A 115343-nucleotide genomic window follows, 5' to 3' on the forward strand; every position below is an offset into this window, starting at 1 on the left:
CAGACAGACGCCGTACGTCTTGTTCTCGATGCGCTGCAGGGCCTCGTCGATCTCGCGGATGAGCTTGCGGTCGCTCTCGGCGAGGGAGAGCATGAAGTCCTGGTCGTAGGCGTCGCTGCCCACGTCCGCCATGTGGATGGGCATGTGCGAGAGATTGCCGCCTTCGGAGCGGAGCGCCTGGTCCTCCTTGGCGCTCAGGTCACCCATCTTCTGGGCACGCAGCGTCAGCAGCATCTGTCGATAATGCTCCAGCTCCTGCTTGTTCAGGTGCGTGCGAATGGGCTTGGCGTCCTCGATCTCCTTCTCGGCGGCGGCCTGCGCCGCGGCGGCGGCCTCCTCCTTCGATGGCTTCTTCTTCTCGCCCGGCTTGGGCACGATCACGCGCACCCGGCGCCCGTTGAGCATCACGTACCCGTCCTTGTCCGGGGCCCCCGCAGCAGCCAGCGACGGCGCCACGCCCGAGGCCACCGCCTCGGCCACCGCGGCGGCGGCCTTGGCCTTCTCGGCCCTGGTCATTCGGACCTTGGACGGCTTGCCCGTCGCCATTTCCCTGGCGGGCGCCTTGGCGCTGGCTTGCGGCGTCGGTTTCGATCGCTCCTTGGTCGGCGCCGGAGGAGCCGCCTTGCCAGGCGCCGCCTTCTTGCCGACAGTTTTCGGCGGCTTGGTTGCGGCGACGGGCTTGGCGGGTTTCTTCTTTGACCCACCACCGGCCTGTTTCGCCTTGGCGGAGGCCGCCTTGCCCTTCCTGGGCGACTTGGTCGGGGCGGATCGCTTCACGCTCGATTTGGACTTCGAGGTCGAGGAGCGGGCGGATTTCGATCGGGATTGCTTCTTTGCCACGGGTTCGGCTCCCGGAAATCGAATGGAAGTGCTTGCCAGATAAGCACTTGCGCAATAACAGCGCTCCGCGCCGGACGCCAATCGTAGGGTGTGGAGCACCGTTCGTCAACGTCCGCACCCCCGCGAGTCGATCGGTGATGTGATCATCCCCTGCTCGCGCCCTGGTCGGGACATGCCCGTCCTCGGACACCTACCCTCTCTCGCATGACGGCCATCACCCTGCAGGGACTGCGAAAACACTACGGTTCCGCCGTCGCGGTGGAGGATGTCGATCTGCTGATCCGGTCGCGCGAGTTGTTCTTTCTGCTCGGGCCGTCGGGGTGCGGCAAGACCACGCTGCTGCGCCTCATCGCCGGGTTCATCGAGCCGACCGCGGGAAGCATCCGCTTCGGCGAACGCGACGTCACCCGTCTGCCCCCCAACCGACGGAATGCGGGCATGGTGTTTCAGAACTACGCCCTCTGGCCGCACATGACCGTGGCGGAAAACGTGGCGTACGGGCTGAACGTTCGTCGCGTACCCGCCAGCGAGCGTGAGCAGCGCGTGCAGGAAGCCCTGCGCCTGGTGCAGATGCAGGACTACGCCCGCCGCAGACCCGGCCAGCTCTCCGGCGGGCAGCAGCAGCGGATCGCGCTGGCCCGGGCGCTGGTCATCCGCCCGGATGTGCTGCTGCTGGATGAGCCGCTCTCCAACCTCGACGCCAAGCTGCGGCTGGAGATGCGCGAACAGATCCGGCGCCTGGTGGATGAGACGGGGATCACCACCATCTATGTGACGCACGACCAGAAGGAAGCCCTGTCGATGGCCGACACCGTGGCCGTGATGCGCGCCGGGCGCGTGGTGCAGGTGGGTCCGCCGCGATCACTGTACGCGCGGCCTCGGTCGCGATTCGTGGCGGACTTCCTGGGCGAGACGAACTTCCTGCACGCGGTGGTCGCGGGCACGGATGGCGGGCGGCTGCTGCTCGACACGCCCGCCGGGCGTCTGGTCTCCACCGCGTTCGATGAGTCCACCCCACGAGGCGGGAACGTGACGCTGTCGATCCGTCCGGAGGCGCTGCGGTTGCTGGGGGGCGGGGAGCCGTCAGCCGTCAGCCGTCAGCAATCAGTCGCCAGCATTGGCTCGAAGGTTGGCTCGATTGTTCAGAAGCCCGTGTCGGACGCCGACACGCAGCCCACCACGACTCAGATGGGCTCAGTCGCTCGTCCCCAGTCCGCAGTCCAAGATCCGCTCAACGCCCTGCCCGTCACTCGTCGCCGGACGGTCTTCCTTGGCGAAACGGCTCAGCACACGGTGGAACTGGCGGACGGCACGCCGCTGCGCGTGCTTGAACTGAACCCCGCTGAAGCGCCGGCCCCATCCGACTGGTCGGTCGCCCCGCCCTCACAGTGGGTGTGGGTTGATCCGCGCGACGTGGTGATTCTGCCCGATTGAAGCCCTGGGGCGGCCGGGATGAATCCGACGAGGCGTTACCCGATCTTGACATCCCCCCGCGCGGGCCTATTGTTCGCGGTGCGCCCCTGCGGGGGTGTGGGACGTGTTTTTCATCGCAGTTTCCCGAATCCACCGAGGTGGAGCAATGCCTCGTCAGACTACGTTGGCCAAGCCCGGAGACGTCACGCCCCAGTGGCGGCATTTCGATGCCGATGGGCAGGTGCTGGGCCGGCTCGCCACCCGTATCGCCACCGTGCTCATGGGCAAGCACCGTCCGGAGTACACGCCCCACGTTCTCACGGGCGACATGGTGGTCGTCACCAACGCCGAGAAGGTCGTGATGACGGGCAAGAAGCTCGATCAGCGCGTCAAGACGCGATACAGCAACTACCCCGGCGGCCTGAAGGTGGAGACGTTCCGTCAGGTGCAGGCCAAGCACCCCCAGCGCCTCATCGAGGACGCCGTGCGCCGCATGGTGCCCAAGGGGCGGCTGGGCAAGAAGATCATGGGTCGGCTGAAGGTCTACGCCGGTCCGCAGCACCCCCATCAGCCGCAGCAGTTGATCGCCTCGAACTGACCGCCCGCGTGTGAAGCACCGTCATGAGTGACTCGACCGCCACCGTCGCCGCCCTCGCGCCTCGTATCAAGTCCGGCCCGGATCGTCAGGGCTGGTTCCGCGGCACCGGACGCCGCAAGACCGCCGTCGCCCGCGTGCGCATCAAGCCCGGGGCGGGCGCGATCCAGATCAACGAACGCGAACTCGACAAGTTCTTCACCGAGGATCGTGATCGCAAGAACATCCTCGCGGTGCTGGAGAAGACCGGCACGCACGGCAAGGTGGACGTGCAGGCCCAGGTGCATGGCGGCGGATTCACCGGACAGGCCGGCGCCATCGTGCTGGGGCTGGGCCGGGCGCTGAAGCGATACGACCAGTCGCTGGAGTCGATCCTCCGCGACAACGGCTTCCTGACCCGCGACTCGCGCGAGGTTGAGCGCAAGAAGGCCGGCCAGAAGGGCGCCCGCGGCCGCTTCCAGTTCTCCAAACGCTGAACCGCCAGCGACAACGACACGGCTCGTTCCGCCGCCGCCCAATCGGGCGGCGGTTTGCTGTGTGAACCGCGTTCATGGACGCGCCACCTCCACTCGTCTCCCGCGGCGACCACTACAATCCCGCCATGCTCCCCTGGTTCATCGCGGCGGCGGCGTATGTCGTGGGCTCCATCCCCTTCGGCTACCTGATCGGCCGGATGAAGGGCATCGACATCCGCCAGCATGGCTCGAAGAACGTCGGGGCCACCAACGTCACGCGCGTGCTCGGACGTCCGCTGGGGCTGACGTGCTTCGCACTTGACGTGGTCAAGGGGGCGGCGCCGGTTGCGATCGCGGGTGCCATGCTGGGCATGCTGGGGCGGCCGCTGGTGACGATGACTGGCGACGGCGCGCTCGTGGGAGAGTCAGCCATCACCGCAGGCGAAATGGGACTGTGGCTCCTGGTCGCGGCGGCCGCCATCGCGGGACACATGTACTCGGTCTTCCTCGGCTTCAAGGGCGGAAAGGGCGTGGCCACCGGCTTCGGGGCCATGCTGGGCATGTGGCCCCTGCTCACCTACCCCGCGCTGGGCGCGCTGGCGGTCTGGGTGGCGACGGTGATGGCGAGCCGTTATGTCAGTCTCGCCAGCATGACCGCCGCCTGCCTGCTGCCGCTCCTGACGGCGTTGTCGGCGTGGCTGATGTCGGGGAGAAGCGAGGGAATCACTCGGGCGTGGCCGTTGATCCTGGTGACGATTCTGCTCGCCGTACTGGTGGTGTGGAAACACCGGGGGAACATCGAGCGCCTGCGCGATGGGACGGAGCCGAAGATCGGGAGGCGGCTCGCCCAGGCCGGTGGAAGCGCCGGGAATCGCGGGTAAAATCGCCTTCGACCAGCACCTTGGGGATTGGTGTAACGGTAGCACGACTGGCTCTGAACCAGTTAGTCAAGGTTCGAATCCTTGATCCCCAGTTTCGCCGCCTCTCGGGCGGCGTTTTCGTATCGGTGGGCTGTCGCCCTCGGCTGTTGGCTCCTGGTTCCCGGCTGTCAGCCCCACTTCCCGACCCGCCTCCACCCGCCCTTCATCGAGCTCCATCATGCCCACCCAGACCGGCCGCCGCGTCTTTCGTGACCTGCCCTTCATGGGCGTCATCCGCGTGAACAACGAGGCCATGAAGGCCGGCTGGCGCATGGGCGACCCCAACTGGTCGAACCTGGGCCAGGGTCAGCCAGAGGTTGGTGTGATGGCCGGCGCTCCGCCGCGATTCGACACGCTGAAGATCGAACTGGGCGACCACGCCTACGGCCCGGTGGAAGGCGTGCCCGAACTGCGCGAGGCGGTCGCCGCCCACTACAACCGGCTGTATCGCAAGGGCATGAAGTCGCAGTACACGGCGGAGAACGTGGCCATCGCCTCGGGCGGTCGGCTGGCGCTCTCCCGCATCGGGGCCACACTGGACAACAACCGGCTGGGCTACTTCACGCCCGACTACACGGCCTACGAAGACCTGATGACCACCTTCACGCGGATCGACCCCTTCCGCATCGAGCTCAAGCCGGAGGACGGCTTCCGCATCGCGCCGCCGGACCTGGAGCGCCTCGTCGTCGACCATGACCTTGGCGCGCTCCTCATCAGCAACCCCTGCAACCCCACCGGTGTGGCGATCCACGGCGAGGAGTTGAACGCCTGGGTCGATCTGGCGCGGCGCAACGACATCGCCCTGCTCATGGACGAGTTCTACTCGCACTTCATCTTCAAGGACGGCGTCCCGGGAAGCGGTCCCGTCAGCACCGCGGCCTTCGTGGAGGACGTGAACGAAGACCCCGTCATCATCGTGGACGGACTGACCAAATGCTACCGCTACCCCGGCTGGCGCGTGGGCTGGGTGGTGGCGCCGAAGAACGTGATCCACAACCTGACGGCGGCGGGCAGCTTCCTCGATGGCGGGCCGTCGCGCCCCATCCAGCGGGCCGCCATCGCCGTGCTCGAGCCGTCACGGGCGGATCAGGAGACGAACGCACTGCGCACGGTGTTCGCCGAGAAGCAGCGGATCACCGTCGATCGCCTCACGGCGATGGGCGTGACCTTCCCGGCGAAGCCCGAGAGTACGTTCTATGTCTGGGGCGACGTGAGCGGCCTGCCCAAGCCGATCAGCACGGGCGAGGGCTTCATGCGGCACGGCATCCGCCACCGGGTGATGAGCGTGCCGGGCGACTACTTCGATGTGAACCCGCATCGGGCCCGCGAGGGCGAGTCGCCGCTCAAGTCGTTCGTGCGTTACTCGTTCGGCCCGCCGAAGGACAACCTGGTCGCGGGGCTGGACCGGCTGGCGGAAATGGTGAAGTCGTTCCGCTGAGATCGAGCCGATCGCGGCGCGATTGCTCAGCGAGCCGCGACCGTGAGGAAGCGGGTTCATCCAGGCCCGTGCCCCGAGGGCATGACACGCGCGGAATCTCGAACGAATCACTTTCTTGCGGCATCAATGTTCATTCGCCTCCGGCTCGCCCGGCCGGGGCGTGTGCATCGCGTCGTCCCCCGGCCTGATGACCTTGACCACCGGGGGTTCGCCCGGCTGGGGCAGCTGGATCGTGATCGCGTTCGGATCAGGTCTCCACTTCGGATCCCATGGTCGTGGAGGCGGCTGGGCGACGAAGTCCCACCCCGGCAACTGCTTCACCTGCTCCGGCGTCAGCAGCACCCGGAGCAGGGCCAGTTGATCCTGGTTCATCCGCTCGCGCTGCCTGCCGATCTCGAGCAGTTCATCCCACAATGAGATGATCGGCTCGTTCTTGAGCGAGGCGCGGCGGCGCTTGAAGATTGACTCGCACATCCGACGGCTGAGCCGGTCGTGGTCGAACCGGAAACTGTCGCGCAGGCCCTTGATGGCCGCCCTGGTGTTGTCATCCACGTCATCCAGTTTCAGGGCCGCGGCGTAGAGCGCCTCGGCGGTTCCGGGGTCGGGATACACCTCGGGGTAGGCCTCCCGCAGATACTTCGTCTCGATCGCCGCGTACTCCCTGGGAGCGAGCAGTTCCTTGAGTTCGGCGAGGAAGGTACGGTTGAAGTGGACGAGGTTGTCGGAGGGTGGGATGCTGAATCGACCAGACCGCTCTTCGATGCGACGCAGTCGCATCGCAATCTCGTTCCACTCCGGGGTTTGCGGCTTGTGCTGCTTCTGGAGCGCGAGAAGATTCAGACGCTCAGCCGTGTCGCCTTCCGCCAGCGATCTTGCTTCGTACGATGCGCGAATCAGACGCACAAACTCCGATTCATACAGGGCACTGACGTCCGCTCGAACCGCATCCGAGAGATTCGCGTCGTCGAGGAAAGCGAAGAGGTCCACATTGGCTTCCGGCAACACGCTGCGAGACCGCCGAAAGAGTTGACGATGACGCGCATGGTAAACACGGGCGAATCGATCAAACTGGTCAGGCGCCAGAATTGATTGAAGATCCCTGAAGAACCCGGCATCAAGCATGTCAAGATCTGCAAACACCTTGTCATGGAGCGCGGCAGATGCTTTGTAAAGCTCGACCGTTCGGAACTCGTGCTCTTCGGGTCGCCCGGCGGCGCGCATGTAGTCACTCTGTGCCGCCAGCCACATCCTGTACTGTGGGCGATAGTCGGTTTCGACGCGTGCCTGATAGTCATCAAGAAACGCCTTGGCAAGAGTCCTTTGATCCTCCGACAGTCGGACAATCTCGGCATAATACCACAGATCAGTTTCCTGTATCGGCCGCAACGCCTGCGCGCCCGTAACGGGCGCGCAGGCGTAGGATGCGAAAGCAATCATCGGTACCAGCGTACTCAGGCGCATGCCATCACCTCGCACTCGTGTTCGGAGCGGAAGTAGAGCCGATAGATCGGGCTGAAGCGGGCATCGACGCCGCCGCCGGTGCCGGGCGACGAGCCGCTGTTGCCGTTCTGGCCCGCATTGCCGTTGGAGCCCCCGCCCTGACATACCGCAGCCCCCGCCTGGCCACCCGCGCCGCCAGCTCCGGGCGTGCCCGTCCCGCGTGAGTCACCGCCCCTCCCGCCGTTCCCGCCGTCGCCGCCGTTCTTGCCGTCGCCACCTTTGCCGCCATTGCCGCCGTTCCCACCGTTGCCGTTGGTCGCCCAGACAGGCGTCCCACCATTGCCTCCCCGGCCGCCGCTGCCGCCGACGCCGTCCGGGCAGCAGCCGGTCCCACCGTCACCACCGCGCCCACCGTTACCGCCGTGACCAACCGTCACCGAAGCGGTGATGCCGCCGTGCCCCCCGCGACCCCCGTCACCGGCCTGATATCGACCGTCACCTCCGCGGCCTCCGTCGCCGCCATTCCCGCCAGCGGTTCCGCCCCAGTTGCCGAACCCGGAACCACCATCTCCTCCATCACCGCCGGTGCCGCCCGTGAATGGGTAGTTCTCAGAGCAGTCTCCCCAGCCATCGCCGCCTTGACCCCCCTTCCCTCCCGCCAGCCATCCGGGTCCCCCGTCCCCACCATCGCCTGCATCGTTGTCCAGGGACGTGCCGTTTCCGCCATTTCCGCCCGCCCCACCCGTTCCACCAGATGAACCACTCACACCGCCATCGCCTCCATTGCCGACACCGATGGTCGTGTCGCTCGCGCCGTCCCCACCCTTGCCGCCATTGCCCGTGATGTACCCCCCGCCGCCGGGTCCGCCATGCGGCCTGTTGGGGTTGAGCTCGTGATCTCCAGGGAAGCCATCGTAACCATCAGGATGATCTTCGTTTCCGTACTCACCATACGGATAAGGATCATCCGCAAAAACCGCGATCGTCGCCGGTGCGGACATCATCAGAGAGAGAGAGAGAGAGAGAGAAGCCAGTTCGTCCTGTCATGTCGAATACCCCTGTTGGTGTGGGAGCGCCCCATCCGCTCCAATGCCAGTACTTACCAGACACAAGGCGATGAATCAAGAAAGAATCCGACAATTTTATTTCGGATTGTTTCATGGATGGCTCCATCCTGCGGCGGCACATCGCTCAACGCCTCATCCTTTGGCCTTGGGCCGGTCCCACGAACAGACGACCCGCGCGGTTGCCCGTGTGGATCGCCTGACGGGTGAGGAGGCCTGCGATCCTTCGTCTCACACGGTATCCCTCATCGGCGCCGCACCAATCCCGGTACACTCTGGCATGACTACTCCGCGCACGATCGTCGGTCTGTCCGCCGCGCTCCTTCTGGCTCTGCTGGCGGCCATGGCGCCCGCTCCCGCTGCGCCGCGTTCCCACGCCGTCGCGGCCGATCTGCCCGCGAGCGTCGAGGCGATCTCGCCGAACTCGCTGCGGGGACATCTGTCTTTCATCGCCTCGGACCTGCTGGAGGGGCGCGACACGCCTTCTCGCGGGCTGGACATTGCGGCGGAGTACATCGCCGCCCAGTTCCGCCGGGCGGGGCTGGAGCCGCTGGTCGCGGGCGACGGCGGCGCCACCGCGTCGTACTTTCAGGAGACGACGATCAACGCCCCCATGCGCTCGCCCGACGACTTCTGGGCCCGGGTGCGCGTGGCGGACGGCGAGTGGGTGCTGCCCGGCGCGGCGGCATCAGTGCTTTCCGGGCCGATGGCGCTCAACGTGCGCGATGTGCCGACGATTCATGCGCCGTTCGATGCCGACCCCGCCACGACGTTCGCGGAGAAGAACAGCCCACTGGTCGTGCTGACGAACATTCCCGACCCGACGACGATCCCCGCGGATGAGGCCGGAGCGTTCCGTGAGCGATACCAGCAGTTCACCACCGCCGCCAAAGAAGCGGGAGCAGTGGCGATTCTGGCCTTCGACACCCAACCCGACAGCCGCGAACCGGCCCGGCGTTCGGGGCTGACGAGCCAGGTTCCCGTGTTCCGCATCGCCGGGCAGCGGTACATGAACATCCCCGCCGGCATGGCGGCCCGCAACGAGCCGATGCTGACCGACCTGCGCTACGACATTCCCCAGCCGCGCCCCGCGGGCGTGCGCAACGTGGCGGCGATTCTGCGCGGCGGCGACCCGGCGCTCGCGGATTCATACATCATCGTCAGCGCTCACTATGACCACATCGGGCGCGGACGCGCCGTGGAAGGCGACGACATCTATAACGGCGCCAACGATGACGGAAGCGGAACGGTGGCGCTGATCGAGATCGCCCACGCGCTGGCGACGTTGCCGGACGAGCGGAGGCCGGGTCGATCCATCATCTTCCTCGCGCTCTTCGGCGAGGAGAAGGGCATGCTCGGCTCGCGCTTCTACGTGCAGAACCCGCTCGTGCCGCTGGAGAAGACCGTCGCCAACATCAATCTGGAGCACCTCGGTCGCACGGACGACTCCGAAGGCGAGAGCGTCCGGCGGCTGGTGCCGACGGGCTATGACTTCTCGACGGCGATCGAGCCGTTCATCCGCGCCGGTGAGCGCACGGGCGTGACGATCTTCCACCACCCGCGCAACAGCGCGAGTTTCTTCGGGCGCAGCGACAACATCGCCTTTGCGAGCGCGGGCGTTCCCGCTCACACGTTCTGCACGGCGTTCATCTTTCCGGATTATCACGGCGCGGGCGACCACTGGGACAAGGTGGACTACGACAACCTGGCGGCGGTGTGCAGAACCCTCGCCGTGGGGTTAGTTGAACTGGCCAACGCGTCGGAGCCGCCCCGCTGGAACGAGGCGCACCGGGCCACGGGGCGGTACGTGCAGGCGTGGAAGAAACTGCACGGCGTCGAGTAAGCGAGTCGGGAGTTTCCTGACGATTGCCGTGCGACCGTGCGTGACGCGGTAGGTTCCCGCCATGCTCATCTACGCGGGCATTGATGAGGCGGGCTACGGACCGATGCTGGGTCCGCTGTGCGTGGCGTGCAGCGCGTTCGTGCTGCGCGATCATGATCCCGCCGCGGGCGCGCCCGATGTGTGGGGCATGGTCGGCTCCACGGTGTGCCGCGCGGGCGAAGATCGCAGCGGGCGCGTCGCCATCGACGATTCCAAGAAGCTCAAGGGCGCCAATGGCGGCGCTGTGCATCCGCTCAAGCGGCTGGAGCGAGGCGTGCTGGCCACCATGGCGGCGGCAGCGAACGGCGCGCTGTTGGAAAGCGACGAACGGCTTCTGCACGCCCTGGGCGCCGTGGCGCCGAGCCGCCCGTGGTACGAGGGCGTCACTCCGCTTCCCGCGGCGAACGACGCCGACATGCTCCGCATCGACGCGGCACGGCTGAACCGGGCGCTGGCCGGCGCGGCGGTCGAGCCGGCGCTCTTTGCCGCCGAGATCATCGACGCCGGCGAGTTCAACGAACAGCTGGGTCGCTTCCGCAACAAGGCCACGATCAACTTCGCCGCCGCCATGCGGCTGGTGGACCGCGTGTGGCGACGGTGGCCGGGCGGGCACCCGCGGATCATCATCGACCGGCATGGCGGACGCACGCACTACCGCGAGCCATTGCAGGACACGTTCCCCGGCGCTCACATTGCGATCGTGGCCGAAGAGGACGCCTTCAGCCGCTACCGGCTGGAACGGGACGGGTCGATGCTGACCATCACCTTCACCGCCGAGGGGGAGTCCAAGCACCTGCCGGTGGCGCTGGCGTCGATGATCGCCAAGTACACACGTGAACTGCTCATGGCCCGGCTCAACCGGTTCTTCCGGAGCCGGGTTCCCGAACTCAAACCCACCGCGGGATACGTGCAGGACGGCCGTCGTTTCGTACGGGAGATCGGCCCCGTCGTTCGTTCCCTGCGCATCGACACGAACGACCTGGTGCGTCAGGCGTGAGGTTCCCGGAACCGGATGTCGGCGACGACGCGTCGCTGCGGCGTCCGGAAGGCGTTGACTTGAAAGTCGTCCCGCCTACAGTTGGCGTCGCCGAACAGCCGCCAATCGCGGTTCGGCGGCGTCCCGACGTTCTCGAACCAGCGGGCATCCGCGCCCCCCACCGGAAGGAGCGTACCTTGGTGGAAGTAAGCGAGAGCGCCGGCCTGCTCACCTGAATCCCTCCCGCCCTGACGCGGGAGCGCCGGTTCGGAGGCAGGTCGGCTTCCGAATCGGCCGGGCGACGCCCCCGTGATCCTTGAGATCCGGGCGGCTCCTGCCGATAACAACGCGATGCGACCCGACGATCGGTGGCCCCCGACCGTCAAGGGTTGATGTGTACCCCGGCGGTCGTGGCCGCCAACCTTTCGGGCCGGTCAGCCGCGGCCCAGCGCGGCGAAGGATTCCGCCATGGCGACTGATCTCACCCGCGTCCGCAACATCGGCGTCTGTGCGCACATCGACGCCGGCAAGACCACCGTCACCGAGCGCATCCTCTACTACACCGGCAAGAACTACAAGATGGGCGAGGTGCACGAAGGCACCGCGACCATGGACTTCCTGCAGGAGGAGCAGGAGCGCGGCATCACCATCCAGTCCGCCGCCACCACCTGCCCCTGGACGCACAAGGGCGTCGACTACCAGATCAACCTGATCGACACGCCCGGCCACGTGGACTTCACCATCGAAGTGGAGCGTTCGCTGCGCGTGCTCGACGGCGCCATCGCGGTCTTCGACGGCAAGGAAGGCGTGGAGGCCCAGAGCGAGACGGTGTGGCGTCAGGCCAACCGCTACAACGTGCCCCGCATCTGCTTCATCAACAAGATGGACAAGCTGGGCGCCGACTTCGAGTTCTCCTTCAACTCCATCCGCGAGCGACTCGGCGCCAACGCCATCGCCGTGCAGATTCCCATCGGCTCGGGCGACTCGTTCGAGGGGCTGATCGACCTGTGCCTGATGAAGGCGTACTACTTCGACGCCAACGAGCTGGGCGCGGTGGTGCATGAGCGCGACATTCCCGCCGACATGAAGGACATGGCGGAACTGTGGCGCCACGAGCTCGTTGAAAAGGCCTCGGAGGTCGACGACGACCTGCTGGCCCAGTACCTGGAGGACGAGCACGCCGTCACGTCGGACCAGATCAAGGCCGCCCTGCGCAAGGGCACGATCGCCCTCAAGTGCAATCCGGTCTTCTGCGGCGCCGCGCTCAAGTACATCGGCATTCAGCGGCTGCTCAACGGCGTGGTCGAGTACCTGCCCAACCCCACCGAAGTTCCCGCCATTGAAGGCACCGATCCCCGCGACAAGGAGAAGAAGCTCACTCGGCGCGTCAGCGTGGATGAGCCATTCTGCGGGCTGGTCTTCAAGGTCGTGTCCGACAGCCACGGCGACCTGACGTACATCCGCGTGTACTCGGGCACGCTCAAGCGCGGCAGCCGCGTCCTCAACGCCGGTAACGAGAAGAAGGAGAACATCTCCCGGCTCTTCGAGATGCACGCCAAGGACCGCATTCCGCTGGAGGAAGCCCCCGCGGGCATGATCGTCGCCGCCATCGGCGTCAAGAATTCCTACACCGGCGACACCCTGTGCGACCCGGATCACCCGATCCTGCTGGAGCGCATGGACTTCCCCGAGCCGGTCATCTCCATGTCCATCGAGCCCAACACCGCCGAGGACAAGCGCAAGCTGGGCGAAGCCCTCTCCACCATCCACCGCGAGGACCCCTCGTTCCGCTCGTACTACAACGACGAAACGGGTGAGACCGTCATCGCCGGCATGGGCGAACTGCACCTGGAGATCATCAAGAACAAGCTCACGCGCGACATGAAGATCGGCGTGAAGGTCGGCAAGCCCCGCGTCTCCTACCGCGAAACCATCACCGGAACCGCCGAGTACGTGCGCGGCAAGTTCGTCAAGCAGACGGGTGGACGCGGACAGTACGGCGACGCGGTGGTCAACGTCAGCCCCATCACCAAGGAGCAGGCGGAGGCCGACGAGCTGGAAATGATCAACGGCGTGGTGTTCGTCGACAAGATCGTCGGCGGCGCCATCCCGCGAGAGTTCATCCCCTCGGTGGAGCACGGCATCCGTCAGGCGGCGGCCACCGGCGTGCTGGGCGGGTATCCGCTCATCAACGTCAAGGTGGAGCTGGTCGACGGCTCGTACCACGACGTGGACTCGAGCCAGGTGGCCTTCGAACAGGCCGGGGCGCTGGCCTTCCGCGAGGCCTGCACCAAGGCGCGTCTGGCCCTGCTTGAACCCATCATGAAGGTCACCGTCATCACCCCGGACGAGTTCTTCGGCCCGGTGTCGGGCGACCTGGCCTCGCGGCGAGGCAACATCGTGGACTCCGAACTGCGCGGCAACACCCGCATCATCATGGCCGAGGTGCCCCTCTCCGAGATGTTCGGGTACACCACGGTGCTGCGATCGATGACCCAGGGTCGCGCCACCAGCACGATGGAGCCGGCGGAGTACCGCCAGATGCCGGACAACCTGACCAAGGAAGTGCTGGCCGAAGTCTGATCGACCGCGTCCCGTCCTCTTCAGGTGACCGCGTCATCCGATCGCCGCAGCATCGAGGCCGCCTCGCGCAGCAGGCGGTCGATGCGCCGGTGGCTCATACCGAATCGCTCCATCACCTCCTCCACCGTCATGGGCGCTTCGCCGGCAAGCCCGTGCCGCGCCGCGAACACGTCGCGACGCGCCCCCGACAGCCGGGCGGATCGACGCAGCAACCGAAGGGGGCACTCGATCTCCGCCTGCCAAGACAGGAGGCGATGGAAGGGGTCGGCCAGCGGAACGGACCCCGGCGCGTGCCGCGCCCCGGCTCGCCCGACGGGCTCCACGCCGCCCTGGCGGGCCAGCGCCCGCTCCGCGGCGTACGCCGCCACGCGCTCGATGCGATGGCGTCCGCCCGGATCGAATGACTCCACCGCCTCGCTGATCGCCTCGATGAGCAGTGAGAGCATGGCGCGGATCATCTCCGCGCTCTGCTGAATCAGCGGCCTGGCGATCGTCGCGTTCACACGCGCCACGCCGATCGGAAGGAGATCGCGCACGATGGTTCGCTTGAGCATGGCGGACCATCGCAGGTCGGTCTCGGCCCGGTCGAGCCGCTCATCGGTCGGCTCGCCGGAGAACCCGCTGGTCAAGCCCACGGCCCGGTGCTTGAGAAAGTTGTACCCCGCCAGCCGCGCTTCCAGCGACGCGGGGTCGGGGCCGGGAGTTGACGGAAACGACTGAAGCATCGCAATGGCGTCCTCCGTTGCCGGCGGCGCCAGGCCGAATCGAACCCAGGCCGGTGCGAGAATCACCTCGGCGGCCCCTTCGAGGTCGAACGTCGCCAGCTTCACGCACGTCACCGACAGTCCGCGCAGTCGCTCCAGCCGCTCGCGGTTGACGACGCGTCGGATCGTGATCGGGCTGCGCCCCAGCCGTCGGGCGATCTCGGCGACCAGCAAACCCCGTGATGCGGCCCGCACGATCAGCCGCCGCTCCTGGGCGTCGGTTCGCTCGATTCCCGGAAACACACGGCGACCAACACGCTCCTCATGTCGGGCCAGAATACTTCGGATCGTCTCGACCGCCCGATCATGCCGCGGCGCCAGCCGCCGCGCGATGGCCTGGCGAGATAGTCGCTCCTTTTGCGCCAGCTCGATCGCCTCGGCGATGATCGCGTGCTCGGCTTCAGACTCGACGCGGGAGAACGACGCGGCCCGCTCCAGTTCCTCATCGCCCACGCGACGACGAAAGGCCTCCAGGGACGCGGCATAGCACGCGATGCGACGCTCGCCGCGCCCGTCGATGACTGAGTGCAGGAGCAACCCTCGCTGATGCCAGCGCCGCACCGTGCGATCCGTCACGCCCAGACGCTCCGCCAGGCGTTCGATCGTCTCGCTCTCACCCCGCGACTCAGACCGGGATGGCAGCGGCAACGTCTCGCTCAATCGGCGGATGAACACGGCCAGGTCGGCCAGCAGGGCGTCGCCGACCAGCATCACGCCCGGCTCCAGCGAACGGGGCCGGTAGCCGGTGACACGGAATACCACGAATTCCTCCGGATAGGCGCGACCGGGCTGCACTTCTACCGCCAAGCGCTCGGCCTGCTCCAGCAGGCGCTCCCGCGTCTCGGTCGGGGCGTAGCGCAACTGCCGGAACAGATCCTCGATGGCGCCGGTCTTGAATCGCGGGGCGCGGGGCATGGCGAATCAATCAACCCCGGCGCGCCGCGCGGCGATGACCGACGGACGGACCTGCTGACGGGTGACCGCCACCAGATCATCCTGGTCCGGCAGGTGGGGCAGTCCATGCACCTCGACGGGGTCGTTGAAGTACCGCAGAATCCAGTCCAGCCGCCCCGACTCGAAGAGACGCGTGAACGCCTGCACGGCGTGATCGCAGTACCAGACGCCCGCCAGTTCCTGAATTTCGCCCAGGGCGCGCCGGGCCGACTCGGCATCCACGCGCGGTCGGTAGGGTCGGAATGACGTCATCGCGTCGAATGAGTCGATCACCGCGAAGGCGCGGGCCGGCTCGGGTACGGCGCGACCGATCAGCCCGTCCGGGTACCCGGAACCATCCACCCGCTCGTGATGCGATCGAACAATCTGCAGCACCACCGGCTCCACCTCGCCCATGCGGAGCAGCCGCTCGTGCCCGAGCACCGTGTGACGACGGATCACGGCCTGCTCGTCCTCGGTCAGGCGGCCGGGCTTCGACAGGATGGCCTGCGGAATGTCGATCTTGCCCACGTCATGCAGCACCGCCCCGAGCATGAGCTGCTCGACCCGGTCGCGCGGCACGTCCAGCGCTTCGGCCAGCGCCATCGTGTACAGCGCCACGCGCCAGGTGTGCGCGGCAGTGGACTGATCCTTCAGTTCGACCGCCTTCACAAGGGCTTGGATGATGTCTCGATCCACGGCGTCTCCGCGCGGCTTACTCGGGGCGGGAGAGGATCGCATCCCGGATCGGCTGCAGCACTCGCGGGATCAGGCGATCGGTCACCAGTTCGGCCCCGCGCCGAACCAGTCGCTCAAAATGCCGGGGCAGGTCGTCCACGGCGTCGATCGACCCGCGCCGACGGACAGCGCAGGTCACGGTGATCGGCGCCATCTCGAACTCGCCCGATTTCGCTTCACCGGGCTTGACGCGGGTCTGCACGCGGATGATCGCCTGAAGGTCGCCCTTGCCGCCCAGCGTCAACACCAGGGCCGGTTGACAGGCCCCCAGACGGTCCCGCTCCCGATCAATGATCCCCGCCAGGGAACTCTCACCCAGCAGCGCGTCAAACACCACCTCGTTGCGGTCCCGGTCGGTCTCGATGTCGAAGCCGAACACCACCTCCATCATCGCCACGTCAAGCGGGCTGATGGTCAGGTAGTAGGGCGCGACCTTCAGCAGTGAGGCGTGGAACGCCATCGCCGCCTGGGGGGACTCCGGATTCACGATCCCGCTGCGAATCGATGTGCGCCGCAGCGCGAACCAGATGTAGGGGTCCACTTCTTCATCCGATTCGAGCGCCACCTCGCCGCGGAACCGTCGCAGCGACGCCATGGCGGGCCATTCCTTCTTGACCCGATCGAACAATCCCAGCAGCGTCCCCCGATCGCCAGGAAGGTCCATCCGCAGGACCACCCGCTGGTTCACGTAGTAATCCGAACACAAGGCGCCATAGTCCAGGGACATGACGAACTCCTTCCCCTTTGACTAGTTTAGCGCGCCGAAGACGGGTTGCCGTTGCGAAACCCCTGAAAGCCGGGGTTTCGCGGTCTGAAAGAAGGGATTGGCCGGAATATCGGGCCATCTCGCCGCTCAGGTCGCCCATGCGGCGCGAACCTCCGACGGACGCCCCCGTCAGACCGTCGCTCGCGCGTACGTCACCGCCCGCCACAGCCGCTCGAACGGTCCGTAGCGGAAGCACGCCATCCACGCGGTGCAGAACACCACCAGCCCGGCGTAGACGACCACGGCGATCATCAATTGATCAAACCGTCCCACCGAGCCGAACCAGCCAAGACCCCAGTGGTACATGAGAAACGTCACGATCACGGTCGTGAGCAGGTACGCGGAGAGGGCCATGCGACCCACCGCGCGCAGCGGCGCCAGCAGAACGCGCCCGGCCCCGGAACCGGCGACCCACGCCAGGGCGCCGACATATCCCAGGCACAGCAGCGGGGCGCCCAGCGCCTGCAGCGGAGCGGCGGCGATGTCGGGCCAGTCGATGACGCCGGGCGTGATGGACATCAGCGCGCCGTAGGCGATCTCCAGCACGCCGCCCAGAATCAGGCCGATCATCGCCGCCCGTTTCTGCATGGCGCCTTGCGAGGATGAGAAGAAATCCAGTTTCATCAGCGCGCCGCCGATCAGGAACATCGCCAGGATGTGCCAGCCGAAGCCGAACACCGTGAACAGCAGGGCGAAGGCGAAACTCACGCCGCGGAAGAGCATGGCGTCAGCCCAGGGACCATCCCGATACGCCAGCTCCTCCCCCCGAACCCATGAATCGTTGAAGAAATCAAACTGGGCCTTCATCATGGCGTCGAAGCCGCGCGGAACATCAGCCGCGTCCGCGCCCGAGGCCGCGTCAGCCCCCGCGCTCGATCCTTCTTCGATGATCTCCGCCGTGGCGCCGTCATCCGTCATCGAGGCCGCCTCGCGCGCTTCCCGCTTGGCGGACTCGGTCAGGACGTTGAGCGCCGTGAAGCCGGTGGTGAAAACCATCGATATCGCCAGCAGCGCCGCGGCGATGACGAACATCGTGCGCGGCTTCAGCGTTCGAAAGAAGAAGAACACCGATCCGACGCAGGCGTAGATGAACAGGATGTCGCCGTACCAGAGCAGGAAGCCGTGCATCAGCCCGAACAGGGCCAGCAGCGCCATGCGACGATAATGCAGCGGCGCGAAGGAAGCGCCGCGCGATGAGGCCCGAAGCCACTGCATGATCAGCCCCGCCCCGAACAGCACCGAGAACGTCGAGATGAACTTGTACTCAAACAGAACCTTGACGATCAGGTGCGACCATCGGTCCGCAGCGGGCCACGCGTCGTACGCCGCCGGGTAGATCGCGTGGGCGAAGGGCATGGCGAAGAACGCCATGTTGACCACGAGGATGCCGAAGATGGCGACGCCGCGGATCAGGTCCATCGAGTCCAGCCGCTCGCGCGGCGTGATCGGCGCAGGCGCTGACGCCCCGACCGACGGCTCACTTCCGCTGTCATGATCGCCGCCCGCCTCGAGTGCGTCCCGCATGTCGTCTCCTCTGGCAGCCGTGAACTCACCCCGACCCGTCGCGCAGCCACGTCAGAATGTCATCCACCTCGGCGAGCGACGCGACCGCGCGATCCGCCCCGCTTCGCCGCAGGTCATCGACGCTGAACACGCCCGTCGCCACGCCCAGAGATCGACAGCCATGATGCCGGGCGCAATCAACGTCGTGCGGCGTGTCGCCGATGATCACCACCTGATTGGGATCAATCGTTGCGGCATTTCGCGCCGCGTAGCGGTTCATGGCCACTGGGGGCAGGTCGCGCCGCGTGGCTCCCTCGTCACCCCACGCCTCGATCACGAAGACGTCGGGGTCAAGCCCCGCCCGGTCGATCTTCATCCGCCCCGTCTCGCGGTAGTTGCCCGTGAGCACCCCCGCGGTCAGATCGGGCGCCTCGGCCACCGCTCGCACCAGTTCCATCACGCCCGGCAGGGCCCGAGCGACCGCGCCGTCATCAAACGCCTGCTCCAGCATCCGCCTGTAGGTGGAACGGAACCGGGCGTGATTCTCCGCTCCGGGGTCGATGCCATGGCGCGTCGCCAGATCGCGCCAGATCAGCACATCCAGCCGCCCCGCGACCTCGATGCCTTCGATCGACAGGTGATCGCCGAAGAGCAAGCGGGCCGCGCGCTCCATGGAGCGCACGCCCACGCCCTGCGACCGGAGCAGCGTGCCGTCGATATCAAAGAGGATGAGCATGGGCAGGATGGTACGCGGCGCCGCATCGATTCACTGCACAGCGCCGTTCACCCCACCGCCGCGCACACCTTGCGGGCCGCGTCGGTCAGGTCGGTGGCCGACTGCATGGTGGGGATCTCCGATCGCGCCTCGGTGAGAATCCGACGCGCCGCCTCGACGTTGGTGCCCTCCAGCCGCACCACGAGCGGCACCTGGAAGCCGACCTCCTTGGCGGCGTTGACGATGGCTCGCGCGATGCGGTCGCACTGCATGATGCCGCCGAAGATGTTGACCAGCACACCCCGGACGCGTGCGTCGGACAGGATGATGCGGAAGGCCTCGGTCACCGCCTCTTCGGTGGCGCCGCCGCCCACGTCCAGGAAGTTGGCCGGCTCCCCCCCGTGCAGCTTGATGATGTCCATCGTGCTCATCGCCAGCCCGGCCCCGTTGACGAGGCAGCCGATGTTGCCATCCAGCGCCACGTACGACAGGTCGAACTTCTTGGCCCGCATTTCCGAGGGATTCTCCTCGGTGGGGTCGAACATCGCGGCGATCTTTTTCTGCCGGAACAGGGCCGAGTCGTCAAAGTTGAACTTGGCGTCGATGGCCAGCACCTGCCCGTCCGGGTGATCCGCACCGGGCGGCGTCACCACCAGCGGGTTGATCTCCGCCAGCGAGGCGTCGGTGTCCAGAAACAGCTTCGACAGCCGCAGCATCACGTTGACGGCCTGGTTCACCTGCCTGCCCCGGAAACCGAGACGGAAGGCGACTTCCCGCGCCTGGAACGGCTGAAGTCCCAGCAGCGGATGGAGCGGCGTCTTGATGATCGCCTGGGGGTTGCGGGCCGCCACGGCCTCGATCTCCACGCCGCCCTCCGCCGAGGCGATGAGCGTGCTGGTGTTCCGCGCCCGATCGACCGTGATGGCCAGGTAGTACTCCTTCTGAATGTCCACCGCGCTGGCGACGAGAAGGCGCTTGACCTCCAGCCCTTCCGGCCCGGTCTGCACCGAGACCATGCGGTTGGAGAGCATGAACTTGGCGGCCTCACGGGCCTCCGCCGCGCTGGTCACGAGTTTCACGAAGCCCGCCTTGCCGCGACCGCCCGCATGGACCTGGGCCTTGATGACGACCTGCTTCGCCCCGCCGTCGAAGAGCGACTTGGCGGTGGCCTCGGCGTCGTCGACGGTCTGCACCATCGTGCCGCGGGGAACGGGAATGCCAGCCTCGGCGAGCAGGTCGCGGCCCTGGTACTCGTGGATCTTCATGGGGCGAAAGTGTACGCCCCCAGCCGCGGCAACGTCCTTCGCCTCTACTCAGGAATCCGATGGATGACGTTCCCGTCCTCGTCGAGAAATTCGAGGCGCGGCGTGTCCTGGGGGTCCACGGAGAGACGGATGCGGTCGCGTCCGCGGGTGTCCTTCAGCCGCACCATCGCCGTGCGATCCTGCGACCCGACGAACACGCGTGTCGCCCCGTAGTCGCCGCGCGCCTGGGCCTCGCGCATCTCACGCTGCATGCGGGCGCGATCCTCCGGGCCGGCTTCCGAAAGGCGGCGTCGAAGATCCAGCACATCAAGGATGTCCGGCTTGACGGGACGATCCACCACGTACAGCCCGCTGCTTCGATTCGTTCCGTTGTCCGCGTAGGACAGGAACACCACCTGGTCGTTCTGATACTGATCGAAGGAGAACCCGGCGCTGGCGCTGTATCCGCCCTGCTCGCCGGAGCGCGTCGAGTAGGTCAGCCCGCCGCACTCATCGCCGTTGTGATTGAAGAACAGCATGCCCGGCCCGCGCGTGCCCGTGCGGCCCGTGTCGTGCTCCTTCCCCCCCATGATCACGTCCGGCAGTCGCGGCCTGTTGGCAAGAACCAGCGCCAGCCGTCCATCGGGCTCGACGATGTTCAATCGCTCCACGTCGATCTCGGTGAAGCGCGGCCGGGCTTCCTGGGGCGGGTTCTGCAGCGCGGTGAGGCATGCCACGCCGCCGGTCAGCAACGCCAGCATGGTGAGCCGTCGCGATCGCGCGGCACGGCGCTCCAGTTCTCGAATGCGGGATTCGAGCTGAGAAACATGATCCTGCATGGCTGGCTCCTTCCTCGATTCCAGGACGGACACGGGAATCACATCTTCCGATACCGATCGATCACTTCCTTCACCCGGTGCGGCGCGGGGATGTCCTGAATCTGGATTTCAATGCCGTCCTGACCCGCGCTGTCGATGCCAATGTAGCCCACGTTGAAGACGCGCTGCAGCACGTTCTGACGGATGTCCACGCTGCGCACGTGGTCGTGCAGCACTTCCGTGGTGTGGCGACGGATGATGCCCTCGTGCCGGATGGTGCGCTTGTTGGTGATGCGCACCTTCATCCACATGGTCGTCGCCAGCCACCAGTAACCCCACCACAGCACGCCGCCGACCAGCGCCGCCAGACCCAGATAGAACAGGAACGCTCCCTTGTCCCACCCCTTGGCCCAGATCGCGGCCGCCAGTCCGCCCAGCGCCAGCAGAATGATGAGCGAGTAGCGCAGCGGATGCGCCCGGAACATGGCGGGGCGGATGATGCAGATCTCCTGCTCGCCCGCGGCCGCGGAACCAGCCGCCGCGCTCTTGCCCGGCGTGGAGGAGGTCGGCGCCGCACCCGCGGGCATCGACGCCTGAGGCACGCGGTTCACGTCGCCGCAGTGGGGACAGGACACCTTTCCGCCCGCCTCGGCGTCGGATACTTCAAAGGTCTTCTCGCAGTTGTCGCACTGGATGGTGATCATCATCGGCTCCTGTCGAGAGGCAGGGTACTCTACTCGCCAGCCGCGTTGTACGGGAATCATCCGCCGGCTTCCACCCGGCGTTCATCGCAGGCGTCGGACGATCTCCATCACCTGCCCCGCATACCCCCGCCCGAACAGGTTGAGGTGATTGAGCAGGTGGTACAACTGGTAGACCGCGATCCGCGTGTCAACGTCTTCATGGTCATCCACGCATTGCGCGTAGGCGTCAAGGCACGCAGGGGGAAACCCGCCGAACAGCCGCATCATGGCGATGTCGGCCCATCCATCGCCGACCGATGGGGCGGGATCAATCACCGCCACGCGCTCGTCGAGCGTCGGCAGCGCGTTGCCGGACCACAGATCCCCGTGCAGCAGGGCGGGGCATGGACGGCGCGGCAGCAGGTGGTCCAGTCGATCCAGAAGGTGACGCAGTTCGACGACTTCATTCGCAAGCAGCAGCCCCGCCGCGTCAGCCCGCTCAATCTGAAACCCCAGGCGATGCCGGCGATTGAACTCCACCCAGTCGTCGCACCAGGCGTTGGGTTGCGGCGTCAGACCCAGGTGATTGTCGATGTGGAACCCATAACGCTCGCCTGCCGGAGACTGATGCAGGGCGGCCAGTTCCTCGCCGAGCCGTCGCCACGACCGTTCGGTCGCCGGTGCGGGTGGCACATACGTCATCAGCAGCGCCGCGGCGTCGCCATCTTCCCACACGCCCAGGGACTGGGGAACCGGAATCGTCCTCGTCGCCGCCAGGGCGTTCAAGCCCAGTGCTTCCTCGTGGAAGAGCGGCGCCGCCTCGCGGCCGCACTTCACCACCAGCGTGTCGCCTCCTCGCAACGTCACGAGAGTCGCCTGATGAATGCATCCCCCCGACAGCGGCCTGAGCGACTCGATCGGCTCGGAGCGCCCGATCGACCGCAGCGCCGGTGCGATGACCTGGCGGCCCGCCACCTACGTCTGCTCCGATCGCAGCAGGCGCTCCAGCAACGCCTCGCAGCCGGAATCAATGAGCTGAAAGACCGTCTCAAATCCCTCCGGCCCGCCGTAATAGGGGTCCGGCACCTCGATCAGGCGGGTGGAGTCGTCATCCTCCAGCAGCAGGCGCACACGTTCCGGGGGGCATCCGCGCTCGATCAGCGTTTCGCGGTTGGATTCATCCATGGCGACGAGGTGATGAAACCGCTGGAAGTCGTCGCGCGTCACCTGCCTGGCGCGGCTGGGCAGCACGATGCCCCGCTTCTTCGCCACGGCGATGGCCCGCGGGTCGGGCGTCTCCCCCGCGTGCCACCCGCCCGTTCCCGCCGAATCGACGCGGAATCGAGACGCCACGCCGCGTGCGTTGATCTTGTGCAGGAAGACCCCCTCCGCCAGCGGACTGCGGCAGATGTTGCCCAGGCACACGAACAGCACGCCGATTCGGTCGGTGGGATGCATCGCGACGATTGTTGACGGGCGCCGGGGTTCGGGCGAGCGACAATCACGGCGCGGCGGACTTGGAGGCGGGAGTCACGGGCTGCATGGGCGTCTCGGGCGCTCGAGGCCTCGCCGCGTCGCCGTTCGCCTGGCCGAGGCGGGCGGCCCGCTGCCTGAGCCGTTCGGTCTCCGCCTGGAACTCCGCTCGACGCGCCGCCTTGAACGCGAACACGCCGATCGAGCCGAAGAGCACGATGGCGATGGCGTAGATGACCCGCACGCGCAGCTCGGTGTGGATGATCAGGTACGCCAGCGTGACGCCCACCACGGCGAACAGCACGCCGATGGCGTACAGGGCGAACACGGCCTTCTTGACGCTGCCCAGCCCCCGGCGCAGCTGGTGGTGAATGTGCTGGTCGTCCGCGCTGGACATGGGTCGGCCGCTGAGCTTGCGCCGCACGATCGCCAGCACCGTGTCCATGATGGGAATGGCGAAGACGATCAACCCGGCGAAGACCAGCGGCGTCTGGCCCGTGTGCCCCAGCATCAGGATGATGACCACGCTCACGTAACCCAGCAGCAGCGACCCGCAGTCGCCCAGGAAGATGGTGGCCGGATTGAAGTTGTGGGGCAGGAAGCCCAGCACCGCGCCCAGCAGCGCGAAGCACAGCGCCACCCGCGCCCCGGCCAGCGTCGGCTCACTGCCGGTGGGGGCCTCCTTCACCGCCATCAGAATGCTGACGGCCAGCAGACCGATCGCCACGATGGCGATCAACCCCGAAAGCAGCCCGTCCAGGCCGTCCACCAGATTGGCGGCGTTGCACCCGCCCAGCACGAAGATGGCGATGATCGCCGTGCCGACCCAGTAGTAGAGGTCGCCGTTGGTGATGGGCATCCACTCGATGGCGAACAGCGCCGCCTCGGGGGCGTTGTTTCCGCCGATGGAGGCCACGATCGGCTTGAGAGCGCCCTCGGCCACGCGCACGCCCACATCCTCGATGGCCAGGGCCGCCGCCGCCACGAGCTGCCCGGCGATCTTCAGCCGCGGATCCCACTTCCAGATGTCATCCGCCAGCCCGGTGACCGTGATGGCGACGATGCCGATCAGAATCGAGAGGGGAATGGGCTGATACTGGGGCTGAGCGCCCCCGATGGGCAGGTAACTGAACGCCACGGCGATCAGCAGCCCCAGAAACACCGCGATGCCGCCGAGGTACGCCACGGGATACGGATGCTGCTTTCGACCCGCGTCGGGATGATCCACGATGTCCGCCGAAATGGCCGCGCGACGCACCAGCGGCGTCACCAGCAACGTCACCACGAATGCGACGATGAAGAGCAGCGAGTAACTGTTGAGAAAGCCCATGACCGACGCGACGAACGGCGACTCGGCCGCCTCGCTCCCCGACAGGTCGGGCTCGCGCAGCACCTCCGGACCGGCCTGGGCCAGCAGCGCGATCATGGCGTCACCGCCTCCCGCGCACGATCGACCGGCCCCGTCATCTCGCGGGCCAGGTCGCGGATCGTCTGCTCGAGCGGAATCGCCGGGCGGAAGCCGGTGGCCTGACGCAGCCGGGTCAGGTCCGGGCGACGATGACGCAGGTCATCGAATCCCTCGCCCAGGGCTTCGGCGTAAGGCACCAGTCGAATCTCCGAACTGCTCCCCAGCGTCGATCGGACCAGGTGAGCCAGCCCGATGATCTCGATCGGCTCATCATGCCCCACGTTGAAGACTCGCCCGCGGCAGGACGGGTTGTCCAGCAGCATCGGCAGCACCTGCACCACGTCGCGCACATCGCAGAAGCAGCGCGACTGGCGACCGTCGCCATGCACCTCGATGGTCCGCCCGGCCAAAGCCGCCTCGACGAAGCGCGGTATCACCATGCCGTAGCGGCCCACCTGGCGCGGCCCGACGGTGTTGAAGAACCGCGCGATGACCACCGGAAGCCCCCGCTGCCGGGCGTACGCCAGGCCGAGGTACTCGTCGATGGCCTTCGAGCATGCATAGGACCACCGGCTGTAGGTGGTCGGACCGTAGACGACATCGTCCTCCTCGGAGAAGACGGTCTTGGGCGACTTGCCGTACACCTCGCTGGTGGAAGCCAGCAGGATGGGGGTGGACGCCTCGGCGGCGAAGTCCAGCACGCGCAGTGCGTCGATCACGTTGGTGCGAATGGTGTGAACCGGCTGCTCGATGACCAGCCGCACTCCCACCGCCGCGGCCAGGTGGTAGATCTCGTCGAACGCCGTGGGGTCGAGGTCGTCCATGACCTGGGCCACGTCCGCCTCGATGAACCGCACCCGATCAGGGTCACTCCGGAGCAGCGGTTCAATATTCCGGCGCCGCCCCGTCGAGAGGTTGTCGATGATGGTCACGTCCCGCCCGAGCGACAGCAGCCGCTCGGTGAGATGCGAGCCGATGAACCCCGCGCCCCCGGTCACAAGGGCCTGGCGATGTCGGCTCGATCGACCCACTCGGTCTCCTTCCCTCCCGATGCGGCTGCTGACGAATCCGGACGTTCCGGTCAGGAGCCGGCCTTGGAGGAATACGAGGCGATGGCGGCGTAGTTCCGCTTGAAGTAGCCGCCGGCGGTGAAACGAGGCCGGTTCAGCACCACGCCCAGCAGTTCGCTGGAGGCGCCGTTGAACTGGCTGACGAGTCGGGCCACCAGCCCGCGCTGCTCCTGGTTGGCGCGCACCACGAGCACCGAGGCGTCGGTCTTGCCGGCCAGCACCAGGGCCTCACCCGCCACCACGGCCGGGGGCGCGTCGATGACGATGAAGTCGTACCGGGTGCGCAGCTCCGCCAGCAGCGACTCGAATCGCCCGTCCACCAGTCGCTCGAAGATGCGGCTGCCGGGCGTGCCGGGGCCCATCACGTCGATTCCGCCGCCGATCGACTGGATGACCGAGGCGGGCTGCTGCGAGCCGTTGAGCACGTCGCCCAGCCCCGCCTGATCGGCGGCCGAGCCGCCCAGCGCCTTGATCAGGCCCGGACGGCGGAAGTTGGCGTCGATCGCCAGCACGCGCCGACCGCCCGCGCTGATGAACGCGGCCAGGTTGGTGACCACCGTGGTGGTGCCGGCGCCGGGCAGCCCGCCAGCCACCACCAGCGTCTGGTGGCCGTTGCGGTCCATCGCCCGCATGATGGGCGTGCAGGTCTGCCGGTACGACTCCGCGATGACGCTGCGCGGCTGGTCGCGCAGGGCCAGCTCCGCCTTGTCGATGCGGGTGGGGTCATCCTGCAGGTCGGGCACCACGCCCAGCACGCGCACGCCCGGCACGATGGCCAGGTCGCTGGCGCTCTTGACGCGCTTGTCCGTCAGTTCGCGCAGGAACAGCAGGCCCGTCACCAGCCCCACGCTCAGCAGCGTACACAGCGGGATGAGAATGATCGGCTCGGGCGGGAACGACTTCTCGCGCGGCTCCTGCGCCTGGGTGAGCACCCGGACGCGCTCCGCCGCCGCCCGCTGACGCAGGCGGTTGATGTCGGCGATGGCCACCAGCGTGCGCTCCAGTTCCGCCTGCACCTGGTTGCGGCGCTGCTCGAGCGCCTGGTACTCCGCCACCTTGCCGGCCAGTTCCTTCAGCGCGGCGTCCTTGTCCGCCTGACGCTTGAGCAGTTCATCCAGCAGCTGCTGGGTGGACTCGATCTGGTTGGCCAGCTGCTTGATCTGGGCGTTGAGGTTCCGCTGGATGACCTCGTTGATGCGTCGGTCGCGCTCCTCCTCGGCCACCCGCAGACGCACTTCCATCTCACGCAGGTTGCGATGCTCCGGGCCGTACAGCGCCAGCGTCAGTCCCTGCTCGATGCGCATGTCGGTCACGCGCTGAATGAGCAGCTGCACCGAGCGGTCGTTCTCCGCCAGGGCGCGATCCTCCGCGGAAGGGTCCAGCGTGCCCTGCAGTTTCAGGGACGTCTGCTGGTACAGCGAACCCAGCTGGGTCAGGTTCGAGCGGGTCTGCGCCACCTGCGTGTTCAGACCGTTCACCTCCAGCTGCAGCGGGTGGCTGCGCAGATCCGCCAGCGTGAAGATGTTGTGCTCGCTGACGAAGCGGTTGATGTCCGCCGCCAGCGACGCCTGCTGCCGCAGGTACTCCGACTCCTGGTTCTTGAACGTGCGCAGGTCGTTGTTGAACTCCTGATCGCGCATCTGGTCGCGCAGGGTCTTGTACGTGCGATGAATGCGGTTGAGCACGACGGGCACGTCGCGACGGTCGCGCGTGGACCACTTCACCTCGAACAGGTTGGTGTCGGTGATGTACGTCGCCGTGACGCTCTCGATCAGGTCGTCCACCGCCTCGGGAACCAGGAAGGCGCCGTTGGCGTCGCGGAACTTCCGCGCCCACGTGGTGTTCTGCACGTCGGGGTCGTTGACCGCGTCGGTGAGCACCTGGCGGCTGAGAATGAAGGCGATCTCGGTGCGCGCCAGGCGGATGACCACGTCATCGCGGTCCAGGTCGCTCGGCGTGGCCTGGTTGGCGTCCTTCAGGTTGCCCACCACCTCGAAGCGGACGATGCCGGTGTACGCCGGGAAGAACGCGCCCAGCCCGACGTACAGCCCCACGCCCAGCAGAATGCCGAACACGCCCGAGGCCACGATCGCCGTCACGTGCTTGCGCAGCACGCGGAACGGGTCCACCGGCGGGGCGGCCAGCGGCGACGCCGCGACGGAAGCGGACGAGGGCGCCCCGGCGGGGCGCTGAAAGACCTGGCGGGCGGGATTCACGGTGCTCATGGATGATTCCTCTCGTTCCGGTCTCGCCGACGGGCGGCCTCAGGGCGTGCGCCCCATCTCCTTCAGGATTCGTTCGATCTCCGCGACGGACTTGGGGTCGTTCCCCAGGTCGCGCCCGCGGACCAGGTACTGCTCCGCTTCGCTCCGGCGCCCGCGGGCCAGCAGCAACTGGCCCATGTGCAGGTGGTTGCTGGCGCTCTCGCGCAACTCGATGCTGCGCCGCAGCTGCGCCTCGGCCTGATCCAGCATCCGCAGCCCGAGGTACACCGTGCCCAGCGTGTCCACGATGCTCGCGTCATCGGGCATCAGCGAGACGGCCTCCTCAGCCAGCGGACGCGCCTTCTCATGCTCGCCCAGGTGCTGGCTGTAGACGTACGCCAGGTCGTTGAGCACCTTCACCCGGAAGGGATGATCCTTGGGCGCCAGTCGCAACGCTTCAATGTAATGGTCCCTCGATTCGGCGTAGTTGCCCTTGAGATACCGCACCAGTCCGAGATTGATCGCCACCAGGAAGCGGAGTTCCGACTGCGAGGAGTCCACCCGCTCGGCGGCGCGGCGGATCGCGTCCGCGGCGGCATCGATCTGATTCGGGATCCGCAGCAGCACTTCGGACAGCAGGTACAGCTCGCCGGCGGACACCGCCTCGCCGGACACCGAGGAGACGATTTCCCCGATCTTGCCGGGATTCGATCCGTAGATGGCCCGCGCCGCGTCGAACCAGCTGGTCAGGATGCGATGATCCCCTCCGGCCCGGTACGTCGCCAGGTACTGCTCGTATGCCGTGCGCATGTGGCGCTCCGCTCCGGGCAGATCGCCCAGCGCGGTCGCCGCCCTGGCGAGGACGGTGTGAAGCGGGGGATAGGAGCGCAGCGCCTCGGGCTCCGCGCCGATGATGCGCAGCACCTCGCGCGCCGCTTCGGCGGTGTTGAGCCGGAGCATCGCCAGGCAGGCGGACTCCAGCAGCGCCGGCGCCTTCGACACCCGGTAGCCGGAGGCGTACCACGAGGCGGCCTCGGCGTGCTTCTGCTGACGCGAGGCGAGATCAGCCAGGGCCAGGTGCCACTCCACCCGGTCCGGCTCCAGTCGATTGCCTTCCTGGGCGAACTCGACGGCCTTCGGCTCATTGCCCGCGGCGATGGCAATCTGAATCGCCCGCTGACGGATCGCGGGGTCGCGGGGGGTCAAGCGCAGCAGACCGGTCAGTTCCTGGATCGCCCCGGCCATGTCGGGAGGATCGCGCATCAGCAGCGCATCCACGCGCAGCTGCAGGGCCGGCAGGAAACCGGCCTGCTTCTCCGACGCCGCGGACAGCTCGCGCAGCGCGTCATCCACCAGTCCCTGGCGCGTGCGCCCGGTCTGATGGAACTCCTGCAGAATGGCCTCGGCCCGCAGCACGAGCGGCCAGGGATCGCCCGGCGCCATGGCGGCGGCGCGATCAATCGCCCGGCGCTGCTCCCGGCGGAGGCGCTCCGCGTCCTGGGCCTTGCCCTCGGACGCCGCGATGGCCGCCTGGTTGCCATTGAGCCGGGCTCGAAGCATCTCGAGTCGAGTTGACTCTCCGTACGTCCGCGCCACCGTGGCGATTCTCGCCTCCGCGTCCGCGAAGCGGCGCAGCTGGATCAGGCACTCGACGACGCTCAGCTCGATCTGTCGCGACGGGCGGTTCGCCAGAACCTTCTCGAAGTATTCGATCGCGGTGTCCCACTGCTGCGCGCTGGTGAAGACGCCGGCCATGGCCTCGTCAATCAGCCCGGTGTCGCCCTGATACTTCTCTCCGCGCTGCAGCCACGCCATCGCTTCCATGCGGTCGCCCAGAGAGAGGAACATCTCGGCGGCCTGCACGTAGGACAGGGGCGTGACGTCCTCCTTGCCGCGCTCCGCGAGGTGACGCGCCATGCGGGCCCGCGCCTGATCGGCGCGTCCGGTATCGCGGAAGTACGCCGCGTGGGCGGCGGCGATCGAGAGCGAGTCCGGGTTCTTCGCGGACACTTCCTCCATGAGGCGATCGGCCTCGGTACGGCGCTGGGCGCGGAGCGCCGCCAGCGCCGCCTCGCGCGCCGCCGGAGCCATCGCCGACCACTCGCGCTCCGAGTAGCGCGGCCTTCCGTCCGGCAGCAGAATCGCGGCACGATCCGGCGTGCTCAGACCCAGCAGCGACGCCAGGCGCAGCACGTTGGTCACGTCGTCCGGGTTGGACTCGTATCGCCTGCGGCGCTGGTCGATGGCGTACTCGCGGTCGCCGACCTCGCCTTCCAGATTGAGGCGCACCTCGGCGATCTCCGCGTCCGCCACGCGCAGGTCGGCGGCGCGGCGCAGCAGCTGCAGCGCGGCCGGCTGCTGCCCGGTTTCGAGCAGGAGCTGGGCGTAGAAGCGGATGGTCGTCGCGTCGCCGGGCTGGATGTCCATGGCGCGCTGATAGGCGGTGCGGGCGTCGGCCACGTTGCCCAGGCGCTGATATGTCATGCCCAGCAGTCGCCACGCCGGCGCCGCGTAGGGCTTGACCTGCGTGGCGTCGATCAGCGAGCGGGCGGCGGCGGCGTAGTCGCCACGCTCGAAGTCGAGCTGCGCCTGGAAGAGGTGGCCTCGCGCCTGATCCGCGTTCGTTTCGCGGGCGGTTCGCACCAGGGCTTCCGCCGCCGACCAGTCCCGGGCGATCAGCGCGTCCCGGAACCGCGCCTCGATGTATTCCGCCGACTTGACGCCCCTGGACTGCGCCACCTCGCCGGCCCGGTCACCCTCGGCCTTCATGCGGTCGGCCAGGGCGGTCGCGGCGGCGGCGCCCGCGGTATCGCCCGCCGCGGTCCGCTGACGGGCGATGGTCCGCTGCTGCTGCTCCGCCCGCCGCATGGCGACAAACATGGCGCCGTGAAGTTCATCTTCTCCACTGATACGCTGCGCGAGCAGGATGCGCGTGCGCTCGATGGGGTCATCGGCCTGCAGCACGGCCAGCATGGTGCGCAGGCCCTCGTTCTCGGGGTGACGATCGACGGCGGCGCGCACCCGCTGCCGGGCCTCGTCGATCAGGCCCATCTCCACTTCGACATTGACGAGGTACTCCAGCACGCCCCAGTGATCCGGATGCGCCTCGGACAGCTCAACCAGAATGCTCCGCGCCGCATCCGACCGGCCTTCACGAAGCGCCTCCGAGGCCCGTTCGAGCGCGGCCAGCAGAGGATCCTGAGGCGCCATCGGCTGTCCCAGCCCGCGCTGGGCCTCGGCCAGCAACGCGGCGGCCTGGGTGTTGGATGAGTCGATCTGCAGCGCCGCGGCGGCGTTGTCGGCGGCGGCGCGGAAGTCGCCCAGCATCAGGTCCAGCGAGGCCAGGTCGACCAGAATGGCGGCGGATCGCGGCGCCATCTCCCTGGCCCGCGCCATGAGCGAGCGGGCCTCGCCCGGCGCATTCTGGGCGCGAAGCGCGCTGGCGGCGGCCAGCAGCGTCCGGACATCCGGGCTGGGGTTGAGCTTCAGCGCTTCGGTGAACTTCGCCGCCGCCACCGCCGTGTCGTTGCGCAGCAGCGCCAGCCAGGCGTCGCACTCGGTCACCAGCGGGTTCTGCTCGCCTCCGGGCGCCAACGAAGCCAGTCGCTGACGCACCTGCTCGGCCTTGGCCAGTTGCGCGGCGCGCTCGTCGCCCGTGAGCGACGCGGCGCGATCCGCCTCGACCTGGAAGAGCAGGCGCGCCACGCGGAATCGCAGCTCGAACCGATAGGTCGCCATGAAGCTGACCGGCATCGGCTCGGACTCCATCAGCGCCTGGGCCTGCCGGCTCATCCGCTCCTGGTCGCCGCTGTCGTAGAGATTCCACACCAGCATCCACTGCAGGAGGGGTGAATCACGATGCGCCTGGGTGGCTTCCGTCAGAACCTCGAGGGCGGCCTGCAGGGACTGCGGGGTGCCAAGCTCGCGCATCACCACCACGCCGTCGTACACGTCGATCGGATTCGTGGCGCCGGCCAGCGACGCGCGCAGATCTCCCAGCAGGGCCTCTGATTCACCCGGTTGAAGGGGTCTGGCGCCCTGCCGCGCCAGTGACAGCAGGGCGTCGGTCCGGCGGATCCGCACCGGGAGCGACTCGCCGGCCGCCTGCATGGCCTGGTCAATGGTGCGGAGGAGAATGGCCTGTCGCTCTGTCGCCGCCGTCACGTTGCGGGACAATGCCTCGCGCTGCCAGAGATCCCGGTGCAGGGCGATGAGAGCCGCCCATCCCTCGCCGTACCGCGGGTGCTTCTCCAGAAAACTGGCGAAGTCGTCCTCCAGCTGATCGATCTGTCCGGCGTTCAGCGTGTCAAGCCGATTGGCGTCGGCATAGAGGCGGAAGAAGGTGAGCCGCTCGTACCCCGGCGAGTTGGTGGGCACGCGACCGAGCGCGGCGGACGCGCCGGTGGACAGCTGCGTGTTCCAGGAGGGCAGCAGGCGGGAGTTGGAGTAGACCTCCTCCAGAAACGCGAGGTGGTGCGTGACATCGTGCGCCGCGGCCTCCACCCGGAGCCGCATGACGCTCAGCCACTCGCCGTACAGACTGTTGGCGTTGTCCATGGTCGCGGGACGCACCCGCTCGAGGGCGTCCTGGAGCTTGCGCATGAACTCCAGGTTGCTGCGGTCCTTGTTGATGGCCCGCCAGTATTCCTGCTTGGCCTGTTCATACTCACCGGCGGCGTAGAGCTCGTCTCCCCGGCGGATATTGCGCGTGGGATCACTCTTGAGGGCCAGGAAGGCGATTCCGCCCACCGCCACCACCACCACGCCCGTGATGGTGAGCAGAAGGAACAGGAACCTCGTGTTGATCCGGGAGGCCATGGTCAAAGTTCTCCAAACGTCGGAAGCGGCGGAATCGCCCTCTCTTTCTCGGCCGGATAGAGCCCTCGCTCCACCTCCGACCAGTCAGGAAGGCAACGCATGATCTCCGGCAGGAGCGGCTGGAGGATGTCATTCACCCGCCGCATGAACTCATCCACCCCGCCCTCCCCCTGCCACGCCATGGAAAACTCCACCTTGGCGTAGTAGGCGTACTCATCGGTCCGGTCGAAGGCCAGGGCCCGCACCCGCTCCGCCTGGGGCGTCACCGCCCCGTTGGCGATGAAGAAGTACCCGGCGATCACCCGGCTCCGGGCATCCGCCCCTTCCTGGAACTCCAGCACCCGGATCGCCAGCGGCTCCGGCTCGATGGGCATGCGCACCTCGAACGGGCGGGCGGTGATGCGGTCCACCGCCGTCGCCAGACGGTAGGGAACCTCGTGGCGGCGGTTGGGCGGGCCGTCGTCCGTCACCCACCCGCTTCGGTCAATCTCCACCGGCAGGTGCCTGGGGCGATCAATCTGGTTCCGGCCCGACGCCAGAAAGCAGCGATCCGGCACGTGCGGAATGGCGTCGATCTGATCCGTGTAATAGGTCATGTGAACGTACAGGGCGGCGGTCTTGTCGTCGGTCCGCGCGTAGACCCGCGACAGGTACTCGCTGGTGCCCAGCGTCTGGATGACCGCCTGATCGAGAAGCCGGTCCTCGCCGACCTTCTCCCACCTGCCGAGCGAGCGCGACGGAATCGTCGCCAGCTTGTGACGAAGCGGCACCGGCTTCTTGAGCAGGTACACCTTCAGCCCGGACACGATCCCACGGAAGCCCAGCCCGGAGACGACCAGCGCCCCGCAGGCGACCATCGTCGCCAGCGCCGCCCGACGATCAAAGGCGAAGGGCGTCCGCGCCGCCTCCGTTCGGGGCTGGACGCCTGCTTCCTGGGACGCCTCCTCCACCACGAGGCGGCGCAGCACCCACATGATGCCCAGGTAGAGCAGCAATGCCGGAATCAGCCAGAGCAGGCCGATGAACGTGTGGAAGTCGCCCGCCGCGAACTCCGAGTCGATGAGCGACAGCATGCCCAGCGTCACGACGCGGAGGATGTTGACGAAGAGCGCCACCGGCGCCGCCATCAGCACCACCACCACCCGCTGCCAGACGTGCGACAGTCCCGTGAAGGCGAGGAACACGCCCAGCGCCAGCATCGCCACCACCATGCGCATCCCTGAACACGCTTCCGCGACGTTGAGCGGGTGATCCACGCCGTTGTGGAAGATGGAGATCGTGTTGCCCGCCAGGTCCACGTCGTACTGCAGCACGCGCAGCACCAGATACGAGCCGTAGGCCGCCAGATCCTGAAGATCCTCGGTGACGGTGTTCATCAGCCGCGTGGAAATCGTCACGCCGAACACGATGAAGTACGCCACCGGCGCCCAGAGATAGCGCATGGCCTTCCAGCCGAAGAACAGCAGCACCAGTCCGAAGACCGTGAGCCCCACGCCCACCTGCTGCAGGTTGTGATGCACGATGGCGCTGGGGCCAAGCCAGCAGAAGAAATACCACGCCACGCCCAGCAGGATCGGCGCCAGCCCGGACCAGGTGGTGACGAATGGAACACGGGCCAGTTCATCCCGCCTGATCCACGCCAGGTAGAAGGCCATGGCGGGAATGACCAGAGTGTGTCCCCAGTCAGCGGGCTCTTCGAACGCCCAGCGAACCTGCTTGGCGAAGAAGTGGTAGAAGACGAAGGCGAAGGACGCCAGCAGGCAGACCACCGCGATGGCGACGCGCGGCGCGCGGTCACGCGCGGTGGATGCAGGCACGGTCATCGCCGGTGAGCCGGTGGACATGGTCACTCGCCCAGCGGGCGATCCGAGTCGTTGCCTGGCGTGGTCCGCGGCCCCCGCGGTCGCCCACCACTTCCGACACGGTCGCCCCTCCTTCTCGACGGGAAACCAGTGCTACGTGCGGACCCCCCGGCTCGTTCGCCGGTTCCCGCTTCACCGGGGGATCAGAAGCCCCGATCACGCGGCGGGGGACCGAACACGTCGTTGGCGAAGTTCCGGTCCAGCAGGAATCCGAACCCATAGCTGACCCGGAAGCCGTTCCGGATGACGGCCAGCGGCGCCGCCGCCCAGCTGGTCCCGATGATGATGTGATCGTCCGGCTTCAGGAAGATGTCCGGCTCGGTCTTCTTGCGGATGGCCGCCAGGTTGATTCGAATGGTCGCCTCCCGGTTGTGGGCCACGCGACGCGTCAGATCGACGCGGGTGGGAATGGCCAGCGCGCCGAGGCCGCCGGCGGCGGTCACCAGCTGACTGAGCGTCTGGTGTCCGTTGGGAGGCAGGTTGTACGATCCGGCCCGCGCGACCTCGCCGCCGATGTAGACGACGCCGCTCTCAGGCGGAACCACGTAGATGCGATCCCCGGGTCGGATGACGAGGTTCTGCGAGCTGTCCGTGAGCAGTCGCTGATAATCGACCTCGATGATGCGGTCCACGACCATCGGTTCGCCGCCCGCCCCGATCTCATCGGCGATGTCCTGGGCGCCCGATCGAACGCGCACCCACTCGTTGCGCTCCTCGACGTAGACGAACGAATCGGTGCGATTGGCCGCGACGCGCTGATGAAGCGCCGGGTTCGCGGTCGGCGCGCCCAGGTCGTCAATGTCCACGACGACCTCGCCGTCCATGCGGGATGGCGCGGCGCTGCTCGAACCCCCGCCCGAGCCGGGACGATCGAGATCGCGGAGGATGTCGTCGATGCTGCGACCGGGATCGGTCCCCTGGCCGCCGCCCGCCGGCTGCGATCGATCGAACGGCTGGTCAAACCGACGCTCCAGGGCCACGGGACGGATCACGAAGATCGTCCTGGTGATCTGGGGCACACCGCCTGACTGGGCCAGCGCCTGGTCAAGCCGCAGGTCGGGCCGCAGCAGGGGGAACAATCCCGGAAGCTGGATGTTCCCCACCACGGTGTACATGAACCCGCGCGACTCGGTCAGCGTGACGGAGACGTACGGGTCGTTGATGAACCGGGCCGCCAGGAACTCGGTGATGGCGTCCTCCAGTTCCTGAGCGGTCAGGCCTGCGGCGGGGAAGTCCCCCAGCGGCGGCGGCAGACGGAGATTGCCCGCCTGGTCGATGCGTCTTGCCAACTGGGCGGTCTGTCCGCCGGGGAGCAGACCCTGAATCTCCACCGTCAGCGCGTCGCCCGCGGCGATGCGGTACTCCAGGTCGCTGGCGAGCAGATCCTCCGGCTGCACGGGCGAGCGGCGCGACCACAGGTCGTCGCCCGTCTCGATCACGTCGATCCGCTCCAGAATGGGTGAGGTGATCGGGGTGTGCTGAAAGTACCCCGTCTTGCTGGGGTCGAAGAACGAATCCACCTGACACCCGACCAGGCAGGTCGTCACGACCGACAGCCCCAGGAAGGAGCCGGAAACACGGGGGGTGCGCTGCGAGGATCGCTTCATCATGGGTCTTCTCTGAAAATCCAAACGTCGCTGGCGGGTCAGCCGATCGTCGGCGTGCGCCTGGCGATGCGACCGCCCACCCTGAGCAAGCCGGGAGAGCAGCCCTCGCCTCGGCATCTTGATCGACCGCCCGACCCCACCGGGTTCAATCGAGCCCCAGATATTCCGAGACGTTCCTCCGTCGGGTCGTGCCATGTCATGCCTGTCGTAACCGGGGCTCCTCACTGGGCGTTGGGGTGGACGAACCCACGGAGCAGGGTCAGCCAGAGAATGCGCAAGTCGAATCCCAGCGACCAGTTACGGATATAGAACAGATCGTACTGAAGACGCTTCTTCAGACTGGTCCGGCCCCGAAGCCCGTTGACCTGCGCCCAGCCGGTCATGCCGGCCTTGACGTGCTGACGGAGAATGTAGCCCCGCCAGTCCTCCCGGAACTTGGCGACCAGTTCCGGACGTTCCGGTCGCGGACCCACCAGCGACATCTCACCCAGCAGGACATTGAAGAGTTGCGGCAGCTCATCCAGACTGGTCCGCCGAAGAATCCTTCCGATGCGGGTGATGCGCGGGTCGCCCGGACTGGTCCAGGCATCCTCGCCCCGCCCTTCGTCGGTCAGGGTCTGCTGCTCCTGGGCCACATGATGCATGGTCCGGAACTTGAAGATCATGAACTGCCTGCCGCCCAGACTGGCCCGCGGCTGACGAAAGATGACCGGCCCCGGTCCGCTGAGCCGGACCAGCAGTGCGATCACCGCCATCAGGGGCAGGAACACCACCAGGGCCGCCATCGCCCCGGCCACGTCGATGATTCGCTTGCTGACCGCCGCCCACCCCATCAGCGGACTTTGCCGCAAGGTGAGGATCGGCATGCCGTCCAGATCACTCGTGGTCATGGCGATGGGGGCGTACTTGGGCGTCACGTCGGGCACCACGCGAACGTCAATCGCATGACGATCCAGATGCGAGAGCAGTCGCGGCAGCTCCACCGCCTTCCGCTGCGGAAGGGCCACGAAGACGCCGGACACCTCGTGCTCGCGCAGAATGTCGTCGATCCGGTTCAGTCCCCCCAGCACGGGCAGGCCGCAGAGCGTGGGCGTGGTGACCTGTTCGCCGTGCGAGATGAAGTAGGCCGGCTTGATCCCCGTCCATGTGTTGCGCGACAACGTGTGATAGACGACCTGGCCGAGACGACCCGTCCCGATGATGGCCACGTGACGCAGGTTCCAGCCGCGCTTTCGCAGGGCCTGAAGCGCCGACCGGAACGAGAACCGCCACACCAGGAGGATGATGAACGCCAGACCGGCGAAGATCGCAAACTGCGCGCGGCTCAGGTCTTCGGGGAAGCCCTCGCCGGTGAAGAACCGCTTCTTCAGCAGGTAGTAGCCAAGCACCACCAGAAGGGCGCCGAGCGTCACCGCCCGAAGGATCACCCCGGCCTCTCGCACGAACCGCTGATCCCGCCGGGGCTGGTACAGGCCGGCGCGGAACAGGGCGAACACCATCAGCGGCAGCAGCACCAGCGGAACGGCGTGGGTGTCGTACGACGGGTTCCGGGCGGTGTGGGGCATGAACTCGAAGCGGATGAGGTACGCCCCCACCTGGGCCGCCAGAATGCACGCCGCATCGCATCCGATCAGGATGGTCCGGAAGACCTGGTGGCGCTCTCGAAGCACGACCCCTTCTCCTCTTCGGCCCCACCCGCCGGTACTCTACCCCATCTTATCGGCCCATGGCGCGTTGTCTCTGGGATTCTCAAGGCGAGCGCCAATTTCCGAGAGAAGGCGCCGATCCTCCTGTGAAAGCCCCGCGGGAGCCACGATCTGAATGACGACGTAGAAGTCCCCCTGTCGTCCCTGGCCGTCTCGAAGCCCCCTGCCTCGTATTCGAAGACGCTTCCCGCTCGACGTGCCGGGAGGCACCGTCACCTGCACCTGGCCCTCCAGCAGCGGCACGGTCACCGTGGCGCCGAGCGCGGCCTCGGCGATGGTGATGGGCACATCGAGCATCAGGTCCAGCCCGTCGCGTCTGAACCAGGGGTGCGGCTCCACCTCGATGGTCAGAATCAGGTCGCCGCGCTTGCCGCCGGGACGAGCACTTTCGCCCCGGCCCCGAAGACGCATCTTCGTCCCGGACGCCGTTCCCGGCGGAATGCGAACTTCGACGGTTTCGGCATGATCGTCGCTTCGCCTGATGCGGAGCGTTTCCTCGCCTCCCAGCGCCGCCACGCGGAAGGGTACGCGGATCGTGTGCTCGATGTCCCGACCGCGAGCCGGCTGCTGGCGCGGGGCGGCGCCCCCGCGCCCGGCGAAGCCCCCGCCCATGAACTGGTCGAAGATCGACGCGAACTCGTCGGGATCCATCCCGCCGAAGTGGACATCCGGACCTCCGCGCGAGGCACGGTATTGGCCTCGGAAAGGCCCCCCCGATCCCCCCGCCGCAGCGCCGGAGGCGACGCCGGCGTGCCCGAACTGGTCGTAGGCGCGGCGTTTGTCGGCGTCTGACAGAATGTCATACGCCTCCTGCACGCGGGCGAACTTCTGCGCCGCATCCGGCGCCTTGTTCACATCGGGATGAAGCTGGCGCGCCAGTTTCCGGTAGGCCGCGCGGATTTCGTCCGCCGACGCCGTCCGCTTGACGCCCAGAATGTCATAGAGGTCTGTGGAGCTGGCCATATCGCTCGCCGATGGTTCGGCGGCAATCATACGCCAGGAGCGCCGCTGGCTGTTCGAACCGCGAGATGCTCACCGATCCGAAGATCCTGCTGGGGGGATCATGTCCTCTTCGCCCACGCGACGGACATCCAACGCGGGATCGAACTCGCCCAGGTCCAGCACCTCGATGATGCGGCGCATCCACGTGACCCTGACCCGTCCGTCCGGAAGCGGCTGGCTGTGAAGCAGCACCGGGTCGAACTCATCGCTCGACAGCACGGGGCCGGGCTGAACCGCGTTGCGATCGACGACGCGCACCCCGGGCGCAGCCGGCGTCCGATCGGACATTCCGATGACCAGCGCCAGGGCGATGACCGCCGCCCACGCCAGGTAGCCGTGCGAAACGCGGATCACGTCGATGACCGGCGCCAGGATGCCGCCGGCCGTTCCCGTGGCGGGCAGGGCGACTCGCTGGGCGACCTCGACTTCCGACGCCACGCGCCCCTGGAGCAACACGTGGTCCGTCCGCCTTGCGGCGTAAAGGCGCCAGACCCCCGGGTCGGTCGCCGCCAGATCGGCCAGGCGCGACAGGTCTGCTTCGTCCGCCTCGCCATCGATGACCCGACCAATCAACAACTCGACGAGGGTGCTCTCATCGGGCTTCGAATCAGAGGTCGGGTTGGGGAGAATCGGATCGGACATGGCGGATGGCGGAGTCGGAATCGGAAACTCCTGGCGGGAACCAGCCCGGCATCCTACTGGATGCCGTCGGCGAGCCCTTCCGTTCCCATTTCTTCACGCAACATGCGTCTGGCGCGGGCCAGGCGGGTTTCGACGGTCGTCACGGGCAGTTCGAGAATGTCGCTGATCTGCTGATAACTCATCTCGTGCAGGCAGCGCATGAGCAGCGGCTCGGCGTATTCCGATGGCAGGGTGAGCACCTGGCGGTAGAGCTTCTCGGCCGCGTCACGGTGCTCGACCGTGTGGCCGCCCCGTTCGCGAGTTGATGCAGGCGGCGAGACCTCTCCGGACTCCAGCCGCTCCGGATCGCCGATCCGCACCGCCGGGCGGGCTCGACGGGCCGACCCGCGGCAGGCGTTGATCGCAATCTGGCGAAGCCACGGGCGGAAGGCCCCGGCGTCGCGCAGGGTGCGAATCTTGCTCACGAACTTCACCGCCACGTCCTGCATCAGATCCTCGATCTCCACCGATCGCGGGCGGTGGGCCATGATGATCGCCGCCACCCATCGCCGGTTTGTTGACCAGAGCGTTTCCTGAGCCGTTCGGTCACCCCCCTTGGCGCGCGAGATGAGCGCGGCCTCATCCCCGTGCTGGTTCATTGGCTCACTGGACACGCCTGAAGTGTCCCACCGTCAGGAACTGGATGCAAATCCCATATCGGACCTCCCGTGACCCGGCTGACGGGCTCCATCGTCGCTGAACAGCCCGTTTTCGTTTGCCTCCGCCCCCCCGCTTCCCTCTCATATCCCCACATGTCCACCCGCCTGGACCAGATTGACCCGGACGCCGCCACCATGAGTTTCGGCGACCACCTGGAGGAATTGCGCCGTCGGGTGATTCTGGCGCTGATCATCCCGCTCCCGCTGGCGATTGCGACCTACTTCGTCAGCGGGGGACTGCTGCGATGGATCTGCGCCCCGCTGCGGAGCGCGCTGCGCCGGCACGGCCTGCCCGAGTCGCTTCAGGTGCTCGGCCCCGCCGAGGCCCTGATGACGCAGATCAAGATCAGCATCATCGCGGCGCTGATTCTCTCCGCGCCGTGGGTCTTCTGGCAGGCGTGGCTGTTCGTGCGACCAGGGTTGTACCGGCACGAACGTCGGTTCGTCTACTTCCTCATCCCCGGCAGCGCCATCCTGACAACCGCCGGGGTCTCGGTGTTCTACTGGCTGTTTCTGCCGCTGGTCCTGACCGTGCTGGTGTCCTTCGGCTCGGTGCTGGATGATGAGATGTCCTTCGAGGCGCTGAAGGAGCAGGCCGTCGCCGCGGCGCCTGAAGAGCCGCTTCCCCCCGCGATGAATCTGCCGATTCTCGCCACGCCCCCCCGCGAGATGAAGCCGGGCGATGTGTGGCTGACGCCCGATCACGAACTGATGATCGTGGTGCCCCGCGACCGCGGGATGGACCCCGCGCACGCGCCGAAGGACGCGAACGGCGACCCGCTCCCCGTGCCGCTTGAAGTGCGGCGGATTCCGCTGGTCAGGTCCACCGCCATTTCGCAGGAGTTCCGCCTCACGTCCTACGTCAATTTCGTGCTGTTGCTCATGCTGGGAATGGTGCTGGCCTTCCAGACGCCGCTGGTCATGCTGCTGCTGGGATGGCTGGACATCCTGCGTCCCGACACCCTGCGGCGGAACCGGAAGTACGCCCTGTTCTGGAGCGCGGTCCTCGGCGCGGTGCTGACCCCCGCGGACCCCTGGTCCATGCTGGCCATGATGATTCCGCTCTACGTCCTCTTCGAACTGGGGCTGGTGATGATGACCGTCTTCCCCGCCTCCCGCATTGCCGGCAAGCCCGTGGCGAAATGAACCGTGATCGGGTCCGAGAACCACGTGCCGAGCAGGTCCGAAATCATGCCCCGTTCCACCGCAGATTCCGATAGCCGATCGCGTCCGCGACAGGGTCAAGCCACGGCGGAGTTCGGTCGATGAATCGTCGCCGTCGATCGGGACCACGCTCTCCGTCCCTTGATGGGCCAGCCATGCGGCTGCGAGTCCGTCGCAGGAGACGCCGATTGCACGCCTTCAGACTGGTCACGAACGCGCCCCCGGTCGATCCGGTTGATCGTCTCATGATGGAGCGGGCCATCGAACTGGCCAACCGCGCCGCCGCCCTCGATGAAGTTCCGGTGGGCGCCGTCATCTACCGGGGCGCCGAGATCATCGCCGAAGCCCACAACACGCGCGAAACCGACGCCGACCCGGTCGGGCATGCTGAGCTGCTCGCCATCCGGCTCGCCGCGCGGCGACTGGGCCGCTGGCGACTCTCGGGGTGCTCGCTCGCCGTCACGCTCGAGCCCTGCCCGATGTGCGCCGGGGCGCTGGTCAACGCCCGCATCGACCGGCTGGTCTACGGCGCCCGCGATCCCAAGGCGGGAGCGTGCGGCTCGCTCTTCCGCATCCCCACCGACGTGCGGCTCAATCACCGCGTCGAGATCATCGAGGGCGTCATGGCGAAGGAGTGCGGCAAGCTGCTTACCGACTTCTTCCGCACCAAGCGGCAGCTCACCCGCGAGCGCCGGGCGAAGGCCGGCTGACGAATCCACGGCGCTTCATCGCTCCTCGTCGCCATCCACCTCGGCGCGCATGATCTCGCGCAGCACTACGGTGGCGTAGGCGCCGCGCTCCAGGTCGAACGCCACGCGCACGTACGGTCCGTGCTCATCGAATCCCGAATCAACGTCCGGGTGTGCGAGCCGAACGCGCATGGCGCGTCGCGCGCCTTCCACGCGAATGGGCGACTGCTCCAGGTGCTCGATCGTCACACCGGCTTCAGCCAGCGCCGCCCGTTCACGCTCGCCCACCACGCCCGACGCGGTCGTCATGCCCGGACCCCACAGGGGGCCGGACGGGGAGATCTCCAGCGTCGCCAGTCGATCCATCAGTTCACCGGACGCACACAGTTCCTCCGTCACCGCGAACACCGCCCGCGAGTCGTGCTTCCACGCCAGGTCTCCCGGCTCCAGCGTCCCCAGCGCTCCGCGGGCGATCCGGTCATCCAGCAGCCAGTTGAACACGGCCGACTGGAAGGCGTTGACATAGAAGCCAAGCTGCGCGCGTCCGATGGCCAGACACGCCCGACGGGCGTCCGCGCCTTCCGACAGCGCCCGCAGGGCGGCCAGTTCGGCATGATCGCTGCGCGTCCACAGCGCGGCGGCGTCGCCATGACGCCCCTCGTCATACAGCCGACGCCGCTCCGCCTGATACGCCGGAAACGGCGTGCCGCACGACCCCAGCAGTTCATCCAACGCCGCCTGCCAGGCGCGATGAACGAGGTACGCGCCCAGGACGTGATTGTTGGCCCGGTACCCGAATCGCTGCGGTCCGAAGGCGTTGGGCGCGCCCAGTCGCTCCAGGTGCGCCAACCGTCTGGCTGCGCGGGGCGCGAGCAGCGGATCGACCCCCCGAATCCGGATCGAGAAGCGGTTGCCCGCCAGGTGACCGCGGCGCAGCTTGTTGCCGTGCCGCTCCATCCAGGCGATCTCCAGCCCCGGTCGGATGGCGCCCGTCGCTGTCGGGAACGTCGCGTTCCCCACATGGATGGAGAACACCTGCGAGGTGACCGCGTGCTTGTCCTTCATGCCCGCGAAGCCGATGCGCCGCTCCGGCACGCCGAAGTGGCTCGACAGCGCTCGCATCGCCTCGTGATGGGAAAGCCCCTGCTTGCGCACGCACACGTACAGGTGCTCACCCTGCCCGCTGGGCTGGTAGAGCGGCAGTTCATCCACCACGAAGTCCTCGGGGTGCTCCTTGAGTCGCCCGCCCACGCCCTCTCCCTCAAGCAGAAACCGCGCCGGCAGCGGGCTCCTGTGCGGCAGGCCCGCGCCGCGCCCCGTCGCCTGCGGCGATGAGTCACCCGCGAGCGATTCCTCGCCGCTCATGTGAACTCCAGATCATCATCATCCACGTCGGGATCATCCGCGTCGTCGCCCGCATCAGTCTGCGTCTGCGAGAGCACCGACTCGGCCACTTCGATCTCCACGTTGTCCGCAACGCCCAGGGCGATGGCGTCCGACGGGCGGGAGTCCACCTCGATCATCCGACCCTGCTGCTCGATCACCAGCTTGGCGTAGAACGTGGCGTCGTTGAGATCGTGAATCACGATCTTGCGGAGCGTTCCGCCCAGCGCCTTGATGGTCGCGGCGAGCAGGTCATGCGTCTGCGGGCGGGGAATCTCGATGCCCTTGAGCCGGCGCTCGATCGCCACCGCCTCCGCCAGCCCGATGACGATGGGAAAGCGCCGCTCGCCGTCGATCTCGGTGAGTTCGATGATCTGCTGGTCCGTCATCTCGCGGATCAGGATGCGCGAGAGTTCCATCCGAACAGGCATGGGTGCGTGGCTCCGGGTGGCGGTGGTCAGCGGCGGCGCATTCTACAGCCGCGAAGGCGGCGACGCGCCTTCGAGCTTCGCGGAAGGGCCGGCGGCCTCCAGCCCATTCAGGCGCTCCAGCATCAGCAGCAGCGCCTGCGTACCGGCCCGGCCGTGCCCCTGCGCCTTCACCGCCTCGTAGAGCTGGCTGGCCAGGGCCAGCCCCGGCAGGGCGAGGCCGAGCTGCGCCGCCTCGTCCAGCGCGATGCCCAGATCCTTGATGAAATGCTCCACGAAGAAGCCCGGCTCGAAGTCGCGCCGGATCATCCGCGGCCCCAGGTTGTTGATGGCCCACGAACCTGCCGCCCCGGAGCCGACGGACTCGATCACCTTCGTCGCATCCAGCCCGGCGCGGATCGCGTAGAGCAGACCCTCACACGCGCCCATCATGTGCGAGGCGATCAGGATCTGGTTGACCATCTTGGTGTGCTGCCCCGCGCCAGGCCCGCCCTGGTGGATGATCGTCCGCCCCATGGCTCGCAGGATCGGCAATGCACGCTCGAAGTCCGCCGCGTCGCCACCCACCATGATCGACAGCGATGCGTTCCGCGCCCCGACATCGCCGCCGCTGACCGGCGCATCCAGCGATCCGGCCCCGCGTCGTGCGGCCTCCCGGTGGATGCGACGCGCCAGCGAGGGGCGGCTGGTCGTCATGTCGATGAGCAGCTTCGGCGGATTCGCCGCCGCCAGCGTGCCTGACGGACCCAGGTGCGTCTCCTCCACGTCGCTTGGCATGCCCACCATCGAGATGGCGATGTCCGCGCCGTCCGACGCCGCCGCGGGCGTGTCGGCCCATGCGGCGCCCTGCTCCAGCAACGGCGACGCCTTGCCCCGCGTGCGCGTGTAAACCGTCAGACGATGCCCCTGCCTGAGCAGGTGTCCGGCCATCGGCAATCCCATGACGCCCAGACCGATCCATGCGATGCGCTTCGGCGATGTCTCCATGTGACCAGCATACGACTGTCGCCGCCATGGTCTACGGGATTCACGGCGCCGACCGCCGGACGCCGTCGCTCACCGCACCGTGAAGCGCACCTGGTCCACCCACGTGTCGAAGGTGAAGGCGAACACCGGCACCACCACGATGTGGCGGATCTGCACCCGCACCCGGCCGTCGCCGGCGCGCACGTACTTGCCCGCGTCCAGCCCGTTCACGTTGACCACGACATCCGTCTGACCAACCGCGTACGTGCCCACCTGCTCGAACTGGCTGGTGTTCCAGTTCTGCATCATCACGCGGCCGATGCCCGTCTGGTGGCTGATGCGCGTCTCGATCCGCACGTCCACTTCCGCCGGGCTGGCGTTCGTCGTCTCGCCGTCCACGCGCAGGAACATGCTGTGCAGGTCGGTGAAGGTGTTGCCGAAGCCCGACTTGACGCGCAGCGAGGCGTCGTCGGACTCGCGCAGGTCATCCAGCGTGCCCGACATCAGCGTGCCGCGCGACACCGTGAAGCCGGTCAGCACGGTCGAGTCGCATTGAATCGTGCGGATGCGCACCGCGTCGATGGCCGCCTCGGTCACCGAGTCGTTGGGGTTGTCGGTGGCGCTGAAACGCAGACGCACCTGGTTCGTCGGCGTCACGAAGTCGGCGACGCGGAAGGCGTGCTCCTGCCAGCCGTCGAAGTGGCCCACGCTGGAGACCAGCACCCAGGTCTGCCCGCCGTCGTTGGAGATGTGCGTGTCGAGGCGGTCGATGTCGCGGTCGTCGTTGGTGAACCAGCGGGCGTAGGAGACCTCCGCCTCGGGGGCGCTGGAGAGGTCGATGACGGGCGAGAGGAGACGGGTGGGGCCGCCGTCCACGTCGCTGTTGCCGGCCCGGTTGCCGGTGAGGTAGCAGGCGCCCGAGCCGTCGAAGTCGCTGGTGGGGTCGCCGCGGCTGCCGTCGCCGGCGGGCACGCCTCGCTCCCAGGCGCCGTCGGTGAGCTGAACGTTCTGCACCGTCCAGCCCTGGTCGGTCTGGAAGGGGTCGGAGAAGAGCACCAGCACGTTCGCCGCGCTGATGGCGGAGCGTGAAACGGACGGCGCGCTGGATGGGTCGGTGACGCGCAGACCCGTGGTGGTCTCGGCGCTCACGTAGAAGCGGATGACCCGCCCGCAGTCGGAAGCGGGGATCTCGGCGAGATACTCGTGATCGGCGAGTTCCTGCATGGGCACGTCGATGAAGCCCTGCCCGATGTCGACGTGCAGCAGGCCTGTGCCCGGCTGGGGCTGCCCGCCGTTCAGAGGCACGGCTTTCACGCGGAACGTCGTACCGCCGGACGGCGCGACAATGTCCGGCAGGCCGTCCGGGTATTCAAAGCCCACGCCGGGCCGACAGACGCCCTTGGGATTCGCCAGCGCGTTGAGCAGGTCCGGGTGATTGATGGCGGTGCCGCTGTTGGCGCCGCCGGTGGAGGTGCATCCGCCGTGCGTGTGGATGCCGATGATGCGCGAGGCGCTGTCATCCTGCACGCCCGAACCGGAGTTGCCCCCGGTCGTGTCGGTCTGGTATTGCAGTCGAGTGCCGGTGTGGGCGAAGAACGGCCCGGCATGCGTCTGCTGCACCTGGTTGTGCTCAGGCGGGGTGTTGTCGGTGCCATAGCCGGTGATGCGGATGGGCCTTCCATCCACGGGCGGCGGGGCGGCGGCCCGGATGTACCAGTCCCCCTGCGCCTGGTAGGGCCACAGTTGCGTGTTCGAGTTGGGGAAGCAGCCGAAGTAGCACCAGTCATTCCCGGTGCCGCCGTTGGTGAACTGGATGGACGAGGCGTCGACGGAGTACTGGTCCTCCGGCGGCGGATGGCGGAGCTGCCCGGTGCTGCTCGAGAGCGGCACGTTGAACTGGGCCACGCCCAGGTTGCCGCCCGAGGCGCAGTGACCGGCGGTGAGGAAGGTGCGATTGGGGTCGTCGATCAGGAAGACCGTGCAGCCGACCGGCAGGGCGCGGGCGGAACGAGGATCGCTGGACAGGACCCGGTCATCGACCGGGCCGCAGATGGTCATCTCACGGACGGAGAGGCCATCGCCGACCCATGCGAATCCCAGCCGAACCCGACCCGTTCCGATGCCTCCGCCCTCCCCGACTCCGCCCGCGGGAAGGACCATCTCGATCCGCAGGGCGTTGCCGTTGAAGTAGGCGGACGTATTGCCCCACTGCTCCAGAGAGACGGCGTTGAGATACTGAACGGCGCCGTCCTCCAGCGAAGTCACGCGCAGGTGCCCGCGACCGGCGGGGAAGGTGACTTCATCGAAGTACAACCGCACCCAGTGCGAGTTGGGAATGGCAATCTCGGTGCGCCAGGCGACGCCTTCCGCCGCCCCCGCCCAGTGGATGGGGCCGGAGTCGCGATTGAGCGGAGCGATCCGCTGATCCAGCAGCGGGGGCGGGATGAAGTCATCGAGCGCCCGAGGCGACTGCGACCAGGCCGCCCCCGCGACCAGCATGGCCAGGCCGGTGACACACGACGAACGCATCGCTCCCGCCTGGCGCATGGTCATCTCTCCTGGGTCCGGGGTCCGGCGCGACCCCACAGCCCGCCGCGCTTTCTACGCGCCGCTGGAATCAATGTAACGCGGGTTGGCGGACTTCCCAAGAGCCAATCAGGCGATTCGGCCCGCGGGTTTGAGCCCGAGAACCCGCGCCAGCGGGCCGGGTGGAAGATCGCCGACGCCGCAGTCCTGGCCCGTCACCGCGCCGGCGGCCTCGTAGCCGCTGCGAACCGCTCCTTCCATCGTCGCCGGCCAGCCGGTATCGCACCAGTCACCGGCGAGATACAGATTCGGCACCGCTCCGTGCAAACCGATCGGACCCGGCGCGGAGCGCGGACGAATGGCGTCGATGCCCGGCGTGAGCGCGAAGGTGGCGCGCTTTTCCTTCACGGCGCGGGCCTCGACGGGCCTCAGCCCGCGGCTGCGCGGAAGCACGCGATGAAGATCGACCATGACGCGATCGACGATCGTCTCCTCGGGCAGCTCCATCCATTCGTCCGCCGCGCTGATGACCGCGTGCAGGTGCTGGCGCCCCGCTTCATCGACGCCCTTGTTGAAGAGCCACTGCACGCCCGCATCCACAACGACCAGGTGCGGCTGCGACATGACCGGGGTTTCAAACCAGAGGTGGACGCCGAGAATCGGGCTGATCTCGAACCGGTCCAGGGCTTGCAGCCGCGCATCAGCCCGGCGGAGCGTGTCGGAGACGAGCTTGTCCAGCCGGTCGAAGGGCACCGCCGTGACGACCGACGTGCAGGGAATCAGTCCATCCGGCGTAACCACGCCCGTGATGCGCGTACCGTCGAACGCGAGCGACCTGGCCGAAACGCCATCGACCACGTCTCCGCCGCGCGACTCGATGAAGTCGACTGCCGGATCATACAGCCGCCAGAGCGGCACGGTTGGCAGCCCCACGGCGCCGCCCCATGCGTTGGCGAGGAACCCTTCCTGAAAGACCTGCATGGCGTAGGAGCACTCACATCGCTCGAGCGCCACGTTGCAGGCGCTGACGATGATCGGCGTCCAGAAACAGCGGATCGCGTTTTCCGTCTGCCGCTGCTCCGCCAGGAACTCGCTGAAGGCCCGGCCTGTCCATCGCTGCCGCCCCGCCGGGCTGAGGCGGATCAGCCGCCACATGGCGCGGCGGATGGCGGCGCGATCCTGTTTGCCCAGGAACGAGAGACGCCCCAGCGCCAAGGCCATGTGAAACGGCGCGGGCAGGCGGGCTGGTCGGATCACGTCCACGATCCCGTCGCCCTTCGTCCAGAACAGCTCGCGATGCCACTGAATCCGGTCGAGCACGCCGATGCGGCTGAACAAATCGAGCAGGTGCGTGCAGCAGCCCATCACCACGTGCTGACAGTTGTCGAGTTCGCGCTCATTGCGCGGGTCGATGAAACTGGTGGCGCGCCCGCCCAGTTTCTTCTTCGTCTCGATGAGCAGCGGCTTGTGTCCCGCTTCCGCCAGCCGAACCGCGACGGCGATGCCCGCCAGACCGCCGCCGATGACCACCAGGCGCGCGCTCACGCCCCGGCTCCCGCGCCGGCGCTCAGGTAGGTGCGCCGCGTGGCTTCGAGCGCAATCAATCCCTTGCGGAACGCGCTCAATCGCACCCGTCCGCCGGTGGCGGCGCGCCGCGGGTGGCGCCCGATCTTCTCCAGCAGCGAGGCGTAGATCGTCGTCATCGCCCACAGCACGGGGCGGCAGTCGGGTTCGATCAACCCCTCCAGCGGGGTGCTGCGGACATAATGGTCGCGCGCCCGCTGCACCTGCTCAGCCATGAACCGGGCGCAACGATCCGGCGCACGCCAGTGGCGCAGAACCTCCGGCGTCAGCCCGTGACGCTCGAAATCCTCTCCCGGCAGGTACACGCGCCCGCCGTCAAAGTCCTCCGCCACGTCACGCAGAATATTGGTCAGTTGAAAGGCGACGCCCCGATCGACGGCGTGCCTCTCCGCCGCTGGATCGCTGTAACCCCAGATCGAAATGCACAGCAGCCCGACCGTGGACGCGACGCGGTAGCAGTATGCCCGCAGATCCTCGAACGTGGCGTAGGAACGCACCGTCAGATCGGCGATCTGTCCGTCGATCATGTCGTGAAAGTGCTGGCGACGGATGGGAAAGTCCCGCGCCACCGCCGAAAGGGCGACCCACAGCGGTGAAGGAGAGGATGCGGGCTGTCCCGCCAGCGACGCATCGGTATCGGCGCGGAACTGATCCAGCGCCGATCGGCACTCGTGCGAGACCGCATGAGCGCCGGAGTCGCCGGGCGTCGCCGGCAATCGATCGCCCCCAGACGGCCGATGGCTGACGGCTGACGGCTGGCCTCTGAGCCCCGCCGCCCCCCCGTCCACCAGGTCGTCCGCCTCCCGCATCCAGGCGTACAGGGCGAACAGCGCGGCGCGCTTGCGCGTCGGGGCGAGCTTCAGTCCGTGGTAGAAGTTTCCCGCCCGCTCGCGAGTCACCCGCTCGCACCACGCGAAGGCGCGGTCGAGGTCGGCTGGTCCGATTGGCGCCGTCATGGGGCGCCTCCCGCCCGGCGTCTCGTTCCCCCCCAGCCGCGAGCCAGGCGCCAGGCGCGGAAGACCAGCCGCGCCTTGGTCACGGGTCCGAGCGTGGGCCGATGCAGCGCGGTCTCGTAGTCCCATGTCTCGATGCGGTGGAGCACGTGCTCGCCGCCGGCGATGAACAGCCAGATAATCGGCCTGGCCCGGTCGGAGACGAGGTCCAGCAGCCCTTCGCCCTTCTCAAAGAGCGGCCAGGTGCGCCGCACGCAGGCGCGGATGGCCCGACGGGACTGGTCGAGGAATGAACCGTCCACCGCCCACCCCTGCGCGGCGCTCTGGCGAAGCCGCTCGTCGAATCGTTCCCCCCGGATCATCTCGCGCGGGATATACACGCGGTTCCGGTCAAGGATGTCGCGGCGAACGTCCTGCCAGTGGTTGGTCAACTGAAGGGCGGTGCAGACGGCGTCGCTGCGTTCGAATCGCGCCGCGTCGCGCGATTCGCCCAGCACCATCAGCACCAGACGCCCGACGGGATCAGCGCTGCCCCGGCAGTAGCCCAGCAACTGCTCCCACGTGTCATAGCGAGTCACCCGCTGATCCTGCTCGAACGCGCCGATGAGCGCCTCGAACGGCTCGATCGGCAGGTCATGCCGCCGGATGGTGGGCGCCAGCGCGATGAAGACGGGATGGCGCGGGTCGCCCGCGAAGCACTGGGCCAGCTCCCGTCGCCACCAGTCCAGCAGCTCCAGCGAGCGCTGCGGGCTGTGGACCTCGTCAGCCAGGTCGTCGGCCCAGCGGCAGAAGGCGTAGACGGCGGCGAAGTCCTCGCGCCGATCCGGCGGCACCAGCGCCGAAAGCACGCTGAAGTTCTCGTAGTGCGAGGTCGCCTGCCGCACCGCCCACGCCCGGGCGTCGCGCTCGGAGAAGGTTTCCACCCGTTCGGGGCCGTTGCGTTCGAGCTGGTGAACGAAGGTCGTCATGGGTGCGGTCAAACGCGCCGGTGGGCCGGGGCCACCATGCTATCATCCCATCCCTGAAACGAGGCACGACCGTGCGCATCATTCTCGCCAACCCCCGCGGATTCTGTGCCGGCGTCTACATGGCCGTGGACGTGGTCGATCAACTGCTCGATATCTGCGAGGGTGAGCCGATCTACGTCTTTCACGAGATCGTCCACAACCGCCACGTGGTCGAGCGGTTCCGCTCGCGCGGCGTGCGATTCGTGGACTCGGTGGAGGACATCCCCGAAGGCGCCATCTGCGTGTTCAGCGCCCACGGCGTCAGCCCGCAGGTGCGGCAGACCGCGACGGAACGCCGACTCCAGGTGGTCGACGCCACCTGTCCGCTGGTGACCAAGGTTCACGCGGAGGCCATCCGCTACTCACGCAAGGGATATCAGATTCTCCTCGTCGGCCACGCGGATCATCAGGAAGTCATCGGCACGCGGGGCGAGGCGCCGGACGCCATTCAGGTGGTCGAGTCACCGGACGACATCCCGGCGCTCTCCATCCGCGATCCCGAGCGGCTGGTCTATCTCACGCAGACCACGCTCAGCATGGACGACGCCATGAAGATCATCGGGGCGCTCAGACAGGCGTTTCCCGCGATCAAGGAGCCCCCCAGCGAGGATATCTGCTACGCCACCACCAACCGCCAGACCGCGGTGCGTCGGATCGCCCCGGACTGCGACCTGGTGCTCGTGGTGGGCAGCCGCAACAGCTCCAACTCGCAGCGACTGGCGGAAATCGCCCGCAACATCGGCACGCCGGCGCACCTGATTGACGATCGCAGCGAACTCGATCCGTCGTGGTTCCTCGGCGTGAACACGGTGCTGGTGACCGCCGGCGCCAGCGCCCCGGAGGATCTCGTGCATGACCTCATTCTGCACCTGGTGCGCGACTACGGCGGCGAAATCGAGCAGCACGACATCTACCACGAGCGCGTCGAGTTCGGTCTGCCCGGCACGCTCAAGGAATTCATGCGACGGCACGGCGTCGACCCCGCCGAACGCCGCATCTACCGCGACGACGCGGAGTCAATCGACCGATTTCTCGATGGCCACGGCATCGCGCACCGAACCGTGGACCTGACGGTGGGCGTGACCAGCTGATCGGGAACGGTCGCCAGGGCCCCCCGTTGGAGCCGCGGATGAACGTGGTGTCCGTCCTGCATGATCCACTTCTTCGACCTCACCCCGACGACCTTGCAGCAGGTGGGCGCCGAGCTCCGGATGCCCCGGTATGCCGCGGCGCAGGTGCTGTCGTGGGTGTACGAGCGGCGCACGCCTGACTTCGAGGCGATGAGCGACCTGTCGAAGCTGCATCGGCAGGCGCTCACGGAGCGGATCGTCTTCTTCCGGGGCGTGGAGCGGGTCCGACAGTGCGCCAGCGACGGCACCCAGAAGCTGCTGCTGGCGTGGCGGCCGCTGAACGACGCCACGAACCTCACCCTTCCCGTGGTCGGATCGGGCGGCGGCGGCGAGGGGAGCAACAAGGAAACCGAGTGCGTGATGATCCCCGCCGAGGATCGACGAACCGCGTGCATCTCGAGCCAGGTGGGCTGCCCGGTGGGCTGCGCCTTCTGCGCCTCGGGGCTGGGCGGGGTGGAGGGCAACCTGACCGCCGGGCAGATCGTGGAGCAGGTCTACCGGCTGGGCATGCTGCCGGACGTGCGTCGCATCACCAACGTCGTCTTCATGGGCATGGGCGAGCCGCTGGCCAACTTCGCCGCAGTCACGGACGCCATCCGCACGCTCAACGCCCTGTGGGGACTGGGCATCAGCGCCCGGCGCATCACGGTGTCCACCGTGGGCCTGCCCGCCGCCATTCGCAAACTGGTGCAGTTCGAGATTCCCGTCACGCTGGCGCTCTCTCTTCACGCGCCGAACGACGATCTGCGGCGAACGCTCATCCCGTGGGCCAGCTACACCACGATCGACGAGTTGATCGACGCGTGCGACGAGTACTTCGAGAAGACGGGGCGCGAGATCACGCTTGAATACATCCTGCTGCGCGGCGTCAATGACCGCCCCGAGCACGCCCGCGAGCTGGCTCAGGTCGCCAAGCGGCTTCGCTCCAACGTCAACCTGATCCGCTACAACGAAGTGAAGGGTCTGCCGTTCGAACGACCCTCCACCGAGGATGTCCACGCGTTCCAGTCGATTCTGCGGGAACGCCAGGTCAACGTGCATATCCGCGCCAGCCGGGGACGGGACATCGCCGCCGCGTGCGGGCAGTTGCGCCATGAGCGCCGCGCCGCAGAGGCGGGTCAACGCTGACGCGGCGGCGCGTCATTCCGTCGCGGGCGGCTCGCCATCGTCCGACGCATCGACCGGCTCACGCTCCACGTCGTCCGGGACACCCCCTTCGGTCGCCCCGGCATCGCCCAGCACGCGACGGCGGATCGACTCGGCGGAGAGCCGACGCAATTGCCCCGATTCGACCAGCACGTTGAGTCGAACCAGACGATCACGCCAGCCGATCGGATCATCCGTGATTCCGGCGGCGGCCTCCTCCACCAGTTGACGCACGGCGGCGGCCCGGGTGCGCTCGGCGCGGGTGCCGCGCAGTCGATCGGGCCAGAAACGCCCGATCCGCCTCGCCAGCACCACGATCCAGTCGCTGGTGCGGAAGTCAACGCGGAGACGACGCGAAAAGGCCACAACCTCGAGTCGGTTGATGAACCGCCTGGTCAGTTCATCGCCTCGCGCGCGGCGGACGTTGAGCCGGTCGCGCACGAGCCGCTTCGCCTCGATCGACGAGGCCATGTCGGCGAGGTAGAAGCTGTCGCGGATCAGCGTCGCCTCGGCAAGCGGCGCCACGGCCAGCCGGGCGGCGTCCGCCGCGCCGCACGCCGCGCTCCGGCGCTCCAAAGCGATCACCTGATCGACGAATCGACGAGCCAGGCCGGTTCCGCCCCATCGGATCAGTCGATCAATGGCTCGAACCATTTCCGAAAGCGACTGATCTCCTTCCGGCGTTCCGCTCCACGCGCTGAGCGCATCGAGCGCCGACGCTCCCAGCGTGCGAAGTTCGCGGGCCAGGCGTCGGCTGACGCCGCGCTCGGCGCGTCGGCTGAGGACGGCGCGGCGCAGCACGCGCGCCGGGGTCTCGGCGCCTCCGACCCGCACGCGCCACGATTCACGCGGGTTGACCGCGGCGCGGCGCCCCAGCGTGAACGCCTCGCGGCACCGCGCCCAGCCGCGCGATTCGATCGTCACAAGCGCTTCCTCCAGCGCGTCCAGCCGCAGCGGAATGAGGCCCTTCTGGTAGGCGAACCCGAGCAGCACCAGGTCGGCCGGTCGATCCGTTCCGAAGACCGCGCGGGCCGCCGCCCCCGCCTCCAGTTCGAACCGCTGATCGGGGGCGACGTGCCGGGCGACTCGCTGCAACGCCGCGCGGCTCGACTCGACCGCCTCACGGTCGGAAGGGTCCAGTCCTCCGGATGGATCCACGACGGCGCCGGTCACGGTGGGGTGGGCCACGCGCAGCCCGGCGCCGTCGCACGCCCACGCCGCCAGCCGGGCGTCCGCCCCAAGCAGCACGTCCGCCTCACCCCACGGGATCTGCGACGTCAGCGGAAGCGGCGCGCCTTCTTCATCGAACTGCGAAAACGTCACCTGGGCCCACGACCCCCGCCCCGGCCCGGTGGAGGTGGGTTCAAAGGCGCAGCGCACGTGATACCCCTGCACGCGACCCGCCTCGGACAGCACCCTGGCCGCCACCCCCGGCGCTTCGCCCCGCGTGCCCGCCAGGTGCATGGACCAGACGGGCTGACGCGCGTGAATCGGCTCCGGAATCGGCAGACGCTCACCGGCTCCCCGACCGGGCGCGGCGGGTGGACGCGTGCGCACCACGTCCACCATCTCCAGCATGGGACGAAGCCGGAAGCGGACCTCCGATCGCAGCCGGGGCGGCAACCGGTCGATGGCGTGCGTCACCCCGCCCCCGGTTGATTCGCCGTGGCGCGACAGCATCGGCTCGGGCTCCTCGCGCCGCGGTCGAACGTCGCACACCACGTCCGCGCGATGCACCAGGCGATCAATGCGGCTGAAGCCCTGGCGATCGATGTCGGCCACCGTTTCCTCGACGTCGCGTCGGGCCCGGCGCGGGGCCTCTCCCGTTTCCACCACCACCACCGAGACCCCGGTGTGCAGGCACGCTTCGTGGAGCAGCTCCCGCACCCGGGCGCGGTCCGACAGGTCGCCCGTGGTCGTCTCGACGCGCGAGGCGATCTCGGACGAAAGCGCCGATTGCACCACGCGCTCGATCATCGGCGCCTTGATGCGGGACTCGGTCGCCACCACGAAGAGCCAGGAGTCATCATCCATGGCCGCCTGCTGCACCGCGGCGCGACCCAGTGAGATGAAGTCCCGCCCGGTCCACACCTCGGCGCGGATGGTGCGCGGCCCGGGGCGACCGACGCCCTCGATGACCAGCGAGGTCGGATCGAGCCCGCGCTCCTCCAGCGGCGCCCCGGTCGCCAGCCAGCGCGCCGCATCCGCCAGCATGGCGCGAAGCCGATCCATCGCACCGATCACGCCCGGCAACTCGCGCGATTCGGTCCGGGCGTCATCCCGCGCGCCCGTCTGCGAGGGGGCGACATCGCCCTCGGGAATCTCCTGCATCAATCGACTGGCCACGCGCCTCGTGGGCCGCACCGCGTGCAGCAGGTGAATCAGCCGCCTCGCCAGCACCGAGGCGGAGAGGGCGTCATCGGGGAGCAATCCCAGCGATGCGGCGACTGATGAAGCCGCGCCGCCGGAACCGCCTCCGACCGCGGTCTCGGCGCCGCCCGCGGCGGATGGAAGCACGCGGCCCCAGATGGTTCCGGGGCGCAGCCCGCGTCGCCGCATGTCCTCGGTGATGGCCAGCATCTCCAACTCCGTCTCGCCCGGGCGCGATTCGAGCACGATGGCCCGCTCGCACCGATCGAGAAACCGTTCGATCAGCGCGTCATCCAGCGGATTGACCAGTCCGATCTCCAGCAGCGGAACCCGCCCGATCAACTGCAGCTCGTAGAGCAGGTGACGAACCGCTGGAGCAGTCGGACCGACCAGCACCAGCGCCGTCTCGACCCGCTCCCCGGGACTCGGAAGGTTGGCGACCCGGTTCACCTCCAGTCGGCGCGCCAGCCGCATCACGCCCTCGCCATCCAGGGCGCGCACGCGACGGCGTCGGCGACGCTGAAGCATCGCCTCCACCTCCGACGAGGTCACCACGCGGTTCGGGCCGCACGCGACCGTGTCCATGGACGTCAGGATGCTCCGGTGAACGATGACGCCCACGGGCTTCCCCCCCGCGCGGCTGAGCTGCAGCCCGGTCTCCACCGACGCGCGCAGCGCGCCCAGGTCGGACGGCTCCAGGCAGGGCAGGCCGGCATTGGAAAGCAGACGCCGCGGCGAAGGCCACGGATGCCGCCTCGGATCGTTCTCGACGCAGAGCACCGCGCCGCCGTCCGACTCGAACGATCGGCGCAGTCCCGGCATGAGCGTGTTCATGGCCAGCGCCAGCTGCTCGTTGGGGACGCACGCCACCGCTCGCCGCCCGCCCCGCGCCGCATGGATGGCGAGCGTGACCGCCCGTCCCGCGTCGGCGGAGGGGTTCACGCGCGTCCCGTGTCGCCTGAGCAGGTCGTTGGACGCGGCATCCTCGACCGCGCGAAGGACGCTGTCGAACCACGAATCGGGCGGCCCCACCACCAGGTCAACGCCCGTGTCCGCCTCCAGGCAGGCCTTCAGCAGCGACTCGGCGGCGGACAGCAGCGCATACCCCTCATTCTGGGCCAGCACCCGGGGCGGAGTTGTGCCGCGCGTCGCCATGCGGGCCGATTGTACGGGACTTCGATCTTCAAGCGTCCTTGAGCGGCCGTCCACCCGGTGGTATGCTGGCGGCATGCGTGAGCGTTGCGGACGATTCGAGCACGGGCTGACCACCCGTCGCACGATTCGGGTCGGCCTGATCCGATCGGCGCGCCGCATCGCGGGAGGCGCCCGGTGAGCGTCGCGTCGTCCGGTGAACGCGTCGATGCTCAATCCCTGGCCGCCTCGCTTGCCCCCGCATTGATCTCCGCCTGCGACGGGCGTCTGCGCGACCTGTCGTGGTTCCGCGCCGACTGGCAGCGGGGCGGGGCGGCGACCGCTCACGCCGTCTTCGACCACGAGAAGCACGGGCCTTGCCCCGTGGTGGTGAAGATCCCGGTCGGCGACGCCGAACTCCGCTGGACGCAGCGACTCCAGACCGACGATGGCGACCCCGTCGTGCCCCGGCTCTACGCCTCCGGCGACACGCTGGCGGGGCTGGACTTCGGGTGGATCGTCATCGAGCGCCTGCCGCACGGCCCGCTCGGGGCGCACTGGGATGACTCCGTGATTCCCCGCATCGCCCGCGCCGCCGCACGCTTTCACGCCGCCACGCGCGCCTACGCCATCGACCGCTGCCCCGCCCGCGAGGACTGGCACGGTCTGCTGGAGGCCGTCCGGAAGATCCTCCAGGACAACCCCCTGCCCGATCAGCAGCGGTGGATCGCCGCCATCAAGGCCGTTCAATCGCGGGCGACGTGGCTCGTCAACACCTGGAATGAGCGCTTCATCGACGGGTGGATTCACGGCGACCTCCACCCCGCCAACGCCATGTGCCGCGGCACGGAGCCCGAGGCGCCGGTCACGTTGATCGACCTGGCCGAGGTGCGCCCCGGCCACTGGATCGAGGACGCCGTGTACCTGGAGCGTCTGCACTGGGCCAGGCCGGAGCGGCTCAAGGCCGCCAAGCCCCTGAAGGAGCTCGCCGCCGCCCGCCGCGAGTTGAACCTGCCCGTGGATGACGGGTACCAGCGCCTGGCCGCCGTCCGCCGGATTCTGCTGGCCTCCACCGCCCCCCGCTTCATGCGGACGGAGGGGCATCCGGCCCACCTGGCGGCCTGCCTGCAACGCATCGAATCCGGCCTGAGCGAACTCAAGGCCGCCGGCCTCTAGCGGCATTGCCCCCGGTGACGCCCAACCCTACCATCCCCTTCCGCGACACGCAGGAAGCCCCATGGACCGCGAACGGCTCAAAGAAGTTCAGCAGACCGACCTGACCGACAGCAAGGTCAATCAGGAATTCGTGGACTGGCTGCGCAACAAGGGCCCCACGTGGCTGCTGGGCATCCTGGTCGTGCTGGTCGCCTGGCTGGGATACGACCGCTACCAGCAGTGGCGTCAGGGCAGGCAGTCCGCCGCGTTCTTTGATCTCGAGTACGCCACCAAGGTCGAGAGTCTGGAGAACGTGGCCATCGATCACGCGGGCGTGGCGTCCGTTCCCGAACTGGCCCGGCTGCGCGCGGCGGACACCCACCTCACCGCCGCGGTCAACGCCCGCGATCCCGACGACGGGGCCATCACCCTGGACGCCGAGGGCGTCAGGAAGCACCTTGACAAGGCCGAGGCCCTCTTCCGCCAGGTGCTCGAATCGGTCGAGAACGACCCCAGGCGCCTCCTGTTCCGCCTGCAGGCGCTCTCCGGACTGGCGACCGTCGCGGAAAGCGCGGGCCGGTTCGACCAGGCGCGGCAGCGCTACGACGAGATCATCCGGCTCGCCGAGCCGGTGTATCCGCTCATGGCCTCGCAGATCAAGGCCCGCCGCGACTCGCTGGACGGGCTGAAGAACGTCGCCGACCTGCCGGAGCGATCCAGCGTCCCCCGCCCATCACCCATCGACCCGCTGCTCCGCGACCTGCTCGACCGCGGCGGGTCCGACCCCTCGTGACCACGCGGGACGTGGGGCCTGACGACGACGACATCTCGATCCTCGGCGCGGGCGGCAAGGTCGATCAGGAAGCCCTCTACCGCCTCTACGAAGCCCAGGAAGGCGAGGACGACGAGCCCATCCACCTGCGGCTCGTCCTGTCGCGCGACCTGAACAAGCGGCTGGACAAGTACCTCGTCGATCGCGTGCCCTTCCTCAGCCGCACCTCGCTCCAGCGCCTGATCCGCGAGAACGCCGTCACCGTCAACGGCCGCACGCCCAAGCCCTCCACCAACCTCCGCAAGGGCGACGAGGTCATCGTCGTCCTGCCCCCGCCGCCCAGCACCGAGATTCCCGCCGAGAACATCCCCATCGACATCCTCTACGAGGACGCCGACCTGCTCGTCCTCAACAAGCGCGCCGACCTCATCGTCCACCCCGCGCGCGGCAACAAGACCGGCACCCTCATCAACGCCGTGGCCTGGCACCTGCGGCAGACATCCGGCGGCTCCCTCTCATCTGTCGGCGAGGAGTTCGCCCGACCCGGCGTCGTCCACCGCCTCGACCGACACACCACCGGCGTCATGGTCATGGCCAAGACCGACACCGCCCACTGGCGGCTGGGCAAGCAGTTCGAGAACCGCACCACCGAGAAGCGCTACCTCGCGGTCGTCCACGGCCGCGTCGAGCCGCACGCCGATGTCATCGACCTGCCCCTGGGCAAGCACCCGACCATCCGCGAAAAGTACGCCGTGCGCTGGGACGAGACCGGCAAGCCCAGCACCACCATCTACCGCGTGCGCGAGGTGTACGATGACTTCACCCTCGTGGAGCTGGAGCTCAAGACCGGCCGCACCCACCAGATCCGCGTGCATCTCTCCCACCTGGGCTTCCCCATCGCCGGCGATGACATGTACGGCGGCCAACGACTCACCTGGGGCGATGTCGCCGGCGAAAGCCACCCCCGCGCCGCCGAGCCGCTGATGATGCGTCAGGCGCTCCACGCCGCCCTGCTCTCCTTCGTCCACCCCATCACCCACCAGCGCGTGACCTTCCAGGCGCCCCTGCCCGCCGACATGCGCGACTTCATCCACGCGCTCCGCGAACACCGCCGCCCCAGGCCGACGCGCGTGGCGGGGGCCACGATCGACCTTGACCTCGCCCTCGGCGGCCCCGCGCCGCGGCGGGAATCCGCCTGATACGCCGGACCCCGCCCCGCGACTCGCGCGGCTCCAAGTCGCCTCGCCAGCCCGACGACCGCGACACGGAAACGCCAGAATACCTTGAGGAGTCCGGGACGGGTTGTGTGGGTGAACCCAAGGCCGCTCGGAAATCGGCAACGTGTCACGAGAGCACACTGTGAGCACGCCATGAGCACACCACCCATCAGTCGGTTGCACAAGGTCGATCTGCGCGAAGCATGGAAGTCCGAATCCGGCGACTTCACGCCCTGGCTGGCCCGCCATGAGAACCTCGAACTTCTTGGCGAAGCAATCGGCATGGAACTCGAGTGCGATTCCACGGAAAGCGGCGTCGGTCCCTACAAGGCGGACATCGTCTGCAAGGACCTGGCCAACGACAGCTGGGTGCTGATCGAGAATCAGCTGGAGCGCACCGATCACACCCACCTCGGACAACTGCTGACCTACGCCGCGGGCCTGCACGCCGTGACGATCGTCTGGATCGCCGAGCGATTCACCGATGAACACCGCGCCGCGCTGGACTGGCTCAACGAGCACACCGACGACACGATCAACTTCTTCGGGCTCGAGGTGGAGCTCTGGCGGATCGACAACTCTCCGATGGCGCCGAAGTTCAACATCGTCAGCCAGCCCAACGACTGGTCGCGCGCGATTCAGCAGGCCGCCGCCGCCGCCGGGGGCGTCTCTGAACACAAGCAACTGCAACTGCGGTTCTGGACGGCGTTCCGGGAGTTCATGGAGTCGAAGAAGAGCACCGTTCGATGCCAGAAACCCCGGCCCAGACATTGGATGGTTCACGCCGTCGGACGACCGGGCATGCATCTGGCTTCCTGTGTTTCGATCTGGAACTCGATCACCGGGATCAAAGGCCCCGAGATTCGGGCTGAACTGGTCCTCAATGGCCCCGATGCCGAGCAGGAGTTCGCCGCGCTCCAGAAACAGCAGGACGCCATTCAGAAACAACTCGACTTCGAACTGGTCTGGCACGACCCGGAGGGCAAGCACAAGCGCCGCATCTACACCCGCCGGGACATGGACTTTCTGGATGAATCGCGCTGGCCCGAGTGCTTCGACTGGCTCCATCAGCGCCTTGAGGCCCTGGACAGGTGCTTCAGGCCGCTGGTGAAGAATCTCAACACGGACTGAGAACCACGGCTTCCAGTCGCTGCGTGACCGAGCATCGACTCAACCCGCAAGCGCATCGCTCGCCCGGCCCCTGTCCCCACCTCCCACCGCCCCGCCCCCGCACAACCCGCACCATCCGGCGGCGGCGCAGTCCGTGCGCCCGAACAACCCGCACAATCCCCACGGGCCGCGCATCCGCCCACCGCTGATCCTGCAAAGTCCCGCTCTCCCCTTGCAAAGTCCCTGGCTCCCTTTGCAAAGTCCCGCGTTCCCTTTGCAAAGTCCCGCGTTCCCATTGCAACGTCCCCGCGCGCCACGACAAAGTCCCCGCGCGCCACGTTCAAGTCCCTCCTTCCCTTTGCAAAGTCCTTCCTTCCCTCGTTCAAGGGAAGCGTTCCCCCGTTCAAGGGAACGGCTCCCTCGTTCAAGGGAACGGCTCCCTTTGCAAAGTCCCGCTCTCCCCCGTTCAAGGGAAGCGTTCCCTTGTTCAAGGCGCGCGGGGACTTTACAAAGGCGCGCGGGGACTTTGCAAGATGGCGGCCCCCCCACGCCACGGCGCGGCCCCCCCACGCCACGGCGCGGCCCCCCCACGCCACGGCGCGGCCCCCCCACGCCACGGCGCGGCCCCCCCACCTGGCGGCGCGGGCCGACCGCTCCCTCACGGTCGCGGCTCGCTCACGGATGGTCGCGCCTCGCGCACGGATGGTCGCGGCTCACGCACGGATGGTCGCGGCTCGCTCACGGATGGTCGCGGCTCACGCACGGGTGGTCGCGCCTCGCGCACGGATGGTCGCGGCTCACGCACGGATGGTCGCGGCTCGCTCACGGATGGTCGCGGCTCACGCACGGGTGGTCGCGGCTCGCTCAGGGAGCGCCCCCTCTCACGCCACGGCGCGGGCCGACCGCTCCCTCACGGTCGCGGCTCACGCACGGATGGTCGCGGCTCGCTCAGGGAGCGCCCCCTCTCACGCCACGGCGCGGGCCGACCGCTCCCTCACGGTCGCGGCTCGCTCAGGGATGGTCGCGGCTCGCTCACGGATGGTCGCGGCTCACGCACGGAGCGCCCCGGTCGGCCTCGTGGCGGGGCGGGCCGGGGATCAGCGTCCCCGGGCTGTCGGCTGATGGCTGACCGCTGATGGCCGCCCACCCATTCACCGCAGCTTGATCGACACCAGCGCGATCATGGAGCAGATCACCCCCAGCACCCAGAAGCGGATGACGACCTGCTGTTCGCTCCAGCCGCCGAGGTGGAAGTGGTGGTGGATGGGCGAGACGCGGAAGATGCGTTTGCCGCCGGTGGCCTTGAAGCAGCCGACCTGCAGGATGACGCTGGCCATCTCCATGAAGAAGACGCCGCCGATGATGAGGAGCAGCACTTCCTGGCGGATGACCACGGCGATGTAGGCCAGCAGCCCGCCCAGCGAGAGCGAGCCGGTGTCGCCCATGAACACCATGGCGGGCGAGCAGTTGAACCACAGGAAGCCCAGGCACGCCCCCGCCATGGCCCCGGTGAGGACCATCATCTCGCGTCCCTCGCGGATGTGGGGGACCAGCAGTCGCCCGGCGGCGTCGCTCGACCCGGCGATGTAGCAGAGCGCCATCATGGTGAACGCGGCGATGATGGTGATGCCGGTGGCCAGTCCGTCCATGCCGTCGGTCAGGTTGACGGCGTTGGAAGTGCCGGCGATCAGCAGCGTGACGATGAGCACGAACATGGGCAGGCCGAGGATGATGACGCCCGCCTCGAGCGTGAGGGTGTCCAGCCCGGGCACGTAGGTGCGCTGGAAGGGCAGCGTGAGCACGCGGGCTTCCGGCGGGCCTTCGCGCAGGTAGAGAAAGACGCCGACCAGCATGGCGATGCCGAGCTGAAAGAGCAGTTTCTCCCACGCGTAGAGCCCTTCGCGTGAGCCGGTGGACCGGCGGGCGGAGGTGAGTTTGAGCCAGTCATCCACCGCGCCGATCATGGCCATCCACAGGATGACGACGATGCCCAGCAGCACGTGGAAGTGGCGCAGGTCGGCCAGCAGCAGCACGGTGAAGAGGATCGCGCCGATGATGAGCAGCCCGCCCATGGTGGGCGTGTTGCGCTTGCCGGCCATGAGTTCGTTGAGCGACTTGTTGTAGAACTCGGGGGCGTCGCCGACCTTGAGTTTCACGAGCCGGCGGATGATGGGCTTGCCGAAGGCGAGCACGAAGGCGAAACTCACCACCACGGCGAAGAACGCGCGGAACTCGAGCTGGAACATCAGCGTGACCAGCGGCCCCAGCCCGATGGCGTCAAGCCAGTTCTGAAAATCCTGGTTCTGGAAGAGGTTGTAGAGCATGGGGCGTCAGGCGGGGGGCGGAAGGCGTCACACGGCGGCCGGGGCGCTGAGGGCGGTTCGCGCCTCCAGCGCGGTCCTGAGGCGCTCCAGGCCGATGCGGCGCGAGCCCTTGAGCAGCACGGCGTCGCCGGGCCGGAGCGTTTCGACGAGGCGCGCCGCGGCGTCGGCGAGCGCGGGCAGCGAGGTGAATCGCTCGCCGCTCCAGCCGCTTCCCAGCCCGCGCCGGACATCCGCGGCGTGTTGACCGATGAAGCACACCCGCGCGATGGCGGTGTGCCGATCGAGGGCGGCGATGGCGCGGCCGATCTCCTCGTGGCAGGCGGTCGCCGCGTCGCCCAGCTCCAGCATGTCGCCGAGCACGAGGACGCGGCGGGTCGCGCCGCGCGAGAGCTCCACGAAGGCGTGCAGCGAGGCGAGCATGGACTCCGGGTTGGCGTTGTAGGCGTCGTTGATGAGGGTGACGCCGCCGAGGGTGGTGCGCTCCAGCCGCATGGGCGGGCCGTGGGCGGCGGCGAGGGCGGCGGCGATCGCGTCATCGCTGACGCCCAGGCGCCGGGCGGCGGCGATGGCCATCATGGCGTTGATCGCGTTGTGCCGGCCGGGGAGAAGCAGGTCGAAGCGCTCGCGCCCGTTGATCTCGAACCAGAATGGTCCGTCGCCGCCCCGGGCGGTCAGCCGCAGGTCGGCGGCGGCGTCCTCGCCCACCCACACGGCGCGCCCCCCCCGCAGGCGGGCGGCGAGGTCGGGCCAGGCGGAAGGCAGAATGGCCAGCCCCCCCGTGGGGCGGCGCAGGTGGTCGAGCAGGTCGCCCTTCTCGCGGAGCACGTGTTCGACCGAGCCGAGCCCGGCGAGATGGGCGCGGCCGATGCTGGTGATGATGGCGATGTCCGGCCGCGCGATGGCGGCGAGCGCGGCGATTTCGCCGGGGGCGTTGGTGCCGATTTCGAGCACGAGGAAGCGGTCGTGCGGCGAGGCCTCGAGGATCGAGAGGGGCACGCCGATGTCGTTGTTGAAGCTCTTCCTGGCGCAGGTGCCGGGCAGGGCGGCGCTCAGCATGGCGCCAAGCAGGTGCTTGGTGGTGGTCTTGCCCGCCGAGCCGGTGATGGCGATGACGGCGGCGCCGGTGAGCGTGTCGCGGTGGGCGGCGGCGAGGCGGCCCAGGGCGCGGCGGACGCTCTCCACCACCAGCACGGGGCGGCCGGGGGCGGTGTCGGCGGCGTCCGCACGCTCCACCACCGCCGCGACGGCCCCGTTGGCGAAGGCCTGGGCGAGGTGGTCGTGGCCGTCGTGCCGCTCGCCCCGGATGGCGAAGAACAGGCGGCGGGCGAGGTTGTCGCGCGAGTCGATGCCCACGCCTTCCGCGAGATCGCCGGGGGCGGGCGCCCGCAGCCAGCGGCCGGCGGTGATCCGGGCCAGTGAATCCGGCGACAGCACGTTCTTCATCACGTCACCATGCTCCCACGCGGCGCTTCATGGCGTCACCATGCTCCCGAGGCGCTCGTTGAGCGCGGCCCGCGCCACCAGCCGGTCGTCGAAGGGGTGCTTCACCGCGCCGATGATCTGGTAGTCCTCGTGCCCCTTGCCGGCGATGACGATCACGTCGCCGTCCTCGGCGCGGAGGACGGCGTGGTGGATCGCCTCGCGCCGATCGACGATCGGCTCGACGCGGTCGCCCGCGTCGGCGGGCACGCCGGTGAGGATCTCCCGCACGATCGAGTCGGGCGGCTCGGTGCGCGGGTTGTCGCTGGTGACGACGACGCGATCGGCCAGCGCGCAGGCCACGCGGGCCATGCGCGGCCTTTTCGTACGGTCTCGGTCGCCGCCGCAGCCGAAGACGACCCAGAGTTTCGCGCCCTCGGGCACGATGGGGCGCACCGCGGTGAGCACCTTGTCGAGGGCGTCATCGGTGTGGGCGTAATCCACGAGCACGGTGAGGGGCTCATCGGCGCGGCTGACGGGCTGAAGCCGCCCGGGGGGGGCCGCGGCGGATGACAGCCCCAGCGCGATGGCCTCGGCGTCCGCGCCCGCCACGTGGGCGATGGCGGCCGCCAGCAGGGCGTTGGCCACGTTGTGGCGTCCGATGAGCGGCAGCCGCACATCGACCGCCCCCCACGGCCCGTGGAACGCCACGTGGGTTTCGCTGGCGTCCATGGAGAAGATGGTGGCGCCGGCTTCGCCGCCCGGCGTCTGCAGCCCGCAGCGCAGCACGCGGGCCGGGCTGCGTGCGATCATCTCATCCGCGCGGGGGTCATCGGCGTTCACCACGGCGACGGCCTGCGCGTCGAGCATGGTGAAGAGCCGCGATTTGGCGGCGGCGTAGGCGTCCATCGTGCCGTGATAGTCGAGGTGGTCGCCGGTGAGGTTGGTGAAGGCGCCCACGACGAATCGCAGCCCCGCCACCCGGCCCTGATCGAGGGAGTGGCTGGAGACCTCCATGACCGCCGCGCGGCAGCCGTGCTCGACCATCCGCGCCAGCGTGGCGCTGAGTTCAATGGCGGGCGGGGTGGTGAGCGAGGCGGGGCGGCGCTCGCGCCCGTCGTCGATCTCCACCGTGCCGAACAGGCCGCACTTGAGGCCGCCGACGCTCAGCAGATGCCGCACCAGCCACGCGGTGGTCGTCTTGCCCTTGGTGCCGGTGACGCCGATGAGGGCCAGTTTCCGGCTCGGCTCGCCGTGGAAGCGCTCGGCCAGCACGGGGAGCACGGCGTCGGGATCATCGGTTTCCAGCACGAGGGCGCGGCCGCCGGCGCCATCGGGCGGAACCTCAACGCCGGCGGCGACCAGCACCGCGCCGGCCCCCTTGTCGAGGGCGTCGGCGAGAAAGGCCGCCCCATCGCGGGCGCGACCTCTGCGGGCGACGAAGAGCCCTCCGGGAACGACCTGGCGGCTGTCGTCCGCCACGGAGACGACGGGCGTGCCGGCGTCCCCGCGTCGAACGCGGATGGGCAGGTCGTGAATCAGTCCCGCGATGGTCATCATGGAACAGCGCGCTCCGATACACCCCGAGGCGTCCACAGACGCCGGCGGTTCTGAAGGATATCGGAGTGAGTCGCGGCGCGAGGCGAAAAACGGATCGACCGCGGCGCGGCACCATCACGGCAGCACCAGCATTGCATCGCCGTAGGAGTAGAACCGGTAGCCGCGCTCGATCGCCTCGGCGTAAAGCGACTTGAGCCGATCCAGTCCGACCATGGCGCCGACCAGCAGCAGCAGGGTCGAACGGGGCAGGTGGAAGTTCGTCATCAGGCCGTCCACCAGGCGGAATGCGTAACCCGGCGCGATCATCAGACGGGTCGCGCCCGCGACCACGTCGGCATCCCGCGACGGGGGCTCGAGCTCGACGCACGGGTCGCCTCCAGCCGCCGACTCCAGGGCCCGCACGGCGGTGGTGCCGACGGCGATGGCGCGCCCCCCCGCCGCCCGCACGCGGGCGATCCCCTCCAGCGTGGCTCGCGGCACGCTGAACCATTCCCGGTGCATGGGGTGATCCTCCACGCGCTCGGTGGACACCGGCTGGAACGTGCCGGCGCCCACGTGCAGCGTGACGCTCAGCCGCGTCACGCCCTGACGCGACAGCGCCGTCAGCAGGTCGGGCGTGAAGTGCAGCCCCGCGGTCGGCGCGGCGACGCTCCGACGCTTGGACATCTCGGCGTAGACGGTCTGATACCACGCCCGGTCTCGATCGTCCCCGATGGCGGACCCGGGAACCGATCCGTCCACCCCGCCGGATGCTCGCGCCCGCAGAATGTACGGCGGGAGCGGCGTCATGCCCACCCGGTCAAGCACGCCCTCGGTCGGAAGGTCGGAGGAGAGCTCGGCTGTCCACACGGCTCCATCGCGGGCCGACAGGGTCAGTTGGTGAGTGGTCGCCTCGCCGCGGCGCGGGTCGATCAGGGCGAGGCGCAGTCCCTGCCGGAGGCGTCCGTTGCTTCGGAGCATGAGCGACCATGACCCCGGAGCCGCCTCGCCGAGGAAGAGGCCCTCGACGCGCCCGCCGCTGTCCAGTCGCACCGCCAGCAGTCGCGCGGGCAGCACCGACGTATCGTTGACCACCAGCGCATCGCGCCCCAGCAGGGAAGGCAGATCACGCACCCGGACGTGCTCGACGGCGTCGGACTGACGCCGATACACCAGCAGGCGAGCCGCGTCGCGCGGCTCCACGGGCCGCGTGGCGATCCGCTCCGGCGGCAGGTGGTAGTCCAGTTCCTCAAGTCGCATGAACGATTGGGACGCGGGATCACGGCATGAGCCGGCGGCAGGCCATGCTCGGACGCCACCCGGTCGGTGCGAACGTGGCCGGCGGAGGCCGAGACGCCGGAACCCCCGCGCGGAAAGCCACCCACGGGACTCGAACCCGTGACCTGCGCTTTACGAAAGCGCCGCTCTACCGGCTGAGCTAGGGTGGCGAAGGGCAGAAGCGTATTCATGGCTCCGGGAATGGACAACGCCGGGGAGCGACGAAAGAAAACGCGGAGACCGGCGGAAGCCGATCTCCGCGATGGAATGCCGCCTCAGCCGTCCCCTGAGGTTCTCCCATCCCAGGGACGCGAGACGCCCTTGCACCAATCAGTTCACGACGACGCGCACCACGTTCTCCGCCGACAGGTTGAGCGCGCCATGCACGCGGGCGGCGGCCTCGCCGACGTCTCCGCCCGACCTGACGAGCTCGACAAGACGGTTCAGGTGGCGTTCTTCGGCCCGGTTGCCGTGACGCTTGGCGGAATCCGCCACGCGGTTGAGCAGCTCCACCTGGTCGCGATCGGAGGCCGTGAGAGCGGCGTCGAACAAGGCCCGCTGGGCCGAGTCGCTGCCGATGTAGGCCAGCACGTCCGCCACCTGATGCTTGAGGGTGCCGGTGCGGGCGCCCAGGGCCTCGATGAGGGAGGTTTCGGCGTCGGCGATGTTGAAGACCTGGCTGTTGGAGATGGCGATGTTGCGGAGCGTGACGATGGACTCGATGGCGTAGACCATGGCGTCGGCCTCGCTCATGCGCCCGCCGGAGCCGCGCAGCATGACCTCGTCCAGCAGGTTGCCGAAGGCGGCCTCATCCATCGACGCCACGCGCACGAGAATGCGGGGGTCGTTGGAGTAGGTCATCTGCAGGCCGTCGTGCTCCTGCGTGGTGGTGAGCATCAGAACGGGAGCCACCGAGGTCTTGGTCAGGGCGCGCAGGGCGTTCATGGCGGCGACGGCGTTCTCGGCGTTGTGACGAACCACCACCACGTCCACGCCAGGCGCGCTGGCGACAGGCGCCGCGGTGTCAGCCAGCGTGGGGCCGTGGGCCACCACGGTGTAGCCGTGGGCCTCGAGCCAGTTGGCGTAGAGGCGCTGATCCTCGGCGTTGTCGGCGATGACGAGGGCGTAGGTCGTATCCGCCGCCCGGATGGCCGAGGCGAGCAGGGGCACCACGCCGAAGTCGCCCGCGAAGCCGGTGGTCGGCAGGGCCTTGCCCAGGGCGATGGCCGCGTCGTAGCGCACGCGCCGGTCGGGGTATTGCAGGGCCTCGATCAGCGGGCGTCGCGTGGCGCCGGCCGACCACAGGTTGCCCGCGCCGGCGGTCTTGGACAGCGCCGCCACCGCGTCGCGGATCAGGGCCGTGTCCGTCTTGTCGATGGCCAGCGCCAGCACGTCCTGCAGGACGGCCGGGCCGGCGCCCATGGCGTAGAACGCGGGGCTGTACTTGCTGGAGCCGAATGGGGATGGGTCGGTCTCGCCATCCGGCAGGTCGTTCTCGCGCTTCAGGTTGGCGGCGATGAAGGTGGCCAGTGCGGCTCCGTTGCTGGAATCCAGCTGAAGCGCCTTCTTGGACAGCCGCATCGCCATCACCTCGCCGAAAATGGGCGTGGGCACGGGGAGCGGGACCAGTCCGGCGAAGGAGTCGAATGACCAGAGATTGTTGGTGGCCTCGTTGGGGTAGGCGGTCAATGAGGCGGCCTCATCGAAGTAGCGTCGCCCCAGGGCCGCGTACTGCCCGCTGAGCGACCCGGCCCCCGCGCCGCACTGCGCCGCGGCGCGGGACGCCGCCTCCCGCGACGCCGCGGAAGCGTTGGGATCAGTCGCCAGTTCGGCCAGGTAGGGGCCGGCGGCGGTGTGGCGGATGCGACCCAGCACGTCGCAGATCTTCACCTGCGTCTGCGCATCCAGCTTGGCCAGCGCCTCGCTCAGCGGAATCACGGCGAAGCGGCTGAGCTTCACCAGCAGATCGAGCGAGCGCTGGCGGATCTCCGGCTCGGTCCCGTCCGTCACCTGCTTGAGCAGCTGGGGCACGGCGAACTCGCCCGCCTCGATCAGGCGCTCCTCGGCCATGGTGCGCTGACGCAGCGTGCCCTTGAGCATGCCGATCGCCTCGGCGATGCGGTCGGGGTTGCGGGCCAGATTCTTCTCGCCGGCGTCGAGGCGGCTCTCCAGCTCGGCCACGATGTCGCGCAGCCCGGAGACCCCCCGGCCGCGCATCAGCGCCGCGTCCAGACGGTCACGCGACATGGTCTCGCGCACGAGATCGGACAACTGGGCGTCCGTGATACCCGACTTGAGCAGACGCTCCAGGTGCGACTTCGCCAGATCGGGCTTCGCAATCATCGTGTAATGCACGAAGTCGCGAAGATCCTGCGCGTTGTCCAACGCCAGAACCGTCGCGCACGGAAGAGCCGAGGCAAGGACAGCCGAGGCAATGGCGAGCCGCGTGCGATGCGAGAAACTCATGTTGATCCTGCTCCTGCGAACGAGGGTTCCGCGACGGGCGGACAGCCGACGACGGTCGGCGCGAACGGGTCGATGCGACAGCGACACCCCCCGCCGCCCATCGCTGGCGACTTCGGACAAGCCCGAATCTATCCGAATCCCCCCGGCCTGTCAATGAAGTTGAGCCGTGAAGCGAAGTCACTTTTCAAGCCAACTCCCGCCGCCTGAGGCCAAAGGCGCTCCCTGCCCCTTGCGATGCCGACCTGCCGGCGATACACTCACCCCGGCTCGGGTGTCCGATCACATCCAGGCGTCTGCCGGCCTGCCCGGCACGCCCTGGACGGATGAAAAGGGAAGGCGGTGAAACTCCGCCGCGGACGCGCCGCCGTAACGGGACTGGCCCGCTTCACCCCTCTTGACGGGTGTCGCCGGGTCGAAAACCTCCCCATGACGCCACTGCCCGCCCCGCAACGGGGTCGGTGGGAAGGCGGGAGAGGTCATACCCGAAGCCGGAAGACCTGCCCGAGCCGACACCGTCGCCCGCGCGAGATCGGGCGCCACCGTGGCGGTTCCGGCCTGCTCCCACCGGCTTGCTCCCCTCGTTGTGCGCTTCGCTCGGGCTTGTCCCGTTCGGCCTCGGGAGCCGTCCTGCGCGAATCAGGGCGAAACAAAGGAAGGACGCTGGTTATGCGGACCTTGTTCTGCGCGCTTGGTGCTGTCGCTCCGTTCATCATTCTCCTGCCGCACGCGCCTCGGGCTGTCGCCAGCCCGTGCGGCGACGACCCCTTCGCCGACGTGGTCGTCTCGTTCGATGCCGGCCAGGGCGGCGCCAAGGGATACGACAACCCCTTCACCACGCTCGGCTCGCCAGAACGTTTCACCGGCGAAGGGCTGTTCCCTGTCGTCGTCAGCCCCTTCAGTCCGCCGTTCGGGCAGGATGAGATCGTCTCGATCGGAGCAGGCGGACACCTGACCGTCCGCTTCAACACCCCTGTGCGCAACAGTCCCGGCAACCCCTGGGGCATTGACCTGCTCATCTTCGGCAACACCGGCTTCATCGACAGCAACTGGCCCAACGGCGTCGTCGGCGGACTGTTCGGCAACGACGGCGGCGTCATCGAAGTCAGCCGGAATGGCAAGACATGGTTCCGCGTGCCCAATGTGACCGCCGACAACATGTTCCCGACCCTGGGCTACCTTGACAGCGGACCCTATGACGATCAGCCGGGAACGCTGCCGACCGACTTCACCCGGCCCGTTGATCCGGCCCTGACGCTCAACGACTTCATGGGACGCTCCTACGCCGAGGTGCTGGCCCTCTACGACGGCTCGGGCGGGGGCACGGGCATCGACCTCGATTCGGTCGGCCTGAACTGGATCCGCTACGTCCGCGTGCTCAACGAGGGAACGGACAGCATCGAGATCGACGCCTTCGCCGACGTGCGCGCGATCCCCGCGCCCGGCGCGGCGGTCCTGATCCTGCTCGGCCTGCCGCGGCGGCGACGGCGCACGCAGTAAACGGTGAAGAGGTCACTCACCGCAGAGGCGCGGAGCACGCAGAGACGAAGACGGGAATCAGAGCAAATGGCGTCGGAACCGGCAACCTGGCCGCGGACGAGGACGAACCATGCGAATCACACGACGATCGGTGACTGACAACCCATCCTCGAAACCGGTGATCAGGCATGGCGTCGCCGATCCGCTGACCTGCCGCTCATGCTCTTGGACTTCCGTTGTCCCACTGCGGACGGCGCGTCTCTGCGGTGAATCCTCCTCCCTCGGGTTCACGCTCCTGGAACTCCTCGTCGTCATCGGCATCGTGGCGCTGCTGTTCGGCCTGCTCCTGCCGGCGCTCAGCAGCGCGGGCGGAGCAAGCCGGTCGCTCACCTGTCAGTCGAACCTGCGGCAGCTCCACGCCGCGGCGGAGATGTACGCCAACCGCAGCGACGGGCGCTACCCCGTCGCGGTACGCTACGAAAACCGCGAAGAGTTCACCACCATCGCATGGGACTTCGAGCAGACGCGGCGCGGCGTGATCTCGCCCGGCGTGCTGTGGAAGGGCGTCATCGACGTGGGCGAGATCCATCAGTGCCCCGACTGCCACCTCGACAGCACCTTCGGGGCCGATCCGTACACCGGGTACAACTACAACACGACCTACATCGCGGGCGAGGCCACGTTTCCCAACCTCGGATGGGCGCGGGTGCGCCCCGGCGTGCCCCGCGGCGCCTGGCGCAAGACGGAGACCACCGCTGTCTTCGGCGACGGGGCGTGGAAACAGGGCGCCAACAAGTTCATGCGCGCCCCCGGCAACACCGTCGAGGGATCGCTTCAGGCCTGCTACGCGGGCGGACAGGCCTTCCGACACTCCGGCGGGCGGACCAACGTCGTTTACCTCGATGGTCACATCGGCAGCACCTCGACCCCCTTTCGCGGACGCTTCGCCACCGAAACCCTGCTGCGCGACGTCATGGACTTCCCAAAGAACGGCTTTCTGTCGGACGACGACTCGGCGTATGACCCCAGGTAGCGGTGTCGCAGGCGTCCCGCCTGCGCATCGGCCGAACGCGCTACCCCACGTTCGCCCTGTTGATAACCTGACCATCACGCCCAAACCCCCCGGTTTCAGCGTGGAATCCCGGGTGTTCCAGGTCGTGTGCGGCCTGCCCGGGCTTGAGTCACGGACCGACCCGCATACAGTCCACGCGACCCATCCGCCCCTTCGAGCGGTCCGTCATCGGGCCGCCACGCTGCTTGCATCCGCCTCCCGACCATAACCCACCCGCAGAGGCCACCCATGGTGCAGACCCGCATCAACGGCACGACCCACGTGAAGGAAGTCCCATTCATGAACGGCAACGGGCCCAACGGCAAGGAGACGACCTCCGATCTCTTCGGCCGCGACACGTTCTCGGGCCGCGTCATGCGCGCCCGACTGCCCGGCAGCGTGTACAAGGCGCTGCAGAAGACCATCACGCAGGGGCTTCCGCTCGATGCCGAACTTGCCGAGACCGTGGCCAACGCCATGAAGGACTGGGCCATCGAGAACGGCGCCACGCATTACACCCACTGGTTCCAGCCGCTGACTGGCCTGACAGCGGAGAAGCACGACTCGTTCTACAAGCCGGACGGCAACGGCAACGCCGTCGCCGAGTTCTCCGGGCGCGAACTCATCCAGGGCGAGCCGGACGCGTCGAGTTTCCCCTCGGGGGGCATCCGCGAGACCTTCGAGGCCCGCGGGTACACCGCGTGGGATCCCACCAGCCCGGCCTTCCTGCTGCGCGGTCCGTCCGGCTCGACGCTGTGCATCCCCACCGCCTTCGCGTCGTGGACGGGCGAGGCGCTGGACAAGAAAATCCCGCTCCTGCGCTCGATGGACGCCGTCAGCCACCACGCCCTGCGCGTCCTGCGGATCTTCGGCACGCACCACGGCGTGTCGCGCGTCACCGCCACCGTGGGCTGCGAGCAGGAGTACTTCCTGATCGACAAGAAATTTTACAACGAGCGGCTGGACCTGCGCGTGTGCGGACGCACGCTCATCGGCGCCAAGCCGCCCAAGGGTCAGTCGCTGGAGGATCACTACTTCGGCTCCATCCCCGACCGCGTGCTGGGCTACATGCAGGAGGTGGAGAAGCGGCTCTACGCCCTGGGCGTGCCCGTCAAGACCCGCCACAACGAGGTGGCGCCGGGTCAGTACGAGATCGCTCCCATCTTCGAGGACGCCAACATCGCCACCGACCACCAGATGCTCACTATGCACGTGCTGCGAAGCACGGCGGACGAGTTCGGGCTGGTCTGCCTGCTGCACGAGAAGCCCTTCGCCGGCGTCAACGGCTCGGGCAAGCACAATAACTGGTCCATCGCCACCGACACGGGCGTCAACCTGCTCGACCCGCAGGACGAAACGCACACCAACATCCAGTTCCTGGTCTTCCTGGCGGCGGTGATGCGGGCCGTCGATCGTCACGCCGACCTGCTGCGGGCCGCCATCGCCAGTCCCGGGAATGACCACCGGCTGGGCGCCAACGAGGCCCCGCCCGCCATCATCTCCATCTACCTGGGCGACATGCTGTCCGACATCCTGGCGCAGGTGGAGAAGGGCGACCCGCGCAAGACCAAGCGAGGGGGCAACCTCGACCTGGGCGCCCGCACCCTGCCCCAGATCCCCCGCCACTCGGGCGACCGCAACCGCACCAGCCCCTTCGCCTTCACGGGCAACAAGTTCGAGTTCCGCGCCGTGGGCTCCAGCGCGCCTGTGGCATGGCCCATCACGGTGCTCAACACCATCATCGCCGAGTCGCTCGATTCCATCGCCACGGAGCTGGAAAACCGCGTCGGCAGGAATCCGACCCCGGAGAAGGTCCACGCCGCCGCCAAGCAGTACCTGCGCGAACTGGTCAAGGAGCACAAGCGCATCGTCTTCGACGGCGACAACTACTCGGAGAAGTGGCACGCCGAAGCCGCCAAGCGCGGGCTGCCCAACCTGAAGACGACGCCGGACGCGCTGGCCGCCCTGCGCGACCCCAAGGCGCAGCATCTCTTCGAGCACTACAGGGTGCTGAACAAGCGCGAGCTGCATGCACGCACCGACATCGCCTACGAGCGCTACAACAAGGTGTTGTCGATCGAGGCCAAGACCCTCTGCACCATGCTGCGGACGGAAGTGCTGCCCGCCGCCCTGCGCTACGAATCGGAGATCGCCGACGCCGTGGCCAGCAAGAAACTCGCCGAGCGCAGCGCCCGCTCGGAAGAGGAACTGCTGGATGAAGTCAGCGGCCTGATCGCAGACCTGCGGGACGCCATCAGGCAGGTCGAAGCCGCCGAAGCCAGGCACGCGGCCAACGTGGTCAAGCACGCCGAGCACATCCGCGACCATCTCGTGCCCGCCATGGTGAAGGCACGCGAGGCATCGGATCGGCTCGAAGCCCACATCCCCCGCGACCTCTGGCCCCTGCCCACCTACGACGAGATGCTGTTTGTGAAGTGAATGCCGCGGAGGCGTTCGCTACCGGGCATCAGGCAGCAATGGGTGCGGCGCGCCCGGGGCGCGGGCGTCTCGCCTGCGGTCGTCTGACCCGCCTCAACGGAGGCGAAAACAGTGCGAGACCGGCGAGGGCGAATGATCTCAACTGGGCCGTCCGCCAGCCATGCGACAGTCTCCCTCGCCCCGTTTCCTACCCGCCGCCGGGTGAAAGAACCGCCCGTTGGCCAACACCCCCGCCACCTCGGAGCGTCCCGACACATTGGTGACGTACCGGCCGGGCGCCTCGCCCACCGGCCCCTCAGGAGACGACCCGCGCGGTTGCCCGTGCGGGTCGCCCTTCTCCCTCTCCGATGAGGCCGCCGCGAGTGAATGGCCTGACCATCGCATCGCCGGGATATTTCATCCCGCAGCCATTGACGTTCCGCGATGGCTCGACCAGCGATTCGTGAAATTCTCGCGCGAACTCATCACGGATGGAAGCCGTGACGCCCACGAGGAACCGGCGTCAATACCGGTAGTGGTCCGGCTTGTACGGCCCCTCGACCGCCACGCCGATGTACCTGGCCTGCTCCTGACTGAGTTTCGTAAGCCGGGCGCCGAGTTTCTCCAGGTGCAGCCGCGCCACTTCCTCATCCAGCTTCTTGGGCAGGGTGTAGACCTTCTTCTCGTAGGCGGCGTGGTTGGTGTGCAGCTCGATCTGGGCCAACACCTGGTTGGAGAACGAGGCGCTCATCACGAACGACGGGTGCCCCGTGGCGCAACCGAGGTTCAGCAGACGTCCCTCGGCCAGGATGATGACCGAATGGCCCTGGGGGCGAGCGGCGCTGGGCGGAAACACCCACTCGTCCGTCTGCGGCTTCACGGTGATGCGCTTGATGCCCGGCACCTTGGCCAGCCCGGCCATGTCGATCTCGTTGTCGAAGTGCCCGATGTTGCCGACGATGGCCTTGTCCTTCATCCGCTTCATGTGTTCGGCGGTGATGATGTTGAAGTTGCCGGTGGCGGTGATGAAGATGTCCGCCTTGTCGATCACGTCCTCGAGCGTCACCACCTCGTACCCCTGCATGCACGCCTGCAGGGCGCAGATGGGATCGATCTCGGTCACGTATACGCGGGCGCCGCAGCCCTTCATGGCCTCGGCGCAGCCCTTGCCCACGTCGCCATAGCCCAGGATCACCACCTTCTTGCCCGCGATCATCACGTCTGTGGCCCGCATGATGCCGTCGGGCAGCGAGTGGCGGCAGCCGTAGATGTTGTCGAACTTGCTCTTGGTGACCGAGTCGTTGACGTTGATGGCCGGGAAGAGCAGCGTGCCCTGCTTCTGCATTTCGTAGAGACGATGCACGCCGGTGGTGGTCTCCTCGCTCACGCCGATGATGTCCTTGGCCGCGTGCTTCCAGTAGGACTTGTCCTGCTGCTGCAACTGGTTGAGCAGCGAGAGCACGCACCTGAACTCCTCGTTGTCGGTGGAGTCGGGCGAGTCGAGTTTCCCGGTGCGGTTGCCTTCGAGACCCTTGTGGACAAGGAGCGTGGCGTCGCCGCCGTCGTCGAGGATCATGGTGGGGCCTTGGTAGGCCGCAGGCGAGACGCCTTCGCCACTGACGCCCGCCCCGCCCCCGGAAACCGGCCAGTTCAGCGCCTGGAACGTACACCACCAGTACTCGGGCAGCGTCTCGCCTTTCCACGCGAAGACGGCCACGCCCTGGGGCTTCTCCACGGTGCCCCTGGGGCCGACCGCCACCGCGGCCGCGGCATGATCCTGGGTCGAGAAAATGTTGCACGACGCCCAGCGCACCTGCGCGCCCAGATCGACCAGCGTCTCGATCAGCACCGCGGTCTGGATGGTCATATGCAGCGAGCCGGAGATACGCGCCCCCTTGAGCGGCTGGGTCTTCCGGTACTTCTCGCGCAGCGCCATCAGGCCCGGCATCTCGTGCTCGGCCAGTTCGATCTCCTTGCGGCCGAAGGCGACCGTCTTGGCCGACAGATCCGCCACCTTGAACGGCAGGTTGGAAAAGAGCGGCAGGCCTGTGTCCATGAAGGCGCCCGAGGCGGACCTGGCGGGGTTCGAGACGGGACGGGCAGGGGCGGAGGTGGTCACGGGGTTGCTCCGGTTGGAAAGCGGCGTCATGTTCATCCGTTCATCCGGATGAACGAATAGAGTATAACGGGCCGCGAAACGCGGTCAAGGTTCTTGCCGTCCCGGCATCGTGTTCGATGGCGCATGAGAAGAACGCACGGCATCACCCGTGCGGACGCCGCGACATTCACGGGCCGTCATCACCCGTCACCGCCAGTTCAGCGTTGCGACGGTTCTGCTCGGCCCGCATCGCCTCACGCGTCAGGTCCATCAGCCGCTGGTGCGTGCCCACCGCCTCGGGCGCGTCGAGCGGCATGCCCGCAGGGGGCTCGCGGCGCACGTACGACCCATCCGGGTGCATGTCCCACGCCTGCCTCTGGTCCGTCAGGCAGACGAGCAGCGTCTCCATGAGCTTGGTGCGCAAAGCGCGTGGCTCGACGGGGGCGGCGGCCTCGACGCGCGTGTGCAGATTGCGGTACATCCAGTCCGCTGAGCCGATGTAGAAGTCGCCTTCCAGCGGGTCGTCCTTGCCGTTGCGGAACCAGAAGATGCGGCTGTGCTCGAGGAATCGCCCGATGACCGAGATGACCCGGATGTTGTCGCTCATGCCCCTGACGCACGGGCGCAGCGTGCAGAAGCCGCGTACGATGAGGTCGATGACGACGCCCTCGCCGCTGGCGCGGTAGAGGGCCTCGATGACCTCGCGGTCCTGGAGCTGATTCATCTTGGCGATGATGCGTCCCCCGACGCCCGATCGCTGATGCTCGATCTCGCGTTCGATCAGCCGCAGAAACTGCCTCTTCATCGAGTGCGGCGCCACCAGCAGCTTGCGGTAGCCCTGGTGCATCGACCGGCCCGTCATGAAGTTGAACAGGTCGATCACGTCCTCGCAGATGACGGGATCGCAGGTGAGCAGCCCGAAGTCGTCGTAGAGCCGCGCGGTGCGCGAGTGGTAGTTGCCCGTGCCGATGTGGGCGTAGGTGCGCAGCGTCCTTCCCTCGCGCCTCACGACCATGGCGATCTTGGTGTGAGTCTTGAGCCCCACGACGCCGTACGCCACATGGACGCCGGCGTCCTCGAGCCGCCGGGCCCATTCGATGTTGCGCTCCTCGTCGAACCGGGCCCGCAGCTCCACCAGCACCGCCACCTGCTTGCCCTTCTCGGCGGCGCGGATCAGTTCATGCACGAACGGGCTGTCGCCGCTGGTTCGGTACAGGGCCTGCTTGATGCAGATGACGCTGGGGTCGCTGGCCGCCTCCTCGATGAACCGCTCCACGCTGGCGTCGAACGACTCGTACGGGTGATGCAGCAGGATGTCGCCCTCGCGGATCGCGGAGAAGATGTCGCGATCACGGGCCGCCAGCCGGGGCGGAATGACCGGGGTCCACGGCGCGAAATGATGCTCCGGCAGGTCGAGGTCGGCGATCTCGTTGAGCGTGCCGTAGTTGAACAGACCCTTGGACTCGTAGATGTCGTCCGGGCCGATCTCCAGTTCCTCGCACAGGAAGTCGAGCAGTTCGCGGGGCGGCTTGCGCCCGATCTGCAGACGCACCACGCGGGCGAAGCGGCGCTCGCGCAGCTGATTGCGGATCTGGTCGAGCAGGTCGGCGGCGTCCTCGTCATCCCCTTCCACGTCCGCGTTGCGCGTCACGCGGAAGGGCAGCACGCTGAGAATCTCCATGCCGGGGAAGAGCTCGGCCAGGTTGTTCTCGATCACGTCACGCAGCAGCACGAAGCGGCTCGTCCCCTCCAGCCGGTACCACTGGTTCACCGCCTCGGGCACTTTCACGCGGGCGAAGAGCTGCTCGGCGTCGCCCGGACGGCGCAGCATCACGCCCAGCGAGACGCTCAGATTCGAGATGAACGGAAAGCGATGCCCTTTGTCCACCGCCAGCGGAGTGAGAATGGGAAACACCTGCTGCTGGAACCAGCGGTCGAGTTCACGGCGCTCCTTCTCCGTGGCGTCCTTGTAGGCGATGAGCTGGATGCCCGCCCCCTCCAGGGCCGGGAGAATCTGCTTGCGGTAGCAGCGGGCCTGCTTGTCGATCATCGGCAGCACGCGCTGTCGGATGGCGTCAAGAATCGCCTTGGGACTGTCGCCCTCGTACGACAGGATCTGCACGCCTGAGGCCACCTGCCGCCGCAGACCGCCCACGCGCTTCATGAAGAACTCGTCGAGGTTGCTGGAGAAGATGGCGAGAAAGCGCACCCGCTCCAGCAACGGCAGACGCTCGTCCATCGCCTGCGCCAGCACGCGCTCGTTGAACTCCAGCCACTGAACCTCGCGGTTGAGGAATCGCGGCCCGCCCTCGGCCAGCGTCGCGCCCTCGGGCGCGACCGCCGCCCGTTCGATGGGCCGTCCATCGCCGGTCAGTCGCTCCGCGTGGGCGTCCGGCGAAGCGGCGTCCGCGCGGACGCCGTTCACCGCCGACAGGGGTGTCTGATCGATGGGGGACATGGCTCTCCCTTCATCGAAACTTTAGACCCGGCAGTCAAGGCGGCCCGCCTTGCGGCGCTCAGATCGCGCAAAAACAGCGCGATGGCGACGCACGATGCGTCGGGAGATCCGCGATGCCGGGATGTCGTGCGCCGCGGACCGCCTACCATCGTGGCGGCATTCCCCGGTGTCCGGCAGCGGGCGGCGTCGAGGATTCCTCACTCCCGACGACCCCACCATCTTCTCGGCGTCACGCTGACCGGGAACCTTCATGAATCAGACGGCCGCGGCAACGATTTCACCATCCCCAACTCCCGCTCACTCCAGCGCCCTCAAGTTCACCGGCCCCAACGCCTTTCAGGTCGAACTGCGCCGGCGCGTGGATGAGTATTTCACACGCACCGGACGTCCGCGGCGCGACTGCCCGCAGATGTACCTCAAGACCTTCATCCTGGCCGGACTTTTTGTCCTGTCGTACGTGATGCTGGTCTTCTTCGCCACCGCGTGGTGGCAGGCGCTGCCGCTGGCGATCCTGCTGGGATTCGTGACCGCGGGAATCGGACTGAACGTCCAGCACGACGGCGGGCACGAGGCCTACTCCAGCTGCGGATGGATCAACCGGCTCGCGGCCATGACGCTTGACCTGATCGGCGGCAGCTCGTACCTGTGGCACTACCAGCATGGCGTGCTGCATCACACCTACGTCAACATCACGGGGCATGACTCGGACATCGACCTGGGATTCCTCGGGCGCGTCACACCCCACCAGAAGCGACTGACGTTTCATCGCTGGCAGCACTTCTACATCTGGCCGCTCTACGGGCTGATGGCTCTCCGCTGGCAGCTCTTCGGCGACTATGTGGACGTGATCCGCGGTCGCGTGGGTGATCACCGCATCCCGCGTCCGCGCGGCTGGGATCTGGTCATCTTCCTGGGCGGCAAGGTGTTCTTCCTGACCCTGGCGCTTGGCGTTCCGATGATCTTCCACCCGTGGTGGGTGGTGCTGATCTACTACGGCGCGGCGGGCATGGTGGTGGGCATCACGCTCAGCGTGGTCTTTCAACTGGCCCACACCGTGGAAGAGGCCGCGTTCGTCGTGCCCAACGACGCCAACCGCATCGAAAACGCCTGGGCGATCCACCAGGTGGAGAGCACGGTGGACTTCGCGCGCCGCAGCCGCCTCGCGTCGTGGCTGCTGGGCGGGCTGAACTACCAGATCGAGCACCACCTGCTGCCCCGCATCTGCCACGTGAACTTCCCCGCGCTGGCCCCGATCGTGGAGCAGACCTGCCGCGACTTCGGCGTGCGCTATTCCGAGCACCCGACGTTCATGGCGGGGGTTCGGTCGCATTACCGCTGGCTGCGCGAGATGGGTCGATCGGACTCGCCAACGCCGGTGCCGGTACCGGCGGTGGAGCGGATGCGCGGGCATTGAGCGACCGAAGCGAGGGTATCGTACTATCAGCAGTACCGAGCGCGAACCGTGCGCCGTGCTTCTTGCACGAATCGATTGCGTGCGCTCTCGCTCTCCTTCAGGAACCCCCGTGACCGACTGGTCCCCCTCATCCTGGCGAACCAGGCCCGCGGCGCAGCAGCCGTCGTATCCGGACGCCGCCGCGCTGGAGCAGGCGCTGGCGCACCTGGCCGCGCTGCCCCCCCTGGTCACCTCGTGGGAGATCGAAACCCTCAAGGGTCAGATCGCCGAGGCCCAGCAGGGGCGGCGGTTTCTGCTGCAGGGGGGTGACTGCGCCGAGTCGTTCGAGGCCTGCACGTCCGACGCCATCGCCAGCAAACTCAAGATTCTGCTGCAGATGTCGCTGGTGCTGGTGCATGGCACCAAGAAGCGGGTGATCCGCGTGGGGCGCTTCGCCGGGCAGTACGCCAAGCCGCGCAGCGAGGAGTTCGAGACGCGCGATGGCGTGACGCTGCCCTGCTTCCGCGGCGACAACATCAATCGCCCCGGCTTCACCAGGCAGGACCGCACGCCCGACCCCGCGCTGCTGCTGCGGGGCTACGAGCGGGCCGCGCTCACGCTCAACTTCATTCGCGCCCTGATCGACGGCGGCTTCGCCGACCTGCACCACCCGGAGTACTGGGATCTGGAGTTCGTGCGCCACTCGCCGCTTGCGTCAGAGTACCAGCGCATGGTGGAGCAGATCGGCGACTCGCTGCGCTTCATGGAGACGCTGGCCGGCGCGCCGGTGGGGGAGATCAACCGGGTGGACTTCTTCACCAGCCACGAGGGGCTGCACCTGGCGGCGGAGCAGGCCCTCACCCGCCGCGTGCCTCGGCGCGAGGGGTGGTACAACCTGTCCACGCACTTCCCGTGGATCGGCAACCGCACGCGCGACCTCGGCGGAGCGCATGTCGAGTACTTCCGCGGCATCGCCAACCCGGTGGCGGTGAAGGTCGGTTCGCCCTGCACGGGCGAAGAACTGTTGTCGCTGATCGACGCGCTCAATCCGCGCAACGAGCCGGGGAAGCTGACGATCATTCACCGGCTGGGGGCGCACCGCATCGCCCGCGAACTGCCGCCGTTGCTGGAAGCCGTGAAGAGCGCCGGCCGCGCCGTGCTCTGGGTGTGCGACCCGATGCACGGCAACACGCAGAAGGCCGCCTCGGGCTACAAGACACGCAAGTTCGAGCACATCCTGGCCGAACTGGAGCAGGCCTTTGAGATTCACGCCAGGGCCGGCACCTACCTGGGCGGCGTCCACGTCGAGGTGACCGGTGAGAACGTCACCGAATGCACCGGCGGGGCGCGGGGCATCAATGATGACGACCTGGGCCGGTCGTACCGAAGCCAGGTGGACCCGCGGCTGAACTACGAGCAGGCGCTGGAGATGGCCATGCTGATCGCGCGGCGGGCGAATGGCGGGGCGACGGTTCCGCGTCGCTCCACATGAGCCGCTCGATGACCGCCGTGATTCAGTTCATCCGCTGATGCACCACGATCAGGTGGTAGCCGAACTGCGTCTTGACGGGATCGGACACCTGGCCGATCGGCAGGTCGCTGAAGATGACCTTGTCGAACTCAGCCACCATGCGTCCCTTGGCGAAGGTGCCGAGCGAACCGCCCTCGCGACCGGACGGGCACTTCGAATGCTTCTTCGCCAGTTCCGCGAAGTCCGCGCCGCTCTCGATCTGCGTCTTGAGTTCCTGGGCCCTCGCCTGATCCGGAACGAGAATGTGGCTGGCGCGGGCGGATGGCATGGGGGGCCTTTCGGGAAGAAGGGGCATCGCACTGGGCCAAGCATGATATTGAGGCCGATCGCCACAGTCGAAGCCGCGGTGCTGGAGTTATAGGACTATCGACGAGTTCCAAGCCGCGAAATCACTCTCACACGTTCCACTTTCCGCTGGCGGTCCATGCATCCTGTCGTACAATGTGCAAACACGGCTGGCGACCCGCCGGCTCGAACCAGAAAGAGGAGAGAAATGATGGATCTTCGTCTCACGACCTGCGCCGTCGTCGGCTTGGCGTCACTGACTTCCGGCAGCGCGTTGGCTCAGAGCAGCGCGCTCTACGTCACCGACGGCGACAGCCAGCGCCTGGCCATCGCGCAAAACGGCAACGCCACCATCAAGACCACGTATGTCCGCGGGTACCCGATCGTGGTGCGCAACACGGTCTGGATCGGCGACTACAGCGCCAGCATTCCCGCCCGCGAGTACGACCTCGCCGGGAACGCCACCGGCAACACGTCCGCCTACACCGCGCGCAACGCGGTGGATGCCGGAACGGACGGCGTGAACAACTACATGCTGGGCAACGCCTTCAGCGGCAACGCCACCGTGTGGCGAACTGACGGCCAGTTCGGCAATCAGGTGGCGCTGTTTTCCGTGCAGGGTTCAGACCTTGTCGGAATCACGTACGACATGAACAGCAACACCCTGTGGATCTCAGACAACACCAACATTTACAACTACACCACCGGCGGCCAGCTGCTCAGTTCGTTCGCGCACGGGCGCGGGCGCGGCTGCCTGGCGTGGGAGCCCAGCACCGACACCCTCTGGTACGTGAACAACGGCTCCAACAACATCCACCAGTTCACCAAGACCGGCACGTTCCTTCAAACGGTGGTGGTGAACGGTCTGGCCTCGAACAACTGGGGCGCCGAGTTCCAGATGGCCATTCCCGCCCCCGGCGCGCTGGCGATGCTCGGTCTCGCCGGGCTGGTTTCGGCCCGTCGTCGTCGTCGCTGAGCGGCTGGTTCAACCTGACGCTGCGTTGCAGCGCCCCGTTCATGGAACGGGGCGCTGTCTTGCGCTCCGATCAGCGCGTGCCACGCGCCTCTCACCTTGACGCCCCGCTCCGCCTCATCGAATCCACGCTGAACACCGCCAGCGCGGCCCAGATGAATCCGAAGGTGATCACGCGACGCGCGTCCAGCGCCTCACCCAGGAACCCCACCGCCATCACCAGTTGCATGCTCGGCGCGATGTACTGCAGAAACCCGATGGTCGTGAGCGTCAGCCGCCTGGCCGCCGCCACGAACCACAGCAGCGGCAGCGCGGTGATGACCCCCGCCGTCATCAGCAGCCCGGTCGTGCCCACGGACGGCGGACCATCGCCGCTCATCAGCCCGCGGATGATGAGCAGCATCGCCGGCCCCATCAGCATGGTCGTCTCCACGAACAGCCCGATCATCGGGCCGACGCGCACCGTCTTGCGCAGCAAGCCGTAGAGCGCGAAGGACACCGCCAGCGTGAGCGCGATCCACGGCAGCCCGCCCGCGCCGGTCGCCGCCACGCCCACGCCGATCGTCGCCAGGGCGACGCTCACCCACTGCCACGGTCGCAGCCGCTCGCGCAGCAGCGTCCAGCCCAGCAGCACGGTGATCAGCGGGTTGATGTAGTACCCCAGACTGGCCTGCACCACGCGTCCCGTCTCCACGGAGTAGATGAACACGAACCAGTTGACCGAGATCAACCCCGCCGAGATCGCCAGCCAGCCCAGCGTGCGCCGGTCGCGCAGCACGGCGGCGACCTCGCTCCACCGTCGCTGCGCCAGCAGGATCAGCCCGAGAAACACCACGCTCCACACGATGCGGTGACACAGCACCGTCAGCGCGGGCACGTGCGTGAGCAGGTGAAAGTACAGCGGCGCCACGCCCCACCAGCCGTACGCCCCCAGACCGTAAAGCAGTCCGACGCGGGCTTCGCGCCGGGCGTGCGCCGCCTCGTCCGCCTCACCAACGCCGCCGCCCGGGAAGGCGACCGGCGACGGCGTTGCGGATGGTGCGTCAACGGAAGCGGATGCGGGAGCGCCCGGAGCGGTGGACACGGGCCAAGGATACGCCGGTATCCGGCGCCGACCAGCGCGCCGCGCCGGCAACCTGCTCCCGCCATATCGTTCATCATGCCGCTCCGCATGTCGAAACGAAACCGAGGCGCGGCGATGATTCTGGCCGCCCTCGCCGCGATGGTCGTGCGCACACCATCGGATGATCGCGTCGCGAATGATCCGGCGTGGGACGCGATCTTCACCCGCGAAAGCGGCTGGAACGCGGGCGACATCGGGCACTCCATCGACCTGGGCGACGGGCGCACGCTCTGGCTCTTCGGCGACTCGATCTTCGGCCCGGTGCGAGAAGGCGCGCGGGTCGGCGGCGAATCGAAGTTCACGCGCGGCGCGGTGGGCTGGCACACCACGCCCGAAGGTGGCGAGCCGCCGGCCTCGATCGATTTCGCCCCGCCGGAACCGTGGGGCGATCTCCCCCCTGCCGGATGGGCCGCGCCGCAGCCGGGATTGTGGCCCGAGGGCACGTGGTACTGGCTGATGGGGGATGCCGCGATCGTGCCGGCACTGGACGCGCCGGATCAGCGCCCGGCGCCGGACACACCCGTGCCTGACGACCCGGCGCCGGGGGCGCGGCTCATCCTCTTCGCCACCGCCGTCGGACCGAGCGGCAACCCGGACGGCATGTGGAACTTCCGACGCGTGGGCGGCGTGATCATCACGATTGACAACCCCGCGGATCCGCCCACCGCGTGGCGCGCGACGCAGCGCATCAACCCGATCGTTCAATCCCAGCCGATGCATGGTGAGCCGAAGCGCGCCAGCGACGACTGGGGCGCGGCGATCATCCCCGCGCACCGTGGCGCAACCGTCCCGCCTGGGGCCGAAGATAGTGTCGCAGGCGTCCCGTCCGCGATCGACTTCTACATCTTCGGCGTCCGCTCCCTTGAGAACGGGGACCGGGGGCTGCTCGTCGCCCGATCGTCCGCCGCCACGCTCGGCCTGCCCGAATCCTGGTCGTTCTTCGACGGTTCGGTCTGGTCCGATGATCCGAAGTCCGCGGCGCCCGTGCTGCAAGGCATTCCCGACGAGTTCACGATCCAATGGCTGGAGCGCGAGGGCCGTCGCGACCTGATGCTGATCCACAGCGAACCGATGCTGGGTCGGCGCATCATGGCGCGAGCCGCCCCCGCGCCGACCGGCCCTTGGTCAGAGCCGAAGCCCATCTTCGAGGTGCCCGACCCGGCCCGTGACGGGCGGCTGCTGACCTACGCCGCCAAGGGGCACATCCACCTGTCGCGCCCGGGCGAGGTGCTCGTGTCGTACGTGATCAACTCGACGGACTTCGGGCAGATCTTCCGCGATGCATCGCTCTATCGCCCACGCTTCATCCGGGTTCCGCACGCCATGCTGCCGACGCCGCCGGGTTTGGAGTGATCGTCGCCCCTCCGCCACCGGGACCGCTCCGTGACGGTCGCGGCGCTACGCGAAACCACCGTCTTTCACGAGATGAATTCGCCGAACAATCCCCCGGCGTCATCGGTTCTACGATGTGACAGGCGCCGGGCTGCGGCGGAAATGCAACCCGTGTAACCCGGACTGGCGAAACGCATCCAACCACCCGGCCCGAGCGATCTACCATCCGGATGGTTCACTCGATCGAAAGGCGGGACGACATGATGATGCAATCAAGCCCTTCGCGCCGCGGATGGGCGTCGGCGGCGCTTCTGGCGACCGCTTGGCTGCTGCTGGGCGGATGCCAGCCGGATTCATCCAGCACCGCGACTTCGACCAGCGCCGCCAACGACCGCATCTCGCTTGCGTCGCTGTCCGATTCACCCACCGGATCACCTCAGGACAAACCCGGCTCCACGGGCGGTCCGGGCCAATCAGACAAGCCCGGCGGGGCGGCGTCCGCCGGCGGCGGCACTGGAGGCAAGGTTCCCATGGTCAGCGTGCGCGTCTTCAACGAGCAGGGTGAACTGGTCGGCCCCATCCGCATGCCGATGGTCGTCAAGACCGACGCGGAGTGGCGGGCCCAGCTCACCGACGAGCAGTACCGCATCACGCGCAACGCCGGGACCGAGCGCCCCTTCTGCGGCACGCTGCTCGACAACAAGAAGGAGGGCGTGTACACCTGCATCTGCTGCAAGCTGCCGCTGTTCTCCAGCGCGGCCAAGTTCAACTCTGGCACCGGCTGGCCCAGCTTCTTTCAGCCGATCGCCAAGGAAAACGTGGCGGAGAAGCCCGATCACAGCTACGGGATGATCCGAACCGAGATCAACTGCGCCCGTTGCGACGGGCACCTCGGTCACGTGTTCGAGGACGGCCCGCGACCGACTGGTCTGCGCTACTGCCTCAACTCCGAATCGCTGGCGTTCACCCCCATCGAGGACGTGAAGACCCTTGCTGATCCCGCGGCCAAGCTGCCCGTGCTGGCCGAGGCGGTCTTCGCTGGCGGCTGCTTCTGGTGCGTGGAGGCGGTGTTCGAGGAGCTCGACGGCGTCGTCGAAGCCGTCTCGGGCTACGCGGGGGGCACGGCACAGACCGCCAACTACAAGGCGGTGAGCACCGGAAGGACGGGCCACGCCGAAGTGGTGAAGATCATCTACGATCCGTCGAAGATCGCCTTCGAGGATCTGCTGCGCGTCCACTTCGCCACCCACGACCCCACCACGCTCAACCGCCAGGGCAACGATCATGGTCCGCAGTACCGCAGCGCGATCTTCTACGCCAGCGAGCAGGAGAAGCAGCTCGCCAAGGCGTTCATCGACGACCTGACGGAGCAGAAGGTCTTCGACCGACCCATCGTGACCACGCTGGAGCCGCTCACCAGGTTCTTCCCCGCCGAGGCGTACCACCAGAACTACGTCTGCGAGAATCCCATGCAGGGTTACGTGCGGGCCATCGCGCTGCCCAAGGTGGAGAAGGTGCGCAAGCAATTCAAGGACATGCTCAAGGAGCAGTCGCCGCTGGAGAAGAAGTGAGCGGCTGATGGCGCCGCCACGCCGACCATCTATTCGCCGCGCAGTCGCTTCTTGATCTTCAGCAGGTCGCGCATCGTGCCGGGCGCCTCATCATCACCCCGCTCCGGCTCCGCATGACCGCCGGACCGTGCTTCGCCCTGACGCCGCGCATGACCGGACGTGGGCGCGGCCTGGGCCGCGGAGTCCGATGTTCCGCCATCCCGTCGCCCCGCCAGTTGATCCAGCGCGGCTTCACGGCGCGCCTGCTGCGAAGCGGCGTCCGTTCCCTGCTCTCTCGCGCGCTGCGCCAGCACTTCCTCGCGCGTGCGCAGCCGCGAATCGCCGGTGAGCTTGGAGAACGCCGCGCCTTCCCGCTCCACGGTCTGCTCCACCTCGCGCCCGCGCTCCTTGAGCGAGGCGAGCGTGGTCCGCACTTCGCGCGTGCGTTCGCGGGGGTGACGCACCCGGGCGACCGCGGCGGAGATCGCCCGCGCGATGGTGTCGCGGTCCCACGCCAGTCGCCTGGCCGTCACATCCAGCAGCACCAGCCCCAGCAACAGCCAGAGGAGTTCACGCCACACCGGCAGCAGCGAGACGCTGGGTGGAAGGCCCTCGCGGTCGAAGAGGTCGGCTCCGCGCGGGTCGGCGGCTTCGAGAAGCCGCCCGCCGGTTTCGTCGGCGACGCGGCGCAGGAGGTCGATGTTGGATCGGTATCGCCGATACTCCACGCCCGTGGCCTGACTGGCGGCGCCGATGATGGGGGCCAGGGCCTCCTGCCCCCGGCGCGGCATGAGCGCGATCACCGAGTGCCCGCTCTGCGGCGCATCGATGGCGGCGGCATAGCGGCCGGGCGCCACCTGCCTCAGGCGAATCTCACGCGAGCGACCGTCCGGCCCATACACGGTTCCGGTGACGACGAGCTGGTCCATGCCCATCCGGCTTGCCGAGGTGGCGTCAAGGGTGATGGTGAGCCGCCCGTCGTCGATTCGCGCGTCGAACTCGAACTCGCGGCTGAGCGGCGAGCGCGTCACCAGCCGCGTGAGTTGCGCCCAGAATGACTCCGCCTCGCTCCAGCCGACCCAGTCGCGCGACCACTCGCCATGCGCGTCGCTGGCGAAGGCGGCCACACGCCCCAGCCCCGCCTGCCAATGCGTGAGCAGCGGCTCTTCCTCCGGCGTCACCATCTCCACGGTGACGCGCGGATCTTCGCGGAAACTCGTCAGCACCAGCCCGTGCAGGGCCGGCGCGCGGTCCATCCCCTGCGTGAGCGCCGCGCCGGGACCGACCACCACGGGCTGGAAGGTCGCTTCCTTGATGAGCGGGCGGTTCACCACGCGGACCGAATCCACCATCACCGCGGGCAGCGTGTTGGGATTGAGCACGGGGTAGAACTGCCCGCCGCCGATCGTCGCCATGTCGCGCAGCAGGCCGTGGTCGGCGTCGTCCCCCACCGCGATGGTGGAGAGCGAAATGCCCTCCGCCGACAGTTCGGCGGCGAGCGCCCGCAGATCCTCGGGCATTTCCGACTGCCCGTCGGTGAGCAGCACGATGTACTTGCGCCGCACGTTGGCGGTGCGCAGCATGTCCTGGGCGCGGCGAAGGGCGGGACCGATGTGCGTTCCGCCGCCGGGCGAGATGCTGCGCACGCGTTCCGCCGTCTCGCGCGGGTTGGTGTTGGGCCCGAGCGGCACGCGCGTCTGCGAGAAGGAGTCGAACACCACCACGCCCACCTGCGAGTCGGGCTGCAGTGACTCGATGGCCCACGCGGTGCCCTCGTTGGCGATCTCCTGCTGGCTGCGCCGTGCGCCCGCCACGGGGCGCGCCATCGAACCAGACTTGTCCAGCACGATGACCAGGGCCGCCTCCGTCAGCCGCAGCGACCTGGGCAGATCCAGTTCGACGGGCAGGATGGCCTCGACGGGCGTCCCGTTCCAGCCGCCCGCGCCGAAGGCGTTCTCGCCGCCCAGCATGATGAGACCCGTGCCGAAGTCGTTGACGGAGCGGGCGATGGTTTCCTGCACCGGCGGGTCGATCTCCCACGCGCCCACGTTCTGCAGAATGATGACGTCGTACGCCTGCAGCGTCAGCATCTCGCGCGGGACGCGGCCCGGAGAAACGACTTCCAAGGGAATCGACGCCTCCCGCAGCGCGGCCTCGAACGGGTCGGGCTCCCCCACCGCGCTGCCTCGCACCAGCAGCGCGGCCCCGGTGCCGGGGCTGGCGATGAACGCCTCGGCCCGGTTGTTCTCCGGCAGCAGGTCGGCGGCGTCATCCGGCTCGAAAACCGCCTCGAAGCGGTTGATCGGCGTATCACCCAGCGCCGCGGCCAGGGTGTGGACGCTGGTGCCCGCGGGAACATCCACCCGGCGTCGGAACTCGTCCTCATCCGGCGACAGATCGACGATCGCTCCCTCGCGACGCAGCGTGATCCAGCCGGTCGCGGGCTGGAGCGATTCGATGACGACCCGTAAGGGCACGATCTGCCCGGGGCGTCCCGCGGAAGGCGCCTCCACGCGCGCGATCTGCGTGTCGCTTTCCACGCGGTAGGCGAGCGGCAGCACGTCGATGGGCACGCCGAGGAGACGTGACGGATTCACGCGCATCAACCGATCATTCAGGGCGGCGGGCGCGCCGGACGCCGCCGCCCCACCCGATCCGAACCCCGCGCCCGCCATGCCCGCCGCCTCGCGCGCCGCGGCCAGGGCGTCGCCCGCGGTTTCGTTGCCGTCGGTGGCCAGCACGAGACGCCGCCCCGTGTTGGGCGGAAACATCGCCATGGCGAGCCGGATCGCCTCGGCGATGTTGGTCCCCTCGATCATGGCCAGGTCGATGTCCTCGTCCGGCCAGCTGCCTCGTGTGGGCGTGGCGACCACCGCGGCCCGCCCGTCAAAGACGACCATGCCAAAGCGGTCATCCGGCCGCTTGTCGCGCGTGGCCTCGCGGAACCACCAGCGCAACTGACTGATGGCTCCGCGCCCCGCCTGCTCCGGTGCATCCGGCAGCGAGGCGAAGCGCCGCACGCTGCCGCTGATGTCCAGCACGCCGATCACCGTGAGGTCATCATGCGATCGCTCGACGCGAGGCGACGCCAGCAGACCCGCCAGCAGCAGCACCACCGCCGCCCGCAGCAGCAGGATGGTGGCCTTGCGCAGACCTTCCGCCGCGCGCAGCGCCCGCCAGCCGATCCACGCGAGCGGCAGGGCGAGCAGCCCCAGCAGGAGCAGTTCGGGATGGTCGAAGCGGATGGGCATGGGCGACCGGGCGGCGACATGGGACGACGAAACATGACGCCGCCATGATGTACGGTAGCGTGGCTTGCCCGATGCGAGCGATCACGGCGAATCATGGTCGAGTCATCGACGACTGCTATTCTCTCGGCATGGCTACGTCACCCGCACGCGATACTCCCACCCGCCGCCTCCGCCAACTGCTCGCCTCCGGCACGGTGCTCTGCCCGGGCGCGTTCACCGCGCTGGTGGCCCGGGCCGTAGCCCGCGCGGGGTTTGACGCCGTGTACATCTCCGGCGGGGCCACCGCCAACACCGCGGGCTACCCCGACATCGGGCTGATCACGCTCACGGAGATGTGCCGCACCATCCGCGAGATCAGCCAGGCGTCGGGTCTGCCCGTCATCGCGGACGCCGACACCGGGTATGGCGAGGTCGAGATGGTCATCCGCACCGTCATCGAGTACGAGCGACACGGCGCGGCGGGTCTGCACATCGAGGATCAGGTGTTCCCCAAGCGCTGCGGCCACCTCGACGGCAAAGCCCTCATCCCCATGAACGACATGGTGGAGAAGGTGCGCGCCGCCGCCGCGCATCGACGCGACCCGGACTTCCTCATCATCGCGCGCACGGATGCGCGAAGCGTCACCGGCTTCGATGACGCCGTGACGCGGGCCAACGCCTACCGCGCCGCCGGGGCGGACATGATCTTCCCCGAAGGGCTGGAGAGCGAAGCCGAGTTCGCCCGCTTCGCCCAGCAATCGCCGGGCCTGCTGCTGGCCAACATGACGGAGTTCGGCAAGACGCCGCTGATCCCCGCCGCCCGGTTTAACGAACTGGGCTACCGGTTGGTGATCTTCCCGTTGTCGATGCAGCGCGTGGCGATGGGCGCGGTGACACGCGCGCTGGAAGCGCTGAAGCGCGACGGCTCGGTGGAATCGCTGCTCGGGCAGATGCAGACGCGCAAGGAGTTGTACGACCTGCTGGGGTACACGCCGGGGCGGGAGTGGGAGTTTCCGAAGGGGTGAGGGGTCAGGGGTTCTCACCGCCGAGTCGCAGAGGGCGCGGAGGAAGGTTGGGCGGCGCTGGCTGAGTGGCGCGGGCGTCCCGCCTGCGGTGGCGCTGGCGTCCCGCGTGCGGTGGCGCTGGCGTTTCGCCTGTGATCGCTTGACCACATCAAGTTCCATGAGGGATCGGGAAAGCGAAGGCGGCGGGTGGCAGGGCTTCGGCTTTCCCACAGTTTTCCACAACTTGTCCACATCCTCGAACTCTCAGTTTGTCCTCAGACAGGCCGTCGGTTATAGGATCGATGTGAGGATTGTCTCAGGAGTTGTCCATGTCCATCGTGGGGCTGTTCACCAGTGGGTGGTTGGTTCGAGACTCGGTCGGGGAGTTCACCCGACCTCCGCGAACTCGCGGGGGTCGATTGGTTTACAGCCCGGGCGGCAAAGCCGGCCTCGCCCCGACCGCGCCGAACCCGCGGAGAATCCGGGGATTCCGAGCCGCCGCCGATCGCGGCCGCGCTCTCGGTTCCGAAACCGAATCTCGGGGTTCGAGCGGAACCGTCACGGTTCCTCTCGGGCCACCGAGCGCAACCCCTCTCGGACTCTCGCGCTCTCTGGTTGACACCTCGCGTGAGGTTAACAGCAGGGTTCCTCTCGGGGGCCCACAAGCGTCGCCTCGAGCATGAGGACCATGTACCCTTTAGCAATCGGAAGGTTCTCCCCAGAGCGCTCAATGATGGAGTCAACGGCGTCCAGCTTGGGCTACCGCGACGGCGAAGGGATTCCCGATTCACGCATCCGGGAGGTCTTTCGACAACCTCCGGAGATTCCTCCGGCATTCAACCGAAGTGCACTCTTGGTCGGGCCGCATGGGGCCGGCAAGACAGTGTTGTTCCGCTTCCACAAGGTCGTCCACGACGAGGCCGGTGGCACGGCACTTCACATCAACCTCGTTCAAGACACCGCTAGCATCTCCCAGCGCGACGGCATCGGCCCCTGGACCGTTGATATCCCATCAGATCTTCAGAGGCAGATCGCAGGAAAGACCTCCTCGCTGCTGGCCATCTCCATAGCGGAGCGATTGTCTCTCAAAAAGCGACTGAAGATCCCGCCAACTTGGCTAGACACTTGCCTACCGCCATCTCTGACTAGTTCGTCTCAATCCGGCTCCGACAACCTTGCAGCACTGCAGCATCAGGTCACACGCGCGCCTCTCCGCGTGTTCGACAGCGTGTTCGACACTCGACCCCTCGGCTTGTTCCTCGCGCGGCTTGCTGGTGAACTTGAGAGGGCTGGCGCGCCACTTCTTCTACTCTTTGATCGAGCGGATCTTGTCACGGCGCCGGCGCTGTTCCCCGTTCTTGATCTTCTGAACCAGACGTTCCATTATCGAGCGCTCCTCGCGACGCGACCCGGCCACCCCTCGCGCCCATTCGTGCAGCCGACTTTCGGCGGCGCTCCGGGCGATCACTACGACGTCTGGCAGTTGGGCTCTCATCCGAGGTCGCCGGAATGGGCAGCTTTCGCGCGTGCCGCGCTCGAGGCGCAGTTTGGAGACCCCTATGCGGCCCTTCCGAGCTCTCATGTCGATGCGATCCTCGCCTTCTCGGGAGGGTCGTGCCGCAATGCTGTCGAGCTCGTCGCAAACCTCGTCGCGTCAAGCCGCACGGGCGATGGCGAGCTGTTGGATGCGCTCGATGCAAAACACCGCAACGAGAACAACCGCGTCCGAACTGCGCTTATGCACCACGGGCTCGACTACAGCTCGACGCTCTCGATGATCAGACGTAGAGTCCAGGAGGAGAGTGGTGCTCCATGCGCACGTCCCGTACTGCACGTGGATCGTCAGGTTCCTGCCACGCTCTGGGCCGCTGCCACAAGCGCCGACGCCTTCTTTGACGATGCGCTGCGAACAGGGGCGCTGAATGTTGCGGAGCCGCAGGAGTGGCTACCCGGCGCCCGCCCCTCTGCATTCGAAGTGCCAATCTCACTACTGTGGACGAAGAAGCATGGACTTGACAGCATGCTTGACCTTCGGGAAGTCCCGATTCACATGAAGGAAAGGGAGCTTCTCACGGTTTCGGTTCGCGCAACCTCGCCTCCGCGAGTATTCACGGCCTATCGAATGAACATCGACGCCAGCCGCGAGTTCCGTGGCTACTTCCAGTCTCGCGTAAGCCGACACCCAGAGCTGCACAACATCATTGTTCTTGACGGGCGTGGCGTACCCGCCGGAGCGGATTGGGCGTCTGTCATCCGAAAGCGCATCCGCAATAGCAACCTAGTCGTCGCTGACATGACCGGTTTGCGCGGCGACGTCGTCTTCGAAGTTGGCTTCGCGTTTGGACTCCGCAAGGTGCTGGTTCCGGTGATTCTCGGTAAGGGGCAAATCAAGGAGCTCCCAGCGTGGCTGCGATCTCGCCAGATCATTCCTTGTCAGGAGTCGCAGGATCTTGACACGCTTGTGTCTACCGTCCACAGCTATCTCCTAAACCCGTCACTGGCGCCACAGGCCAAACCGAGCCGCCCCTCGCCAGGTCTTGCGATCTGGTATCCGGCAGCAGACTGGTCTGCAGAGATCCAAGAACAGTTCCGTTTTGCGGCGAGCCAAGAGTCACTCAACGCGGAGCGCATCACGCCGGACACCCCAGATTCGATAGTGATTAAGCAAGCTACGAGTGCATCCCTGCTGGGTGTCGGGCTTGATGGAACTACGTCAGACGCGTTGGTGCATTACCTGTGTGGAGCAATCGTCGCCGCTCCACGTGCTGGCCAGGGTGGGACGCTGACCCGGCGCATTCTCATTGCCACGCGCAATGGTTCCGATCCGAGCGAACTGGTAGCCGAGAGCCTCGCGAACTGTCAGGAAGTCAGCCTCTTGAAGGATGCGGCCAGCGTGCGTCATCACGTGCAGCAGTTTGGTCGTCAGTACCGGCAATGGCGCGATCGGAGGAAGCGTAAATGACCCGACAGGGCATTAAACCAAGTGAGCCCCTTCTTGCGAGTGTGACGCGCGCCGGAATCGGCACATGGGTAGGGGCGATCAGCTTTGAGGAGCGATGTCTGGGATCGCTCGAACACCTCGTGCAGACCGGTAGCCGCGTCAGGCGCGTCGTCGCGTTGGACTATTCGACGACAACAGCGCCCGGCGGCGAAGGAGAAGAGCGCCGAGAGCTTCATTGGGGCAGAATGCGAGAACTTGCTAGTGGCCTCCATGCAGAGGAGTGCGTTCGGAGGCCGGTGAATCCATACTCGTTTGCGGACATCGTAGATGCCCTCGAAGCAGAGGCCGGGGCTCTAGCGACGCGACAGGTGCCGCTGATTCTTGACATTACATGCCTTACCAAGATTCATGCGGTGGCTGCGGGAGTCTGTCTTGCGAACCTCGATAAGGCTGAACGCAACTGGTTATCTGCGTATACGAGCCCACGCAGCTTCTGCGACCTGACTAGCATGGATCGCCGGTTCGGCTGGCGAGACATCCTGATCGTCCCCCTAGTCGAAGGTGCGCGACTATACAACGAAGCCTCAGGTAGAGGGCTCATTGTCTTGGGCCACGAACAGGATCGGCTTGTCGTCGCGCTCCGGGAGATGCAGCCAGGCGGTGGCACGATCATTCTCCCGTGGGAGCCAACTCGACCGGATCTGCGGTATGTCATGGAACGCAACAACCGATATGTAGTGCGGGAACTGGCACCGCATACGGTGGCAGGGTGGCGGAAGAAGCAAGTGCAGCTGGGCGATGTTGGAGCGCTTCAGCTCAGTGTTGAGGCTGAGGTGAACTTGGCGCGAGAGAAGCAAGCACCGGTTGTCCTGTTTCCCATGGGTCCGAAGCTCATGGTCTTGTGGTCCGCTCGGGTGATCGCCGACGCCTATGCCTCCGGAGGATGGGTTGTGTATCCGGTTCCGGGGGGATACGACCCCGACTACAGCGAGGGCATCGAGAGGACAATCTGGATGGCCCCGAGCTGGACGCATGCGCTCAGTCTCGCCGCAGCAGCGGCCGCAACATTCTGATGCCCGTGGCCAGAGGCGTGTCGCTGGCGCCCTTCCAAGGTGTCGCGCAACTCTGGACTCCCACCGCGTAGGTATCCAGTAGGCGGCTGCGGTTAACAGCCGCAGCATCCCGACCCGTCGTCACCGACAACGGATGGTCGCGCGTTCAACGCCTCCGCAAGGAGTCCGCGATGTCACTGCGCCTTGATCCCACCGACCCCGCGAGCATGTCTGCCGCCGAGCGCCGCAACGAGGTCGCGAGCATCTTTGCCCGCGGCATCCTCCGCCTACACGGGCGTGTGGCGAGCATCGACGACGTGGGAGAAATCGTGGAGAACTTGCAGCGCACATGCCTTGATCTTCCACCCGAGTCACGCCCTGATCCGACCACTGGTTAACGGCGAGAGACGCAGCGATGCCGGAGCCAGGGAAAGGAGCGGTGCGTGACGTTGAACGTCGGAAAGTTGATGAGCCAGCTCGGGCGCATGACGGTGACGGAACTGCGGCGGAAGTACGCCGAGGTGTTCGGCGAGGAGACGCCCTCCTATCACAAGGCATACCTCGTTCGCCGGATCGCGTGGCGCGTGCAGGCCAACACCGAGGGCGATCTCGCGGAGCGGGCGCAGCGGCTCCGCGAGCGGGCACTCGAGATCGCGGACGACGCCGACCTGCGGACGCAAGCATCCGGTCCGGCGCGGCCGCCGGCCCGGCGCTCCTTGCGGCGCATGACACACGCCTCCCAATAAAAACACCCCCGACCGCCATGCTCTCTCTCCTCAATCAGACAGAGCGGCCAGGGGCGTGGTGGAACGCCCGGCTCAGATCGGGCGTCCGCGGCACGCCGCGCCCGCGGCTCATCACGCGGGCGCGGCGTATCCGGCGACACAGGCGGCAACGTCCGTCCAACTGACCCCTGGGAGTGGGCGAGGAAGTGACGCCCCGCTCACGCGCGGACAGGATGTCCGCGCTCCCCCGGTAACGGTTGTCCGCGCTCCCCCGGTACAGGTTGTCCGCGCTCCGCCGGTCCTCAAGGGTGGGGTCGGCTCGGGCGTCATCATCACCGGGTGCGGCGGACCGCCGCCACGCGGATGGCCCGCATGACCGCGCGGCCCTCGCGGATGTGCAGTGTGCCGCGCACGCGGGCGTGGTCGCCCCGCTGCAGGTCGGCCAGTTCCGCCGGCTCGCCATTGAGGGTGATGCGTGTGCGCTCGCCCACCACCACGCGGACGAACCGCTCCGGCCCGACGCGCAGGATGAAGCCGCCCTCGCCCACCTGGGTGATGACGCCCCCGATCGTCACCGGGTCGGACGCCGCCCGGGCCGCCGGAGCCACGAACGCCGTCAACAGCAGGGCCAGCACGCCGATCGTCAACAGTTGTCTCATGGTTGCTCTCCTTCTTTTCTCTCGCTCAGATTGTCTCGCTCAGAGTTCGCGGACTCAGCCAGTTCAGCCGTCAGGCACGGTCCACACAACCGAACCCGGGCGCGACCGCGGGGGTTCAACGAAGAGGGATTCACAGTATTGCATCGTCCGGAGAAGCGATTCACCCAGTCACCGCTGCATGGATGTCGCCGCCAATCCTGACGACGCTGTTCGCCAGCGCAGCGTGGTCACGGACCATCCAGAAGCCGTTGGTGGCCGAGGAATGCGTCGATCACAGAGCGTCGATGCGCGCGGACGCCATCGCCAAGTGAACCGATCCACACACGACGACCGGCGAGCCCGACAAGCCGCTTGACCCGCACAATGCAAGGGTGCTTCAATCGGAGCGTTCGGCCGACCTGACGCCCGATGCTCACCCTCCTCCTCGCCAACCTGATCCGGGCCGTGCTGCTGGTGCGGCTGCTGCTCTGCCCGTTCCCCGCGGGCGTGGAGCTGTGCGTGGCCGAGGAGCATGGCTGGTTCGACGTGCTGACAGGCGACCCCCGGGCCGGGCATACGCACCATCACGGGGACGGGTGCGCGCCTGACTGCGACGGCTGCCACCATCATCATCACGGCGACGACGCCCACGGCCCGTGCTCGGATATTCCACTGTCGGACGCCGAACAACGTGTTGTCGCCGGGGCGCGGGCGGTGGATGTCATCGCCCTTGATGACGCCGCTCCGGCGCCCGCGTGGGCATCGACCCTGGCGGCGTGGACCGTCGTTCCCGAGGCGATGCTCGAGCCGCCGCGCCGCCAGCCGCCGCGCCCCCCGGGCGCCACGACGCGGATGATTCGAACCACGGTGCTTCGACTGTAAGCCCGCCCGAGCGCCTGTCGCCCGCGCGGCGTCGGTTCAGCGGCGCTGCGCGCATCGCGCGGCCTGTTTCATCCTTACTCACGGTGCTCTCGCATGACGGCGACGCCTGATGCGCCGTTCTCCCGCGATTCAGGGCCTCTGGATGATCTGAGGACTTCTCCATGTTTCGAGTGATTCTCATCGGACTCGCCGTGGCTCTCATGAGCATGAGCGCCTGTCGCCGGAACGCGCCGCAGGAAGGGCGAGCTTCTTCTGACGCCCCTGCTGCTCCCTCCAACCGCGTGGACATTCCCGCGATGGTGCGCCAGAACCTGGGCATCACGTTCGCCAGAGTAGAACGGCGCGTCGTGTCGCGAACACTCCGCGTGCCGGGTCGCTTCGAACTGCTGCCCACCGCGCGGCGGGAGTACGTGGCGGCGATTCCCGGCCGGGTTGAGCTGCTCGTCAGCCAGTTCGATCGTGTCGAGGCGGGCACGCCGCTCTACCGCATCGACTCCCCCCGCTGGCGCGAGATGCAGCGTGAGCTGGCCGACGCTGAAGCCGCGCTGCGTCTGGCGCAGGCGGCGGCGGACAGCATTGACCCGTTGCTGGAGGCCCATGAGGCGCATCATGCCGAGATTGAAAAGGCGGTCGAGTTATGGAGCGCCCGCGTCGAGGCGCTGGAGCGGCTGCGGGCCGCCGGAGGCGCCCGGGGTGACGAGGTGTCCGCGGCGCTGGCGTCGCTGGCCGCCGCCCGATCCGACCTCGCCGAGACGCTGGAGAAGGAGGCGGAGCTGGACGCCAGGCGCAAGGTGTCGGCCGCCGCGCTTGACGCCGCGAACATGCGGCTGGTCTTTCTGCATGAAGCCGCCGCCACGATGACCGGCCTTTCCGCCGCCGAGCTTCGGGCGCTGTCGCCGTCCGGGCGGAACGACGAACCGCGCCCGCGATGGGCGACGCTCGACTCCATCGAAGTGCGGTCGCTCGCGCCCGGCGTCATCGAGCGTCTGGACGTGGTGTCAGGCGGCGTGGTGAACGAACACGCTCCCGTGCTTTCGATCGTGCAGCCGGAGCAGGTGCGCTTCCGCGCGGTGGGGCTGCAGAGCGACCTGCCGCGACTGACGGATGGCCAGCCCGCCACCGTGGTTCCGGCGCAGGAGCGCGTGCCCGGTCTGCGCAGCGACGCCCACGGTGGGGTCGTCACGGGAACGCTCACGATCGCGCCGACCGCCGATCCCGAGCGGCGCACCGTGGACCTGATTCTCACGCCCAGGACAGGCACGCCTCTGGCGGATGGGCCTTCCTGGGTCCGGGCCGGGGTCGCGGCATTCCTCGAGATCGTGACCCAGGGAAGCGGCGGTGAGGAACTGGCGATTCCCCTGCGATGCATCGTGCGCGACGGCACGCAGGCCATCATCTTCCGCCGCGACCCGGCCAACCCGGACAAGGTCATCCGCATGGAGGCGGACCTGGGGGTGGATGACGGACGCTGGGTGGTCATCCAGAGCGGCGTCGCCCAGGGCAACGAAGTGGTGCTGGACGGCGCGTACCAGCTGATGGTGGCCACCAGCGGCAACATCACCAGGGGCGGTCACTTCCACGCCGACGGAACCTTCCACGAGGGAGACGACTGAGCGAGCACGCTCGCGCGTACGACGTTCGGGCCTTCATCCATCGCGCAGTTCCGGAAGACGAACATGCTCAGGCACCTGATTTCATTCTCACTCAAACAGTCATCGCTGGTGCTGCTGGTCGCCGCCGCGATGCTGATCTACACGGTGATCCGGCTGCCCTCGATGCCGGTGGACGTGTTCCCCGAGCTCAACGCGCCCACGGTGGTGATCCTGACCGAAGCCGGCGGTCTGGCCGCGGACGAGGTGGAGCAGTACGTCACGTTCCCCCTGGAGTCGGCGGTGAACGGACTGCCGGGCGTGCGCCGCGTGCGTTCGGCCTCGGCCATCTCGCTTTCTCTCGTGTGGGTCGAGTTCGACTGGGGCACCGACATCTACCGGGCCCGTCAACTGGTGGGCGAGCGCATGGCGAGCGCGGCGGACGCCCTGCCGCCCGGCGTCGAACCGGTGATGACGCCGATCACCAGCATCACCGGCGAGATCATGCTGCTGGCCGTCTCCTCGCCCGACCGGAGCGTGAGCGACCTGGACCTGCGGGCCTACGCCGAGTTCGATCTGCGCAACAAGCTGCTGGCGATCCCGGGCGTGTCGCAGGTGTCGGCCATCGGCGGCGAACTGCCCGAGTACCAGATCAACGTGCGTCAGGACCACCTGTCGCTCTACGGATTGACCATCGCGGACGTCGCCGAGGCCGCCCGCAAGGCCCACAGCACGGCCAGCGCGGGCTACCTGACCGACGTGGATCGAGCCGAGATGCCGATGCGTCAGGCCGCCCGCGTCACCGGTGTGCGCGACATCGCTTCGACCATCGTGACCATGAAGGACGGACTTCCCATCACCATCGGCGAGGTCGCCGAGGTGACGCTGGGCGGGGCGCCCAAGCGCGGCACCGCGGCCAATCAGGGCGTGCCCGCGGTGGTGCTGACCATCCAGAAGTCGCCCGGCGTCAACACCCTCATGCTGACCAGGCGGATCGACGACGCCCTGGCGCAGATCGAACAATCCGCCCCCAAGGGCGTCTTCATCAACAAGGAGGTCTTCCGCCAGAGCCACTTCATCCAGCGCTCGGTGGACAACGTGACCAGGGTGCTCATCGAGGCCACGGTCATCGTAACGGTGATCCTGATTCTCTTCCTGCTCAACGTGCGGACGACGATCATCACGCTCACCGCGCTTCCGCTTTCGCTGGCCGCCACCCTGCTGGCCATGGACTGGCTGGGGCAGACCCTCAACGTGATGACGCTGGGAGGCCTGGCGGTGGCGATCGGCGTGCTGGTGGATGACGCGATCATCGACGTGGAGAACGTCCATCGACGCCTTCGTGAGAACGCCGCGTTGCCGAAGGACGCGAGGCAAGGCGTCGTGGAGACGATCTTCCGCGCCAGCAACGAGATCCGCCCGGCCATGGTGTTCGCCACGGTCATCATCGTGATCGTCTTCATCCCGCTCCTGTTCCTGGAAGGCATTGAGGGACGCTTTTTCGCGCCGCTGGCGGCGACGTACATGGTCTCGATCCTGGCCTCGCTGGTGGTCGCCCTGACGGTAACGCCCGCGATGTGCAAACTGCTGCTCCGCGGTGGAGCGGCCGCGGGACGCGCGAAGGCGGAACAAGAGCATGCTCACGGCGACGGCTTCCTGGTCCGCTGGCTCAAGCGGCGATACGAGCCGTCGCTGCGATGGTCGCTGAGGCATCGCGCGTTTGTGCTGGGCGCCGCGCTGGTCGCCACCATCGCATCACTGGCGCTGGCGCGCACGTTCGGCACCACGTTTCTGCCCGAGTTCCGCGAAGGGTCGCTCACGGTGTTCGTCTCATCGCCGCCCGGCACCTCCCTGGCCGAGAGCGACCGCGCCGCCATGGGAATCGAGCAGCGACTCATGGCGCTCGACGGCGTGCTCAGCGTCACGCGCCGCACCGGGCGCGCCGAACGCGACGAGCACGCCGAACCGGTGAGCAACAGCGAGATCGACATCATGCTCCGTCCCGGCGCCGACTACGCCGCCGTGCGACGGGGCGTCGCGGCCATCGCCCAGGCCGTCCCCGGCGTGACAGTGCAGATCGGCCAGCCCATCGAGCACCGACTGTCGCACATCCTTTCGGGTACGCCGGCGGCCATCGCCATCAACGTGTACGGCGAGGACCTGCCCACGCTGCGCGCCCTGGCGCGACGGATTGAGAACGAGCTGCGGACCATCCCCGGAGCGCGCGACGTGACCGCCAACCGCGAAGTCATGGTGACCAGCGTGCCCATTCGCTATCGGCACCAGGAACTTGCCGCCGCCGGACTGACGCCCGCGGACGCCGCCGAGCAGGTGCGGATGGCGCTGTACGGCGAGGAAGTCGCCCAGGTCAATCAGGGCGTGCGACGCTACTCGATGGTGGTGCGGCTCGACGCCGGCGAGCGCGAGCGAATCGAACAGGTGCAGGATCTGCTGCTGCGAGGAACGGCGGAGGACAACAAGCCCGGTCCCACCGTCCGCCTGCGCGACGTGGCTGACGTCGGTCCTGAGAAGACGCCCAACATCATCGCCCGCGAGAACGGGCAGCGCAAGGCCGTCATCTCCTGCAACGTCGCCGATGGGTACAACCTCGGCGACCTCGTCGAGCAGGTGAAGCAGCGCGTCGAGCCCATCGTGCATCGCGAGGGCTACCTCGTCGAGTTCGGCGGGCAGTTCGAGGCCCAGCAGTCGGCCAGCCGAACGCTGCTGGTCGCAGGCGTGGGCATCGCGATCGTCATGCTCATGCTGCTTCAGCTTTCCACGGGGTCGCTCCGAGTCGCGGCGCTGGTGATGGTCAACCTGCCCCTGGCGACCATCGGCGGCATCGCGGCGATCTTCATCACCGACTCGCTGATGCATGCCGGACTGGTGCGAAACACGCTCGCCCTGTTCGGGCTTGGCGCGTCGGTGTACCAGCCGCCCGTGCTGTCGATCGCCGGCATGGTTGGTTTCATCACGCTCTTCGGCATCGCGGTGCGAAACGGCATCCTGCTCGTCAACCACTACAGGCATCTGGCGGACGGGGGCGCGCCGATCGGCGAGGCGATCGTGCAGGGCTCGATGGAGCGGCTGTCGCCGATCCTGATGACCGCGCTCTGCGCCGCGCTGGGTCTGCTTCCGCTCGCCCTCGCCGCCGGCCAGCCCGGCAGCGAACTGCTCGCCCCCCTCGCCGTGGTCGTGCTCGGCGGACTGATCACCTCCACGCTTCTCAATCTCATCGTCGTTCCCGCGGGCTACGCGCTGCTGATGAGCGCCGTGAAGCCCGACACTCGTACATCCTCATGACCGCAACTGCATCGGAAGACCGCGATCAACATCGACCAGTAACCCGTTGACTCAAGGAGACGCAATATGTCCACGCTTCGACACACCACGCTTGCCGCACTCCTCGTCGTGCCGCTCACGATCCTCGGCTGCAATGGGAACGGCCACGACGACCACGACGGTCACGACCATGGCGCCGTCACAACCGGAGGGCGAGGGGACACCAACGCTCAGCACGACGGACACCATGGCGCGCCCGTGGCGCTGGGCACGACCGCCATCGGCCCGTTCGAGGTGCGCGCATCGCGCGACGAAGGCCGACTCACCCCCGGCGGCGATGCGCCCATCGACGCCTGGCTGACCGGCGACCTGACTCAGGTGGCGGCCGTGCGATTCTGGATCGGCGTCCAGGACGCGACCGGCTCCGTCAAGGCCCGCGCCGACATCGAGACCCCCGACCAGCCCAACCACTGGCACACGCACGTCGAACTGCCCAGCCCGATGCCCGACGAGGCGCGGCTGTGGGTCGAAATCGAACTGAAGAGCGGCGAAAAGGTCACCGGCTCGTTCCCGCTCAACCCAACCGGCTGACGACGGCGGCCCGGACCAATCCCGTGGCGCGTTCGCAACGGGAGTGGATGGGAATCGAACCCACCCGAAAACCGCATTGGCGCCATCGCCAAGCGGGGTCGTGCATGAAACGCGCTCACACAATGCGGCGAACGCGCCGCACGATGAGCGCCTCATCCGCGTCATCGACGCCTGGCCGACCCTGCCGGACGCACTCAAGGCCGCCGTTCTGGCGGTGGTTGCCTCCGCTGCAAGCACCGACACGCCACCGCAAGGGGGTGCGGCGTGAGGCGGGCAACCGGGGTGGCCCGGGAACGGAGCGACGCTTCATCCGCTGGCCTGTTCGATCACGAGCCCCTCGACGGCGTCGGCCCGTCGTCGTGGGCTCCCGTCCCCGCGCAGCCCAGCACTCGTAGGGGGGGAGTAGAGGGGGTTTCAGGGGGAGAGGAGGTCGCATCTCCCCCTGACTCATTGGTCCGACCTTCCTCATCCCCGCCCGCACCATGGGCGACGGCAGCACGCGGCGATCACCACACGGGCGGAACTTCCGCCCGTGTTCGTTTGATGCCAGCTCGCGCCCCATCGCGCACGACCGCGACAGCATGTGACGGACGATGCAGGGTGTCCGACCGGCGGGGCGAGGGCGGCGCAGCCGCCCCGCCCGCCGGTAGACTTGATCTGAGGGCAATAAACGGAAGTGGTGATGATGACCGGCTCGTCATCATCGGCTGCCGCTGCCGGATGTGGAACTGCCCGCATTGCGGCCCGGGGTACTGGGCGCGTGTCGGCGATCGCGTGAAGCCGCACCTGGCCATGTTCCATCGTCCGCGTCTGCTCACGCTGACCATCAACCGAAAGCATTTCCCTTCGGGTGAGGCGGCGTTCGAGTACATCAAGGCCAACGGGCTGATTCGTCGCCTGCTGCGGCTGATGGGGTTCCGGAAAGGGCTCTCGGTGTTGTCGTTCCATCCGAAGGCGCCGGAATGGCCGCACTGGCACATTCTCATCGACGTGGCGGATGTCGGATTCGTCGAGCTCAAACGAATGTGGCGCCTCTGGCGCGACAAGTGGGGCGTCGGCGGTTTCGACCTTCAGGTGAAGCGGCGACGGGGCGACGCGCTGCAGGCAGCCAGGTACGCGCTGCGTTACTGCCAGCACCAGGCGGGCACGCAGGTCGAGTGGGTTGAACGCCGCACGCGCCTGCCGCGGGCCTTCGAGGCCTACGGCGAGTTGCGAAGCGCGATGCGGCCGCGGTCACCTCTCAACCTCGACGACATGCCAGGCGTGGACGCCGGCGAGCATGCGCCGCGCGAACCCGTCGAAACCTCCTGTCCGATGCCTGAAGCTCCCGCGTCGCCTGAGCGGGCGGCCAGGCGGCGAGTCATGCGAACCGTGGCGGAACGCCTGACCGACTGCCGCAAGGGTGCTGTGGTCCTCCGCCGTCGCACGTGGCGCGGCTGCGGCCCCTCGTACACCTTCATCGGCCAGCTGCCCATCACGCCAGAGCGGCTCGCCCTGGCGGACAAGCTCGGCGAAGTCCGCACGGTCACCCTCGCCCGTCACGTCCGCCAGCTCGTCAATGGGGCGACGGTCCTCGACATCTCGGTGCCCATTCACGATGAGAAGGCCAAAGACCTCTACGGCCGGCTTCTCTCCATGGCGAACGCCATCGCGGATGCGGATCGGGCGATGGAGCGGACGCGATGCGATGTGCCGTTCTGAAGGCGAACAGTCGTGACCCCCACCCACCGCCCGGTATGGTATCTCTCTCGTCGCGGATTGGTCGCGGGCTGAGATCAGGTACACTATGACGGGGCCGGTGTGATCGGTACCGTCGGTCGCGGATTGGTCGCGGGCTGAGATCAGGTACACTAGGGGGCCCGCCGCGACGGCAGCGTACTCGGTCGCGGATTGGTCGCGGGCTGAGATCAGGTACACTTCAATCAGTGCGCCGATCACGACCACCCAGTCGCGGATTGGTCGCGGGCTGAGATCAGGTACACTTAGCAGTCGGTGGCAGACTTGCCGATACCAGTCGCGGATTGGTCGCGGGCTGAGATCAGGTACACTTGGTACAACGCCAAAGCCGCACCGCACATGTCGCGGATTGGTCGCGGGCTGAGATCAGGTACACTGTCAAGAAGACGGGCGGGCGATCGGTGACGTCGCGGATTGGTCGCGGGCTGAGATCAGGTACACTCGAGGCGGTCCGGGCTGTCATCAACGACGTGTCGCGGATTGGTCGCGGGCTGAGATCAGGTACACTTCTCTGGATGCCATGATTGCCTCCGGACAGTCGCGGATTGGTCGCGGGCTGAGATCAGGTACACTTCCAGCACGCACGATTCCTTCACGACATTGTCGCGGATTGGTCGCGGGCTGAGATCAGGTACACTGCGGAATCGGTTGACCCCATCCTCGAACTTGTCGCGGATTGGTCGCGGGCTGAGATCAGGTACACTCGTACCACTCATCGGGAATCTTCCAGCCCCGTCGCGGATTGGTCGCGGGCTGAGATCAGGTACACTCCAGCAAGACACAGCCGGCGCTTCCGCCTGTCGCGGATTGGTCGCGGGCTGAGATCAGGTACACTACCTCGCGCCCAACCGACTGCCAGAAAAGGAGTTACCCAGGAAACACCGCTAGAAAAGTTCCAGCTGCTTCGGGGCCTGTTCGGGGGCGGTGCGCCGTTTTCCCCAGAAAACACGCATCCGCTCGAACTGCTTGTCCGTGATTGTGATGATGCGGACCTCGCCGTCCGGCGGGATGTGTTTCTGCACCCGCTGGATGTGGACATCGGCGTTCTCCTCACTGGCGCAGTGGCGGATATACACTGAAAACTGCATCTTGGCGAAGCCGTCCTGCAGCAGGAACTTCCGAAACAGGGCGTACTGGCGGCGGGCCGCCTTGGTATCCACCGGAAGATCGAACATCGTCACAACCCACATGCAGCGGTACCCACTGACGATCATGGCGCCTCGCCCCCCTCGATCGGCGGCAGCATCGGCACGCATAGCCCGTCCGTCACGTCACGGAGGCACTTGAGGAACGACACGACCATTCGCTGGACGGCGACCATGAGCGGTCCGGTTTCACCCCCCGTGGCGACCGGCTCACCCAGCACCTGCAGGATGCCCGCCTTGGTGGGCTGGTTGAGTTCGCGGCGGGCGTGGATCACATACAACTGACGGACCCGGCGATCGACGATCGGCCGCAGCGGCTCCACCAGGTCATCCGCCAGGCAGAAGGGGTTGGAGCGGCTGGAGTGGTGGATGCCGATGGCGGGCAGCAGCCCGGCCCCGATGATCGCCCGCGCCACGCTGGCCCGCAATACCGCGTAGCCGTAGTTCAGCATCACGTTGAGCGGGTCGGTCCCGTCAGGGTCGCGCCGGAATCGTTGGGCGTCCATCCCCGTCGGCTGACACTTCTCCGTCTTGCGGGCGACGCCCTCGATCGCCTCCGCCGCCAGCCAGGCGGACCAGTAGACCTTGGCCGCCTGGGCCTCCATGTTGGTCGGGTCGCCCGAGCGCACGTCGCGGGCCATTTCCAACAGGCGCGAGCGCGTATCACCACGCGGGAGATTCCCGGCCTGGGCGCGAATCTTGGCCTGCACGATCTGCCGCCAGAGTTGCTTTCGCAACGGACGGGAGACGCCCAGCTGGTCGTTGATTCGCCAGACGACCTCGTTGTGATCCGCCAGCGGCAGCAGCACCGCCGCGGGCAGGTGATCCCGGCCGCACACCACGAGAACGCCGCCATGCTCCGCGATGCGAGCCAGGGCATGATGCGAATAGGTGCACTGGCTGTGATCGACCACCAGGATGCCCAGGTCTTCACAGGGGATCGAGCTTGTCCCGACGCCCTCGGGGACATCGTGCGGCTGGATGAGCAACTGGTCGAGGCGAACCGACAGGTGGGCTGGCTTCTGGGAAATCTCAACGGTGCGCTTGATCATGACCGACCCCCGGAACCGCGCGCGACAGCCGCACTGGCGCGTCATCGGCGACTGGCGAGGCGGACTTGAGCGAGTTCAGGTGCGGATCAATCGTTGGCCCATCGAATGCGGCCTATTGGATCGACGATGATCTTTCGACCCTTGAGACTCGAGGGGGTCTTACCTTCATCATCACGTTGTGCAGATTGCCGGGCATCTCGGGCATCTACAATGTGAACTCGCTTCTGCGTGGAGACCAGCGTCGAGACGATGACAGGTCGAACCGAGCCGCGGAACTCGGCAAGGAGCATGTCCCCCGGAGAAAGTGACATGATGAACTTGGCGTCAGGTCGCTCCGGATGAACACGACTGATAATCGGCTCTCCTTCGCGCTTCCGCCTCACCGCTTCGAGCAAGGTGACGTACACAGCATCGCGACGAATCTTCGCGCGTTCATCCTGATACTCGAAAATACACGCGTGATGAAGTCGTCCGGGCTTCACGCACGCGCTGCCGCCACGAATCGGCTGGATCGTTAGATCGCGGCGGATCAGACGAACCTTCTTGATCGGAACGCCCGACTTCATCTTCAGCGGTTCCTGCCACACTTCTTTCGGGATCGTTTGTCCCTTGATCCTCTCCGAGAATCGCTCCACGCGAGACTTGACCAGTGCTCGAATCGACTCATCGCGAATATCGTCGATCATGGATACCGTCAGCGACTCGATCGGTTTCCTTACTGCAAATTCACCAGATTGGGACGTCGGTCCATAGATAGTTTCTTCGTGAAGCGCCCCCTTGACTCGTCTGCGGGGTCGGTGGGAGACATTGATCGCGTTTACTGCCGCCTCGACATCCGTCCGGAAGTTCTCCCACGGCTCATCAAGCACTTCGCCCGTGGTCTCTGTTCCGCCCTGACGCCGAACCCGTGCCAGATTCTGCAGCCGTGAACGATCCGTCAAAGCGACGACGATGGCATCGACCGCATGATGCCGGTGATCGTCTCGATTCTTGAGATCAAGGTCATCGTGACGAAGAACCGAGTTCAAGCCCCAATGGCGCCGAAGCTCCGCCGTGTGTACGCCGTTGATGCAGAGAATCTCGGTTCCAAGACACTCAAGGTACTGATGCACCTGTGTGGTGATGTACGTCGTGTCCACGAACTGACGGGCGAAGAACGAATCCAGCGATACCTCACGATCACGAAACCGGCGGGCCTTCGGGTAAGGCAGGCGGTTCGATCGCTGCAGAATGGATTCGTACTTCGCGGGGTTGCTTTCTGCAAGCCACTCATGCGGGGTGCGATCTCTCTTTTCTGCGTTCTCCCTCCGGAAGCACAGCACTCGATTCATCATCGAGTTGTCGAGCGAACGGGAGTAGGGCAGGATGTGGTCCACGTCCACTTCCCCGCCGAAGAGTTGCGCCTGGCTGATCGGGCGACCGGAGTAAATGCACTCCCGATGCTGCTCGGTCCAAAGAAGGTACCGTTCGATCGATTCGCGGGTGACGGGAACATGCCATTCTCGCAGACGCTCGGCCGCCTCATCCCTTCGCGCTTCGTTCTCACGCATCTCGCGAGTCTTCCGGGCTCTGGTCGCCTCGCTTCCCTTGGCTTCCCTGGCCAACTCGAGTCGGATTCGATTCGGCCTTCCGTACTCGCGGATGATGGCGTTGACGACCTTCCGAACTTCGTGCAGCGCGGCACGGACGATTGGATTGGTGATCTCCGGCGGTTCGGGCAGCCAGTCGCACTGGTTGATGACGCGCTGGTCGGGTCTGAGATAACCCGCTTCGGAAAGCGCTGACGGCGTGCCGTCTTTGGTCATCAGCAATAGCCCACGCTCCAAGTGCGGCAGGAGTTGCTCGATCGCAGTGACGCACAATGAGCTGTATCCCTTCGACTCCTTTCCTTCAAGATCGGTGTCGAGGAGTTCCTCCGCCGCCTCCTCGCTCAGTCCCCACTCTGTCACTGCCCGGTGTCGAACGACCTCCTCGGTCGCGTGAAGTAGTGTCCGAACGATGCGGTTCTTCTCGTCCTCAGTTCGATCATGCCACGCCTTTCCAAAGAGCGACTTGGCGCTGAGGATTGCATCGGTGGGCATGCCGAGCAGTTTGGAGCGATCACCTCGTTCCAGGTTGAACCGAATGGACTCGGGCCAATCGAGTTTCTTGCTGAACATCTTCCGGATCTGGTCAAAGGTCCGTTCCTTCGCGACCCGGAGATACTCGATCAAGAGCGCCCGCTCATGGCTTTCGAGGGCTCGCTCCTCACCTGTGGTGGTATCAAGAATGCGGAGATTATTCACCTCCTGGAGCAGTCGGAATCGTTGCGCGGCACGATCGGCCCTCGGACACCTCTTCTCACGCGGATGGAGTTCGCATCGCCCGATCACAGACTTGGGCCAGTACATCGGCCGCTGGAAAAAGATGATGCCGTGGAGGCCGAATCGCTGAAGGAGTGATCGCCCTTTGCGTGCTGGCGGGTCGGGCTCCTTCGGAAAGCTCTGTCTGCCTGCATCGCCGTACTTCAGTTGATCGGTCAGCAGTTGTGGGTGATGGACATGCTGACGATCCCAAAGCAGATCGAACTCCCTCTCGTACATGTCGCGACGGGTGTGGTGGCCCCGCACGCGCTCACGGGGGTTTCCGGCGCGAATAGAGGCGAAATGCTGGCCAAGGGTTTCGTGTCCTGCCTCCTCGATGCTGGCTGCGAGCGAACTGATCTCGTTGAGGAGCTCTGAGGTTTCCTTCCTGCGCTTTCGATCCTCCCGGCGATTGGACAAGAACCCACGACGCTGATTCAGGTGGATGAGAATGCGACCGAACTCGAACGGCACCAGCGCCTCAGTGAGCGCACGTCGGCGGAGCACATACGGATCGAGCGCATCGAGACGCCCCTGCTCAGCGGGCTCGGCTGGGTACAGCCCCGCTTCGACAAGGGCCGCCCGTAACGCCTTCTTTCTGCGGGCTCGGCGGGCGATCTGGCGGCGCATCCCGCGGGCGATGCGACGCTGTTCGTTCTTGGGATGCTCCGCTCCCTGCTGGTCGCGATCAACCCCCTCAGGAAAGACGCGAACCCCGGTGGCGACGATCCTGCCTTCTTCCTCATCGACCAACGCCCAGCCGATGGACGTGGGACCGAGGTCGAGGCCAAGTGTCATCGTGGACATGGGTTTCCCCTTTTGGGTTGGACGTCTCGTGAATCAGACGATATCCTTCCGTTAATGCGGATGGCGGGACTCGAACCCGCAAAAACCTTTGGGAGGTAAGCGGTTTTGGAAACCGCCGCGTTTTCCAGTTTCGCCACACCCGCATCCATGCTGCGGAGCCCGATGGGCTTCGCAGTGGCGAGCTGATTTTACCCTCCACGGCTTGCCTGTCAACGACATGCCTGTTATTCTTCGTCATGGCCCTATGGCCTGAATCACGCCCAGCGCCGACGATGTCGCAACGAAACGACGAGTCGACGGCAAGCCGTGGGTCGCGGATTGGTCGGGGGCTGAGATCGGGTGCTATCTGCTTGCGATCGAATCCTGTGTCCTTGAGCTTCGCATTGACGGGAGGTGTGCATCGGGGATAATGCAAAGTACCTGTTCTCAGCCCGCGAATGCTTTTCGCGACAAGAAGAAACATTCGCAGGCAACAGCCCTACGGGGCTGCCGACCGCAATGCCTAACGGCAGGGCGGTCTTTTTCTTGGAAGCATCTGGTGGTCAGGGCAGCAACTCCCCCTTGTTCGCCCGGCATTTCCACTGCATCGGGATGGGCTACACTGATGAAAGTCAAGGATGCGATTCGACTCATCGAGCAGGAGGGCTGGCGGCTGCATCGGACGCGGGGCAGCCATCATCAGTTCAAACACCCGACGCGGCCGGGCAAGGTCACGGTGCCCGGCAACCTGAACGATGATCTGTCGCCGGGGACATGGAACAGCATCCGCAAGCAGGCGGGACTCGCCAGGTGATCGCCATGAAGAAGCACGAGTTGACCTATGCCGTCGTGATCGAGAATGCGGGGGCGAACTTCAGCGCCTACGTGCCGGACCTTCCCGGCTGCGTGTCCACCGGCAGGACGGTCGATGAGACCCTGCGGAACATCCGGGAGGCGATCGAGTTCCACCTGGAAGGGCTCCTGGAGGATGGCGACCCGATCCCGAGGCCGACCGCGATCGGACGTGAAGTTCACATTCAGATCGCGGCCTGAGCCGCCACGGCCCGTCGCCTGTCCGGCTGGCTCACCGGTTCTGGCCTGAAGAGACGACTTGACACAATGGTATGATATGGTGTATGCTGGTAGCACCATGGCCCGAAAGACCGCCATCAACATCACCATCGACGCCGATCTCCTCAAGCGGATCGACGATGCCGCGGACAAGCGCGGCGACTCGCGCTCCGCGATCATCGAGCGGTTCTGCCGCAATGAGATCGGACAGGAGGAGGAGTTCCTCCACGAACTCGAAAGTCCGGTCTTCCGGGCCATCTATGACGCCATGTCGAAGCGTCCCGAGATCATCCGCGCAATCTCGGCGGTGATGGGCGAGCATATCGACCTGACTGCGGCGAGGGCCAAGGCGGAGCGGCTGCGTGAACAGACGCGGCGAGGCAAGGCGAGGCAGCACAACAAGGGCGGCGAAGCGGATGGCGTTCATCCGAAGCCCGCCTGATTCTCATTCGTATTTTCTGGTGATTCGTCATGGACGACAGACCACATCTTGATCTTCTTCTTTCCGTGCGACAGGTGGCGAAGTCATTGGGTATCTGCGCCCGGGGGGTATGGCGGCTGGTTGCGCAGTGCAAGTTTTCGAAGCCGGTCTACGTCGGTCGGTGCGCGCGATGGCCGCAATCCGAGGTCACGGCGTACATCGAGCGATTGAAGGAGGAGCGTCGATCATGATCGAGTACGTCTACGTTCCCAGGCGGCGCGGCAAGCGGGCGTCGAGATCGCGTGAGAACTACCGCGGTCGATTCAAGCTGCCCGGCATGGTGAAGCTGGATGACGTCGCGCTGCATACGACGGATCGGCGGATCGCCGAGGCCCGTCTGCGGGAGATCGTGGTCGAGAAAGAACGCGAGCTGGCGGGCATTCTCGCCCCCAGAGTCCAACGCGATGCCGCCGCACGTCCGCTGGTGGATCACCTGGATGACTTCATCGCGGACGTGAAGGCGCGCAGGCGCTCGAAGGAGTACTTCGAGCCCGTCAAGTGGCGCATCCGGCGGCTGATGAAGGAGTGCGGCTGGTCTCTGCTTCGGGATGTCTCGGCCGAGTCCTTCATCGCCTGGCGAAGCCGCCAGGGCGACACGATGAGCGCCAAGACCCTCAACGAGTACCTGAGCGCGGCGCGTGGGCTTCTTGGTTGGCTGCACCGACAGGGGAAGATCGCGGGCAATCCGTTGACGTCGGTCGAGCGGGTTCAGACCGCGGGACGTGAGCGCCGGAAACGTCGCGCCCTGACGGTGGATGAATGCGTGCGGCTGCTCGCCGTGGCTGGCCCCCGTCGCACGGCATACCTGGCGGCGCTTGTGACCGGCCTGCGCCGGAGCGAGTTGGAGGCGCTGGAGTGGGGCGATGTGCATCTGGACTCGCCGTCGCCATTCCTCGATGTCCGTGCATCGACGACGAAGAACGCCAGGCGGGCGGCCATCGCCATTCGCGATGATCTGGCGGAAGCGCTGCGAGCCATCAGGCCCGCCGATGCCGCTTCGTCCGATCGTGTATTCCCGCGCGGCGTGCCTTCCGTGGCGGAACTGCACGCCGACTGCACGGCGGCGGAGATTCCGATTCAGGATGGTGATCGGGGGTCGGTGGATTTCCACGCCTTGCGCCACACCTTCGGCACGAACCTGAGCCGGGCCAAGGTCGGACCTCGGGTGGCGATGGCCGCCATGCGTCACAGCGACATGAAGCTGACGATGCGGACGTACACCGATGCCGACCTGCTGCCGGTGACGGATGCAATCGAGCGGCTGCCTCGGTTCGACGCGATGATCGATTCGGAGCTGCGGGCAACCGGGACGGACGGGGCTGACGCGCCCGAAATGCGCTCACAAATGCGCTCACTTCCGAGGGTCGCGGGTGGTCGTTGGATGTCGCCGACTGACGCTGACGCTTCACTGTCGAACAGCGCGAAAGTGCCTGAAAACAGGCACCAAACGCACGCGAAGTCATCGAGTGACGCGATCCGTCACAACGCCCCGTCAACGGGAGTGGATGGGAATCGAACCCACCCGGGACCGGCTGAACCAGCCCCACACCGGGTTTGAAGCCCGTGGCCGCCACCAGGCGTGCTGACACTCCCGCGGAGAGTGTAGCGGAATGGTTTCAAACCGTGGGATGCTGGTCACGCCGCGTTCCAACGGCTGACGCCATCCGGTACCATGTCGTCGCGCGACGCCCGGGACGCAGAGACTGGCGGCGTCGCCCGTCGATGGACCGCTTCGCCGGCATTCCGAGGGTGAAGCTGGTTCTTGGGTCTCGAATCGACTTCTCTGTCAGTGATGACGCACCGGCGCCTGCGTGCCAACCCATCTCCACAGCGATTTCTTCCAACCACCCACAAGGAGCCGCACATGCCCGCCATGACCCTCGAAGCCCGCATCGATCGCCTGGAGCGCCAGAATCGTTCCCTCAGAGCCGGTCTCGGCGTGGCGGGGTTGGCCTTGCTGGTCGGCGGGCTGCTGGGTCTTGCCCGCCAGCCGCAGCCGGCGCCGGATGTGATCAAGGCCAGGGCGTTCCACCTGGTGAGAGAGGATGGCACGATCCTGCTGAAGCTCGAAGACACCTACGGCCGCAACGAGGGAGTCTCCGGCACCATCACTGTGTTCAACGGCAAGGAGAACCCGGTCTTTCGGGTCGGGGCCACACCCGGCGGGCATGGCACCGCCAAGACCTTCAACCGCGACGGCGGAATGATCATCAACCTTACCGCCACCGCGGACGGCGAGGGCTATCTGGCCACGGTCAACGGCAAGGATGAGGAACTGGTCGCTCTGGGCGTGGCCGAGGGCGGCGAAGGCGTCGTCACCACCTACAACGGCGAAGGAAAGGAACTCGCCGAGATCGGCGTCTCGACCGGGGGTCACGGGCTCTTCAAGACCATGAACAAGGACGGCAAGACGATCGTGCGTCTGGGCGTCACCACCGGCGGGTTTGGTCTGCTCACGACCTTCAACGACAACGAAAAGGAACTGGTCAAGCTGGGCGTCACCGAGAACGGCGAGGGCCAGGTCGAGGTCTTCGACCCCGTGGGTATGAAGAAGACGAAGCGGATCAACGCGGGGGACTGAGCCATTTCCGGCGGCCATGTCGCCCTGTTCACCTGAGGTTCGAATGAGCGGATTGCGGTGTGCGCGGCCGCCATCGTGCGGTATGCTGTAAGCGTGAGACGCACGCTTCATTTCATCACGTTGGGCAGCGCGGCCGCGCTGGCTCTCGGGTTCGGATTGGCGGTCGCGCCGGCAGGTTCGCCCGGGGAGAGCCGCGACGGTGGCTGGTGGTCGTATCGACCGCTCACCCGGCCGGACGTGCCCACTGTCAACGATGACGCCTGGGTCGCCAACCCCATCGACGCGTTCATTCTGTCGCGGATCGAGCAGCAGGGCCTGTCACCCGCGGCTGAGGCGGACAAGGTCACCCTCATTCGCCGGGCGTACTACGACCTGCTGGGTCTGCCGCCGACGCCGGAGGAAGTGGCCGCCTTCGTGGCGGACGATGCACCGGACGCATGGGAGCGACTCATCGACCGGCTGCTTGAGTCGCCTCATTACGGCGAAAAGTGGGGACGTCACTGGCTCGA

Annotated in this window: 83 protein-coding genes, 4 tRNA genes, 1 pseudogene, 1 CRISPR repeat array and 1 riboswitch (2 of these 90 only partly in view); of the genes and pseudogenes, 40 read left to right on the forward strand and 48 right to left on the reverse strand. The window is 67.3% G+C overall.

Annotated features, from left to right (window positions below):
- Positions 1-777: the 5' portion of a TraR/DksA family transcriptional regulator gene (locus HRU76_02975; GenBank protein QOJ16615.1), read on the reverse strand. The gene continues 102 nt to the left of window position 1, outside the view; the window shows 777 of its 879 coding nt (coding positions 1-777); it begins with the start codon at positions 775-777; the stop codon falls past the left edge of the window.
- Positions 778-1044: 267 nt separating this feature from the next.
- Between HRU76_02975 and HRU76_02980 the strand changes: the two genes are divergently transcribed.
- From HRU76_02980 to HRU76_03005, 6 genes are all read left to right on the forward strand, one after another.
- Positions 1045-2274 carry an ABC transporter ATP-binding protein gene (locus tag HRU76_02980; protein QOJ16616.1) on the forward strand — a complete coding sequence of 410 codons (1230 nt, stop codon included), beginning with the start codon at positions 1045-1047 and terminating at the stop codon, positions 2272-2274.
- Positions 2275-2419: 145 nt separating this feature from the next.
- Positions 2420-2851, forward strand: coding sequence for a 50S ribosomal protein L13 (gene rplM / locus HRU76_02985; protein ID QOJ16617.1), 432 nt, complete (start codon positions 2420-2422; stop codon positions 2849-2851).
- A 23-nt stretch (positions 2852-2874) separates the two neighbouring features.
- Positions 2875-3324 carry a 30S ribosomal protein S9 gene (rpsI, locus tag HRU76_02990; protein ID QOJ16618.1) on the forward strand — a complete coding sequence of 150 codons (450 nt, stop codon included), beginning with the start codon at positions 2875-2877 and terminating at the stop codon, positions 3322-3324.
- Between the two features lie 125 nt (positions 3325-3449).
- Positions 3450-4184 (forward strand): glycerol-3-phosphate 1-O-acyltransferase PlsY, encoded by a 735-nt coding sequence (gene plsY / locus HRU76_02995; GenBank protein QOJ16619.1) that lies wholly within the window; start codon positions 3450-3452, stop codon positions 4182-4184.
- A 21-nt stretch (positions 4185-4205) separates the two neighbouring features.
- A tRNA-Gln gene (locus tag HRU76_03000) sits at positions 4206-4276 on the forward strand.
- A 125-nt stretch (positions 4277-4401) separates the two neighbouring features.
- Complete coding sequence (locus HRU76_03005; GenBank protein QOJ16620.1) at positions 4402-5661, forward strand: pyridoxal phosphate-dependent aminotransferase; 1260 nt, start codon at positions 4402-4404, stop codon at positions 5659-5661.
- Positions 5662-5784: 123 nt separating this feature from the next.
- Here HRU76_03005 and HRU76_03010 read toward each other — a convergent pair whose 3' ends face one another.
- Together HRU76_03010 and HRU76_03015 are read right to left on the reverse strand one after the other, a co-directional pair.
- Positions 5785-6648 (reverse strand): hypothetical protein, encoded by an 864-nt coding sequence (locus tag HRU76_03010; protein QOJ16621.1) that lies wholly within the window; start codon positions 6646-6648, stop codon positions 5785-5787.
- Between the two features lie 464 nt (positions 6649-7112).
- Positions 7113-7538, reverse strand: coding sequence for a hypothetical protein (locus tag HRU76_03015; protein QOJ16622.1), 426 nt, complete (start codon positions 7536-7538; stop codon positions 7113-7115).
- A gap of 907 nt (positions 7539-8445) precedes the next feature.
- On the opposite strand from HRU76_03015, the gene HRU76_03020 reads away from it, so the two are divergent.
- From HRU76_03020 to fusA, 3 genes are all read left to right on the forward strand, one after another.
- On the forward strand, positions 8446-10008 hold the full coding sequence (locus tag HRU76_03020; GenBank protein QOJ16623.1) for a M28 family peptidase: 1563 nt from the start codon (positions 8446-8448) through the stop codon (positions 10006-10008).
- Between the two features lie 61 nt (positions 10009-10069).
- A complete protein-coding gene (locus tag HRU76_03025; protein QOJ16624.1) occupies positions 10070-11044 on the forward strand; it encodes a hypothetical protein in 975 nt (324 codons plus the stop codon).
- A 447-nt stretch (positions 11045-11491) separates the two neighbouring features.
- Positions 11492-13606: an elongation factor G gene (gene fusA / locus HRU76_03030; GenBank protein QOJ16625.1), complete on the forward strand. Its 2115-nt coding sequence runs from the start codon at positions 11492-11494 to the stop codon at positions 13604-13606.
- A 20-nt stretch (positions 13607-13626) separates the two neighbouring features.
- Here the strand turns inward: fusA and HRU76_03035 are convergent, their stop codons facing one another.
- From HRU76_03035 to HRU76_03130, 20 genes are all read right to left on the reverse strand, one after another.
- Positions 13627-15285: a helix-turn-helix domain-containing protein gene (locus HRU76_03035; GenBank protein ID QOJ16626.1), complete on the reverse strand. Its 1659-nt coding sequence runs from the start codon at positions 15283-15285 to the stop codon at positions 13627-13629.
- A 6-nt stretch (positions 15286-15291) separates the two neighbouring features.
- Complete coding sequence (locus HRU76_03040; GenBank protein QOJ16627.1) at positions 15292-16002, reverse strand: HD domain-containing protein; 711 nt, start codon at positions 16000-16002, stop codon at positions 15292-15294.
- Positions 16003-16018: 16 nt separating this feature from the next.
- Positions 16019-16768: a hypothetical protein gene (locus tag HRU76_03045; protein ID QOJ16628.1), complete on the reverse strand. Its 750-nt coding sequence runs from the start codon at positions 16766-16768 to the stop codon at positions 16019-16021.
- Positions 16769-16936: 168 nt separating this feature from the next.
- On the reverse strand, positions 16937-18331 hold the full coding sequence (locus HRU76_03050) for a DUF418 domain-containing protein (GenBank protein QOJ16629.1): 1395 nt from the start codon (positions 18329-18331) through the stop codon (positions 16937-16939).
- A gap of 25 nt (positions 18332-18356) precedes the next feature.
- Positions 18357-19046, reverse strand: coding sequence for a haloacid dehalogenase-like hydrolase (locus tag HRU76_03055; protein QOJ16630.1), 690 nt, complete (start codon positions 19044-19046; stop codon positions 18357-18359).
- Between the two features lie 47 nt (positions 19047-19093).
- Positions 19094-20290 (reverse strand): ADP-forming succinate--CoA ligase subunit beta, encoded by a 1197-nt coding sequence (gene sucC / locus HRU76_03060; GenBank protein QOJ16631.1) that lies wholly within the window; start codon positions 20288-20290, stop codon positions 19094-19096.
- A gap of 44 nt (positions 20291-20334) precedes the next feature.
- Positions 20335-21108 (reverse strand): hypothetical protein, encoded by a 774-nt coding sequence (locus HRU76_03065; GenBank protein ID QOJ16632.1) that lies wholly within the window; start codon positions 21106-21108, stop codon positions 20335-20337.
- A gap of 38 nt (positions 21109-21146) precedes the next feature.
- Positions 21147-21794 (reverse strand): PH domain-containing protein, encoded by a 648-nt coding sequence (locus tag HRU76_03070; GenBank protein ID QOJ16633.1) that lies wholly within the window; start codon positions 21792-21794, stop codon positions 21147-21149.
- 78 nt (positions 21795-21872) lie between these two features.
- Positions 21873-22745, reverse strand: a complete 873-nt coding sequence (locus tag HRU76_03075) for a fructosamine kinase family protein (protein QOJ16634.1) — start codon at positions 22743-22745, stop codon at positions 21873-21875.
- Positions 22746-23228, reverse strand: coding sequence for a low molecular weight phosphotyrosine protein phosphatase (locus tag HRU76_03080; GenBank protein QOJ16635.1), 483 nt, complete (start codon positions 23226-23228; stop codon positions 22746-22748).
- Between the two features lie 43 nt (positions 23229-23271).
- Positions 23272-24669, reverse strand: a complete 1398-nt coding sequence (locus HRU76_03085) for an undecaprenyl/decaprenyl-phosphate alpha-N-acetylglucosaminyl 1-phosphate transferase (GenBank protein ID QOJ16636.1) — start codon at positions 24667-24669, stop codon at positions 23272-23274.
- On the reverse strand, positions 24666-25682 hold the full coding sequence (locus HRU76_03090) for a GDP-mannose 4,6-dehydratase (GenBank protein QOJ16637.1): 1017 nt from the start codon (positions 25680-25682) through the stop codon (positions 24666-24668). The genes HRU76_03085 and HRU76_03090 overlap by 4 nt, the downstream gene beginning before the upstream one ends.
- A 50-nt stretch (positions 25683-25732) precedes the next feature.
- Positions 25733-27946: a hypothetical protein gene (locus HRU76_03095; GenBank protein QOJ16638.1), complete on the reverse strand. Its 2214-nt coding sequence runs from the start codon at positions 27944-27946 to the stop codon at positions 25733-25735.
- 39 nt (positions 27947-27985) lie between these two features.
- A complete protein-coding gene (locus HRU76_03100) occupies positions 27986-32743 on the reverse strand; it encodes a tetratricopeptide repeat protein (protein QOJ16639.1) in 4758 nt (1585 codons plus the stop codon).
- Positions 32744-32745: 2 nt separating this feature from the next.
- Positions 32746-34587 carry an exosortase/archaeosortase family protein gene (locus HRU76_03105; protein ID QOJ16640.1) on the reverse strand — a complete coding sequence of 614 codons (1842 nt, stop codon included), beginning with the start codon at positions 34585-34587 and terminating at the stop codon, positions 32746-32748.
- 161 nt (positions 34588-34748) lie between these two features.
- Positions 34749-36215 (reverse strand): polysaccharide biosynthesis/export family protein, encoded by a 1467-nt coding sequence (locus HRU76_03110; protein ID QOJ16641.1) that lies wholly within the window; start codon positions 36213-36215, stop codon positions 34749-34751.
- Positions 36216-36433: 218 nt separating this feature from the next.
- The gene (locus HRU76_03115) at positions 36434-37882 is read right to left on the reverse strand and encodes an undecaprenyl-phosphate glucose phosphotransferase (protein QOJ16642.1); all 1449 of its coding nucleotides are present in this window, start codon (positions 37880-37882) and stop codon (positions 36434-36436) included.
- Positions 37883-37918: 36 nt separating this feature from the next.
- Entirely contained in the window at positions 37919-38881 is a 963-nt protein-coding gene (locus tag HRU76_03120) for a J domain-containing protein (protein ID QOJ16643.1), read from the reverse strand.
- Between the two features lie 69 nt (positions 38882-38950).
- Positions 38951-39562: a hypothetical protein gene (locus HRU76_03125; protein ID QOJ16644.1), complete on the reverse strand. Its 612-nt coding sequence runs from the start codon at positions 39560-39562 to the stop codon at positions 38951-38953.
- A 53-nt stretch (positions 39563-39615) separates the two neighbouring features.
- Complete coding sequence (locus tag HRU76_03130) at positions 39616-40215, reverse strand: sigma-70 family RNA polymerase sigma factor (GenBank protein QOJ16645.1); 600 nt, start codon at positions 40213-40215, stop codon at positions 39616-39618.
- A gap of 138 nt (positions 40216-40353) precedes the next feature.
- On the opposite strand from HRU76_03130, the gene HRU76_03135 reads away from it, so the two are divergent.
- Both HRU76_03135 and HRU76_03140 read left to right on the forward strand, forming a co-directional pair.
- Positions 40354-41406, forward strand: coding sequence for a twin-arginine translocase subunit TatC (locus HRU76_03135; protein QOJ16646.1), 1053 nt, complete (start codon positions 40354-40356; stop codon positions 41404-41406).
- A gap of 266 nt (positions 41407-41672) precedes the next feature.
- Entirely contained in the window at positions 41673-42134 is a 462-nt protein-coding gene (locus HRU76_03140; GenBank protein ID QOJ19073.1) for a nucleoside deaminase, read from the forward strand.
- 15 nt (positions 42135-42149) lie between these two features.
- Here HRU76_03140 and truD read toward each other — a convergent pair whose 3' ends face one another.
- The 7 genes from truD to hpnC all read right to left on the reverse strand — a co-directional run bounded on the left by truD (position 42150) and on the right by hpnC (position 50921).
- A complete protein-coding gene (truD, locus tag HRU76_03145) occupies positions 42150-43478 on the reverse strand; it encodes a tRNA pseudouridine(13) synthase TruD (protein QOJ16647.1) in 1329 nt (442 codons plus the stop codon).
- Complete coding sequence (locus tag HRU76_03150) at positions 43475-43927, reverse strand: bifunctional nuclease family protein (protein QOJ16648.1); 453 nt, start codon at positions 43925-43927, stop codon at positions 43475-43477. The genes truD and HRU76_03150 overlap by 4 nt, the downstream gene beginning before the upstream one ends.
- A 42-nt stretch (positions 43928-43969) precedes the next feature.
- Positions 43970-44911, reverse strand: a complete 942-nt coding sequence (locus tag HRU76_03155) for an NAD(P)-dependent oxidoreductase (protein ID QOJ16649.1) — start codon at positions 44909-44911, stop codon at positions 43970-43972.
- 69 nt (positions 44912-44980) lie between these two features.
- A complete protein-coding gene (locus HRU76_03160; GenBank protein ID QOJ16650.1) occupies positions 44981-47419 on the reverse strand; it encodes a hypothetical protein in 2439 nt (812 codons plus the stop codon).
- Between the two features lie 126 nt (positions 47420-47545).
- Positions 47546-48961, reverse strand: coding sequence for an FAD-dependent oxidoreductase (locus HRU76_03165; protein ID QOJ16651.1), 1416 nt, complete (start codon positions 48959-48961; stop codon positions 47546-47548).
- Positions 48958-49956, reverse strand: a complete 999-nt coding sequence (locus tag HRU76_03170; protein QOJ16652.1) for a phytoene/squalene synthase family protein — start codon at positions 49954-49956, stop codon at positions 48958-48960. Before HRU76_03170 ends, HRU76_03165 begins: the two co-directional genes overlap by 4 nt.
- Positions 49953-50921, reverse strand: coding sequence for a squalene synthase HpnC (gene hpnC, locus HRU76_03175; protein QOJ16653.1), 969 nt, complete (start codon positions 50919-50921; stop codon positions 49953-49955). Before hpnC ends, HRU76_03170 begins: the two co-directional genes overlap by 4 nt.
- Before the next feature lie 71 nt (positions 50922-50992).
- On the opposite strand from hpnC, the gene ispH reads away from it, so the two are divergent.
- Both ispH and rlmN read left to right on the forward strand, forming a co-directional pair.
- Positions 50993-52051, forward strand: a complete 1059-nt coding sequence (gene ispH / locus HRU76_03180) for a 4-hydroxy-3-methylbut-2-enyl diphosphate reductase (protein QOJ16654.1) — start codon at positions 50993-50995, stop codon at positions 52049-52051.
- A 60-nt stretch (positions 52052-52111) separates the two neighbouring features.
- Positions 52112-53218: a 23S rRNA (adenine(2503)-C(2))-methyltransferase RlmN gene (gene rlmN / locus HRU76_03185; GenBank protein QOJ16655.1), complete on the forward strand. Its 1107-nt coding sequence runs from the start codon at positions 52112-52114 to the stop codon at positions 53216-53218.
- Positions 53219-53230: 12 nt separating this feature from the next.
- On the opposite strand, the gene HRU76_03190 is transcribed toward rlmN, so the two are convergent.
- On the reverse strand, positions 53231-56761 hold the full coding sequence (locus HRU76_03190; protein ID QOJ16656.1) for a hypothetical protein: 3531 nt from the start codon (positions 56759-56761) through the stop codon (positions 53231-53233).
- 174 nt (positions 56762-56935) lie between these two features.
- Between HRU76_03190 and HRU76_03195 the strand changes: the two genes are divergently transcribed.
- From HRU76_03195 to HRU76_03210, 4 genes are all read left to right on the forward strand, one after another.
- Entirely contained in the window at positions 56936-57913 is a 978-nt protein-coding gene (locus HRU76_03195; GenBank protein ID QOJ16657.1) for a phosphotransferase, read from the forward strand.
- A 61-nt stretch (positions 57914-57974) separates the two neighbouring features.
- Positions 57975-58685: a hypothetical protein gene (locus HRU76_03200; GenBank protein ID QOJ16658.1), complete on the forward strand. Its 711-nt coding sequence runs from the start codon at positions 57975-57977 to the stop codon at positions 58683-58685.
- Positions 58682-59863, forward strand: a complete 1182-nt coding sequence (locus HRU76_03205; protein QOJ16659.1) for an RluA family pseudouridine synthase — start codon at positions 58682-58684, stop codon at positions 59861-59863. Before HRU76_03200 ends, HRU76_03205 begins: the two co-directional genes overlap by 4 nt.
- Before the next feature lie 171 nt (positions 59864-60034).
- The gene (locus HRU76_03210; protein QOJ16660.1) at positions 60035-61012 is read left to right on the forward strand and encodes a DUF4268 domain-containing protein; all 978 of its coding nucleotides are present in this window, start codon (positions 60035-60037) and stop codon (positions 61010-61012) included.
- A 1130-nt stretch (positions 61013-62142) separates the two neighbouring features.
- On the opposite strand, the gene HRU76_03215 is transcribed toward HRU76_03210, so the two are convergent.
- The 6 genes from HRU76_03215 to HRU76_03240 all read right to left on the reverse strand — a co-directional run bounded on the left by HRU76_03215 (position 62143) and on the right by HRU76_03240 (position 70017).
- Positions 62143-63315, reverse strand: a complete 1173-nt coding sequence (locus HRU76_03215; GenBank protein QOJ16661.1) for a phospho-N-acetylmuramoyl-pentapeptide-transferase — start codon at positions 63313-63315, stop codon at positions 62143-62145.
- Between the two features lie 27 nt (positions 63316-63342).
- A complete protein-coding gene (gene murF, locus HRU76_03220; GenBank protein ID QOJ16662.1) occupies positions 63343-64761 on the reverse strand; it encodes a UDP-N-acetylmuramoyl-tripeptide--D-alanyl-D-alanine ligase in 1419 nt (472 codons plus the stop codon).
- A gap of 24 nt (positions 64762-64785) precedes the next feature.
- On the reverse strand, positions 64786-66291 hold the full coding sequence (locus tag HRU76_03225; GenBank protein ID QOJ19074.1) for a UDP-N-acetylmuramoyl-L-alanyl-D-glutamate--2,6-diaminopimelate ligase: 1506 nt from the start codon (positions 66289-66291) through the stop codon (positions 64786-64788).
- A 117-nt stretch (positions 66292-66408) separates the two neighbouring features.
- Positions 66409-67533: a tRNA preQ1(34) S-adenosylmethionine ribosyltransferase-isomerase QueA gene (queA, locus tag HRU76_03230; GenBank protein ID QOJ16663.1), complete on the reverse strand. Its 1125-nt coding sequence runs from the start codon at positions 67531-67533 to the stop codon at positions 66409-66411.
- Positions 67534-67648: 115 nt separating this feature from the next.
- Positions 67649-67721, reverse strand: a tRNA-Thr gene (locus HRU76_03235).
- A 160-nt stretch (positions 67722-67881) separates the two neighbouring features.
- Positions 67882-70017, reverse strand: coding sequence for a hypothetical protein (locus HRU76_03240; protein QOJ16664.1), 2136 nt, complete (start codon positions 70015-70017; stop codon positions 67882-67884).
- Between the two features lie 270 nt (positions 70018-70287).
- Positions 70288-70537: riboswitch (cobalamin riboswitch) on the forward strand.
- Between the two features lie 146 nt (positions 70538-70683).
- On the opposite strand from HRU76_03240, the gene HRU76_03245 reads away from it, so the two are divergent.
- The 3 genes from HRU76_03245 to HRU76_03255 all read left to right on the forward strand — a co-directional run bounded on the left by HRU76_03245 (position 70684) and on the right by HRU76_03255 (position 74983).
- The gene (locus HRU76_03245; protein ID QOJ16665.1) at positions 70684-71514 is read left to right on the forward strand and encodes a hypothetical protein; all 831 of its coding nucleotides are present in this window, start codon (positions 70684-70686) and stop codon (positions 71512-71514) included.
- Positions 71515-71623: 109 nt separating this feature from the next.
- Positions 71624-72526, forward strand: coding sequence for a type II secretion system protein (locus HRU76_03250; protein QOJ16666.1), 903 nt, complete (start codon positions 71624-71626; stop codon positions 72524-72526).
- Between the two features lie 267 nt (positions 72527-72793).
- A complete protein-coding gene (locus HRU76_03255; protein QOJ16667.1) occupies positions 72794-74983 on the forward strand; it encodes a glutamine synthetase III in 2190 nt (729 codons plus the stop codon).
- A gap of 502 nt (positions 74984-75485) precedes the next feature.
- Here the strand turns inward: HRU76_03255 and HRU76_03260 are convergent.
- Positions 75486-77018 (reverse strand): adenosylhomocysteinase, encoded by a 1533-nt coding sequence (locus HRU76_03260; GenBank protein ID QOJ19075.1) that lies wholly within the window; start codon positions 77016-77018, stop codon positions 75486-75488.
- Positions 77019-77247: 229 nt separating this feature from the next.
- Positions 77248-79518: a polyphosphate kinase 1 gene (ppk1, locus tag HRU76_03265; protein QOJ16668.1), complete on the reverse strand. Its 2271-nt coding sequence runs from the start codon at positions 79516-79518 to the stop codon at positions 77248-77250.
- A gap of 409 nt (positions 79519-79927) precedes the next feature.
- On the opposite strand from ppk1, the gene HRU76_03270 reads away from it, so the two are divergent.
- Complete coding sequence (locus tag HRU76_03270; GenBank protein QOJ19076.1) at positions 79928-80932, forward strand: acyl-CoA desaturase; 1005 nt, start codon at positions 79928-79930, stop codon at positions 80930-80932.
- Positions 80933-81011: 79 nt separating this feature from the next.
- Complete coding sequence (locus HRU76_03275; GenBank protein QOJ16669.1) at positions 81012-82403, forward strand: 3-deoxy-7-phosphoheptulonate synthase class II; 1392 nt, start codon at positions 81012-81014, stop codon at positions 82401-82403.
- 22 nt (positions 82404-82425) lie between these two features.
- On the opposite strand, the gene HRU76_03280 is transcribed toward HRU76_03275, so the two are convergent.
- Complete coding sequence (locus HRU76_03280) at positions 82426-82710, reverse strand: peptidylprolyl isomerase (protein ID QOJ16670.1); 285 nt, start codon at positions 82708-82710, stop codon at positions 82426-82428.
- Positions 82711-82935: 225 nt separating this feature from the next.
- Here HRU76_03280 and HRU76_03285 point away from each other — a divergent pair, with 225 nt between their 5' ends.
- Positions 82936-83703 carry a PEP-CTERM sorting domain-containing protein gene (locus HRU76_03285; protein QOJ16671.1) on the forward strand — a complete coding sequence of 256 codons (768 nt, stop codon included), beginning with the start codon at positions 82936-82938 and terminating at the stop codon, positions 83701-83703.
- A 91-nt stretch (positions 83704-83794) separates the two neighbouring features.
- On the opposite strand, the gene rarD is transcribed toward HRU76_03285, so the two are convergent.
- On the reverse strand, positions 83795-84784 hold the full coding sequence (rarD, locus tag HRU76_03290; protein QOJ16672.1) for an EamA family transporter RarD: 990 nt from the start codon (positions 84782-84784) through the stop codon (positions 83795-83797).
- 87 nt (positions 84785-84871) lie between these two features.
- On the opposite strand from rarD, the gene HRU76_03295 reads away from it, so the two are divergent.
- A complete protein-coding gene (locus tag HRU76_03295; protein QOJ16673.1) occupies positions 84872-86176 on the forward strand; it encodes a DUF5005 domain-containing protein in 1305 nt (434 codons plus the stop codon).
- Positions 86177-86415: 239 nt separating this feature from the next.
- Positions 86416-87726: a bifunctional methionine sulfoxide reductase B/A protein gene (locus tag HRU76_03300; GenBank protein ID QOJ16674.1), complete on the forward strand. Its 1311-nt coding sequence runs from the start codon at positions 86416-86418 to the stop codon at positions 87724-87726.
- Between the two features lie 29 nt (positions 87727-87755).
- Here the strand turns inward: HRU76_03300 and HRU76_03305 are convergent, their stop codons facing one another.
- On the reverse strand, positions 87756-90956 hold the full coding sequence (locus HRU76_03305; GenBank protein QOJ16675.1) for a VWA domain-containing protein: 3201 nt from the start codon (positions 90954-90956) through the stop codon (positions 87756-87758).
- Between the two features lie 128 nt (positions 90957-91084).
- Here HRU76_03305 and prpB point away from each other — a divergent pair, with 128 nt between their 5' ends.
- From prpB to HRU76_03325, 4 genes are all read left to right on the forward strand, one after another.
- Positions 91085-91960: a methylisocitrate lyase gene (gene prpB, locus HRU76_03310; protein ID QOJ19077.1), complete on the forward strand. Its 876-nt coding sequence runs from the start codon at positions 91085-91087 to the stop codon at positions 91958-91960.
- A gap of 733 nt (positions 91961-92693) precedes the next feature.
- Positions 92694-94901, forward strand: a complete 2208-nt coding sequence (locus HRU76_03315; GenBank protein QOJ16676.1) for a hypothetical protein — start codon at positions 92694-92696, stop codon at positions 94899-94901.
- The gene (locus HRU76_03320; GenBank protein ID QOJ16677.1) at positions 94898-95953 is read left to right on the forward strand and encodes a hypothetical protein; all 1056 of its coding nucleotides are present in this window, start codon (positions 94898-94900) and stop codon (positions 95951-95953) included. Before HRU76_03315 ends, HRU76_03320 begins: the two co-directional genes overlap by 4 nt.
- Before the next feature lie 446 nt (positions 95954-96399).
- Positions 96400-96678, forward strand: coding sequence for a DUF2924 domain-containing protein (locus HRU76_03325; GenBank protein QOJ19078.1), 279 nt, complete (start codon positions 96400-96402; stop codon positions 96676-96678).
- A gap of 311 nt (positions 96679-96989) precedes the next feature.
- Here HRU76_03325 and HRU76_03330 read toward each other — a convergent pair whose 3' ends face one another.
- Complete coding sequence (locus tag HRU76_03330) at positions 96990-97316, reverse strand: hypothetical protein (GenBank protein QOJ16678.1); 327 nt, start codon at positions 97314-97316, stop codon at positions 96990-96992.
- A gap of 408 nt (positions 97317-97724) precedes the next feature.
- On the opposite strand from HRU76_03330, the gene HRU76_03335 reads away from it, so the two are divergent.
- The 5 genes from HRU76_03335 to HRU76_03355 all read left to right on the forward strand — a co-directional run bounded on the left by HRU76_03335 (position 97725) and on the right by HRU76_03355 (position 105340).
- Positions 97725-98177, forward strand: a complete 453-nt coding sequence (locus HRU76_03335; GenBank protein ID QOJ16679.1) for a hypothetical protein — start codon at positions 97725-97727, stop codon at positions 98175-98177.
- Positions 98178-98338: 161 nt separating this feature from the next.
- On the forward strand, positions 98339-99790 hold the full coding sequence (locus HRU76_03340; protein ID QOJ16680.1) for an efflux RND transporter periplasmic adaptor subunit: 1452 nt from the start codon (positions 98339-98341) through the stop codon (positions 99788-99790).
- A gap of 63 nt (positions 99791-99853) precedes the next feature.
- Positions 99854-103069 (forward strand): efflux RND transporter permease subunit, encoded by a 3216-nt coding sequence (locus HRU76_03345; protein ID QOJ16681.1) that lies wholly within the window; start codon positions 99854-99856, stop codon positions 103067-103069.
- 66 nt (positions 103070-103135) lie between these two features.
- Positions 103136-103639, forward strand: coding sequence for a hypothetical protein (locus HRU76_03350; GenBank protein ID QOJ16682.1), 504 nt, complete (start codon positions 103136-103138; stop codon positions 103637-103639).
- A gap of 600 nt (positions 103640-104239) precedes the next feature.
- Positions 104240-105340: a hypothetical protein gene (locus tag HRU76_03355; protein QOJ16683.1), complete on the forward strand. Its 1101-nt coding sequence runs from the start codon at positions 104240-104242 to the stop codon at positions 105338-105340.
- A gap of 49 nt (positions 105341-105389) precedes the next feature.
- Positions 105390-106211: direct repeats of the CRISPR family, unit length 36 nt; unit sequence GTCGCGGATTGGTCGCGGGCTGAGATCAGGTACACT.
- A gap of 49 nt (positions 106212-106260) precedes the next feature.
- On the opposite strand, the gene cas2 is transcribed toward HRU76_03355, so the two are convergent.
- The 4 genes from cas2 to HRU76_03375 form a co-directional block, all read right to left on the reverse strand.
- The gene (cas2, locus tag HRU76_03360) at positions 106261-106566 is read right to left on the reverse strand and encodes a CRISPR-associated endonuclease Cas2 (GenBank protein ID QOJ19079.1); all 306 of its coding nucleotides are present in this window, start codon (positions 106564-106566) and stop codon (positions 106261-106263) included.
- A 20-nt stretch (positions 106567-106586) separates the two neighbouring features.
- Positions 106587-107573 (reverse strand): type II CRISPR-associated endonuclease Cas1, encoded by a 987-nt coding sequence (gene cas1 / locus HRU76_03365; protein QOJ16684.1) that lies wholly within the window; start codon positions 107571-107573, stop codon positions 106587-106589.
- Positions 107574-107659: 86 nt separating this feature from the next.
- A complete protein-coding gene (gene cas9, locus HRU76_03370; GenBank protein ID QOJ16685.1) occupies positions 107660-110722 on the reverse strand; it encodes a type II CRISPR RNA-guided endonuclease Cas9 in 3063 nt (1020 codons plus the stop codon).
- A gap of 55 nt (positions 110723-110777) precedes the next feature.
- Positions 110778-110865: transfer RNA gene (locus HRU76_03375), tRNA-Trp, on the reverse strand.
- Positions 110866-111326: 461 nt separating this feature from the next.
- Between HRU76_03375 and HRU76_03380 the strand changes: the two genes are divergently transcribed.
- The 4 genes and pseudogenes from HRU76_03380 to HRU76_03395 all read left to right on the forward strand — a co-directional run bounded on the left by HRU76_03380 (position 111327) and on the right by HRU76_03395 (position 113481).
- On the forward strand, positions 111327-111515 hold the full coding sequence (locus tag HRU76_03380; GenBank protein QOJ16686.1) for a type II toxin-antitoxin system HicA family toxin: 189 nt from the start codon (positions 111327-111329) through the stop codon (positions 111513-111515).
- A gap of 20 nt (positions 111516-111535) precedes the next feature.
- Positions 111536-111754, forward strand: coding sequence for a type II toxin-antitoxin system HicB family antitoxin (locus tag HRU76_03385; GenBank protein ID QOJ19080.1), 219 nt, complete (start codon positions 111536-111538; stop codon positions 111752-111754).
- A 97-nt stretch (positions 111755-111851) separates the two neighbouring features.
- Positions 111852-112214: a ribbon-helix-helix protein, CopG family gene (locus tag HRU76_03390; GenBank protein QOJ16687.1), complete on the forward strand. Its 363-nt coding sequence runs from the start codon at positions 111852-111854 to the stop codon at positions 112212-112214.
- A 109-nt stretch (positions 112215-112323) separates the two neighbouring features.
- A pseudogene (locus HRU76_03395) lies at positions 112324-113481 on the forward strand (tyrosine-type recombinase/integrase).
- A 268-nt stretch (positions 113482-113749) separates the two neighbouring features.
- Here the strand turns inward: HRU76_03395 and HRU76_03400 are convergent.
- Positions 113750-113846: transfer RNA gene (locus HRU76_03400), tRNA-Sec, on the reverse strand.
- 271 nt (positions 113847-114117) lie between these two features.
- Here HRU76_03400 and HRU76_03405 point away from each other — a divergent pair.
- Positions 114118-114834 carry a hypothetical protein gene (locus tag HRU76_03405; protein QOJ16688.1) on the forward strand — a complete coding sequence of 239 codons (717 nt, stop codon included), beginning with the start codon at positions 114118-114120 and terminating at the stop codon, positions 114832-114834.
- A 93-nt stretch (positions 114835-114927) separates the two neighbouring features.
- On the forward strand, positions 114928-115343 hold the start of the coding sequence (locus HRU76_03410) for a DUF1553 domain-containing protein (GenBank protein ID QOJ16689.1). Its footprint extends 2440 nt past the window's final position; only the first 416 of its 2856 coding nucleotides appear in the window; its start codon is at positions 114928-114930; its stop codon lies off the right edge, out of view.

It is taken from the genome of Phycisphaeraceae bacterium (assembly GCA_015709595.1).
Classification (GTDB): domain Bacteria; phylum Planctomycetota; class Phycisphaerae; order Phycisphaerales; family SM1A02; genus CAADGA01.

What these genes read in the sequence shown, in the direction of transcription:
- HRU76_03155 (QOJ16649.1), bottom strand. Translation starts at nt 44,911, where the DNA reads ATGGAGACATCGCCGAAGCGCATCGCATGGATCGGTCTGGGCGTCATG.
- HRU76_03350 (QOJ16682.1), top strand. Translation starts at nt 103,136, where the DNA reads ATGTCCACGCTTCGACACACCACGCTTGCCGCACTCCTCGTCGTGCCG.
- HRU76_03170 (QOJ16652.1), bottom strand. Translation starts at nt 49,956, where the DNA reads ATGACGGCGCCAATCGGACCAGCCGACCTCGACCGCGCCTTCGCGTGG.
- hpnC (QOJ16653.1), bottom strand. Translation starts at nt 50,921, where the DNA reads ATGACGACCTTCGTTCACCAGCTCGAACGCAACGGCCCCGAACGGGTG.
- HRU76_03050 (QOJ16629.1), bottom strand. Translation starts at nt 18,331, where the DNA reads ATGCGGGACGCACTCGAGGCGGGCGGCGATCATGACAGCGGAAGTGAG.
- cas1 (QOJ16684.1), bottom strand. Translation starts at nt 107,573, where the DNA reads ATGATCAAGCGCACCGTTGAGATTTCCCAGAAGCCAGCCCACCTGTCG.
- HRU76_03125 (QOJ16644.1), bottom strand. Translation starts at nt 39,562, where the DNA reads ATGTCCGATCCGATTCTCCCCAACCCGACCTCTGATTCGAAGCCCGAT.
- HRU76_03065 (QOJ16632.1), bottom strand. Translation starts at nt 21,108, where the DNA reads ATGCAGGATCATGTTTCTCAGCTCGAATCCCGCATTCGAGAACTGGAG.
- HRU76_03105 (QOJ16640.1), bottom strand. Translation starts at nt 34,587, where the DNA reads ATGTCCACCGGCTCACCGGCGATGACCGTGCCTGCATCCACCGCGCGT.
- HRU76_03380 (QOJ16686.1), top strand. Translation starts at nt 111,327, where the DNA reads ATGAAAGTCAAGGATGCGATTCGACTCATCGAGCAGGAGGGCTGGCGG.
- HRU76_03285 (QOJ16671.1), top strand. Translation starts at nt 82,936, where the DNA reads ATGATGGATCTTCGTCTCACGACCTGCGCCGTCGTCGGCTTGGCGTCA.
- HRU76_03100 (QOJ16639.1), bottom strand. Translation starts at nt 32,743, where the DNA reads ATGGCCTCCCGGATCAACACGAGGTTCCTGTTCCTTCTGCTCACCATC.
- HRU76_03260 (QOJ19075.1), bottom strand. Translation starts at nt 77,018, where the DNA reads ATGGACACAGGCCTGCCGCTCTTTTCCAACCTGCCGTTCAAGGTGGCG.
- HRU76_03305 (QOJ16675.1), bottom strand. Translation starts at nt 90,956, where the DNA reads ATGCCCATCCGCTTCGACCATCCCGAACTGCTCCTGCTGGGGCTGCTC.
- HRU76_03320 (QOJ16677.1), top strand. Translation starts at nt 94,898, where the DNA reads ATGACCCGACAGGGCATTAAACCAAGTGAGCCCCTTCTTGCGAGTGTG.
- HRU76_03250 (QOJ16666.1), top strand. Translation starts at nt 71,624, where the DNA reads ATGCGAATCACACGACGATCGGTGACTGACAACCCATCCTCGAAACCG.
- HRU76_03325 (QOJ19078.1), top strand. Translation starts at nt 96,400, where the DNA reads ATGAGCCAGCTCGGGCGCATGACGGTGACGGAACTGCGGCGGAAGTAC.
- rpsI (QOJ16618.1), top strand. Translation starts at nt 2,875, where the DNA reads ATGAGTGACTCGACCGCCACCGTCGCCGCCCTCGCGCCTCGTATCAAG.
- HRU76_03270 (QOJ19076.1), top strand. Translation starts at nt 79,928, where the DNA reads ATGTACCTCAAGACCTTCATCCTGGCCGGACTTTTTGTCCTGTCGTAC.
- HRU76_03055 (QOJ16630.1), bottom strand. Translation starts at nt 19,046, where the DNA reads ATGCTCATCCTCTTTGATATCGACGGCACGCTGCTCCGGTCGCAGGGC.
- HRU76_03245 (QOJ16665.1), top strand. Translation starts at nt 70,684, where the DNA reads ATGCGGACCTTGTTCTGCGCGCTTGGTGCTGTCGCTCCGTTCATCATT.
- HRU76_03150 (QOJ16648.1), bottom strand. Translation starts at nt 43,927, where the DNA reads ATGCCTGTTCGGATGGAACTCTCGCGCATCCTGATCCGCGAGATGACG.
- cas2 (QOJ19079.1), bottom strand. Translation starts at nt 106,566, where the DNA reads ATGTGGGTTGTGACGATGTTCGATCTTCCGGTGGATACCAAGGCGGCC.
- HRU76_03225 (QOJ19074.1), bottom strand. Translation starts at nt 66,291, where the DNA reads ATGACCATCGCGGGACTGATTCACGACCTGCCCATCCGCGTTCGACGC.
- HRU76_03095 (QOJ16638.1), bottom strand. Translation starts at nt 27,946, where the DNA reads ATGAGCACCGTGAATCCCGCCCGCCAGGTCTTTCAGCGCCCCGCCGGG.
- HRU76_03210 (QOJ16660.1), top strand. Translation starts at nt 60,035, where the DNA reads ATGAGCACACCACCCATCAGTCGGTTGCACAAGGTCGATCTGCGCGAA.
- HRU76_03345 (QOJ16681.1), top strand. Translation starts at nt 99,854, where the DNA reads ATGCTCAGGCACCTGATTTCATTCTCACTCAAACAGTCATCGCTGGTG.
- sucC (QOJ16631.1), bottom strand. Translation starts at nt 20,290, where the DNA reads ATGAAGATCCACGAGTACCAGGGCCGCGACCTGCTCGCCGAGGCTGGC.
- cas9 (QOJ16685.1), bottom strand. Translation starts at nt 110,722, where the DNA reads ATGTCCACGATGACACTTGGCCTCGACCTCGGTCCCACGTCCATCGGC.
- HRU76_03135 (QOJ16646.1), top strand. Translation starts at nt 40,354, where the DNA reads ATGTCCACCCGCCTGGACCAGATTGACCCGGACGCCGCCACCATGAGT.
- HRU76_03335 (QOJ16679.1), top strand. Translation starts at nt 97,725, where the DNA reads ATGCTCACCCTCCTCCTCGCCAACCTGATCCGGGCCGTGCTGCTGGTG.
- HRU76_03085 (QOJ16636.1), bottom strand. Translation starts at nt 24,669, where the DNA reads ATGATCGCGCTGCTGGCCCAGGCCGGTCCGGAGGTGCTGCGCGAGCCC.
- HRU76_03025 (QOJ16624.1), top strand. Translation starts at nt 10,070, where the DNA reads ATGCTCATCTACGCGGGCATTGATGAGGCGGGCTACGGACCGATGCTG.
- HRU76_03295 (QOJ16673.1), top strand. Translation starts at nt 84,872, where the DNA reads ATGTCGAAACGAAACCGAGGCGCGGCGATGATTCTGGCCGCCCTCGCC.
- ppk1 (QOJ16668.1), bottom strand. Translation starts at nt 79,518, where the DNA reads ATGTCCCCCATCGATCAGACACCCCTGTCGGCGGTGAACGGCGTCCGC.
- HRU76_03020 (QOJ16623.1), top strand. Translation starts at nt 8,446, where the DNA reads ATGACTACTCCGCGCACGATCGTCGGTCTGTCCGCCGCGCTCCTTCTG.
- plsY (QOJ16619.1), top strand. Translation starts at nt 3,450, where the DNA reads ATGCTCCCCTGGTTCATCGCGGCGGCGGCGTATGTCGTGGGCTCCATC.
- rplM (QOJ16617.1), top strand. Translation starts at nt 2,420, where the DNA reads ATGCCTCGTCAGACTACGTTGGCCAAGCCCGGAGACGTCACGCCCCAG.
- HRU76_02980 (QOJ16616.1), top strand. Translation starts at nt 1,045, where the DNA reads ATGACGGCCATCACCCTGCAGGGACTGCGAAAACACTACGGTTCCGCC.
- HRU76_03405 (QOJ16688.1), top strand. Translation starts at nt 114,118, where the DNA reads ATGCCCGCCATGACCCTCGAAGCCCGCATCGATCGCCTGGAGCGCCAG.
- HRU76_03340 (QOJ16680.1), top strand. Translation starts at nt 98,339, where the DNA reads ATGTTTCGAGTGATTCTCATCGGACTCGCCGTGGCTCTCATGAGCATG.
- queA (QOJ16663.1), bottom strand. Translation starts at nt 67,533, where the DNA reads ATGCGACTTGAGGAACTGGACTACCACCTGCCGCCGGAGCGGATCGCC.
- HRU76_03070 (QOJ16633.1), bottom strand. Translation starts at nt 21,794, where the DNA reads ATGATGATCACCATCCAGTGCGACAACTGCGAGAAGACCTTTGAAGTA.
- HRU76_03390 (QOJ16687.1), top strand. Translation starts at nt 111,852, where the DNA reads ATGGCCCGAAAGACCGCCATCAACATCACCATCGACGCCGATCTCCTC.
- HRU76_03140 (QOJ19073.1), top strand. Translation starts at nt 41,673, where the DNA reads ATGGAGCGGGCCATCGAACTGGCCAACCGCGCCGCCGCCCTCGATGAA.
- HRU76_03005 (QOJ16620.1), top strand. Translation starts at nt 4,402, where the DNA reads ATGCCCACCCAGACCGGCCGCCGCGTCTTTCGTGACCTGCCCTTCATG.
- HRU76_03120 (QOJ16643.1), bottom strand. Translation starts at nt 38,881, where the DNA reads ATGGCCAGCTCCACAGACCTCTATGACATTCTGGGCGTCAAGCGGACG.
- rlmN (QOJ16655.1), top strand. Translation starts at nt 52,112, where the DNA reads ATGATCCACTTCTTCGACCTCACCCCGACGACCTTGCAGCAGGTGGGC.
- HRU76_03035 (QOJ16626.1), bottom strand. Translation starts at nt 15,285, where the DNA reads ATGCCCCGCGCCCCGCGATTCAAGACCGGCGCCATCGAGGATCTGTTC.
- HRU76_03160 (QOJ16650.1), bottom strand. Translation starts at nt 47,419, where the DNA reads ATGCGTTCGTCGTGTGTCACCGGCCTGGCCATGCTGGTCGCGGGGGCG.
- HRU76_03080 (QOJ16635.1), bottom strand. Translation starts at nt 23,228, where the DNA reads ATGCATCCCACCGACCGAATCGGCGTGCTGTTCGTGTGCCTGGGCAAC.
- fusA (QOJ16625.1), top strand. Translation starts at nt 11,492, where the DNA reads ATGGCGACTGATCTCACCCGCGTCCGCAACATCGGCGTCTGTGCGCAC.
- HRU76_03215 (QOJ16661.1), bottom strand. Translation starts at nt 63,315, where the DNA reads ATGCTCTACAACCTCTTCCAGAACCAGGATTTTCAGAACTGGCTTGAC.
- HRU76_03240 (QOJ16664.1), bottom strand. Translation starts at nt 70,017, where the DNA reads ATGAGTTTCTCGCATCGCACGCGGCTCGCCATTGCCTCGGCTGTCCTT.
- HRU76_03200 (QOJ16658.1), top strand. Translation starts at nt 57,975, where the DNA reads ATGGACCGCGAACGGCTCAAAGAAGTTCAGCAGACCGACCTGACCGAC.
- HRU76_03300 (QOJ16674.1), top strand. Translation starts at nt 86,416, where the DNA reads ATGATGATGCAATCAAGCCCTTCGCGCCGCGGATGGGCGTCGGCGGCG.
- truD (QOJ16647.1), bottom strand. Translation starts at nt 43,478, where the DNA reads ATGAGCGGCGAGGAATCGCTCGCGGGTGACTCATCGCCGCAGGCGACG.
- HRU76_03110 (QOJ16641.1), bottom strand. Translation starts at nt 36,215, where the DNA reads ATGATGAAGCGATCCTCGCAGCGCACCCCCCGTGTTTCCGGCTCCTTC.
- HRU76_03255 (QOJ16667.1), top strand. Translation starts at nt 72,794, where the DNA reads ATGGTGCAGACCCGCATCAACGGCACGACCCACGTGAAGGAAGTCCCA.
- HRU76_03330 (QOJ16678.1), bottom strand. Translation starts at nt 97,316, where the DNA reads ATGAGACAACTGTTGACGATCGGCGTGCTGGCCCTGCTGTTGACGGCG.
- prpB (QOJ19077.1), top strand. Translation starts at nt 91,085, where the DNA reads ATGGCTACGTCACCCGCACGCGATACTCCCACCCGCCGCCTCCGCCAA.
- HRU76_03190 (QOJ16656.1), bottom strand. Translation starts at nt 56,761, where the DNA reads ATGGCGACGCGCGGCACAACTCCGCCCCGGGTGCTGGCCCAGAATGAG.
- HRU76_03280 (QOJ16670.1), bottom strand. Translation starts at nt 82,710, where the DNA reads ATGCCATCCGCCCGCGCCAGCCACATTCTCGTTCCGGATCAGGCGAGG.
- HRU76_03045 (QOJ16628.1), bottom strand. Translation starts at nt 16,768, where the DNA reads ATGTCCCTGGACTATGGCGCCTTGTGTTCGGATTACTACGTGAACCAG.